This is a genomic window from Rhodovulum marinum (assembly GCF_004343075.1).
Classification (GTDB): domain Bacteria; phylum Pseudomonadota; class Alphaproteobacteria; order Rhodobacterales; family Rhodobacteraceae; genus Rhodovulum; species Rhodovulum marinum.
This window is the reverse complement of record NZ_SLXP01000003.1, coordinates 56,016-169,003: the sequence shown is the minus strand read 5'-3', so window position 1 is coordinate 169,003 and position 112,988 is coordinate 56,016. Positions and strand designations below refer to the sequence as shown.

The following is a 112,988-nucleotide window of genomic DNA, read 5'->3' as shown; positions in this document are numbered from 1 at the left end:
GGACCCTGCGCGTCGGCATGACCGCCGCCGACATCCCCCTGACCACCGGCCAGACCGACCAGGGCGGCGAGGGCATGCGCTTCATGGGCTACACGGTCTACGATTCGCTGATCGAATGGGACCTGACCAGCGCCGACAAGCCCTCCGTGCTGATCCCGGGGCTGGCGACCGAATGGTCGGTGGGCGAGGACGAGCTGACCTGGACGTTCAAGCTGCGCGAGGGCGTGACCTTTCACGACGGCTCGCCGCTGACCGCCGAGGTCGTGGTCTGGAACCTCGACAAGCTGCTCGACGACACGTCCGAGCAATACGATTCGCGCCAGGCCGCGCAGGGCAAATCGCGTATCCCGGCGGTGGCCAGTTACGAGGCGGTGGACGATCTGACGCTCACCATCACCACCAAGGCCCCCGACGCCACGTTGCCCTACCAGTTGGCGTGGATCCTGATGTCCTCCAAGGCCAACTGGGAAGCTCTGGACAAGGACTGGGAAAAGGTCGCGCTGCAACCCTCGGGCACCGGCCCGTGGAAGCTGACCGAATTCGTCCCCCGCGAACGGGCCGTACTGGTGCCGAACACCGAGTACTGGGACGAAACTCGCATCCCGCAACTGGATGAACTGGTACTGATCCCGCTGCCCGAACCGAACGCGCGCTCGGCTGCGCTTATGTCGGGCCAGGTCGACTGGATCGAGGCGCCCGCGCCCGACACCATTCCGGCCATGGAAGGCAACGGCTTCGTCATCTCGTCGAACGCCTATCCGCACAACTGGACCTGGCACCTGTCGCGACTGGAGGGCTCGCCCTGGAACGACATCCGGGTGCGCAAGGCCGCGAACATGGCGATCGACCGCGAGTCGATGATGCCGCTGCTGGGCGGGCTGATGGTCCCGGCCAAGGGCTTCCTGCCGCCGTCCTCGCAATGGTTCGGCAACCCCGAGTTCGACCCCTCCTACGATCTCGACGCCGCCAGGGCGCTTATGCAGAAGGCCGGTTACGGTCCCGACAACCGCCTGGCCGTGAAGGCGCTGATCTCGCCCTCGGGCTCGGGCCAGATGCTGCCGCTGCCGATGAACGAGTTCATTCAGCAAAGCCTGGCCGAAATCTGGATCGATGTGGACTTCATGGTCGTCGAGTGGAACCAGATGATCAACCTGTGGCGCGCGGGCGCGGCCGATCCGGCCGTCGAGGGCGCGCAGTCGATCAACTTCACCTACTTCATCCAGGACCCGTTCACCGGCCTTATCCGGCATCTCGACTGCAACCTGATCGCGCCGAACGGCACCAACTGGGGCCATTACTGCGATGACGAGATGCAGGGGCTGTTCGACCAGATCAAGACGACCTTCGACCCCGAGGAACAGAACGCCGTGCTGCAGAAGACGCACGAGAAATACGTCAACGACGCGCTGTTCCTGTTCGTCACCCATGACGTGGCGCCGCGCGCGATGTCGCCCAAGGTCAAGGGCTTCGTCCAGGCGCAGAACTGGTACCAGAACTTCTCCTCCATCACGATGGACGAGTGACACCAGCCGCCCCCGCCCGGCCCCAAAGGGCGGGCGGGCGCCCCCTGATTTCCCCCTGAAAGCCCGACGCCCGTGCTGACCTATCTCGTCCGTCGTCTCATCCTCGTCCTGCCGGTGGCCTTCGGCGTTTCGGTGATCTGTTTCCTGCTGGTGCAGATCGCGCCCGGCGATCCGCTGACGGCCATCATGCCGGTCGACGCCACCGCCGAGGAACAGGCCGTCATGCGCGCGGCCTATGGCCTCGACAAGCCGTTGCCCGTGCAATACGCGATCTGGATCGGAAACCTGCTGCAGGGCGACATGGGCAAGTCCATTGCCACCGGACGCCCCGTCGCGTCCGAGGTGTTCGGCGCTGTGCAGAATTCCCTGTTGCTGGCCGTCAGCGCCGCGATCATCGCCTTTCCCATCGGCACCGCGCTGGGCTTTCTCGCGGGATATTTCCGCGACACCTGGGCCGACCGCGCGGTGACAGCGCTGTCGATCACGGGGGTGTCGGTGCCGAACTACTGGCTGGGCATCGTTCTGGTCATCATCTTCTCGGTGAACCTCGGCTGGCTGCCCTCGATGGGGGCGGGTCCTGGGGGGTCGCAAAGCTGGGCCTGGGACTGGGCGCATATGCGCCACCTGATCCTGCCCGCCGTCACGCTGGCCGTGGTGCCCATCGGCATTGTCGCGCACACCGTGCGGGCGCTGGCGGGCGACATCCTGACGATGGATTTCGTGCAGGCGCTTTACGCCAAGGGGATGAGCCGTTTCGACGTTCTTCGCCACGTCGCCCGCAACGCCGCCGCCACCGCGCTTTCGGTGATGGGGCTGCAACTGGGTTACCTGCTGGGCGGGTCGATCCTGATCGAGGCGGTGTTCAACTGGCCCGGCTCGGGTTTCCTCTTGTCGAACGCGATCTTCCAGCGCGACCTGCCGCTTTTGCAGGGCACGATCCTGGTGCTGGCGCTGTTCTTCGTGACCATGAACCTGATCGTCGACGTGGCGCAGGCCGCCATCGACCCCCGCATCCAGAGGACCTGAGCCATGGCCCAGACGGATTTCGCGGCGGATGCACCTGCGGGCCGCGCCCCGGTTGCCAAACCGCAGGGCTATTGGGCGGGTGTCGGCGCGCGGCTGGTGCGCGACCCGATCACCATGCTCTGCGCTGCGGTGCTGCTGATGCTCATCCTCGCCGCGATATTCGCGCCCTTCCTTGGTCTCGCCGATCCCTACAAGGGCTCGATGATCGCGCGGCTGAAACCACTGGGGACCGAGGGGCATATCCTCGGCACCGACGAACAGGGCCGCGACATGCTCGCGCGGCTGGTCCATGGCGGGCGGCTGACGCTGTTCATCGGGCTGATGCCGGTGGTTCTGGCTTTCTTCATCGGCTCGGCGCTGGGGATCGTCGCGGGCTATGTCGGCGGGCTGACCAACACCATCATCATGCGCACCGTCGACGTGTTCTTCGCCTTTCCTTCCGTGCTGCTGGCCATCGCGATTTCCGGCGCGCTGGGCGCGGGCATCGTGAATTCCCTGGTTTCGCTGACCATCGTGTTCATCCCGCCCATCACCCGCGTGGCCGAGGCGGTGACCTCGGGCGTGCGCGCGCTGGATTACATCGACGCGGCCCGCGCCACCGGGGCCAGTGCCTGGACGGTGATCCGCGTGCACGTCATCGGCAATGTCCTCTCGCCGATCTTCGTCTATGCGACCTCGCTGACCAGTGTCTGCATGATCCTCGCCGCGGGGCTGTCGTTCCTCGGCATCGGCGTGCGCCCGCCGGAACCGGAATGGGGGCTGATGCTGAACACGCTGCGCTCGGCGATCTACGTCGACCCGTGGCTTTCGGCGCTGCCCGGCGTGATGATCTTCGTCACCTCGCTCTGCCTGAACCTGCTGAGCGACGGTCTGAGGAGTGCGATGAATGTCCGCGACTGACGCCTACATCCCGCAGCCCGACACCGGCGGCCCGGCGCAGCCCCTGCTGATCGTGCGCGCGTTGCAAAAGCACTTTCCGGTGCGCGGCGGCCTGCTGGGCCGGACCCAGGCCCGGGTGCAGGCGGTGGACGGCGTGTCCTTCGAGGTCAGGAAAGGCGAGACGCTGGGAATCGTCGGCGAATCCGGCTGCGGCAAGTCCACCACTGCCAAGCTCCTGATCGGCCTGACGCCGAAGGACCGCGGCGAGATCATCTTCGATGGGGTGCCCCTCGGCCCCGACCTGCCGCTCAAGGACCTCCGCAAGGGCGTGCAGATGGTGTTCCAGGACAGCTACGCCACGCTGAACCCGCGCCTGACGATCCTCGCCTCGGTGGCCTTCGGCGCAAGGGTGCAGGGCCTGCCCGACCCCGACGGGCTGGCGCGCAAGATGATGGACCGCGTCGGCCTCGACCCCGACCGCTTCGCGCATCGCTACCCGCACGAACTCTCGGGCGGCCAGCGTCAGCGCGTGAACATCGCCCGCGCGCTCGCCATGTCGCCGCGCCTCGTGGTGCTGGACGAGGCGGTGTCGGCGCTGGACAAGTCGGTCGAGGCGCAGGTGCTGAACCTGTTGTCGGACCTGCGGGCGGAATTCGGGCTGACCTACATCTTCATAAGCCACGACCTGAACGTGGTGCGCTACATCTCGGACCGCATCCTGGTGATGTATCTGGGCGAAGTGGTCGAGGTCGCCCCCGTCGACAGCATCTGGGCCGAACAGGCGCACCCCTACACGCGGTCCCTCTTTTCCGCGATGCCGTCGATGGACCCCGACAACCGCACCAGCGAGCCGCCCCTTTCCGGCGATCCGCCCAACCCGATCAATCCGCCGCCCGGCTGCCGCTTTCACACCCGCTGCCGATTTGCCGCCGAGATCTGCAAGGCCAAGGCGCCGACCCTTGCCGGGTTGCCCGGGAACGCCGCACACATGGTCGCCTGCCACCTGCACGACCCGGCCTCGGGTCACCCAAAGGCAGGGCAGGGGGTGCCGGAATGACCCGGCTGCTGGACATAAGCGACCTCACGATCCGCTTTACCGGCAAGCGCACGGTCCACGCGATCAACAACGTCAGCCTGTCGATGGAACAGGGCGAAACACTCGCACTGCTGGGCGAAAGCGGCTCGGGCAAGTCGGTGACGCTCAAGGCGCTCCTGGGCCTCTTGCCGCCGAAACGCACGCAGATCGAGGGCCGCATCCACGTCAACGGCACCGACATCCGCGCCCTCAGGGGCAGGGCCCTGCAACGCTACCGCGGCGGCGAGGTGTCGATGGTGTTCCAGGAACCGGCGCTGGCGCTGGACCCGGTCTATACCGTCGGCCACCAAATCGCCGAGACGGTGATGCGCCACAAGGGTCTGTCCAAGGACGACGCCATGGCTGTCGCGCTCGACATGCTGGACCGGGTGCGCATCCCCTCGGCCAACCGCCGGCTGCACAACTACCCGCACGAGCTGTCGGGCGGCATGCGCCAGCGGGTGATGATCGCGCTGGCGCTCGCTTGCCGGCCGCGCCTTTTACTGGCCGACGAGCCGACCACGGCGCTGGACGCCACGGTGCAGATCCAGATCCTGCTGCTGTTGCGCGAGTTGCAGCGGGAATTCGGCATGGGCGTTATCTTCGTCACCCACGATATCGGCGTGGCGGTGGAAATCTCGGAACGCATCGCGGTGATGTATGCCGGCCAGATCGTCGAGGAAGGCACCACGCACCAGATCATCCGCGACGCGCGCCACCCCTACACCCAGGGGCTCCTGGCCGCCAACCTGCACGACGTGGACCGCGGCGCGCGGCTGAACGCCATCCCCGGCGCGCCGCCCGCACTCGAGGTTGCGCCAATGGCCTGTCCCTTCGCCCCGCGCTGCCCGAAGGCGATGGACGCTTGCCGCGAGGGCCTGCCGCCCTTCCTGTCTCTCGCCGACCGCCGCCGCGTGGCCTGCCTGCGGGCCGACGAGACCGTGCCCGCCGAATAGGAGCAGCCCCGATGCTGATCGAGACCGACCCCTACCGCTGTTTCATGCCCTATCCGCCCGTGCCTGTCGCAAACGCCGTGGACGGCCCGCTGGCCGGCCTGACGCTCGGGGTGAAGGACATATTCGACGTCGCCGGCTACCGCACCGGGTCGGGCTGCCCCTTGGCGCTGGCCATGAGCGGGGTAAAGGAACAGAACGCACCCGCCGTGCAGGCGCTGCTGGACGCGGGCGCGGCCTTCGTCGGCAAGACCAACACCGATGAACTCGCCTGGTCGATGTATGGCATGAACGCGCATTTCGGCACGCCGGTGAACCCCGCCGCGCCCGACCGCATCCCCGGCGGGTCGTCGTCGGGGTCTGCCGTCGCGGTGGCGGGTGGGCTTTGCGACATCGCACTCGGCACTGATACCGGCGGCTCGGTCCGCGCGCCCGCCAGCTTCTGCGGCATCTGGGGGATGCGGCCCACCCACGGGCGCATTTCGCTCGATGGCGTGCAGCCGCTGGCCCACAGCTACGATTCCTGCGGGATATTCGCCCGCGACGGCGAGACACTCCTGCGCGCGATGGCCGTGCTGCTCACCGACGACGCCCCCGTCGACGCGCCGCGCTACCTGAGTCCGGTCGAGATGCTGGGCGAACTGGACGCAGCCCCCCGCCGCGTGATCGAGGACGCCTTTGCCGGGATCGACGCCGCACCCTTGCAGGGCCTTTACCCCGGCGGGATCGACGCGGTCTACCAGACCTTCCTGACCACTATGGGGGCGGATGCGAAACGCGATGTGGTGCCCTTCATCCGGTCCTCGGGCATGCCGCTGGTGCGCGGCATCGACGGGCGCGCCGACGCGGCCGAGGCGCTGACCGGCGCAGAAATCGCCGAAGGTGAGGCCGCCCGCGCCGCCTTCCGCGCCCATGTCGATGCCTTGTTGGGACGTGATGGCGTGCTGCTGGCCCCGGTGACGCACGCGCCGCCCTTCCGGCTGGACGCGCCTGTCGAGGTGTTCGACGGCTACCGCCACCGGGCGATGCGGCTGCTCTGCGTCGCGGGGCTGGCGGGGCTGCCGCAGGTGGTGCTGCCCGCGGGCCGCGTGGATGGCGCGCCCTATGGCGTCTCGCTGATCGCACCGCGCGGGTCCGACCTGTCGCTGATCCGGCTCGCCATCGGAATTGCCGCCGATATGGCCGCCCGCCCGCCGGTAACGGCATGACCTGCCCGGTCGAGGCCCGCCTGCACGCGCTTGGGCTGGCGCTGCCGCCCTCGGCCCCTTCGCGCGCGCTGTTCCTACCCGGCAAGATCACCGGAAACCTGCTGTTCCTGTCCGGCCAGATCTGCGAGTGGGAGGGCGTGCCGCAGTATTTCGGCCCCGTGGGCGACGGGTTCGATCTGGCCAAGGGGCAGGCGGCCGCGCGCATGTGCGCGCTGAACCTGTTGTTCTGCATCAAGCAATTGACCGGGGCGCTCGACAGCGTGGCCGAGGTGGTGCGGCTGGGGGGCTTTGTCGCGGCGCCGCCGGGCTATGGTGACGGCCCATTGATCGTAAACGGCGCTTCGCAGCTGTTCATCGATCTTTACGGGAACGCGGGGCGCCATGTCCGCACGGCGGTCAATGTCGCGTCCTTGCCCGCCAACGCGCTGGTCGAGATCGATGCCGTCGTGGAGTTACGTTAGGCCCCGCGGGCCCTGGTCGCCGTAAGCGCGACGCGAGTTCCGGGCATGCACCACACTGACAGGTCGTGGCTGTTTTGCACAGCGTGACGTTTTCTCGGCGTACGGCGCCGGCCTGATCCGGGTCGAAAGCCGAGGGCACGCAATGAAATGCCCTGCCGAGGTCCGCCCGGCGGAGAAGGGTTTCCCGGGGTTGCCCGGGGCCTTCTCCATCCGGGAGCCGTTTCAGGTGCCGCGCGACAGCGCGGCAACCCCGGTGCGGGCCATCTCGATCAGGCCCAAGGGCCGCATCAGCTCGCCGAAGGCGTCCACCTTTTGCGGCGTGCCGGTGATCTCGAAGACAAAGCTTTCCAGCGTGGAATCCACCACGTTCGCCCGGAAGATATCGGCCAGACGCAGCGCCTCGACCCGCTTCTCGCCCGAGCTTTTTACCTTGAACAGCGCCAGTTCCCGCTCGACCGAGGGGCCCTCGACGGTCAGGTCGTGCACCTCGTGCACCGGTACGATCCGGCCAAGCTGCGCCTTGATCTGCTCGATCACGGCGGGCGTGCCGGTCGTGACGATGGTGATGCGGCTGGTGTGGCCCGTGTGATCCACCTCGGCCACGGTCAGGCTGTCGATGTTGTAGCCGCGCCCGGAGAAAAGCCCGATCACCCGGGCCAGGACGCCGGGTTCGTTGTCCACGATCACCGCCAGCGTATGCCGCTCCTCGATATCGGCATTCGGGTCGCGCAGGTCATAGGCCGAAAGCTTCGACGTGCCCTTCTGGATGTTGAGTGCTGCTGCCATGTCTGTTCCGTCGTGCTTGTCCCCGCTTGGGGCGTTGCGGTTGCGGGCGAAGTTACCACCCGGCGCGGTCCGCTCAGAACCGCATGTCGATCTCGGTATAGCCCGGGGTGGGCACCGGCGGCCCGCCCCAGATCAGCGATTGATAGCCTGTCTCGGACAGGATGACCGAATCCAGCAGGGCCAGTTCGGGCGCCCCGCCGGTCGGGCCGACGAAGGCGAAGGTCGCCACGATCCCCGGACGCCCGCGCAGGCCGTAGCTGTGGAAATGGACCGTCTCGGTGCCCATCGCCACCTGCGGACCGCGGCCCGGGAAATACATCCCGGCCGAACCCGCCAGCGCCAGGAACTCGCCCCGCGTCGTCGCGCCAAAGCGCAGGCCCGTTCCGACCGAGGGTGGCACGCCGGGCCCGCGAAAGCTTTCCATGTAGACGATCCGGCCGGCCGCGTCGGTCGTGACCGAAAGCTGGTTGCCGCCCGCCTGCTGCCAGCGCGTCGAGGTATAGCCGGGGTTCGCCGGTCCCACCGCGGCGGGGGGCCCAAGCGCGGCGAAGGCCGCCGCGCCCTGGCCGATGTCGAGCCCCGAGAAATCCTGCGCCGCCGCCGTCTGGGGCGCGGCCGCAAGCAGCGCCGGGACCAGCGCCAGCGTCCGGATCACACCAGCACCGCCCCGCCGGCCTTGATCGCGTCCTCGCCGGTGTCGTCGCCCAGCAGCATCTTGTTGTGCGGCTCGCCCGAGGGGATCATCGGATAGCAGTTCTCGTGCTTTTCCACGAGGCAGTCGAAGATCACCGGCCCGTCATAGGCCAGCATCTCCTGGATCGCGTCGTCCAGGTCGGCCGGGTCCTCGCACTTGATACCCTTGCACCCGAACGCCTCGGCCAGCTTGACGAAATCGGGCAGCGCCTCGGACCAGCTGTGCGAATAGCGGTTGCCATGCAACAGCGACTGCCATTGCCGCACCATGCCCAGACGTTCGTTGTTCAGGATGAACTGCTTGACGGGGGCGCGATACTGAACGGCGGTGCCCATCTCCTGCATGTTCATCAGCCAACTGCCTTCGCCCGCCACGTTGATGACCAGCGCCTCGGGATGCGCGATCTGCACGCCGATCGACGCGGGCAGGCCATAGCCCATGGTGCCAAGGCCCCCCGACGTCATCCAGCGGTTCGGCGCCTCGAAGCCCAGGAACTGCGCGGCCCACATCTGGTGCTGGCCGACCTCGGTGCAGATATAGCGATCGGTGCGGTGCTTGGTCAGCGCCTCCAGCCGTTCGAGCGCGTATTGCGGCTTGATGATCTTGTCCGAGTTCCGGTAGCGCAGGCAGTCCACCTTGCGCCACTCGGCAATCTGGGCCCACCAGCGCGTCAGCCCCTCCTTGTTCACCTTGCGCCCGCGCGATTTCCAGATGCGCAGCATGTCCTCTAGAACATGGGCCACGTCGCCCACGATGGGGAAATCGACGCGGATCGTCTTGTTGATCGACGAGGGGTCGATATCGACATGGGCCTTGCGGCTGTTCGGGCTGAAATCGGCGACGCGGCCCGTGATCCGGTCGTCGAACCGCGCCCCGATGTTGATCATCAGGTCGCAGTCGTGCATCGCGAGGTTGGCCTCGTAAAGCCCGTGCATCCCCAGCATGCCCAACCAGTTCTTGCCCGATGCCGGGTAGGCGCCCAGACCCATCAGCGTCGAGGTGACCGGAAAGCCCGTGGCATCCACCAGTTCGCGCAGCAGTTGCGTCGCCGCATCGCCCGAATTGATGACGCCGCCCCCGGTATAGAAGATCGGCCGTTCGGCGGTTTCCAGCGCCTCGACCAGGTGTGTGATCATCTCGAGATCGCCCTTGACCCGCGGGCTGTAGTGACCCTTGCCCGCCTGGCGCGCGCTTTGGTAGGTGCCCGTGGCAAACTGCACGTCCTTGGGAATGTCGATCAGCACCGGGCCGGGTCGGCCGGAAGTGGCGACGTGGAACGCCTGGTGGATCGTTTCCGACAGCTTGTCGGTCTCCTTCACCAACCAGTTATGCTTGGTGCAGGGGCGGGTGATGCCCACCGTGTCGGCCTCCTGGAAGGCATCGTTGCCGACCATGAAGGTGGGGACCTGGCCGGTCAGCACGACCAGCGGGATCGAATCCATCAGCGCGTCGGTGATGCCGGTGACCGCGTTCGTGGCCCCGGGCCCCGAGGTGACCAGCACGACGCCGGGTTTGCCGGTCGACCGCGCATAGCCTTCGGCCATGTGGACCGCACCCTGTTCGTGGCGCACCAGGATGTGCTGGATGTCGTTTTGTTGAAAGATCTCGTCATAGATCGGCAGAACCGCCCCGCCGGGATAGCCGAAGATCACCTCGACGCCCTGGTCCCTGAGGGCCTGAACCACCATTTTCGCGCCGGTCATCTGTGTCATCTGTCTCTCCGTGCTCTCCGTCGGCCGCGCATAAAAAAGCCCCCGGGTCTCGGGGGCGCATGGGAACTGATCTGGCTACCGTTACCGGCCCATGCGCCTTGGTCTTTCCACTACGAGACCGATCCTCATAACCCTGCGGCTCCTTCGTTTGCGAGCGGACGTTAGGGGCTGGGATTGGCGGGGTCAACCGCAAAAGCCTGCCGTTTTCATGCGCCAAGGGTCAAATTTCTTTGCAGATGTTGCCGTGATGCGGCATTTCGCGCACATCTTGAAAAGCGCCGGGGCGCCCCGGGTTGTGCGTGGCGCATGTTGGGCCTTCGGAAAGGTCAAGGCTGCAGGCCTCCCGTTTGGTCGGGGCAGGGGCTAGGGTCCCGTCCGGAAACGCCCTTTGCAAAGGCCGCGGCCGATCCGGCCGATCGGCGCGAAAGACAAGGATACCCCTAATGAACCGCAGATCCTTCCTCGCCACCTCGGCGCTGGGCGCCGCCGCTGCGCCCCTGGCGGCGCCTGCGCTTGCCCAGGGCAGGCGCAAGCTGACGATGGTGACCAGCTGGCCGCGCGGGATGGCCGGCGTTCACGATTCCGCCGTGTTCTCCGCCGAGGCCATCGGCGCGCTGACCGATGGCACCCTCGAGGTCGAGATCCGCTCGGCCGGCGAGCTGGTCGGCGCGTTCGAGGTGTTCGACGCGGTGTCCTCGGGCCAGGCCGACATGTATCACTCGGCCGATTATTACTTCGTCAACCAGCACCCGGCCTTCGCCTTCTTCGCGACGGTGCCGTTCGGCATGACCGCGCAGGAGCTGTCGATCTGGTATCACCACGGCGAGGGCGCTGCGCTGCATGACGAGCTTGGTCAGATCTTCGGGGTTAAATCCTTCCTTGCGGGCAATACCGGCGCGCAGTCGGGCGGGTGGTTCCGCCGCGAGATCACCGGCCCCGAGGATTTCCAGGGGCTCAAGTTCCGCATGCCCGGTCTGGGCGGCAAGGCGCTGGGCAAGCTGGGCGCCAGCGTTCAGAACATTCCAGGCGGCGAGGTCTACCAGGCGCTGTCTACCGGCGCGCTGGATGCGACCGAATGGGTCGGACCCTGGGCCGACGAAAAGGCCGGCTTCTACGAGGTGGCCAGGTTCTACTATACTGCGGGCTTCCACGAACCGGGCTCGGCGCTGACGCTCACGCTGAACCGCGATCTCTATGACAGCCTGACGCCGCAGCAGCAAAATGCCGTCGAGACCGCGGCGATCCTTGGCAACGAAAAGACCACGGCGCTGTTTCTGGGCGAAAACGCCGGCGCGCTGGAGCGTCTGCGCCAGTCGGGCGTAACCCTCAGCAGCTTTCCCGAAAGCGTTTGGGATGCCTTCGGCGAAGCGGCCCGCGCCACCCTGGAAGAGGCCCGCGACGGCGACCTCTACGACCGGGTGCTGGACAGCTACATCGCCTCGATGAAGCGCTCTTCGAGCTGGCTGCAGTCCTCCGAGGGCACCTATCGCGCCCAGCGCGACCGCGCATTGGGCTGATATCTCGGCCGAGCCGAGGCCAACCGGCCTCGGGCTCGGCCAGTTCACGCAAGGTTCTTGCGTCAGGCGCCTGCGAGGGACGCCATTTTTTGCTTTGGGGCTTGGTGTTCCTGTTTGACTGCGCCTCCGGGGTCGTTAAGTTGCCGGCACTCAAACGATCCGTCCGCCTTTCGGCGGGCCTTAATCTGGGAGGATAGCTGTATGGATCGTCGCTCTTTTCTGAGAACTTCCGCGCTTGGCGGTTCCGCTGCGGCCGCTTCGACGCTGGCCGCGCCCGCCTATGCGCAGGGCAAACGGACGCTGACACTTGTCACCACCTGGGGCCGCGGTCTGGCCGGCGTGCATGACGCGGCGCAATACTGCGCCGACGCGATCACCGCCATCACCGACGGCCAGTTGACCGTCGATCTCAAGGCCGCGGGCGAGCTCGTGGGCGCGTTCGAGGTGTTCGACGCGGTGTCGGCGGGCCAGGCCGACATGTATCACGGCGTGGACTATTACTTCCTCGGCCAGCACCCGGCGCTGTCCTTCTTCAGCCAGGTGCCGTTCGGCATGACGTTCCAGGAATACAACAACTGGTTCCTGCATGCCGGCGGTCGCGAACTGGGTGACGAGCTGTACTCGATCTTCGGCCTCAAGTGCTTCTCGGCGGGCAACACCGGCCCGCAATCGGGTGGCTGGTTCTCCCGTGAAATTAACAGCCCCGAGGACTTCCAGGGGCTCAAGTTCCGCATGCCGGGCCAAGGTGGCCAGGTGCTGGGCAAGCTGGGCGCCAGCGTGCAGAACCTGCCCGGTTCCGAAGTGTACCAGGCCTTGGCCTCGGGTGCGATCGACGGCACCGAATGGATCGGCCCCTGGGCCGACGAGAAGGCCGGCTTCCAGGAGATCACCAAGATCTACTATACCGCCGGGTTCCATGAGCCGGGGCCGAACCTGAACCTGACCGTGAACCTCGAGATGTTCGAGGGGCTGACTCCCGCGCAACAGGCCGCGATCGAACAGGCCGCGGGCGCCTGCAACGTCTGGTCGATGTCGCAATTCATGGCCAACAACTCGGCCGCCCTGCAGCGCCTGCAGGCCTCGGGCGTGCAGATCATGGACTTCCCCGACAGCGTCTGGGATGCCTTCGGCGCCGCCGCGCAAGAGGTCATCGCCGAGCCGATGGGCGACGAGATCTACAAGAAGTGCTATGACAGCTACATGGCGTCGCTGAAAAGCTCGGCCAGCTGGAACGGCCGCTCGCAGGGGATCTTCACCGCGCAGCGCGACCGGATCATGGGCCTCTGACCGGAATGTGACAGGCACGCGCCCCCGCCCAGGCGGGGGCGCGTTCTTAGGCGTCGCGCATCCGGCCCGCAGGGGATGGGCCAGATCCGCGACGCCTGAGCAAAAGGGGTAGACCATGGAAGAGAGCGCATCGCACGGCGTGCTCGGCGCGCTTTTCGATGGCGGGGTCTGGTTTTTCCAGAACCTCGTCATGGCCTTCTACAATTTCGGTTACGCGGTGACGCATCCGTCGTTGTGGCTGGACTGGTCCGACAAGCAGGCGATCATGCGTTTCGTCTATTACGGCGGGTCGGTTGAGTTCTTCTTCGTCGTGTTCACCGCCTTCCTGGTCCTGACCGGGCTGGGGCTTTGGCGGCGCGCGATCATGTGGGGCACGGTGCGCGTGCTGGAAGGCTTTGCCAACACGGTGGGGCGCTTCTTCGCCTGGGCCGGCCTGCTCATGGTGCTGCAACAGATTATGATCGTGTTCCTGCAGCGCGTCTTTCGCGTGGCCGAAATCCAGCTTGGCCCGCTTGGCTATGCCTTTGCCAAGGACCTGTCCTGGTGGGGCGAGGAACTCAAACTGTACAACGCGATGATCGTGTGTCTTTGCGCGACCTACACTTTCGTCCAGTCGGGTCATGTGCGCGTCGATCTGGTCTATTCGGCGGTTAGCCATCGCACCAAGCGCGCCATCGACATGTTCGGCGCGCTGTTCTTCATGATGCCGGCCGCCGTGCTGACCTGGTTGTATGCCTGGTTTTTCATGTGGCGCCACCTCATCACGCCCAAGCCGTCGGCCAGCGACACTCTGGACCGTCTCTTGATGAAGGCGCGCGCGGTGCGCTGGAACGTGGAAACCATCGGGTTCTCGCCCAACGGGTTCAACGGCTATTTCCTGTTCAAGGTGCTTCTGGTGGCGTTCACCGCAATGGTGTTCCTGCAGGCAATCGCGTTTTTCTACCGCTCCTACCTCGAATATGTCGAAGGCGAGGAGAGCGCCGGTAAGTACCTCGACCGGGACAGCCTGGGCGCCGGTGAAGAAGCCTATGAAGGCACGCATTAAAGGGGCAGGGCGGGCACATGCTATTCGGACTTGACGGAATCGAGATCGGCCTGATCATCGTGTTCCTCTGCCTCTTCGGGGGCATTCTTTCCGGCTTTCCGGTCGCCTTCGCCATCGGGGGTTCGGCGGTCATCTCGTTCGGGATCATCGCGGCGCTGGATTCGGCGGGGCTGTTGATCCACCAGGCCATCGATACTGGAAGCGCGGCCTATAACGCCCTGACAGCGCAGGGTATTCACCCCAACGAGATATCGGTGTTTCGATATCCCGACCTGCCGCGCTATGAAACGGCGCTGTTCCCGCAGGGCTGGGAAACGGCGATGGACCGCAACCTGTCCTTTATCGTCAACCGGATGAACGAACGCGTGCTGGCCGGCCAGTCGATCGAGACGTTGCTGGCGGTTCTGATGTTCGTGCTGATGGGCATCACGCTGGAACGGTCCAAGATCGCCAACGATCTGCTCACGACAATGGCGCGGGTCTTCGGGCCTTTGCCGGGCGGGCTTGCCGTGTCCGTGGTCGTGGTCGGCGCCTTCCTCGCCGCCTCGACCGGAATCGTCGGCGCCACGGTCGTGACGATGGGTCTGTTGTCGCTGCCGACGATGCTGCGCAACCGCTACTCGCCTGAACTGGCGACAGGGGTGATCGCGGCGTCGGGCACGCTGGGCCAGATCATCCCGCCGTCGATCGTGATCGTCCTTCTGGGCACGCTGGCGGGCGATCTTTACGCCACAGCCCAGGAAGAGCGCGCGCAGATGGTCGGCTGCTCGGATGCGCTGACCTACCTGGGCGAGGCGGCGGTGGTCTCGGTCGGTACGCTGTTCCAGGCGGCAATCCTTCCGGGCATCCTGCTGGCCGTGCTCTATGCCGCCTATGCCTTCGGTTTCGCGGTCCTCTACCCGTCCAAGGCGCCGCCGGTGACCTTTGGCGCGGCCTCTGGCCCGGCCAAGTCGCGGGGCGAGGCTTTGACCTGGTTCCTGGGCGCGCCCGTCGCGCTGATCGGCGGCGCCTTCCTGCTGGGTGCGGTGGGCATCGTCGGCAGCCAGGACATCACCGTCAGTTCCTATTCCGACAGAACCGAGGGCGCCGAACTGCGCACCAATGTCTCGGACCAGTGCAAGGCCGCGATGATCGACCTGCACGGGCAGGAGAAATGGGACCGCGCGGTGGCACAGCAACAGGCCATCGACGCCTCGGGCGGCGCGGTCGAGGCGCATCAGCGCAGCGAGACGGAACTGGCCGCCGCCCGTGCCGAAAAGATCGCCGCCGCCGCGCCGCTTTCCGGTGCGATCATGACCGGCCTCGTGCTCTTGGGGCTTGTCCTGACCACGGCACGCGGCGTTGTGCCCTCGGCCGACCCTCGCCCGCTGCTGATCGGGGCGGGCGGGCTTGTGCTGGCGATGATCGTCGATGCCGCGCTGATCTCGCCGGTGACATCGCCCGGCGCGACGTTCCTGCTGCTGGCGATTCCGCTGGGGCTTGCATTCTACGGTGCGCGTCATGCGGTGGGGTTGCTGGGCCAGTCCGACCTGCTGCGCGTGGTGTTCCCGCCACTGGTGCTGATCGTGGCCGTGCTGGGCTCGATCCTGGGCGGGATCACCAACCCCACGCCGGCGGCAGCGCTGGGGGCGGGCGGGGCGCTGATGCTGGCCGCCTACCGCAAGCTGCGCGAGGAAAACCGCAGCGGCAAGACGATCATCTGGGCGTCCTTCGCCATCGTCATCATGATCCTGGTTGGCGTCAATTTCGACCTGCGCGTCAGCCGTGAAAGCGTGCCCTTCGAGGACTGGGTGGCCTTCCTGGTGGCCCAGGGCGTATATCATTTCGCCATGTTCGGCATCCTCTATTCCTGTTGGGTGCTGTTCCGGTCCGGCGTGCTGCCGCCGGTGGTACGCGAGACGGCCAAGGTCACGTCCATGGTGTTCACCATCCTGATCGGCTCGCAGCTTCTGAATCTGGTGGTGATCTCTTTCGGGGGCGAGCATTACATCCAGCAGTTCCTTCGCAGCTTCGACAACGAGTTCAAAGTATTCCTCGTCGTCATGCTGGTGTTGTTCGTCCTCGGCTTCGTGCTGGATTTCCTCGAGATCATCTACATCGTGGTGCCGATCGTGGGGCCGGTGATCTATGGCGGCACCTTCGACCCGAAATGGGTGACGATCATGATCGCGGTGAACCTGCAGACCTCGTTCCTGACACCACCTTTCGGGTTCGCGCTGTTCTATCTGCGCGGCGTGGCCCCGAAGGAGGTGACGACGATGCATATCTATCGCGGCATCATCCCCTTCGTGCTGATTCAGGTCGTGGGCCTTGCGCTGCTCTGGGCCTTCCCGGGGATCGTTACCATCGTTCCAAGCTTGCTGCCGGCGGGTTGACGCGGCGATCGGGGTGGCGCCCGCGCGTATGCACGCGCAGGTGCCGCCCCTCGCCACTGTTCACGAGCTGTGGGGGGCGATCCTGATCTCGGCCACGGCGAAATCGCCCGGGGATCAGCCTTTGGTGGGGCGCGTGTCGGGCAGGGTGATGCGGGCGACCTGTTCTGCGATCGGCGCCACTGACAAGGGATGTGTCTCGCCCGAATGATCCTCGGGGTCGCCGATATCCTGCCACGTGCCGTTCTTGTAGATTTCCAGCGCGGCGAAGTTGGACTTGTAGCCCATCTTGGGGCTGCCCGGCACCCAATACCCGAGATAGACGTAAGGCAGGCCCGCCTCGCGCGCGATTTCCACGTGGTCTAGGATCACGTAGCTGCCGACCGAGGCGCGCGCGCGGTCGGGTTCGTAGAACGAATAGACCATCGACAGCCCGTCATCGAGGATATCGGTCAGGCTGACGGCGGCCAGCGGTCGGTGGCGGCTGCCGGGTTCGGGGGGCGCGCTGTATTCCACGACGCGCGAGCGCACCGGGGTTTCCTCGACCATCGCGGCGAATTCGAAGATGTCCATGTCGGCCATCCCGCCATTGGCGTGCCGACTGTCCAGATAGCGGCGAAACAGCGCGTATTGTTCCTCGGTCGCCCAAGGCGAACTTGCCTGCCGCTTGAGGTCGGAATTGCGGTTCCAGGCCTTGCGCTGGCTGCGGCTGGGTTTGAAATCGGCCACCCGGATACGGGCCGACAGGCAGGCGTTGCAATCGGCGCAGGCCGGCCGGTACAGCACGTTCTGCGAGCGCCGGAACCCCTGTTTCGACAGCGCGTCGTTCAGCGTCTCGGCATTCTCGCCCTGCAACGCGGTAAACAGCTTCCGCTCCATCCGCCGCGGCAGATAAGGGCAGGGCTGCGGAGCCGTTACATAGAACTGCGGCGCAAGCGGAAGTGTGTGGCGCATCGGTCGGCGGCGGTTGTCCAGAGTGCTTTTGTCACGCTAACACCGCTTTTGCCGCGATGCCAAGGGGGGTCTGCTCAACCCTTGGTCGGCCGGTTGATCGCCGCGGTGCCCAGCATCAGGTCGCCCAGCCCCTGCGCACGCGCGCCTGTCAGCATCAGGATGATCGACACGACCTGCGGGATCACGAAGGCCATCGAGGCCGAAAAGATCAGCGTGTGCAACGCCGCGGTCATGGTATCCAGCCGTTCGCCGCGCGCGTTGCGCAGCTCGATCGCGACCAGCCGCATCCCCCAGGTGGCCGAACCCCGTGCCAGTGTCACGGTTCGATAGGCAAAGCCCACAAGCGCCACGAAGAAGGGCAGGAAGAACACCGCCGTGAAGGCGGTAAAGGGCAGTGCCAGCAACGCGATCAGGATCACAAGCACCGTGTCGACCACCCACGCGACCAGGCGTTTCACAGGAATATCCGCATAGAATTCGGCGTGCAGCGCGGGATCGGGCAGTCCCCAATAGGGGTCGGGCTGTTGGGTCATGGCAAACATCTAGGGTCTGTCAGGGCGCGGGAAAAGGGGCCGCGCCCGGGTTTGGCCGGGCGCGGACGGGGCTGGCTCAGGCACCGGCCGGGGCCTCGGGGGCCTCGCGGGCGCGGCGCGCGCGGTCCTCCATGAACTGGTCGAACTCGACCTTGTCCTTGGCCTCACGCAGCCTTTGCAGGAACTCCTCGAAGGCCTGCTGCTCATCCTCCAGCCGGCGCAGGGTGTCGGCCTTGTAGGCGTCGAAGGCCGAGTTCCCGGACGACCGGAAGGCGTGGCGGGCCTGGTGGAACTGGTGGTGGCGGGATTTGCAGCGTCCGGTGAACATGCGTTTGCTCCAGATCATGTAGGCGAGAATGGCCAGCCCGACCGGCCAGAAGAAGATGAAGGCCAGGACCATGGCGGCGATCCAGGCCCCCTTGCCGCGCTCGTCGAGCCAGCTTTCGGCCCGGCCGGGCCAGGTTGCGACGGATGACATGGGTGTTCTCCTTGTTTCGGGGTCAATGTAAATGCTGTTCACATCCCGACAGATCGGTATTGTCCGGGACCCGTTCAAGGGGGATGTAAATGTTTTTTACATTTGCTCCGTTACAACGTGAACGCCGCAGGCTGCGCTCCGGTAAGACCCGGCAGGATGTGGGGGGCCAGCGCAAAGACATGGCGCGGCGTGCCGGCGGCTGCCCAGACCGTGTCGAATTCCAGCAGACGCGGGTCCAGGAAGGCGCGGATCGGGGCCAGGTGGCCTACAGGGACGACACCACCGATGGCGAACCCTGTCTGCGCACGGATCAGGGCTGCATCGGCCTTGCCCAGCCGCTCGCCCGCCAGCGCCGACGACTTGAGATCGCAGACCCGGTTGCCGCCCGCGGTCAGGAACAGGATCGCCGCGCCCGAAATCTCGCCCCGGAAAATGATCGACTTGGCGATCTGGTCCAGCGCGCAGCCGACCGCGGCCGCGGCATCTTCGGCGGTGCGCGTCTGGCCCAACTCGCGGATATCGATGGCGAGTCCGGCCTCCTCCAACGCGCGCTGCACCCGCTTAAGGCTCTTGCTCATGGGCTCATCCTGCCACCGCGCCGGCCTATTGGCGGGGCTGGGGGCGTGCAACCCCGTTGACCGCCGCGCGGGCCGGCGTCATCAAGGCGCCATGAGCTTTGCCGCCCGCCTGACCCGTTCGCCCATCCCGCACGAACCCGACCGCGCCCGCGAGGCGGCCGAGCGGTTCGCCGCCCAGCCGCCCGAGATTCGCACCCTGCTGGAAGGCACCGCAGGGTGCAGCCCCTATCTTTGGAGCCTGATGACGCGCGAGGCCGACTGGCTGGAGCCGGCGTTCGACGACGATCCGGACGCCGTCTTCGCCGCCGTGCTGGACGATGTCCGCGCGATGCCGCTTGATGCGTTGAAATCGGGCCTGCGCCAGGCCAAGCGCCGCGCCGCCCTGTTCATCGCGCTCGCCGACCTGGGGGGCATCTGGCCGCTTGAGCGGGTGACCGGCGCGCTGACCGATTTCGCCGATCTTTGCGTCGACACCGCGCTGAAACGGCTGGTGGCCGCCGAGATCGCGCGCGGCAAGCTGCCGGGCCTTTCCGAGGATGACGCCGAAACCGCGGGCGGTATGGTCGCGCTGGCCATGGGCAAGCAGGGCGCGCACGAGCTGAATTATTCGTCGGATATCGACCTGATCATGCTGTTCGACCAGGACCGCTTCGACCCGGGCGATTTCCACGAGGTCCGCAGCGGTTTCGTCAAGATCACCCGGCGGATGACGCAACTGCTGTCCGAGATGACGGGCGAGGGCTATGTCTTTCGCACCGATCTGCGCCTGCGCCCCGATGCTAGCGTGACACCGGTCTGCCTGTCGATGGAGGCGGCCGAACGCTATTACGAAAGCCTCGGGCGAACCTGGGAACGCGCCGCCCATATCAAGGCGCGGCCCTGCGCCGGCGACATCGCGGCGGGCTGGGCCTATCTCGACCGGCTGCGCCCCTTCGTCTGGCGCAAGCACCTGGATTTCGCGGCGATCCAGGATGCGCACGACATGCGCCTGCGCATCCGCAGCCACAAGGGGCTGCACGGTGCGCTGGCGCTGGAAGGCCACGACATGAAACTGGGGCAGGGCGGCATCCGCGAGATCGAGTTCTTCACCCAGACCCGCCAGATCATCGCAGGTGGGCGCGACCCCGACCTTCGGGTGCGCGGCACGGTCGAGGGGTTGGCGCGGCTGGCGGAAAAGGGCTGGGTGCCCGAGGACGTGGCGCGTACCCTGACCGCCGATTACCGCGCGCACCGCGAGGTCGAACACCGGCTGCAGATGGTCAACGATGCCCAGACGCACAAGCTGCCGGGCAATTCCGAGGGGTTGGACCGGATCGCGCATTTCTGCGGAGCAGAGGACCTTGCGGCGTGGCGCGCAGCGCTGGTCGAACGGCTTAAACGGGTCGACGGGCTGACCGAGGGATTTTTCGCCCCCGGCAAGGGCGAGGGGGCCGAGGCCGCGACCGACCTGCCCGACAGCGCGGCCGAGATCGTGGAACGCTGGCCCGACTATCCCTGCCTGCGTTCGGCGCGCGCCCGCGAGATCTTCAAGCGGCTGAAACCCGACCTTCTGGCCCGCCTGACCCGGGCGCCGCGCCCGACCGAGGCGTTCTCGGCCTTCGACGGATTCCTGCGCGGTCTGCCCGCCGGGGTTCAACTGTTCTCGTTGTTCGAGGCGAACCCGCAACTGATCGACCTGATCATCGATATCACCAGCGTGTCACCGGAACTGGCGCAATACCTGTCGCGCAATGCCGGTGTGCTGGACGCGGTGATCGGCGGTGATTTCTTCCGCGACTGGCCGGGTCGCGCGGCGCTGCAAGAGGCACTGGCCACGCAATTGGCCGCGCTCGACGATTATGAACGCCAGCTGGATTCGGCGCGGGCCTGGGCCAAGGAATGGCATTTCCGCATCGGTGTGCATTTCCTGCGCGGCCTGATCGACGCGGACGAAGCGGGGCGCGAATATGCCGATCTCGCCGAGGCGGTCCTTGCCGCGCTTTGGCCCCATGTCGTCGCCGGGTTCGCTGCCAAGCACGGGGCGCCGCCGGGCAAGGGCGCGGTCGTTCTGGGCATGGGATCTCTGGGCGCTGGATCGCTGACCGCGAAATCCGATCTCGACCTGATCGTGATCTACGATGCCGACGGGGTCGAAAGCTCGGATGGCCGGCGCCCGCTGGCGGCACGCGCCTATTACGCTCGGCTGACCCAGGCGCTGGTCACAGCGCTGACCGCGCCGATGGCCGAGGGCAAGCTTTACGAGGTCGACATGCGCCTGCGCCCCTCGGGCAACCAGGGGCCGGTGGCGACCTCGCTGCAAAGCTTTCGCAACTACCAGACCGGTGAGGCCTGGACCTGGGAGCATCTCGCGCTGACCCGCGCGCGTGCCGTGGCGGGCGATCCGGCGCTCGCCGACGAGGTCGAGGCGTTCCGCCGCGCGCTGCTGGCCGAAAAGGCGGATACCGGCCGCACGCTGGCGGGCGTGGTGGACATGCGCCGGCGGCTGGCCGAGGCCAAGCCCGCGAAATCGGCCTGGGACGGCAAGCAGGGACCGGGACGCGGCCAAGATATCGAGTTGATCGCATCGGCCGCGGCACTGATCGCGGCCAGCCCCGCGACGGCCGTGGTCGACCAATTGGCCGCGGGCGTGGCGACGGGTTGGCTGCGCGAGAACGAGGCAGCCATCCTGTGCGACAGCTACACGCTTTTGCGCAAGGTGCAGGGCGCGGCGCGGCTGATTTCCGATGCACCTCTTGATCCCGTCAAGCTGGGCGAGGGTGGGCTGACTTTCCTGCTCCGGGGAACCGGGGCGGCGGATGCCTCCGCGCTGGAGGACCTGCTGGCGCGTGCGCGCGGCGCGGCAGCCGGAGTGATCGAGGCGGTGATCGCGCGGGGACCGGTGGAGGCGAGCGATGCGGATTGAAATGGCGGACCCCAAGGGGCTGATCCGGGAGGCCTACAGGATCGCAGGTATCGGCGAGGGCGAATGCCGGTCGATCTTTCTCGATTGGGCGTTGTCGCTGCCGCTGGGTGTCGAGACGAAGCCCGCGCTCAAACGCCTGCTTGCGGAATATGCCGGGCGCGCGCCCGAACATCCGATGACCGGTGTCCTGCGCGCGGGCCTTGATGGCCAGCCCGAACCGCGCCGGCGCGGGGGCGCACGGAGCCGTCGCAGCTAGGACATGCCGCAGGCTTCCCGGTACTTGGACCGGGAAAACTCTTGGCGCGCCCCTAGCGGCGCAACCCCTGGCCGGAAAGCGTCGCGGCCTCTCGGGCCAGCGCGGTGATCCCCGCCCAGTCGCCTGCCGCAACCATCGCCCGCGGCGCCACCCAGGATCCGCCCACGCACAGCGTGTTGGGCAGCGCCAGGTAATCGCCGGCATTGCCCGGCCCGATGCCGCCCGTCGGGCAAAAGTTGATTTGCGGCAGGGGGCTTGCCAGCGCCTTTAGCGCCGCGACCCCGCCCGCGGCTTCGGCCGGGAAGAATTTCTGCACGCGATAACCCTTTTCCAACAGCGCCATCGCCTCGGTCGCCGTCGCCGCCCCCGGCAAAAGCGGCAACCCCCCCGCCCGCGCGGCATCCAGAAGCATGGGCGTCGCCCCGGGCGACACGCCGAACCGCGCGCCCGCGGCCTGCGCCGCCTCGACATCGTCGGGGGTGATCAGCGTGCCCGCGCCGACGATGCCCCCTTCGACGCTCGCCATCTCGCGGATCGCCTCAAGTGCCGCTGGGGTACGCAAAGTCACCTCCAGCACCGGCAGCCCTCCCGCGACCAGCGCTTCGGCCAGCGGGCGGGCGTGGCGCGAGTCCTCGATCACCAGGACGGGGATGACGGGGGCGCGGCGGCACAGCCCTTCGGTGATCTCGCTGGCAGCATGGGGGGTCATCTGGGGCCTTTCGCAATGGCGGCGGGGTGGGGTGCGGTCAGTCTGGCTGGGAAACCGGCGCTAGACAACGAGGCTCGCCCCCGCCGTCGCGGGCCCCGCATGGGCGCGGAAGGCGGCGAACAGCTCGCGCCCCAGCCCGGTCTCGTTGGCCGACAGGTCGGGGGTGACCGGCGCCCGGTCCAGCGCGCCCTCGGTCATCACGTCCAGCCTGCCCGTGGCCGCGTCCAGCCGGATCACGTCGCCATCCCTGAGGCGGGCCAGCGGCCCGCCCTCGGCCGCCTCGGGGGCGATATGGATCGCCGCGGGCACCTTGCCCGACGCCCCCGACATGCGCCCGTCGGTCACCAGGGCCACCTTCAGCCCGCGGTCCTGCAGCACCGACAGCGTGGGGGTCAGCGCGTGCAGCTCCGGCATGCCGTTCGCCTTGGGCCCCTGGAACCGGACGACGACCACGGTATCGGCGGTGAATTCGCCCCGCTTGAAGGCGGCCTTGACGTCCTCTTGGTCATGGAAGACGCGCGCCGGCGCCTCGATCAGGTGACGCTCGGGGGCGACGGCCGAAGTCTTGATGATGCCGCGGCCCAGGTTGCCATCCAGTGCGCGCAGCCCGCCCGTGGCCTGGAACGGGTCGGAGGCGGGGCGCAGCACCTTGTCGTTCAGGCTCGCGCCGGGCCCATCGACCCAGGTCAATGCCCCTTCGATCAGCTTCGGCTCGCGGGTATAGGCGGCCAGTCCGCCGCCTGCCACAGTCTGCGTGTCCGGGTGCAGCAGACCGGCCTCCAGCAACTCGCCGATCATGTAGGCCAGCCCGCCGGCCGCGTGGAAATGGTTCACATCCGCCAGCCCGTTCGGATAGACCCGTGCCATCAGCGGCGTGACCTCGGAGAGCCGGGCGAAATCCTCGATATCCAGGATGATCCCCGCCGCCCGCGCCATCGCGGGCAGGTGCAGCACCAGGTTGGTCGAGCCGCCCGTCGCCATCAGCCCGACGATTCCGTTGGCAAAGGCGCGCTCGTCCAGCACCTGGCCTGCGGGCGTGTACTCGTTGCCCTGCGCGGTGATCGCCAGCGCCCGTTTCGCCCCCGCCACCGTCAGCGCCTCGCGCAGCGGCGTGCCGGGGTTCACGAAACTCGCTCCCGGCAGGTGCAGGCCCATCACCTCCATCAGCATCTGGTTGGAATTCGCCGTGCCGTAGAAGGTGCAGGTGCCAGGCCCGTGATAACTGGCCATCTCTGCCGCCATCAGTTCCTCGCGGCCGATCTCTCCGGCGGCAAAGCGCTGGCGCACCTTGGCCTTCTCGTCATTGGGCAGCCCGCTGGTCATCGGCCCCGCGGGCAGGAACACCGCCGGGATATGCCCAAAGCTCGCCGCCGCCATGACAAGGCCCGGCACGATCTTGTCGCAGACGCCCAGGAACACCGCCGCGTCAAAGCAGTTGTGCGACAGTGCCACGCCCGCGGCCAGCGCGATCACGTCGCGCGAGAACAGCGACAATTCCATGCCCGTCTGGCCTTGCGTGACCCCGTCGCACATCGCGGGCACGCCGCCTGCGACCTGCGCGGTGCCCCCGGCCTCGGTCGCCGCGGTGCGGATCAGGGCGGGGAAGCGTTCGAACGGCTGATGTGCCGAGAGCATGTCGTTATAGGCGGTCACGATGCCAAGGTTCGGTGCGCGCCCCTCGGCCAGCCGATCCTTGGCATCGCCCATCGCGGCATAGGCATGGGCCTGGTTGCCACATGACAGATGCGCGCGCACCGGGCCGGCTTCGGCGGCCCGGGCGATCCGGTCGAGATAGGCGCGGCGCGTGGTGCGCGAGCGCGCGACGATCGCCTCCGTCACCTCTGCGAGGACAGGGTCGAGCGCCATGGGCATTCTCCTTCGGACTGATCGGGGGCATGGTCAGGATATAGGCGGTTAGCGCTAACAAGGAAAGTCTGCCGCGTGCGCGCCAGCGATGATTTCCCGCTTTTCGCAGGCCGCGGCGGGGCGTATGGGAAAGGCATGACCGACACACGCCCCACCGTCCGCCTGCGCCCCAAGGCCGAGGCCCGCGCCATCCGCCATGGGTTTCCCTGGGTCTATGCCGATGAACTGGTGACGGACCGGCGCACACGGGCGCTGGCGCCGGGCACTTTGGCCGTGCTCGAGGATGCAGAGCGGCGCCCATTGGGCCTGGTGACGGTCAATCCGAACTCCAGGATCATTGCCCGGGTACTGGACCGCGACGCCGAGGCCTGCATCGACGCGGAATGGCTGGCCGCCCGGCTTGCAACGGCGCTGGCTTTGCGCGACCGGCTTTACGATGCGCCGTTCTACCGGCTTGTCCATGCCGAGGCCGACGGGCTGCCGGGCGTTGTGATCGACCGATTTGGCGATGCGGCGGTGATCCAGCCCAATGCCGCCTGGGCCGAGGCGCATCTGGACGCGCTCGTCGCGGCGCTGGCGGATGTGACGGGCGTGGGCACCGTGGTCAAGAACGGCACCGGGCGCGCGCGGGGGCTTGAGGGGCTGGCCGAGGAAACGGTGCTGTTACGGGGCGGGCTGGACGGGCCGGTGCCGGTGCCGATGAACGGGGCGACCTATATGGCCGACCTGATGGGCGGGCAGAAGACGGGCCTGTTCTACGATCAGCGGCCGAACCACGCATTCGTGCAACGGCTGGCGCAGGGCGCGCGGGTGCTCGACGTGTTTTCGCATGTGGGCGGCTTCGCGCTGGCTGCGCTGGCGGGTGGGGCCCGGCATGCGTTGGCCGTCGACTCCTCTGCACCCGCACTGGCGCTCGCCGAGGCGGGGGCCGCTGCGATGGGCGCGGCCGACCGGTTCGCCTCGCGCCAGGGGGATGCCTTCGACACGCTGGCCGCATTGGCCGACGAGGCTGAAAACTTCGATCTGGTGATCTGCGACCCGCCCGCCTTCGCGCCTTCGAAACAGGCGCTCGACACGGGACTTCGCGCCTATGAACGGGTGGCGCGGCTGGCGGCGGGGCTGGTGGCGCCGGGCGGTTATCTCTGCCTGTGCTCGTGCTCGCACGCCGCCGATCTTGCGCGGTTCCGCGCGGCCTGCGCGCGTGGCATCGGCAAGGCGGGGCGGCGTGGGCAGATCATCCATACCGGGTTCGCCGGGCCCGACCACCCGGTTCTGCCGCACCTGGCCGAATCGTCCTACCTCAAGGCGCTGGTCTTCCGGCTGGCCCCGTGAAGGTTCTGCTGGACGCCTGCGTTCTGTACCCCACGGTCCTGCGGGAAATCCTGCTGGGCGTCGCCGCCGAGGGGCTGTTCACGCCGCTCTGGTCGGCCCGTATATTGGAAGAATGGGCGCGCGCGGCGCGCAAGATCGGCCCCACCGGCGAGGAACAGGCCCGCGCCGAGATCGCGCTTGTGCGCGCGGCCTGGCCCGGGGCCGAGGTTGCGCCGAAAGACGGGCTCGAAGCGCGGCTCTGGTTGCCCGACGCGGCCGATGTGCATGTGCTGGCCGCCGCGATTGCAGGGCATGCTGATCTTGTCGTGACATTCAACGCCAAGGATTTTCCCCGCCATCTGCTGGACGAGGAGGGTCTGCGCCGCGAGGCGCCGGACGCGGTCCTGATGGAACTGTGGCTTGCCCACCCCGACCAGGTCGAGCGCGTCGTGGCCCGGGTCCATGCCGAGGCGCAGCGCCTGTCGGGCGAGAAGATCCCGCTCCGGGCATTGCTGAAACGTGCGCGGCTGCCCCGGCTGGGCAAGGCACTGGCCGCCCACTTGTAACGCCGCCAAATCCGTGTCCGGGCGCGTCGCGGCGCAACTGTCACTCGGCCGTCACCGTGCCCCAGCGCGTTTCCAGCGCCTCGATGGCCTTGACCCGTTCGGCCGTTTTCGGATGGCTCATCAGCCAGGCGGGGACAACGCCGCCCCGGCCTTCGGTCAGCCTGTCGAGTTTCGCGAATAGCGACTTCTGCGGCGCCGTTCCGATCCCCGACTTGGTCAACAGCGCCGCGGCATAGGCGTCTGCCTCGTACTCGTCCTGGCGGCTCAGCCGCGCAGCCAGCAACGAGGCCAGCGCATTCGCGATATAGACCCCGATCCCCGGCAGAAAGCGGCCCAGCACCATCGCCAGCGCCGTGCGCAGCGCGTTCTGCCCGGAAAAGTCGATCATCCGCCGCCGGGTATGGCCCAGCGCCACGTGGCCCAGCTCGTGGGCGATCACGCTGGCCAGTTCCTCGGCGCTGACTTCGCCCGCGCGGTAGCGGTCATAGAAACCGCGAGTCAGGAAGATACGCCCATCGGGTGCGGCCAATCCGTTCACCGGTGCGATCTCGTAGATATGCACCCGGATGCGGGGCAGTTCCAGCGCCTCGGCCATCCGGTCGGTCAGGCCCTTCAACCGCTTGTCGGCCAGCTCGGACGAACGCGCATCCAGTTCGCGTGCCGTCCGCCACGCCGAAAAGCGGTACATCGCGACGGCATAAAGCACGGCAAGAAGGATCGGGGTGAACTTGAACATGGCCAGCATATGGGGCGGGGATGGCGGGCTGGCAATCCGCAACCGCGCGGTGGGCGCGCGCCAGGTCAGCGCCCCAACGCCTTCATCCCCCGTTCGATCCCTTCCAGTGTCATCGGCACCATCTGGCCCTCGAAGATCTCGCGGATCATCGCGATCGACTGGCTATAGGGCCAGCGCGCCTCTGGCACGGGGTTGATCCACAGGTTGTCGGGCCACTGCGCGCGCACACGCTCCAGCCAGACCCGTCCGGGCTCTTCGTTCCAGTGCTCGTTCGCGCCGCCGGCAAAGGCGATCTCGTAGGGTGACATGCTGGCGTCCCCCACGAAGATGCATTTGTAATCCGGCCCGTAGGTGCGCAACAGCTCGCGCGTCGGGATCACCTCGGACCAGCGCCGACGGTTGTCGCGCCAGACCCCCTCGTAGATGCAGTTGTGGAAATAGTAGTGCTCCAGGTGCTTGAACTCTGCACGCGCGGCCGAGAACAGTTCCTCGACCACCCGGATATGGTCGTCCATCGACCCGCCCACGTCGAGAAACAGGATCACCTTGACCGCGTTGTGCCGCTCGGGGCGGGTCTTGACGTCCAGATAGCCGTGATCGGCGGTCGCGCGGATTGTCTCGTCCAGGTCCAGTTCCTCGTGCGCCCCGGCTCGTGCCCAGCGGCGCAGCCGTTTCAGCGCCACCTTGATGTTGCGCGTGCCCAGTTCGACGCTGTCGTCGAGATTGCGGAACTCGCGCCGGTCCCAGACCTTGACCGCCCGGCGATGGCGTGACCGATCCTGGCCGATGCGCACGCCCTCGGGGTTATAGCCCCAGGCGCCGAAGGGCGAGGTGCCTGCCGTTCCGATCCACTTGTTACCTCCCTGGTGGCGGCCTTCCTGTTCCTTCAGGCGCTGTTTCAGCGCCTCCATCAGCTTGTCGAACCCGCCCAGCGCCTCGATCTCGGCGCGTTCCTCCTCGCTCAGGTGTTTCTCGGCCAGCTTGCGCAGCCACTCCTCGGGCAGGTTCAGCGCCTCCAGCACCTCGCCGGGGCCAATCTCCTCGAGGCCGCCGAAGGCCTGGGCAAAGGCACGGTCGAACCGGTCGAGCAGGCGCTCGTCCTTGACCATCGCGGTGCGGGCGAGGTGATAGAACCCCTCGATGTCATAGGTCACCAGCCCGGCCTTCACGCCTTCTAGAAAACCCAGGTATTCCCGCAGGGATACGGGAATCCCGGAATCGCGTAACGTCTGGAAGAACGGCAGGAACATGGCCGAAGGATAGGGCGGAAGGCCCGGTGCGGGAAGGGGGCTTGGGCCGGTCTCCTGTCGTGGTGCGCCTAACCGGCGCGTCCGGGCGACAGGGCCGCGATTTCGTCCAGCCGGGCGCGCACCTCGGCATCCGCCCCGAACCCGTAACGCGCCCAGCCCAGCGCATCGGCGCGCACAGCGCGCGCCTCGCCCGCCCGGCCCAGCGCGTCCAGCGCCTCGGCCTTGATCATCAACATCGTCGCAAGCAGCGAGGCATTCTGCCCCCGTATCGCCGCGCCCAGGCTTTCGTTCACCAGGCCAAGCGCCGTGCGCGGCTGGCCCGAGGACAGAGCGAAGGCCGCCAGGTGCATCGCCACATGCGCGGCCTGTACCTGCGTTTCGGGGCGGGCGGCATAGATCTGCCCCGCACCCAGAAAGGCCGCAAGCGCCGCGTCGGTATCCTGGCCCAGCGAAAGCCGGCCCAGCGCGAACAGGCTGAAGGCCAGCCGCGTGTCGCGCCAGCCGCGCGCCTGGGCGATCGACACGGCGCGCTCTGCGGCGATGCGCCGGCGCGGCGTCGGCGTGCCCGGGCCAAGGGCGGTCTCGATCTGGTCGATCCAATCGCGCGTGGTCGGCGCCACAAGGCCGCCGCTGCGCTGCGCACCACGCGGGTTCAGCCGCGCCAAAAGGCCCGGCAGAACCTCGGCCACCTGACCGCGCGTCATGCCTGCCCGCAGATCCGGCGCGTAATAGGCACGCAGGATCAGCATGTCGAACCCGGTCAGAACCGTGTGGAAATTGTCGTCGTTGAAGACGGAATCTGGCAGCCGGTACAGGTCGTTCAGCGGCCCCAGCGCCTGGGCCAGTTCCTCGTGCAGGCAATCGCGCACCTCTTGCGGGCTGACATCGCCGGGCAGGAAGATCGCCACCCGCTCGCGCCGGATCAGCGTCGTCCAGTCGACGGTGCTGGACCGGCGGGCGCGGCGGTATTCGTCCCAGCTCGACACCCTTGGCGCCACGAAACAGGCCGCCTGCGGCACCAGCCGTTGCAGCCGGGCCCGTGGCAGCACCTCGATCGTGACCTCGGCGGACTGATCGGCACCGACGCGGGCGATGTCGATCCCCGCCTCCCGCCGCAGCCGGACCAGAAGCGCGGCAAGGTCGGGGCCCAGGCTGGGCGGTGCGGCACCGGTGACCCGCACCCGGACCGGCCCCTCGAACCGCGACATCACCGCCAGCGGCCGGCCGCTTTCCATCCGGAACGACAGGTCCAGGAAATCCTGCGCGATCTGAACGTTCGACCGCATCGGCGCCGCAACCGCACGGGCCGGAAAGGTCTTCATCGGCGGCAGTGCGGCGGGCGAGGGCGGCAGCCGGCCCGGCATTTCCGAGACCGGTCCGGCACATCCGGCCAGCGCCAGGACGCTGGCCAGAACGAGGGCGCGCGCCCCTCTCATGCCGGGCTCCGCTGGTACTTGATGAACGGCGTCAGCGCGCCGATTTGGTCATACAAAGCGCGCGCGGGCGCGTTCGCGGCATTGGTCATCCAATAGACCGTGGGCACGTCGCGGGCGTCGGCCACCGCGTAAACCGCCCGGATCAGCGCCCGTCCCACGCCCTTTCCGCGGGCTTGCGGCTCGGCGAAAAGGTCCTGCAGGTAACACACGCCTTCGGGTTTCCAGCAATGGTTGTGAAAGATGAAATGCGCCAGCCCGACCACCTTCCCGTCGATCAGGGCCAGCCGGCACCCCATGTTCGGGTCTCCCCCGTGCAGCAGCCGCGCAAAGGTCGTCTCATAGACCTCGGGCGCCACAGATGTTTCGTAGAATTCCAGGTAGGCGGTCCACAGCCGGCGCCACTCGGCCATGTCCTCGGGGCGCAGCGGGCGGATAGTCACGTCAGGCAAGGATCGACCTTTCGAAAGCGGCACCCGGAAAGGGGTGCCCGCACGCGCATCTTGCGGAACCGCGCGGGCCAGCACAAGGCCGCGCCGCATGTCACAAGGGATCCGCGCGGCGCTGTGTCCGGGCCGCGCGCGTCGCGCCCTCAGCCGCGCCGCGCCATGAAGGCCAGTCGCTCGAACAGCTGCACGTCCTGTTCGTTCTTCAAAAGCGCCCCGTGCAGCCGCGGCAGCGCGCTGCGCCCGTCGCGGCGCAGGTCCTCGGCACTCAGGTCTTCGGCCAGCAACAGTTTCAGCCAGTCCAGCACCTCCGAGGTCGACGGCCGTTTCTTCAGCCCGTCCATCTCTCGGATCTCGTAGAACTGGGTCAGGGCGCCATGCAACAGGTCGCTCTTGATGCCCGGGTGATGCACCTCGACGATCCGCTTCATCGTCTCGATGTCGGGGAAGCGGATGTAATGAAAGAAACAGCGCCGCAGGAACGCGTCAGGCAGGTCCTTTTCGTTGTTCGACGTGATGATGACCACGGGGCGATGGGTGGCGCGCACCGTCTCGCCGGTTTCGTAGACGTGGAATTCCATCCGGTCGAGTTCCTGCAACAGGTCGTTGGGGAACTCGATATCGGCCTTGTCGATCTCGTCGATCAGCAGCACCACCTTGCCCGGCGCGGCAAAGGCCTGCCACAGCTTTCCGCGCTTGATGTAGTTGGCGATGTCATGCACGCGCTCGTCGCCCAGCTGGCTGTCGCGCAAACGGCTGACGGCGTCGTATTCGTAAAGCCCCTGTTGGGCGCGTGTGGTGGACTTGATATGCCACTCGATCAGCGGCAGGCCCAGCGACTGCGCCACCTGGCGGGCCAGCTCCGTCTTGCCGGTGCCGGGCTCGCCCTTGACCAGAAGCGGTCGTTCCAATGCCACCGCCGCGTTCACCGCGATCGCCAGGTCGTCGGCGGCCACATAGCTTTCGGTCGAGCTGAACGCCATGGCAACTCTCGAAGTTTCCGATTGAAATCGTAGGCGACCATAGCGCCCCTTCACAAACTGGCAAGCGCCATGTATTTGGCCAGAACACTAGTGACACGGTGCGGCGATCGGGCTATAGCCAGCCCCGATACGTGCCGGGGGAGAGATAGCGATGAAGGAGTTTTCGCCCGGCCCAGACAAGGGAGCAGGGATGAAAGCCGAAGTTTTCTTGCCCGACGATTACCGTCCTGCGGAAGACGAACCCTTCATGAACGAGCGTCAGCTCGAATACTTCCGCCGCAAGCTGATCGCCTGGAAGAACGACATTCTCAACGAAAGCCGTGAAACCCTTGAAGGGCTTCAGGATTCCAGCCGCAACATTCCCGATGTCGCGGACCGCGCCAGCGAGGAAACCGACCGCGCGCTGGAACTGCGGACCCGCGACCGGCAGCGCAAGCTGGTGGCCAAGATCGACGCGGCGCTGCGTCGCATCGAGAACGGCGAATACGGCTATTGCGAAGAGACCGGCGAACCGATCTCGCTGAAACGGCTGGACGCGCGGCCCATCGCGACGCTCAGCCTCGAGGCGCAGGAACGCCACGAACGCCGCGAACGCGTCCACCGCGACGATTGACGGACCGACCGGGAGAGGGCGCATGCCCCTGACAGGGCGCAAGATAACCATCCTCGGGGCCGGCATCGCCGGCCTCGCGGCAGCGGCCGCGCTGGCCCGCCGGGGCGCCGAAGTGGCGGTTCTGGAACGCGCCGACGCGATACGCGAGGTCGGCGCAGGCCTGCAGATAAGCCCCAATGGCGTCGCGGTACTCAGGGCCCTGGGTCTCGGGAATGAACTGGCGGCCCATGGTGTGCAGGGCCGCGAGGTCGTGCTGCGCGACTATCGCGCGGGGCGCGAGGTTCTGCGCCTCGACCTGTCCGGTGCGGCCGGGGATTACTATTTCATCCACCGTGCCGACCTGGTCGAGAAGTTGGCCCGCGCCGCACGCGCGGCCGGTGTCCAGATTCGGCTTCTGCACGAGATCACCGGTGTCGCGTTCGAGGACGGGCGGGCGCATCTGACCACCGCACAGGGCGCGCACCTGACCGCCGATCTGTTGATCGGGGCGGATGGGTTGCACTCGGTCGTGCGCGGTCTTCTGAATGGGCGCGCCGCACCGGCCTTTACCGGCCAGGTCGCATGGCGTGCGCTGGTGCCCGCGACGGGGCCGGTCGCCCCGGTAGCGAACGTCTTCATGGGGCCCGGTCGCCACCTGGTGCATTATCCGCTGCGCGGGGGCGAGCTGATCAACATCGTCGCCGTCGAAGAGCGCGCCGACTGGGTCGACGAGGGCTGGAATCACGACGACGATCCCGCGAACCTGCGCCGTGCCTTTGCCGGGTTCGGGGCGGGTGTGCCCGATCTGCTTGCACGGGTCGAACGGGTCAACCTGTGGGGGCTGTTCCGTCACCCGGTGGCGGCGCGCTGGCACGGCGGGCCTGCGGCGATCCTGGGGGATGCGGCGCATCCGACGCTGCCCTTCCTTGCGCAGGGAGCGAACATGGCACTCGAGGATGCGTGGGTTCTGGCCGCCTGCCTTGAGCGGCACCCCGACACCGACACCGCGCTTTCTGCCTACCAGGTGGAACGCCGTCCGCGCACGACGCGCATCGTCGACATGGCCACCAAGAATGCGCGCAACTACCACATCAGCTTCCCCCCCCTGCGCGCCGCGGCCCATGCCGCGCTCAGGATCGGCGGGGCGCTCGCGCCCGGCGGGCCGCTGAAGCGATTCGATTGGGTCTATGCCCATGACGTCGCCGCCCGATATCCGCTGACCGCCGCACCGATGCCCTGACCGGCTGCGCCCCCGAAGGGACTTGTCCGAACGGCTTAGGCCGCCGCGGGCGAGCCCCGTGTTCAGGTCAAACTCACGGCCTCGTCGATCACAACCCCAAGTCTTCGGGTCCCGGGGGCGCCGCGGAACCGGCATCGGCTCTGGGGCGTCGGCCGAGGTAATCCTCCACCGCTCGGTCTTCTGGCATTCGGCAGGGTCATGCGTTGCCGAGGCGACAACCTTGATCCGAGGCGCTCCCGCCCCCGGCCCGCACGGGGCTGCGCCCCGCTTGTCCGGCGTTGGGCGTGGCGCACGCGTGCCGCGTGCGCGCCTCCGGCGGGGTATTTGTGCCAAGAAGAAGAACGACGGTCAGGCGTCGAGGGTGATCCAGACCGGGACATGGTCCGAGGGTTTCTCGCCGCCACGGATCTCGCTCTCGATCCGGGCGTCGGCCAGCAGGTCGGCGGCTTGCGGCGTCAGAAGCATGTGGTCGATCCGGATGCCATCGTTGCGGTTCCAGGCGCCGGCCTGGTAATCCCAGAACGAGTAATGGCCCGAGCCCCGGATTCGGGTGCGGAATGCCTCGGTGAAGCCCAGGTTGACGATCCGCCGGAAGGCGGCGCGAGTTTCCGGGCGGGCCAGCGCGTCGTCCTTCCAGGCCTCGGGGCGGGCGGCGTCCTCGTCCTGGGGGATCACGTTGTAATCGCCGGCCATGATCGCCGGTTCCTCGGCGGCGAGCAGATCGCGCGCGCGCGCCGCGAGCCGTTCCATCCAGGCCAGCTTGTAGTCGTATTTCGGCCCCGGTGCGGGGTTGCCATTGGGCAGGTACAGGCAACACAGCCGCACCGCGCGGTCCCCCACCACGGTGGCCTCGATCCAGCGCGCCTGGTCGTCGCCATCATCGCCGGGCAACCCGCGCACCACGTCCTCCAGCGGCAGTTTCGACAGGATCGCAACGCCGTTGAACCCCTTTTGTCCGTGGGTTTCCACGTTGTATCCGCGGTCCTCGAAGGGCCCGCGCGGGAAGGCCTCGTCGACCGACTTGATTTCTTGCAGAAGCGCCACGTCGGGCGCGGCCTCGTCCAGCCAGCCCAGCACCGTCTCCATCCGCGCCTTGACCCCGTTGATGTTGAACGTCGCGATCCGCATGGCCGCTCCCACCTTCTTCTGGCTTCAAATATCCCCGCCGGAGGCAACAAAGTCCATCATCCGGCGGCTCGTTCGGCGATTGCGCTACCCGCGGCCCAGCCCGACGACCACGCCCACTGGAAGTTGAAGCCGCCCAGCCAGCCGGTCACGTCCACCGCCTCGCCGATCATGTAAAGTCCCGGCACATGTCGGCTCTCCAGGCTGCGCGCGTCGATCCCGTCGGTCGCGATCCCGCCCAGCGTGACCTCGGCGGTGCGATAGCCTTCGGTGCCGGCGGGCGTCAGCCGCCAATCGGTCAGCGCCTCGGCCAGCCTCGTCAGCCCCCTGTCCGACAGGTCCGCCATGTTATCGGCAAGCCCCGCGCGCGCCGCCGCATGGGCCGCCATCCGCGCAGGCAGCCGCGTGGCCAGTGCATTGCCCACCGATTTCCGGCCCCGTTCGGTCCTAAGCGCCTTAAGTGCAGCCACCGCGTCCTGTCCCGGCAGCAGGTTCAGCGCGATCTCGTCGCCCTCGCGCCAGTAATTCGAGATCTGCAGGATCGAAGGCCCCGACAGGCCCCGGTGGGTAACAAGAAGCCCCTCTTCGAACTGCGCGCCGCCGGCGGTCGCGATGACGGGCACCGACAGCCCCGCCAGCGGTTTCAGCCCCTCCAGCACCGCTCCGCTCAGCGTCAAGGGCACCAGCCCGGGCCGCGTTTCGGTCACTCGGTGGCCAAATCCGCGCGCCACGCGGTGGGCGAAATCCGTTGCCCCCATCTTCGGGATCGATTTTCCGCCGGTGGCCAGAACCATCGCATTCGCACCCAGCACCTCGCCCGAGGCCAGCGTAACCCGAAACCCCTCTGGCCCATGGGCCACATCCGCGACCGGCGCCTGCAGCCGCAACGCGGCCCCCGCGCGGCGCATTTCCTCGACCAGCATCGCCACGATCCGCGTGGCCTTGTCGTCGCAGAACAGCTGGCCCAGCGTCTTTTCATGCCAACCGATACCGTGGCGGGTGACGAGGTCGATGAAATCCCACTGTGTATAGCGGGCCAGCGCCGACTTGGCGAAATGCGGGTTCTCCGACAGGAAGTTGCCCGGTCCGGCGTGCAGGTTGGTGAAGTTGCATCGCCCGCCACCCGAAATCCGGATCTTCTCGCCCGGTGCCTTGGCATGGTCCAGAACCAGCACGCGTGCGCCGCGGGCCGCGGCATGGGCCGCGCACATCATCCCTGCGGCGCCCGCGCCGAGGATCAGGCAATCGTAACGGATCATGGGCCGGGGATGGCGCGGGGCCGGGGGCTTGTCCAGCCCCCGGACGCCGTCACAGGTCCTTGCGGACGGTTTTCTTGCCGGTGATCATCGGCGTGATCAGGTTCTCGCCCTTCCATTTCTTGTAAAAGGCGATGGCCGCGACGTGCAGCACCACGATGGCCAGCACGGCCCAGCTCAGCGTCGCGTGCCAGCCAAGGGCCGAGATCGCGGTGTCCGAGCTGACATACTGGGCCAGCGGTCCCACGTTGATGTAGTCCTCGGGATCGGCAAACAGGCCGGTGACCGCATGCACCGCCAGCAGACCCAGGATGATGAACACGAACAGCCCGCCCAGCGGGTTGTGTCCTGGCCAGTAGCTGGGCTTGCGATTGAACATCGAGCCGAGATATTTCACGAACGTGACGGGGCCGTAGATGAAATTCTTGAATCGCGCATGTTCGGGGCCGACGAATCCCCAGACCAGCCGGAATGCCAGCAGGCCCAGCACCGTGTAGCCAAACCAGAAATGCAGGGTCATCACGTCGGGGCCGAACTTTCCCAGGCCCCAGGCGCCCACGACCGCCACGAACAACGCCCAGTGGAACAGCCGCAGCAGCGGATCCCAGACGCGCACGGTCTCCACCGGGTGACGCGTCTCGTCATCGGCCCGGGCGGTGTCCCCGCCCGGGCCGGCACCATGGGTGCCCGTGTCCTTCATGGATCAGAAGTCCTTGGCGCGGTAGTCGTCGTGGCAGCCCTTGCAGGTGCCGCCCAGTTCCTGAACCGCCTTGGCAAGTTCCGCCTTGTCGAGGCCCGCGACCTCGTTCAGCTTTTCGACCGCCTGCACATAGGCCATGCCTTTTTCCTGCACGCCGGCGCCGTCTTCCCAGATCGCGGGCAGGGCGCGGGTCTTGCCGGGCATGTCGGCATTCGACGTGCCGGGGGCATAGAGATGGCCCATGTTGTACGACGTCAGCAGTTTCAGGTTGTCGGCATAGCCTTGGGCGGCAGCGCCGTCATAGTCGGTCTCGCCTTTCACCATCGACACCAGCGCGCCCATGTTGGCGCCCAGCAGGCTGTAGAAGCCGCGGCGGGCCTTGACCACTTCTTCGAGGTCGGCGGCAAAAGTGGCGGTGGCCGGCAGGGTGGCCAGGGCCGCAGTAAGCAGAAGTGCCTTGCGCATGGAAATCTCCGTCTCGTGAACAGGGGTTTATGTTTCTCGAGCTATCACGTCACCGTCGAGCGGTCACGTCACAGTTGTGTTTCGCGCGGATCACTGTGGTTTACCATGGGACGATCTGCCACATTTTCAGCATCGGAACGCTGGATTCGTAGCATGCACAGGATATGTGCGGTAATGTGGGGGGGCGCAGGCGCTCTTGCGCCGGGGTCAGGGCCGTGCCGGCTCGGCCATTTCTGCGTCGACCGCGGCCAGCTGCCCGCGATTGTAGCGGCGGGCCCGCGCCGCCGTGACCAGCGCCGCGAAAATCGCCCGCTGGCGGCGCGCATAGAACAGGTGTTCAGGGTGCCATTGCACGCCCAGCGCAAAGGGATCGTGGGCGCGTTCGATCGCCTGCACCATGCCGCCACGGTCGCGCGCGGCGACGATCACGTCCGTGCCCAGGCGGTCGACCGCCTGGGAATGCAGCGCGTTGACCCGCATCGGTTCGGTGCCGGTGACCTCGGCCAGCCGGGTGCCCTTGCAGACCCGAACGCGCTTTTTCGGCAGGATCGTCCAGATTCGGTCGGACGCGGTATAGGTCCCATAGGCATCCTGGTGTAGCGTGCCGCCCAGCGCCACGTTGATCATCTGCGCGCCGCGGCAGATACCCAGCACGGGGATGCCGCAGGCGAGGGCGGCCTCGACTAGCCCGCGTTCCAGGGCGTCGCGCGCCGGGTCCAGCCGGGCCGAGGTCACGATCTGCCCGCCATAGAGATCGGGCGAGATATCGTCGCCGCCGCCGATGATCAGCCCGTCCACCGCGCCCAGATCGGCGGGCCGTCCCGCCCCCCAACGCACCGCTCGCCCACCGGCCAGCCACAGGTTCAGCGCGACCAGCGGAAAAATCCGCCAGCCCGACTGCCGCGAGGTGGTGACCGCGATCCGGGGGCGTCGGCTCATGCCGGCTCCCAGGGTGCCAGCTCTTCCAGCCGGGTTTCCAGATGCGCGAACCAGTCGCCCCGCGTCGTGGTCAGCGCGCCGCGATAGGCCAGCCAATCCGCGGCCAGGCTGTCCAGCGCATCGGCGTCGGCTGCCAGCCGCTCGACCATGGCCCAGCGATTCCATTCATAGGCGATGCGCCAGCCGGCCTCGTCGATCCGGCAATCGGGCAGGCGGTAGTGAAAGGTGGGCCGCGCCGAGACCAGCCCGCCCTCGCCAAGCGCCGCGGTCACGCGCGCCGCGTCGAGATGGCGGAACAACGGCAGCAGGTCCAGCCCGCGGTTCCGGGTCGGCGTTTCGGCCAGGTAGGCGTCGATGAACGCGGCCAGGTCCCAGTCCCGGGCCTCTCCCGCCAGCCGGTCGACCAGGCTGCGCGGCCAGGGATCGACGAAGGGCAGGACCCGGCGCGCGGGGTCGATCGGGTCGGCCTTCCGCAGCCAGTCCTCGACCAGTGCGAAGGCGCGCGCCACGGGAAGGATCGCCTCCAGCGTCTCATCCGCGACCTCGGGGTTCAGGTGCAGACCGAAGCCAAGGAACATGCCATCCCGGCTTCCCTGTGCGCCCGCGGTCCGAAGCGCCCCGCGCAGCCGGTCGATGCTGGGCAACTGGTCGGGGGCAAGCGGCGGCGTGACGATTTCCACCGGCACCACGGCCCGGCTGAGATCCAGCCCCAGATCGGCCAGCGTGCTGCCCGCCTTGTCGCGCCACTGGGTGTCCAGGCAGATTTCGACCGCGCCCCACTCGGTGTCCTCGACGATTAATTCGTGCGCGGTTTTTTCCTGCACTTGCCCGCCGATCGTATCGGCCACCAGCCGCGCAGCCTCGGCTTCGGTCAGCCCGCCGAACTCGATCTCGATGCCGGTCTTGCGCGGATCACCTGCCGCTGTGGCCTCGGGGCAGAGCGGCAGGAACCGGTCGCGCGGCACCAGGGCTGTGATGTTGTCCATGCGGTCGGCCTTTCCGCGGGGGTGCCCCCCGTCTGTCATGCCCCGCCCGGCGCGTCACATCGAGAACGACGTGCCGCAGCCGCAGGAGCTTGTCGCGTTCGGATTTTCGATAACGAAGCGCGCGCCGATAAGTTCCTCGGTAAAGTCGATCGTGGCGTTCGAAAGGAACGGCAGCGACACAGAGTCCACCACCACCCGCTCACCTTCGCCCTCAAGGACCAGGTCATCCGCGGCGGGCTCGTCCAACGTGATCTCGTACTGAAACCCGGAACAGCCGCCCCCCTCGACCGCGATGCGCAGCGCCTTGCCCTGCGCGGCTGCCCCGATCTCGGCCAGCCGGGCAAAGGCGCGGTCGGTGACTTTCGGCGGCAGGTTCAGGTCCATGGCGCGCGTTTCCCCTGTGTCCAAATGGTTCCCCGTTCAATATATGGGGTTCACCACCGGGAACAAGCGACGAGGCCCCATGCTCGCCCCCTATGCCTGCGATCCCGCCGCCAGCCGCGGCCGTTTCCACCCCGAAGAGGAAAGCGCCTTTCGCTCGGCGTTCCAGCGCGACCGCGACCGGATCATCCATTCTTCGGCCTTCCGCCGCCTTATGCACAAGACGCAGGTCTTCGTGGTGCACGAGGGCGACAGTTTCCGCACCCGGCTGACCCATTCCATCGAGGTCGCGCAGGTGGCGCGCACCATCGCCGGAGTTCTGGGGCTGAACGGCGAGCTGACCGAGGCCGTGGCCCTGGCCCATGACCTGGGCCACACGCCCTTCGGCCATACCGGAGAGGATGCGCTGGCCGCCGCTATGGCGCCTTTCGGCGGGTTCGACCACAACGCCCAGGCGATCCGCATCGTGACCGGGCTGGAACGCCACTATGCCGAATTCGACGGGCTGAACCTGACATGGGAGGCGCTGGAAGGCATCGCCAAGCATAACGGTCCCGTGACTGGCTCGCTGCCCTACGCGCTGGCCGATTATAACGCCCGCCACGACCTGGAACTGGACACCCATGCCAGCGCCGAGGCGCAGGTCGCGGCCCTTGCCGACGACATCGCCTATAACAACCACGACCTGCATGACGGTCTGCGCGCTGGGCTGTTCACCGAGGACGAACTGGCCGCTCTTCCGATCCTCGACGCCTGTTTCGCCGAGGTCGACCGCGCCTATCCCCATCTGGATGCCAAACGCCGCCGCCACGAGGCGCTGCGGCGGTTCTTCGGCGTGATGGTCGAGAACGTCATCGGCAGTGCGCGCGCCGCGCTGGAAGATGCCGCCCCCGCCAGTGCCGCCGAGGTGCGCGCCCTAGGCCGACCGGTGGTGCGCTTCACCGACGCGCTCTGGGCCGACCTGAAACAGATCCGCGCTTTCCTGTTTCAACGGATGTATCGCGCCCCCTCGGTGATGAAGGTGCGCGCCGAGGTGACCCGGGTGGTCGCGGACCTGTTCCCGCTCTACCTGCACGACCCGGGCCTGATGCCCGAGAAATGGCGCGAGGACGTGGCCGCCGCGGCGGATGAAACGGAACTGGCGCGGATCGTGGCCGATTACATTGCCGGAATGACCGACCGCTTCGCCATGCAGGAGCATGAACGGCTGGTCGGTCCGGCGTCGGGATAGGAAACAGGCATGGCAACGGGAACCGAAGGGGCACTGGGCCCGGTGATGGCCTTCGCGCTGGTGGGCGGACTGGGCGTCGGGGCGCAATGGCTGGCCTGGCGTCTGCGGATGCCCGCCATCGTGCTGATGCTGGTGGCGGGTCTTGTCGTGGGGCCGGGGCTGGGCCTGTTCGATCCCGCGCGCGACATCGGTGCGCTGATGGCGCCGATCATCGCCATCGCGGTGGCGATCATCCTGTTCGAGGGCGGGCTGACGCTGAACTTCCACTCGCTGGCCGATGCCGCGCCCGGCGTGCGGCGGCTGGTGGTGCTGGGCGCGCCGCTGGGCTGGTTGTTCTCGGCGCTGGCGCTGCATTACGTGGCCGGGCTCGGATGGCCGGCCTCGGCGGTGTTCGGGGGCATCCTGATCGTCACGGGGCCCACGGTGATCGCGCCGCTGCTGCGCCAGGCACGGCTGTCGCGCCGCCCCGCGCAGCTCCTGCAGTGGGAGGCGATCGTCAACGACCCCGTGGGCGCGCTGGCCGCGGTGCTGGCCTTCGAGGTGGTGATCGTCCTGGAATCGAACCTGACCCTGGGCGCGGCCGCCCTCGACATGGCAACCGGCATCGCGGTGGCGCTGGTGCTGGGGCTTTTGTCCGGCTGGGGCCTGTCGGCCGCGTTCCGCCGGGCGCTGGTGGCCGAGTACATGAAGGTGCCGGTGCTTTTCGCGGTACTCCTGCTGACCTTCGCGCTGTCCGATGCGGTGCTGCACGAAAGCGGGCTTCTGGCGGTGACCGTCATGGGCATCTTCATCGCCAACGCGGACCTTCCGTCCTATGCCGAGATCCGCCGCTTCAAGGAACATGCGACGATCCTGCTGGTGTCGGGGGTGTTCATCCTTCTGGCCGCCAGCATGGATGTCGACGCGCTAAAGATGCTGGACTGGCGGGCGCTGGGCTTTGTCCTGGTCGCGATCTTCTTGGCCCGGCCCGCTACGGTGCTTTTGTCGCTGGCGTTTTCCTCGGTGCCCTGGCGCGAACGCTGGCTCGTCGCGCTGACCGGCCCGCGCGGCGTTGTCCTGGTCGCCGTCGCGGGCCTGTTCGGCGAACGGCTGACCGCTCTGGGGCTTGAGGACGGCGCGCGGATCGGCCCGCTGGCCTTCGCGCTGGTGGCCGCGACGGTGGTGCTGCACGGCTTTACCATGGCGCCGTTGGCGCGCTGGCTGGGGCTGACCGGGGCGGAAACGCCGGGCGTGATCGTCGTCGGCGGCTCCAGCTGGGCCACGGGTTTTGCCGAGGCGCTGAAAAAGGCCGAGGTGCCGGTGCTGATCGCCGACCCGAACCGCGCGCGGCTCAGATCGGCGCGCGAGGCGGGGCTGCCCACCTTTTACGGCGATATCCTGTCCGAGGCGGCGGAACACTCGGTGGAACTGGTCAGCTATGGCACGGTCGTCGCCGCCACCGACAACGATGCATACAATACGCTGGTGGCCACCGACCTTGGCCCGGAATTCGGCCGCGAACATGTCTACCAGTTGAAACGCGCGAAACAGGAAAGCCGCCGCCATGCGCTGCCGGCCAGCCTGGGTGGCCAGCCGCTGGGTGCCGGGCAAAGCTATTTCGAGCTGAACCGCCTGATGACCGAGGGCTGGCGCTTTCGCAGCACCCGCCTGTCCGACGAGTTCACCCGCGACCAATGGCGCGAGAAGAACCCCGAGGCGGTGATTTTCGCGGTCGTCGGCCCGAACGGCACGCCACGGCTGGTCTCCTCCGAGGATAGCCCGCGCGCAGGCGCCGGAAGCCGCCTGATCGCGCTGGCGCCTCCGGGCGAGGCCGCGCAGGCCGCCGCCGGTTGACGCGGCCCCGCCCGGTGGTAAACCGCGCGTCAAGCCGAAAGGGATGGACATGAACCTCTTTACCGATCTCCGCGCGCTCGTGATCGACAGCCTGAACGCAATGGCCGCCGAGGGTGCGCTGCCCGCGGGCCTCGACCTGTCGAACGTGGCGGTCGAACCGCCCCGCGATGCCGCCCATGGCGACATGGCCACCAACGCCGCGATGGTGCTAGCGAAACCCGCCGGTCGAAAGCCCCGCGACATCGCCGAAGCGCTGGCCCCCCGCCTGATGGCCGACCCCCGCGTGGACCTGGCCGAGGTCGCGGGGCCGGGCTTTCTCAACCTGCGTCTGGCACCCGCCGTCTGGCAGGGCGTGATCGGCCGCGTACTGGCCGAGGGCACCGATTTCGGCCGGTCGGCCATGGGGCAGGGGCAAAAGGTCAATGTCGAATACGTCTCGGCCAACCCCACCGGCCCGCTGCATGTCGGCCACACCCGGGGCGCGGTCTTCGGTGACGCGCTGGCGAACCTGCTGGACTATTCCGGGCATGCGGTGACGCGCGAATACTACATCAACGACGGCGGTGCGCAGGTCGACGTGCTGGCCCGCTCGGTCTACCTGCGCTATCTTGAGGCGCACGGCCAGCAGGTGGCGTTCGAGGACGGCACCTATCCCGGCGACTACCTGATCGAGGTCGGCGAGGCGCTGAAGGCGCAGGTGGGCGAGGCCTATATCGGCCAACCCGAGGAGGTGTGGCTGGCCGAGGTCCGCGATTTCGCGACAGACAAGATGATGGACCTGATCCGCGCCGATCTGGCTGCGCTGGGCGTCACGATGGACGTGTTCTTCAGCGAGAAATCGCTTTACGGCACCGGCCGGATCGAGGCCGCGATCGACGCGTTGCGCGACAAGGGGCTGATCTATCTCGGCGTGCTGGAACCGCCCAAGGGCAAGACCCCAGAGGATTGGGAACCGCGCGAACAGACCCTGTTCAAGTCCACCGAACATGGCGACGACGTGGACCGCCCGATCATGAAGTCGGATGGCAGCTGGACCTATTTCGCCCCGGACATCGCCTATCATTTCGACAAGATTTCCAGGGGGTTCGACCAGCTTATTGATGTATTCGGCGCCGATCACGGCGGTTATGTCAAACGGATGAAAGCCGCCGTTTCGGCGCTGTCCGATGGCAAGGTCCCACTCGACATCAAGCTAACGCAGCTGGTCAAGCTGTTCAAGAACGGCGAGCCCTTCAAGATGTCGAAACGCGCGGGCACCTTCGTGACGCTGCGCGACGTGGTCGACCAGGTGGGTTCGGACGTCACTCGGTTCCACATGCTGACGCGCAAGAACGACGCGCCCCTGGATTTCGATTTCGACAAGGTTCTGGAACAGTCCAAGGACAACCCCGTCTTCTACGTGCAATACGCCAATGCCCGCGTGCATTCGGTGCTGCGCAAGGCCGCCGAGGCGGGGATCGCCGCCGACGATGCGACGCTTGGCGCCGCCGACCTGGCACAGCTTGCCCACGAGGCCGAAATCGCGGTCGCCAGAAAGCTGGCCGAATGGCCTCGGCTGGTGGAAATCGCCGCGCGCAGCCATGAACCGCACCGGGTCGCGTTCTACCTCTACGACCTTGCGTCCGAGTTCCACGCGCTCTGGAACAAGGGCAACGAAGACCCCGGTTTGCGCTTCCTGCAAGAGGGCGATCCGGCCACAAGCCAGGCCAAAATCGCGCTGGCCCGTGCCGTTTCCGTTGTGATTTCCGCCGGTCTTGGTATTCTTGGCGTCACCCCGGTCGAGGAAATGCGCTGAAAAACAAGGCGTAACCCGCCCGGGGTCGAGACAGGCAAGACAACCAACCGGGGACAAAGACGCCCCGGAAACGAGGCGGCAATGGCAGATATTGATTTCGACGCGATCGGTGCGTCGGTTGCGGGCGATCCGCAGCCGACGCTCAAGACGATGCTGAACTGGGCCGGCGGCGCGCTTTCGCTTTCGCTGGTGGCGGGGCTTGCGGTCTGGGGTTACCAGATCATGGTGCGCGACGTCACCGGCGTGCCGGTGGTGCGTGCCCTCGAAGGCCCGATCCGGGTCGCCCCCGAGGATCCGGGCGGGGCGCAGGCCGAACACCAGGGCCTTGCGGTGAACCGCGTCGCCGCCGAGGGCGAGGCCGCGCCGCCCGCCGACACGCTGCGCTTGGCGCCCCGGCCCGTGACCCTCGCCGACGAAGACCGCCCGCGCCCCGAACTGGCGCCCGAGGAGCTGACCGCTCTGCCCGAAGTGACGGCGTCAATCGCCGCGCCCGAGCCGTTGGCCTCGGCGCTGGCCCCCTCCGATGAGATCGCGCTGGCCCCCGAACTCGCGGCCGAGGCCGCGCCCTTCGAGGTCGTCGGCGAAACCGGCGAAGAGGTGGTCCTGCCGCTGGTCGAACTGCCCCAGGGCGCGCTCAGCCATTCGCCGCGGCCCTTGGCCCGGCCCGATGACGTGGACCTTGCCGCGCGCGCGGCCATCGCTGCCGCAACCGCTTCGCTTGCCCCGCGCGGGGTAACGGAACTGGCCGCGGCCGACGTGATCCCGGGCACCGCGCTGGTGCAACTGGGCGCCTTCGACAACGCCGACGAGGCGCGCGGCGTCTGGGAGATGCTGGCAGGCCAGGGCCGTTTCGCCGAATTCTTCGACGAAAAATCCCGTGTGATCCAGGAAACCGAGGGCGGCGGGCGCACCTTCTACCGGCTGCGCGCGGCGGGCTTTGCCGATATCGCGGATGCGCGCCGCTTCTGTGCCGCGCTGATGGCCGAGGGTGCCGATTGCATCCCGGTAGTGGCCCGGTGAAGGACCGCGCCGGGGCTTTCATCCTCGGCTGTTCCGGTCCCGCGCTGACTGCGGCCGAGCGGCGCTTTTTCGCCGAGGCGAACCCGCTGGGTTTCATCCTGTTCGCGCGCAACATCAAGGACCCCGCCCAGTTGCGCGGCCTGACCGACGCGCTGCGCGACACTGTCGGGCGCAACGCGCCGATCCTGATCGACCAGGAAGGCGGCCGCGTGCAGCGCCTGAACCCGCCGCATTGGCGCCCCTGGGCGCCCGCGGCCGACCAGATCGCCGCCGTCGGGCCCCAGCATGCCGCGCGCTCGATGTTCCTGCGCTCGCGGTTGATCGCACGCGAACTTCACTGGATGGGCATCGACGTGAACTGTGCGCCGCTGGCCGATATCGCCCGGCCCGAAACCCACGCCATCCTGAAAAACCGCTGTTATGGCACTGAACCGGGACCTGTGGCCAAGATCGCCCGTGCCGTGGCCGACGGGTTGCTGGAGGGCGGGGTGCTGCCGGTGCTGAAACACATCCCCGGCCATGGCCGTGCCACCGTCGACAGCCACCTGGCACTCCCGCGGGTCAAGACGCCGATGGCCGCGCTCGAGGGCACCGATTTCGCCGCCTTCAAGGCACTGGCCGACCTGCCGCTTGGGATGACCGCCCATGTCGTCTACGACGCGCTCGATCCCGACCGTCCCGCGACCACCTCGCCCGAGGCCACCGCCTTCATCCGCAAGGAATTGGGCTTCGACGGCTTCCTGATGACCGACGACATCTCGATGCAGGCGCTGTCGGGCGACATCGCTGACCGCTGCACCGCCGGGCTCAGGGCCGGGTGCGATGCGGTCTTGCATTGCAACGGCAATCTGGCCGAGATGGAAGCGGTGGCGACGGCCAGCGGTACGCTTCGGGAAAAGGGGGCGGCGCGGGCCGCGCGTGCGTTGGCGCGCCGCCGCCCGCCGGTGCCCTCCGATATCGCGGCGCTGGTGGCCGAACTGGACGCGTTGCTGGGAAAGAGGCGCGATGCCTGAGACAGGCCCCGACCGCTTCGAAGAGGGACCCGCCCGGGACCCCGTCGCCGCCCGGCTGGCCGCCGAGGCGCTGATCGTCGATGTCGAGGGCTTCGAGGGTCCGCTGGACATGCTTCTGACGCTCGCGCGGACGCAAAAGGTCGACCTGCGCCGCGTCTCGGTTCTGCAGCTGGCCGAGCAATATCTCGCCTTCATCGAACAGGCCAAGGCGCTGCGGATCGAACTTGCCGCCGATTACCTGGTGATGGCGGCCTGGCTCGCCTTCCTGAAATCGCGTCTCCTGCTGCCGCCCGATCCCGAGGAAGACGGCCCCTCGGGCGAGGAACTGGCCGCCCACCTCGCGTTCCAGCTGGAGCGGCTGGAGGCGATGCGCGCGGCGGCCGCGCGGCTGATGGGGCGCGACCAGAAGGGGCGCGACTTCTTCGTGCGCGGCATCCCCGAGGACGTGACCCGCATCCGCCGGGTGGAATATACCGCGACCCTTCTGGACCTGATGCAGGCCTATGCCCGCATCCGCACCAAGGACGAATTCCGGCCCTACGTCTTCGACCGCGACGCGCTTTACACAATGGAAGAGGCGCTGGAACGGATGCGCGGGCTGTTGGGCTATGCCGGGGAATGGGTCGATCTGGTCACCTGGCTGCCCGAGGGCTGGGAAACCGACCCGGTGCGCCGGCGCACCGCCACCGCCGCCCATTTCGCCGCCAGCCTGGAACTGGCCAAGCAGGGCCAGATCGAGATCCGCCAGTCCGACACCTTCGCGCCGATCCATATCCGCCGGAAGGGGGCGCGATGACCGACCGCGAGCGGGACCAGGAGGACAGCCTTTTCGAGGCTCCCCCCATGGCCGAGCAGGAGCGCATGGTCGAGGCGATCCTGTTCGCCTCTGCCGAGCCGCTGCGCGTGGCCGATCTGAACGCGCGCATGCCCCATGGCTGTGACGCGGCCCTCGCGCTGACCCATCTGGCGCGCCGCTACGAGGGGCGTGGCGTGCGTCTGGTCCGGGTGGGCGAGTCCTGGGCGTTTCGCACCGCGCCCGATCTGGGTTTCCTGATGCAGAAGGAAACCACCGAACTGCGCAAGCTCAGCCGCGCCGCGATCGAGACGCTGGCCATCATCGCCTATCACCAGCCGGTCACCCGCGCCGAGATCGAGGAAATCCGCGGCGTCTCGGTCAGCCGGGGCACCGTCGACCAGTTGCTGGAACTGGAATGGATCCGTTTCGGGCGGCGCCGGATGACCCCGGGCCGCCCGGTGACCTATGTCGTCACCGAGGAATTCCTGGACCATTTCGGGCTGGAAAGCGCGCGCGACCTGCCGGGGCTAAAGGAACTGCGCGCCGCCGGCCTTCTGGACAGCCGCCCGATGCCAGGCACCTCGGACGAGGACGAGTCGGGCGAGGACGGCCAGGCCGAGATGTTCGAGGACGAAAGCTGACCCATGGCCGACAAGCGAGGGACATGATGATCCTGCCGCCGCATCTTTTGCACATGGCCGCCCGGACGGTGGTCCGGACGCTGCTTCACAAGGGGATCGAGGCCGGGGTCGAGGCTGCCGCCCGCCGCGCGCTTCAACGCGGCGCCAGCCCCGATCCAAAGGCCGAGGCGCGGGCGCGTACCGCCGCCAAGGGCGCGCGGCAGGCCGTTCGGCTGGCCCGCCGCGCCGGTCGCCTTTAGCCCGCCCCGATCTCGGCAAAGACCCGGGTCAGCGCCGCCTCCAACTTGTCGAACATCTCGTCCATCTGCGCCTCGGTCAGGATGAAGGGCGGGCACAGAACGATGGACTGGCCCAGGGGCCGGCAGATCAGGCCGTGATCGGTGCAGGTATTGGCGATCCGCTCGCTGACCGACAGGTCGGACGGGAAGGGGGTCTTGGTCGCCTTGTCGGCCACCGCCTCCAGTGCGCCCATCAACCCCTTGCCGCGCCATTCGCCGATATGGGGATGCTCGGCCAGCCGCTGCATCCCCGCCTCGAACCGCGGCGTCATGGCGCGCACATTGTCCAGAAGCCCCTCGTTCAGGATCACGTCGATGGCCTTCAGCGCGATGGCGCAGCCCACCGGGTGTCCGCTGGCGGTGAAGCCATGCGGGAATTCCTCGACTGCCTCGGCCGCGGCGTGCAGCCGGTCGGCCAGGTCGGAGCCCAGGATCACCGCGCCCATCGGGAAATACCCCGCCGTCAGCGCCTTGGAACTGATGATCGCGTCGGGCACGAACCCGTAGGTCTCGCAGCCCCAGACCTCGCCCGTCCGGCCAAAGCCGCAGATCACCTCGTCGGCGACCAGCGGGATGCCATGGCGCTTCAGGATCGGCTGGATCGCCTGGAAATAGCCCGCAGAGGGCGGGATCACCCCGCCGGCCCCCATCACCGGCTCGGCAAAGAACCCCGCGATCGTCTCGGCCCCTTCGCGCGCGATCACCTCTTCCAGCTCGGCGGCCAGGCGCGCGGTGAATTCGCCCTCGGTTTCGCCCGGCCGCCCCTCGCGCCAGTAATGCGGACAGGTCAGGTGGACGAATCCCGGCAGGGGCAGCCCGAACAGCGCGTTATACGGCTTTCCGGTCATCGAGGCCGAAACGGCCGTCACGCCGTGATAGGAATTCACCCGCGTCAGGATCTTGCGCCGCTCTGGCGCGCCTTCGGCGCCCGCCAGGAACCACAGCATCTTGGCCAGCGTGTCGTTCGCCTCGGACCCCGAATTGGTATAGAACACCCGGCCCCGGTCGAAGGGCGAGACCTCGACCAGTTTCTCCGACAGCATCACCGTCTGGTCCGACATCCGCCCGAAAAACGCGTGATACCCGGGGAAGCGGTCATATTGCGCCTTGGCCGCCGCGGCCAGCCCCGCATGGTCGAACCCCGCGACCATGTTCCAAAGTCCGGAATTGGCGTCCAGATAGCGCCGGCCATGGGTGTCGACGATATAGGGCCCCTCGCCATGGGTCAGCACGACCGTGCCGCGGGCATGGATCGAGGGCAGGTCGGTGAAGCCGTAGAAAGTCGCAGCCTCGGCGCGGGCTTCCCAGCTATTGGCGGCGGTGTCGGGCATGGTGGTGGGCTCCTGCGGAAACGCTGTGCAGACGCTATCGCCGGGGCGGGGCGCGTGCAATCGCGTTGCGTGCGGGCGCCTTGCGCCGTCGCGTCAAGCCTTCGGCGAAGGGAAAAAGGGTGCATGGACTGCCCCGCGCCGCCCGGCTAGATCGCGCAGGTCCGGGCCGATATGCCGCGGCGCCCGTTGGCCGGAATGTACGGCGAACGGACGCGATCGCGGTTTCACCGGGAAACCGGCGCCCTTGAACGGATCAGCCGGCGCGGGGTGTGCGGAAATGCTTGGACAGCTTCAATCCCTGGCCCTGGTAGTTCGACGCGATCCCCGCGCCGTAGAGCGTTTCGGGACGCGCGGCCATCCGTTCATAGACCAGCCGGCCAACGACCTGCCCGTGTTCCAGCACGAAGGGGGCCTCGTGACAGCGTACCTCCAGCACGCCGCGCGACCCCGTGCCGCCGGCCGCATCATGGCCGAATCCGGGATCGAAAAAGCCCGCGTAATGCACCCGGAACTCGCCCACCATCGCCAGGTAGGGCGCCATTTCGGCGGCGTAATCGGGCGGGATATGCACCGATTCGCGACTGACGAGGATATAGAAGGCGCCGGGGTCGAGGATGATCCGGCCCTTGTCGGTGCGCAGCTCCTCCCAGAACTCTGCCGGGTCATGGGCGCCGATCCGGTCCAGGTCGATCACCCCCGAATGCGGCTTGGCGCGATAGCCCACGAGGTCGCCGTCGCCCGGTCTCAGATCGACCGAAAAGCCCAGCCCTTCCGAGATTACCGCCGGGCCGCCCGCGACCAGCCGCACCCGGTCATGCAGCGCCTGCAGCTCGGCATCGCTCAGAACCGCCTGGCCGCGGCGGAACCGCACCTGGTTCAGCCGCTGCCCGGGCCGCACCAGCACCGAGAACGACCGGGGGCAGATCTCCGCGTAAAGCGGTCCGTTATAGCCGGGGCGGATGCGGTCGAATTCGACCCCGCCATCGGTGATCGCGCGGGTCAGCAGGTCCAGCCGCCCGGTCGAGCTTTTGGCGTTGGCCACCGCCTGGATGTCGTCGGGCAGGGCCAGCCGTTCCATCAGCGGCACGACATAGACACAGCCCTTTTCCAGCACGGCTCCGCCCGTAAGGTCGATCCGGTGCATCTCGAAATCGGCAAGCCGTTCGGCCACCGTGCGCGCGGCCCCCGCCAGGAACGAGGCGCGCACCCGATAGGCCACATTGCCCAGCCTGAGGTCCAGCGAGGCGGGCTGCACCTGACCCTCGGCCAGCGGCGCGTCCAGGCCGATCGCGCCGGTCTCGATCAGCTTTCGGATATCCTGGGCGGGCAGAACGCCGGTGCCGGTCATCGCATCCCCTCCGACTGCGCCCGGGCGGGCGGACCCCGGAAACATCACCGCCCGCGGCCCGAAAGGGGCGCGCGGGCGGGTGTGATGATGGTCGGGCTAGCAGGACTTGAACCTGCGACCTTCCGTCCCCCAGACGGACGCGCTACCAGACTGCGCCATAGCCCGACACGGGGCGTGTCATACCATGTCTGACGCCGGGGGCAAGTCGCAAAACCCACGATCAGCCGTGCCGATTTGCGCCCCGATCATCGGCCTGCATCCGCTCGTTCAGCGTGCGCAGCCGGCTGATCGCCTGGGCCGCCACCTGGTGGTCCTCGGCCAGCGCCTTGCGCAGCGCGGGCCTGCGAATCCAGGTCCTGAGCGGGGCGCTTGCCGGTATGAAGGCCGGGTCGTCGTCGGCCGGATCGGTGCGCGCGATATCAACGCCCAGCGGGGCGGGTGCGGCCGGTTCGGGTGCGGCGGCGGGGGGCGCCATTGCAGGCACGGCGGGTTCGGGCTCGGGCGTGGCCCCCGCAGGCGGCTCAGGCGCAGCGTCCTGGGCCGACTCGGGCGCATCGGATTCGGGTGCCGCGGCCGCCGGGGCAGGGGAAGGTGCGGCGGGTTCCAATGCCGCCTCGGCGGGCTGCGGATGGCGGCGGAAGGTCGGCATGGGCGCCGGTTCGGGCGCGGACTCCGGGTCCGGTGCGGTTTCGGAGATGGCTCCGGCGGCGGCGGGCTCGGATTTCGCCCGCGGCGCGTCCAGGTCCAGCCCCGGCAGAATCGCCTCGTCCGGTTCGGGGCGCGGACGCGGGCGCTGGACGATCGCCACCACCTCGGCCTCCTCGATCTCGGCCTCGGCGTCTTCCTGCATCGGCGCCTCGGGTGCCACGTCCTCGTCGGCGCCAATCCCCGACTCGGCGCCGGTAATCGTGGACGCGGGGCCATCCTCCAGCCGTTCGGCCTCGCCCTCGATCAGCAACCCCGCCGCGCCTTCCTCCAGCGGGGGCGACAGCGCCGAGACGGCCTTCACCCCCTCTTCGCGCAGGATCTTCTGCACGCCGCGGATCGTCAGCCCGTCCTCGTGCAGCAGTTTCTTGATGCCGCCCAGCAGCCTCATGTCGGCGGGCCGGTAATAGCGCCGTCCGCCCGCCCGTTTCACCGGCTTGACCTGGGTGAACCGGCTTTCCCAGAAGCGCAGCACATGGGCCGGCGTGTCCAGCCACGCCGCCACCTCGCTGATCGTGCGAAAGGCTTCGGGGGATTTGTCCATGATCCCGGGCCCTTAGCCCGTCCGCCCGGCATTTCCGGCGGCGACGCGGTCCTTCATCAGGTGCGACGGGCGAAAGGTCAGAACCCGACGGGGCAGGATCGGAACCTCTTCGCCGGTCTTCGGGTTGCGGCCGACCCGCGCGGCCTTTTCACGCACCGAGAACGTGCCGAAGGACGAGATCTTGACCGTCTCGCCGGCCACCAGCGCATCCGACATGTGCTGCAGCACGCTTTCCACAAGGTCGGCGGATTCGTTGCGCGACAGGCCCACCTCGCGGAATACGGCCTCGGTCAAATCCATACGTGTCAGCGTGTTGCCCGACATGACGCCCCCTCCAATGCGATCCGAAAATCCCCGTCTGCACAAGACCTTAGAGACAAACGAATTTCCGAGTCAACAGCAACGCCGGGGCTGGGGCGTTTTGCGCGGGACGGGTCACCAGCGCAGAACGACCGATCCCCAGGCCAGTCCGCCACCGATTGCCTCGGTCACGACCAGGTCGCCGGGCCGGATCTTGCCCTCGGCCTTGCCCACCGACAACGCCAGCGGGATCGACGCGGCCGAGGTGTTGCCATGGTCCTGCACGGTGACGATCACGCGGTCCATCGGCAGTTGCAACCGCTGGGCGGTCGCCTTGATGATCCGCAGGTTCGCCTGGTGCGGCACCAGCCAGTCGACATCGGCGCCCGTCAGCCCGGCCTTGTGCAACGCGGCATGGGCGGTGTCGGCCAGCTTCTCGACCGCGTGGCGGAACACTTCCTTGCCCAGCATCCGCAGATAGCCGGTCGTCCCGGTCGAGGTGCCGCCATCGACATACAGGATCTCGCGGTGGCGCCCGTCGGAATGCAGGTCGACCGCCAGCACCCCGCGATCATCCGACCCGCCCGCGCCCTCGGCCGCCTCAAGGATCAGCGCGCCCGCGCCATCCCCGAACAGCACGCAGGTGCCGCGATCCTGCCAGTCCATGATCCGGCTGAACGTCTCGGCGCCGATCACCATGACGCGGGCCGCCTGGCCGGTGGCGATCATCGCATTGGCCGTCGACAGAGCGAAAACGAACCCCGCGCAAACCGCCTGAACGTCAAAGGCAAAGCCGCGCGTCATGCCCAGCCCCGCCTGCACCATGGTCGCGCAGGACGGAAAGGTCAGATCGGCGGTCGAAGTGGCCAGAACGATTGCGTCGATATCGTCAGGGGTCAGGCCCGCATCGGCCAACGCCGCCTGCGCCGCGCGGATCGCCATGGCAGAGGTCGTCTCGCCCTCGGCGGCGAAATGGCGCCGTTCGATGCCCGAGCGGGTACGGATCCACTCGTCCGACGTCTCCAGGGTCTTTTCGAATTCGGCATTCTCGACGACGCGCGCCGGCAGGTAATGCCCTACACCCCTGACAATGGCCCTTGTTACCATTCCTACCGCTCGCCCCCGGCCACGTCCCGAGGCGCATCGTGGACCGGGCCGCCGGCGGATGCAACCCGCGCGGCCAGCCGCTCGGTAAAGCCCGACTGCGCCAGTTCGAAGGCCAGCCGCACGGCCGCCGCCACGCCGGTCGCATCCGACGCGCCGTGCGATTTCACCACCGTGCCGTTCAGCCCCAGGAAAACGCCGCCATTCACCCGGCGCGGGTCGATCCGTTTCTTCAGCCGGTTCAGCGAGGTCAGCGCCAGAAGCGCCGCGATCCGCGACAGCGGCGTCGCCTTGAACGCCTCGCGCATGAAATCCCCGATCAGGCGCGCGGTGCCCTCGCCGGTCTTCAGCGCGATATTGCCGGTAAACCCGTCGGTGACGATCACGTCGACATGGTCGGACGGGATATCGCCCCCCTCGACGAAGCCCACGAACTCGAAATTACCGGTTCCGGCCGCGTTCTCGATCAGGTCATGGGCGGCCTTCAGTTCGGCCCGGCCCTTGTTCTCTTCGGTGCCGACATTCAGGATGCCGACCCGCGGCCGCTCCAGGCCCAGGCCGTTGCGGGCATAGGACGCTCCCATCAGCGCGTATTGCAGCAGGTCGTGTTCATCGGCGCGCACATCCGCGCCCACGTCCAGCATCACGTTGAACCCCTGCGGGCTGCGGGACGGCCACAGGCAGGCGATCGCCGGGCGGTTCACGCCGGGCAGCTTCTTCAGCCGCATGATCGACAGCAACATCAGCGCGCCGGTGTTGCCGCAGGACACGCAGACCGGCGCCTCGCCATTGCGCACGCTGTCGATCGCCGACCACATCGAGGTACCCTGGCCATGCCGCATCACGTGGCTGGGCTTGGCGTCCATGGTGACAACCTCGGCGGCGTCGCGGATCTCGATCCGGTCCTCCAGCACACGCCGGCGCGCGACCAGCCGTTCCAGCTCGTCGCGCCGGCCATGCAGGATGAACCGGATGTCGGGATTCTTGGTGGCGGCCTTGGCCAGGCCGGCCACCACGGCAGAGGGGCCGTTATCGCCACCCATCGCGTCCACCGAAATGACGGTGCGCGGGGCCTCGCGGCGCGGCTCCTGACGGTGATCTGTATTCATGGTCGACGCGCGGGCCCGATTTCGGGCGTCAGGCCGCGTCGTCTTCGTCCAGGTCGAACTCGTCGGTCTGGGCCACGATCTCGCGATCGTCATAGTGGCCGCAGGCCGCGCAGACGTGGTGGGGGCGTTTCAGTTCGCCGCAGTTCGAGCACTCGGCCGGGTTGCCCGGAACCAGCGAGTCATGCGAGCGGCGATTGTTGCGGCGGGACCGCGTGACTTTGTTCTGAGGGACAGCCATGTCTCAACCTCGATCCTTCGGGGCCAGGGCCCGGTGGTGTTCTTTTTTGGGAAAGCGCGTCTCTCGGCGCGTCTCCGCGCGGCGTCCAACCCATCGTGCAAGCGAGGCCGGGAACATACTGCGATTCTGACCGGGCGCAAGTGTTTTTCTGGGGCGCCGCGGCGGTACATTTGCCGCGGGGAAAGGCCGGTCTTCGCGCTATCCCGGGCGCTGCACACCGGCCCGGCCTAACCGGCCTCGCGGGGCCGCATCACCAGCCAGATCAGCGCGCCCCCCGCCAGTGCCAGGAATGGCACCATCGCCAGGTTCACCGCGACCCAGCCCTGTTCCGCGGACCCGCCGGAACAGTTCATCAACCCCCCCGAGGCCAGCGACGCCATCGTCACGCCGCCGAAGACCAGCAGATCGTTCATCCCCTGCACCGCGCCGCGTTCCTCGGGGCCATGGGCCTGCGCCAGCATCGCGGTCGCCCCGATGAAGCCGAAATTCCAGCCCACACCCAGCAGGATCAGCGCCACGAAGAACTGCTCCAGCGCGACCCCGGTCAGGGCGACGCCCCCCGCCGCGGCCAGAATCGCCAGGCCCAGGGCCACGATCCGCTGCGCCCCATGCCGCGCGATCAGGTGCCCGGTAAAGAAACTGGGCACATACATCGCCAGAACATGCGCGGTTACGATATCGGCGGCGATCCCGGTCTCGAATCCGCAGCCCACCACCGCCAGGGGGGTCGAGGTCATCACCAGGTTCATCAGCGCGTAGGACACCATAGCGCAGATGATCGCCACCGCGATGGCCGGGTCGCGCAACATCTCGGCCCGGGTGCGGCCGTGATGATGCGCCGGGTCGCGCACGGGCGGGCGCGGAATGTCGAGGAACAGGAACAGGATCGGCCCGGCGATGTTGATCGCGATCACTGCCAGGTATGTGCCCAGGAAGGGCACCACCATCGCCTCGGCGGTCACCTTGACCAGTTGCGGCCCGATGATCGCGGCCGCCAGCCCGCCCGCCAGGACGTAGGAAATCGCCTTGGGCTGGAAATCGCCCGCGGCCGTGTCGGCGGCGGCAAAACGATAGAACCCCTGCGCCGACAGGTAGATGCCGGTCAGGAAGCTGCCCGCAAGGAACAGCGGAAACGACCCCTGAACCAGGCCCAGCGCCCCTACCGCTCCACCGGCCGCGCCCCCCAGCGTGCCCAGGATGAACCCCGCGCGCCGCCCGAACCGCTGCATCAGCGCCGCCAGCGGCGCCGCGGTCAGCATCGAACCCAGCACGATCAGCGACAGCGGCAGCGTCGCCCAGCACGGGTTCGGCGCCAGGCTTTGGCCCGCCAGCCCGCCAATGGTGAAGATCATCGGCATCTGCGCGCCCAAGAGCGCCTGCGCGGCCACGAGAATGGTGACGTTCTTCCGGGCGCGGGCGTCGGGCAGGGGCTGGGCGGCGTCGGTCATGCGCATTCCCTAGCGCGCGGCGCGCGGGCTGGAAAGGGGGCGCGCATCCACCGCCTCCCCTCTCGCGCCCCTGCTTCTTCTTGGTGCAAATACCCCGGGGGTCCGGGGGCAGCGCCCCCGGCCGGTCGCGGCTGCCATTGCCGGGGCGCAACCTCGCCGCATCCGGCCGAGCCTGTTGCCGCCCCGCAGTCCTGGCCTATGCTCGCCCCCATGTCCGAACGGATCATCCGAACCCATGACTGCCTGGCCGAGGGCGCGGCGCATCTGGTCCGTGTCGAGCCGCGCTTCGAACGGGCGCTGGCGCTGACCGGCCCGCTGCCGCTGCGGCGGCGGACGGACGGGTTCGATGCGCTCCTCTCGGCCATCGTCAGCCAGCAGGTCTCGGTCGCCGCGGCCGATGCGATCTGGGGCCGTTTGCAGGCGGCGGGGCTGACCGAACCCGACGCGATCGCCGCAGCGACCGAGGAGGATCTGCGCGCCTGCGGGCTGTCGCGCCATAAAATCCGCTATGCCCGCGCGCTGGCCGGGGCGGGGATCGACTATGCTGCGCTGCGCGCGGCCCCGACCGAGCAGGTCGTGGCCCGCCTGGTCGAGGTGCCCGGAATCGGCCGCTGGACCGCCGAGATCTACGCGATGTTCTCGCTCGGCCGCGCCGATGTCTTCGCCCCCGCCGACCTCGCGCTTCAGGAATCGGCGCGGCTCCTGTTCGACTTGCCCGAACGGCCGAAAGAACGCGCCCTGCGCGATATGGCCGAACCCTGGGCGCCCTGGCGGGCGGTTGCCGCGCGCGCGCTCTGGGCCTACTACCGTGTGGCGAAAGACCGGGAGGGTATCAGGTGACACGCGTTCTGGAGGCGGGCCGCGCGGGCGCGGCCAAGGGCGAGGCCGAGCGGCTGGTGATTTTCCTGCACGGCTACGGCGCGAACGGGGCGGACCTGCTGGGGCTGGCCGAGCCGCTCGCCCCGCACATGCCGGGCACCGCGTTCCTGTCTCCCGATGCGCCCGAGGCCTGTGCCGGGGTGCCCTTCGGCTATCAGTGGTTCCCGATCCCCTGGATCGACGGCTCCTCCGAGGAGCAGAGCGAGGCGGGCATGATGCGCGCCGTCGACGACCTGAACGCCTGGCTCGACCGCGTCGCCGAGGACGAGGGGGTCGGCCCGCGCCAGACGATTCTCCTGGGGTTTTCCCAGGGCACCATGATGGCGCTGCACGTGGGCGCGCGGCGCGCGCCGGCCTATGCGGGCATCGTCGGCTTTTCGGGGCGGCTTCTGGCGCCCGAACTGCTGGCCGATGAAATGGTCGCCCGCCCCCCCGTTCTGCTGGTCCATGGCGATGCCGACGACGTTGTGCCACCCGAAGCCCTGCCCGAGGCAGGCAACGCGCTGAGTGCGGCGGGTTTCGACGTCTACGCCCATATCATGAAGGGCACCGGCCACGGCATCGCCCCCGACGGCCTGTCGGTGGCGCTGGCCTTCATGCGCGAACGGCTGGGCATCCTGCCCGGCTGACCCGCCGCCGGGCAGACAGCCACGGCCCGCCGTGCATGCCCCACGATCACGCCCATGCCCATCTCGACCCCGCCAGCGGCGACCGCCGGGTGTCGCTTGCGATCTGGGCGAGCGGCCTTCTGACGCTGGCGCAGATCGCCGGTGGACTGGCCTCGGGCAGCCTTGCGCTGATCGCCGACGCGGTGCACGATTTCTCGGACATGGCCGCGCTGGTCATCGCTTATGGCGCGCGCAAGCTGGCCCGCCGCCCGGCCGATGCCGCCATGACCTTCGGCTATGGCCGGATCGAGATCGTCGCCGCGCTGATCAACTACACCACGTTGGTCCTGCTGGGGCTGTTCCTGATCTACGAAGGCGCCATGCGGATCGTGGACCCGCCCCAGGTCGGCGGATGGACCGTGGTCATCGTGGCCGGCGTGGCGCTGGCGGTGGATGCGCTGACCTGGTCGATGCAAAGGCACCGCGTGAACATCCGCGCGCTGTTCCTGCACAACGTTTCCGATGCGCTGGCCTCGGTCGCGGTCATGGTGGGTGGCGCGCTGATCCTGCTCTATGACTGGCGCCTGGTCGACCCGCTGGTGACCATCGGCATCGCGCTTTACATCCTTTACCTCGCCTTGTCCGAGATCGGCGGCCCGATCCGCACCCTGATGCTGGGCAGCCCCGACCATATCGACAATGCCGAGGTGATCGCGGCGGTTTGCGCGGTCGAGGGCGTGGCGGGCGTGCACCACGTGCATTTCTGGCAGATGCAGGAACATGCGGCCGCGCTCGACTGCCACGTGGTGCTGACCGGGGCGGGCTGGCCCGCGCAAGAGACGGTCAAGGCCGCAATCAAGGCCATGCTGGCGGACCGCTTCGGGATCGGCCACTCGACGCTGGAATTCGAACATGTCGACCGTGCCCATGACGGTGCGGCGCTCTATGGCTGCCATGACGGGCCGCTGGGCGGCCGCGCGTAGCGCTTGCGCGCGGCGCGGTGCTGCTGGCATACCGGGGCCATGGCACGCGCGGCACCCCCTCCAGACCAGACCCCCAGCCTGCGGATCCGGATCGTGTTCGGCGCCGACGCGATGCTGGGCCCCGGCAAGGCCGACCTGCTGGAAGGTATCCGCGAGACCGGGTCCATCGCCGCGGCGGGCCGCGCCATGGCGATGAGCTACAAGCGCGCCTGGTCACTGGTGGAAGAGATGAATAACGCCTTCCGCGATCCCCTGGTCGACAGCACGCGGGGCGGGGCGCGCGGCGGGGGCGCGCGCCTGACCGAGGCCGGTGAAACCGTGCTGGCCAATTACCGCAAGCTCGAGGAAATCACCGCCGAGGCCGGGGCCGCGCGGATCGGAACGATCCAGTCGATGCTCAGGGATATGTCCGAAGGAAAATAACGCTTGCCGGATCGTTGGAGCGCTGCGATATGTTTTTCAGACCATAACCAGCAAAGGCCGCCCCCGATGCCCGTCCGCCCGTTCCTGTCCCGTACCGCCGCCCTGGCCCTTGCCATGACCACCGCGCTTTTCCCCCTGCAGGCCGCCGCGGACGATGTCACCGTCTTCGCCGCCGCCAGCCTCGCCAACGCCATGGCCGAGATCGAAACCGGGTTCGAGGCCGCGACCGGGCACGCCTTGACCGTGTCGCTGGCCGCCTCGTCGGCGCTGGCGCGGCAAATCCAGCAGGGCGCACCCGCCGATATCTTCATCTCGGCCAACCCGGGCTGGATGGACGCGCTCGTGGCCGACGGGCTGGTCGAACCCGGCACGCGCCGCGACCTTCTCTCCAACGCGATCGTCCTGATCGCCCATGACGCCGACACCACCCCGGTCGAGATCGCCCCGGACCTCGACCTTGCGGGCCTTCTGGGCGAGGGGCGCCTGGCCATGGCGCTGGTCGACGCGGTGCCCGCCGGCATCTACGGCAAGGCCGCGCTCGACAGCCTGGGGCTTTGGGACGGGATCGCGCCGCAGGTCGCGCAAACCGACAACGTCCGCGCCGCACTGGCGCTGGTGGCCGCCGGCGAGGCGCCGCTCGGCATCGTCTACGCGACCGATGCCGCCGCCGAGGACCGGGTCCGCGTGATCGGCACCTTCCCCGCCGACAGCCACCCCCCCATCGTCTATCCCGCCGCCGACCTGGCCAACCGAGACACCGCGGCCGAGGCGGCGTTCATGGCCTACCTCACCGGCCCCGAGGCGCGCGCCGCCTTCGAACGGCAGGGCTTCACCATGCTGGCGGAGTAGGCGCTTGGGCGACTGGCTGGGCCCCGAGGAATGGCAGGCGGTGGCGCTGTCGCTGCGCGTCGCCTTCTGGGCCACGCTGGTCAGCCTGCCCCTGGGCGTGTTCACGGCCTATGCCCTTGCGCGCTGGACATTCCCCGGGCGGCAACTCTTGAACGGCCTCGTCCACCTGCCGCTGATCCTGCCGCCGGTGGTCACGGGCTACCTGCTGCTGCTGACCTTCGGCACCCGGGGGCCGGTGGGCGGCCCGCTGGCCGATCTTGGCATCGTCTTCGCCTTTCGCTGGACGGGGGCGGCGCTGGCCGCGGGTGTCATGGCCTTCCCGCTGATGGTCCGTGCGATCCGCCTGTCGATCGAGGCAGTGGACCCGAAACTCGAACAGGCGGGGGCGACGCTGGGGGCCTCGCCGCTCTGGGTGTTCCTGACCGTGACCCTGCCGATGATCCTGCCCGGCATCGTCGCGGGCGCGATCCTGGCCTTCGCCAAGGCGATGGGTGAATTCGGTGCGACGATCACCTTCGTGTCGAACATCCCCGGCCAGACCCGCACCGTCCCGTCCGCGATCTATGCCTTCCTCCAGGTGCCGGGCGGCGAGGGGGCCGCTATGCGGCTGGTCCTGGTGTCGGTCGCCGTGGCGATGGCCGCGCTCCTGCTGTCCGAGGTGATCGGGCGCCGGGTCGCCCGGCGCGTGGGGGGCGGCTGATGCTGCAGGTCACGCTGCGCCACGCCTTCCCGGGATTTGCACTGGACGTGCGCTTCGAGGCGCCGCCGGGCGTCACGGTGCTGTTCGGCCGGTCTGGCTCGGGCAAGACGACGATCGTGAACGCGGTCGCGGGCCTGTTGCGCCCCGACGAGGGCCGCATCGCCGCGGGCGACTGGATATTGCTGGACACCGCCCGCGGCCGCCGCCTGCCGACGCATCGCCGCAGGCTGGGCTATATTTTCCAGGAGGGGCGGCTGTTCCCGCACCTGACGGTGCGCCAGAACCTGCTGTTCGGCCGCTGGTTCGCGCCCAAGGACGCCCCGCGCGAGGACATGGGCCATGTCGTCGATCTGCTGGGCATCGGTCATTTGCTCGACCGCCGCCCCGGCGCGCTTTCGGGGGGAGAGAAACAACGCGTCGCGATCGGGCGCGCGCTGTTGTCCGCGCCGCGCCTGATCCTGGCCGACGAACCGCTCGCCGCGCTCGACGAGGACCGCAAGGCCGAGATCCTGCCCTATTTCGAACGGCTGCGCGACGAGGTGTCGGTGCCGATCCTCTATGTCAGCCACTCGGCCTACGAGGTGGCCCGGCTGGCCACCACCGTCGTCGCGCTGAAAGACGGCCGCGTCCTGCGCCAGGGCCCCGCGGCCCAGGTGCTGGGCGATCCGTCCGTGACGCCCGCCGGCGCGCGCGAGGCCGGCGCGGTGATCGCGGCCCGGGTGGTGGCGCACCATGCCGACGGGCTGACCGAACTTTCCGCGGGCGGTGTTCCCCTGTTCCTGCCGCGCACCGATCTGGCGCCCGGCAGCCCGGTGCGCGTGCGCATCGCCGCCCATGACGTGCTTCTGGCGCGGACCCGGCCCGAGGGGCTGTCGGCGCTGAACATCCTGCCCGGCACCGTGCACGAGGTGCGCAGCCGCGGGGGGCCGGGCGCGATGGTGGCGCTGGATACGCCCGCGGGCCGGGTGCTTTCGCGGATCACCCGCCGTTCGGCCCAGGCGCTGGGGCTGGAGCCGGGCGTTGCCGTGCATGCCGTCGTGAAATCCGTCTCGGTCGCGCCGCAGGACGTGGGCGGCCCGGGCTGATGTGCCCGCTCAGGCGTTCAGCAGCCGGTCGGCGATCACCGCGGCCGAGGTGCGGTTGTCCACGCCCATCTTGTGGAACACCTGTTCCAGGTGCTTGTTCACCGTCCGCGCGCTGAGTTCCAGGATTTCGGCGATGTCGCGGTTGGTCTTGCCGCGGGTCAGCCAGAACAGCACCTCGGCCTCGCGGTCGGTCAGCCCGAAGGCCTCGGCCAGCAGGGACTCGTTCTCGCCCTCGGCATGGCGCTTGATCCGTACCATGATCTCGCCGGGATTCTGGCCCAGGTATTTCAATGCGAACCCGGACCCGGCAAAAGGCTGGGCGGTCGATATCGGCTGTTCGGCCAGCCCCGCCAGCCAGCGGGCCAACGGCGCGCTGGCGCGGCCTTCGGCGACCAGGGCGCGCGCCTCGGCGGTTTCCAGCAACGCCAGCGCCCCCGGCGAGCCCCAGGCCAGCCGCCCGTCGGGGGCAAAGGCCAGCACGCTTTGCCCCGCCTGTTCCAGCGCCATGCGCGCCGAGGCTATGGCGCGCGCGTTCAGCACGTGGGTGATGATCCGCGCGATCAGTTCGTCCACCACCACCGGCTTGGTGATGTAATCGACCCCGCCCGCGCGCAGCCCCTTCAGGATATGCTCGGATTCGGTCAGTCCGGTCATGAAGATCACCGGCGCGGGCTCGGGTCGCGGCCCTGATTTCAGCGCGCGGCAGGTCTCGAACCCGTCCATCCCGGGCATCATCGCGTCCATCAGGATCACGTCGGGCCGCACCCGGCGGGCCAGTTCGATCCCCTCGGCGCCGGACCGCGCCACCAGCACGGTCATCCCGTTGTCCTCCAGCGCGGTCGAGATCAGGCCCAGCGTCTCGGGCGCATCGTCGATCACCAGCGCGATCGAGCGGGCGGGCAACAGCGGCGCGGAAAGTGTCTCAGGCAGCATCGCGGGTCATCTCCTCCACCAGGCGCTGAAGCCCGGCCATGTCGAACTCGGCCAGCCGGTCGCGCAGCCGGGCCAGCGCGTCCGGTTCCAGCGCGCGGGCCTCTTCCAGCGCGTCCAGTTCGCGGCGCACGCCTGCCGCGTGGCCGATCCCGGCCAGGCTTTTCAACCGGGTCAGAACCTCTGGCCGGGCGGGCGGGCGCGGCCGCGCACCGGGCGCGGCCTCGGCGGCGAACGGATCCTCGAAGACCAGTTCGATCTTCATCAGGTCGGCCAGCCGCACCAGCACGTCGCGCAGCGAATAGGGCTTGACCACGAAGGCATCGTACAGCCCCTCGCGGTCGACCGGCATCCGCGCCTCCAGCGCATGGCCCGTCACCATCACGATCGGGGTCGAGCGGTATTCCGGCCGGTCGCGCAGCCGTCGGGCCAGCTGCCAGCCGTCCATCCCCGGCATGTCGATATCCAGGACGAACAGGTCGGGCGCGCAGTCGTCCAGGATGTCCAGCGCGGTTTCCGCATCCGGCACGGTCTGCACCAGGAACCCGATGGGTTTCAGCGCCGTATCCAGCAGCCGCAGGTGATCCAGGTCGTCATCGACCGCCATGATCGTCTTGCGCGGCCCCAGATAGCCCCGCGCCTTGAGCCGTTCGGGCGCCGCAGAGGCCGCGCGGGGCTGGTCGGCTTCGGGCATGACCGAAGGCAGCATCAGCCGCACCCGAAAGGTCGTGCCCTCGCCGGGGGTGCTTTCCACGGTGATCTCGCCGCCCAGGATGTCGACCAGAAGACGGGTGATCGTCAGCCCCAGCCCGGTGCCCGATCCGCCCTTGGCCGAAAGCCGTTCGAACGGCTTCCAGATGCGGTCCAACTGGTCCGCGGCGATGCCGATGCCCGTGTCGCACACCTCGATCACCGCGACCTCGTTGCGGTAATGCAGGTTCAGCGAGACCGAGCCCTTCTCGGTATAACGGATCGCGTTCGACAACAGGTTGATGATGATCTGGCGCAGGCGCTTCTCGTCGAAATCGATCCATTCGGGCAGGTTCCCGCTGGTGCGGATGCCGAAATCCAGCCCCTTCTCGCGGGCCGGCGCCTCGAAGATCTCGGTGACGTGGCGCAAGAGGATCGGCAGGTTGATCCGGTCGCGATAGATGTCCAGCCGCCCGGCCTCGATCTTGGAAATGTCCAGCAGGTTCTCGATCAGCCCGGCCAGGTGTTCCGATCCGCGCCGGATCGTGCGCACCGCGTCGCGGCGGCCGGCGGGCAGCGCGGGGTCGTTCTCCAGCACCTGCGCAAAGCCGTAGATCGCGTTCAGCGGCGTGCGCAGCTCGTGGCTGATGCCCGCCATGTAACGCGTCTTGGCCAGGTTCGCGGCCTCGGCCTTTTCCTTGGCACGCTGCAACGCGGCATCGGTGCGGTCATGGGCGCGGATTTCCCGCACCAGGCGCTGGGTCTGCAGGTCGGCCTCGTCGCGGGCCTTGTGCTGGCTTTCGATGGCCAGGATCAGGGTCCAGGCGATCACGCCGATGACCACCAGCGCGGTGCAGAAGATCACCGTCAGCACCGCGTCAAGGTCGGGGCTGTCCGCATGCGCCCGGATCAGCAAGAGCAGCCCGCCGAAGATCGCCGCCGGGATCGTCGTGCCGATCAGGAAGACCGACAGCCGGGACATCAACGCGCGGGCCAGCGGGCCGGGCAGGGCGGCATGCAGCGTCCGCACCACCATCGCGTCAAAGCGCCCATGCGGCTTGCAGCTGTCCCGGCAGGAACTGTCCAGCGTGCAGCACAGCGAACAGATCGGCCCGGCATAGAACGGGCAATGGGTCATGTCCTCGGGGTCGAAACGGTATTCGCAGATGCTGCAGGCGCAGGTGGCGCTGCGTCCGGTGTCGGCCGCCGGCGCGGCCTCGGCGGCGGGGCGGGCGATGTAGAACTGCCCGCCCGTGGCGCGCGCGATCACCGGCGCCATGACGAAGGCCGTCGCCAGCGCGATGAAGGCCGACAGCGCCTGCGCCACCTCGCCCATGATCCCCGAATGGGCCACGAAGGACAGGATCACCGCGCCCCCCATCGCGCCGATCCCCACCGGGTTCACGTCGTAAAGATGCGCGCGGCGAAACTCGATCCCCCGGGGGCTCAGGCCCAGCGGCTTGTTGATGACCAGGTCTGCGGTAAGCGCCCCGATCCAGGCCAGCGCCACGTGGGAGTAAAGGCCGAGGATATGTTCCAGCGCGCCGAATACGCCCAGTTCCATCAGCATCAGCGCGATGGCCACGTTGAACACCAGCCAGACCACCCGCCCCGGGTGGCTGTGGGTCAGCCGCGAAAAGAAGTTCGACCACGCGATCGAACCCGCATAGGCGTTCGTCACGTTGATCTTCAGCTGGCTGAGGATAACGAAACCGCCCGTCAGCGCCAGTGCCAGCCCGGGCGAGGACAGCACCTGTTCGAAGGCGGTGTGGTACATCCGGGTGGGGTCGGTCGCGTCCTTCGGCGGCACCGCGGCCCCGACCGCCAGCGTCACCAGGAACGACCCCGCCAGCATCTTTGTCACGCCCAGCACCGACCAGCCCGGCCCCGCGGCCAGCAGCGCCGCCCACCAGCGCCGCCGCTCGGCCGCGGTTTTCGGCTCGGGCAGGAAGCGCAGGAAATCCACCTGCTCGCCGATCTGCGCGATCAGCGACAGCGCGACACCCGACGCCGCCCCGATCATCAGGATCGTCGCGCCGTCCTTGCCATCGACGCCCTCATAACCGGTCCAGCCCGACAGGTCGGTGCCCGCCCAGGCCAGCAGGACGAAGGGCATCAGGTGCAGCACCACCCAGAACGGCTGGGTCCAGGTCTGGAACGCCGAGATCTTGGAAAACCCGTTCACCACCAGCGGGATCACCACCAGCGCCGACAGGATATAGCCCAGCGTCACCGGGATCCCGAAACACAGCTCCAGCGCCAGCGCCAGGATCGCCGCCTCGAGCGCGAAGAAGATGAAGGTGAAGCTGGCATAGATCAGCGAGGTCACGGTCGACCCGATATAGCCGAACCCCGCCCCCCGGGTCAGCAGGTCGATATCGACCCCGTAGCGGGCCGCGTAATAGCTGATCGGCAGGCCCGTCAGGAACAGCACCGCGCCCACCAGCATGATCGCGATGATCGCCGCATCGAACCCGTAGGTCAGCGTGATCGCGCCGCCGATCGCCTCCAGCGCCAGGAACGAGATCGAGCCGAGCGCCGTGTTGGCCACGCGCGCATGGCTCCAGCGGCGGGCCCGCCGCGCGGTGAAGCGCAGCGTGAAATCCTCCATCGTCTCGTTGGCGACCCAGCGATTATAGCTACGCCGGCCGCCGGTCGCGCTGAACGGAACGTGCATGCGTCCTTCACCCCATCGTCTGCCGACGAAAGATGCCGCGCTGCGGCAATCCTCGCCGACCGTTCTCGCAGCTGCCTGTGCCCCTGTGGTGCCGGCGCTTTGCACGGCCCTCGGGCCGGGCACCGGTCACGTTCCACAAATCGGATCATAGGTGGAAAAACGCGCACTCCCATACGTCATTCGACGTATACTGCGGCGCAGCATTTCCTGCGAGCCTTCCTGTCAGGGGCGAGGGCAGACACCTCGCCGTTCTCCCGCAACGGACCTGACTGACCTGACAAGGAGGCGAGATGACAGATTCTTCCAAACCGACCATGCCCGGTGTAAGCCGCCGCGCCGTTCTGGCCGGGGGCGCCGCGCTGACCGCATCGCTGTTCGCGCCCAAGGGCCTGCGCGCCCAGGATTTCCCGACCGCAGCCGTCAACACCACGGGGCTGGCTGTCACCGACGACACCGTGACCATCGGCATCCTGCATTCGGTGACCGGCACTATGGCGATCTCGGAAACCGGGTCCGTGCAGGCCGAGAAGCTGGCCATCGAGCAGATCAACGCCCAGGGCGGCATCCTCGGGCGCAAGATCGAGTACATCCAGGAAGACGGCGCGTCCGACTGGCCGACCTTCGCCGAGAAGGCCAAGAAACTGCTGGTCAACGACAAGGTGGCGTCCGTCATGGGCTGCTGGACCTCGGCCAGCCGCAAGGCGGTGCTGCCCGTATTCGAGCAGTATAACGGCTTTCTCTACTACCCGACCTTCTACGAGGGCCTCGAACAGTCGCCCAACGTCATCTACACCGGGCAAGAGGCCACCCAGCAGATCATCGCCGGGCTTGACTGGGTCAACCAGACCAAGGGCGCCAAGACCTTCTACCTGCTTGGCTCCGACTACATCTGGCCGCGCACCTCGAACAAGATCGCCCGCAAGCATATCGAGAACTTCATGGAGGGCTGCGAGGTCGTGGGCGAGGAGTACTATCCGCTCGGCCACACCCAGTTCAACTCGGTCATCAACAAGATCCGCCTGCGCAAACCGGACGTGATCTACGCCATCGTCGTCGGCGGCTCGAACGTGGCCTTCTACAAGCAGCTCAAGGCCGCGGGCATCGACATGACCGAGGAGAAACCGATCCTGCTGACGATTTCCGTGACCGAGGACGAGATCCGCGGCATCGGCGGCGAGAACATCGAGGGCGCCTATGCCTGCATGAAGTACTTCCAGTCGCTGGAAAACGACAACAACCTGGAATTCGTCAAGGCCTTCAAGGAGATGTGGGGCGACGACATGGTGATCGGCGACGTCACCCAGGCCGCCTATCTGGGCCCGTGGCTGTGGAAGGCCGCCGTCGAAAAGGCCGGCAGCTTCGATGTCGACAAGGTGCGCGAGGCGTCCCCGGGGATCGAACTGACCAGCGCGCCCGAGGGCTATGTGAAGGTCCACGAAAACCACCATCTCTGGTCCAAGACCCGCGTCGGCCGCGCCAAGGCCGACGGCCAGTACGAGGTGGTCTACGAAACCGCCGACCTGGTGGAACCCGATCCCTTCCCGGAAGGCTACCAGTAAGCGGCGCACCCGGGCGGCCCGGCCAGGTCCCAAGGGCCGGGCCGCTTCGGATCCCTCTCTTCCCGTCCATCCGTTCCCCGCCTCAAGGAGGAATTGCCCCCGTGTTTGCCGGATATTCCATGGGCGAGCTGACCGCGATCTTCGCGATGCAGGGCTTCGCCGGTCTCATTCTCTTCTCGGTCTTCGTGCTGATGGCGCTGGGCCTTGCGATCATCTTCGGCCAGATGGGCGTGATCAACATGGCGCACGGGGAGTTCATGATCCTCGGCGCCTACGTGACCTACCTGGTGTCGCATGTCTTCGCCGACATCATGCCGGCGCTGTTCTCGATGTATTTCTTCGTGGCGATGGCGCTGGCCTTCGTGGCGGCGGGTGCGCTGGGCATGTTCGTCGAATGGGCGATGATATGTCATCTGTACAAGCGCCCGCTGGATACGCTTCTGGCCACCTGGGGCCTGTCGCTGATCCTGCAACAGCTCTACCGCTCGATCTTCGGCGCGCGCGAGGTGGGCGTCACCATTCCCGACTGGATGATGGGGTCGCTGCCGCTGACCGACATGATCGAGGTGCCGATCAACGGCATCTTCGTGATGGTGCTGGCGGTGGGCATCTCGATCGCCATCTACGTGCTGATGTTCCGCTCGGGCTGGGGCCGGCAGGTGCGCGCGATCAACCAGAACCGGGTGATGGCCGATGCCGTCGGCATCAACACCGCCTGGACCGACCGCATGACCTTCGGCATCGGCTGCGGGGTCGCGGGCGTGGCGGGGTCGGCCTTCACGATGATCGGATCGACCGGCCCGACGGCGGGCCAGCAATACATCGTCGACACCTTCCTGGTGGTCGTCTTCGGCGGCGCGGGCAGCCTGCTGGGCACCATCGCCTCGGCCTTCTCGATCAGCCAGGCCCAGTCGATCATGGAATTCTTCCTCTCGGGCTCGATGGCCAAGGTCCTGACGCTCCTGGTGGTCGTGGGCATCCTGATGCTGCGCCCGCAAGGCCTGTTCGCCCTGAAACTTCGCAAGTGAGGGACACCCGATGCAGACCGACCGCAAGAACCGCTTTCTGACCCGCGAAGAGGCCGTCTATTTCGCCATCCTCGCCGCCGTGGTCTTCCTGATCCTTCCGCTGGCGCTCGACCCGTTCCGGCTGAACCTGTTCGGCAAGTACCTGACCTATGCCTTCGTCGCCATCGGCCTGGTGCTGTGCTGGGGGGCGGGGGGCATCCTCAGCCTCGGGCAGGGGGTGTTCTTCGGGCTGGGGGGCTATTGCATGGCAATGTTCCTGAAACTCGAGGCTTCGACGCCGGAAAACACGGCGATCCAGTCCACGCCGGGAATTCCCGACTTCATGGACTGGAACCAGATCACCGCGCTGCCCTGGTGGTGGGAACCGTTCCACTCGCTCTTCTTCAGCCTGCTGGCGGTGGTGGTGGTGCCGGTCGTCTTTGCCTTCATCGTCGGGGTCGCGATGTTCCGCCGTCGGGTGGGGGGCGTCTACTTCGCCATCATCACCCAGGCCATCGCCGCGATCCTGACGATCCTGATCATCGGCCAGCAGGGGTTCACCGGGGGCGTCAACGGCATCACCGACCTGCGCACCCTGAACGGCTGGGACATCCGCACAGACGAGGCCAAGACGGCGCTTTACTTCGTCAACGGCGCGCTGCTTTTCGCCTGTCTCTTCGCCGCGCAATATGTCCGCCGCTCGAAACTGGGCCGCCTTCTGATCGCCATGCGCGACCAGGAGGACCGGGTGCGGTTCTCGGGCTACGACGTGGCCAGCTTCAAGATCTTCGTGTTCTGCCTGGGTGCGGCCTTCGCAGGCATCGGCGGGGCGATGTTCACGCTCCAGGTCGGCTTCATGTCGCCCACGCTGGTCGGCATCGTACCCTCGATCGAGATGGTGATCTTCGCGGCCGTGGGCGGGCGGTTGTCGATCCTTGGCGCGGTTTACGGCACGCTTCTGGTGAACTGGGCCAAGACCACGTTCTCCGAAAGCTTTCCCGAACTCTGGCTCCTGGGCCTCGGCGCGCTGTTCATCGCGGTCGTCATGACCTTCCCCAATGGCCTTGCCGGGCTGTGGTCGGAACAGATCATGCCGCGGGCGAGAAAGCTTTTCGCAGGCGGCACGGCCAGACCCGCCCCCGCATCCCCCGACACCGCCGCGGGCCTGACCCAGCCCCGCAAGGCCGCAGCCGAGTGAGGTGACCCCATGGACTACAACAACCCCAACTTCGTGCTGATGGTCGAGGACCTGACCGTGTCCTTCGACGGCTTCAAGGCGGTCAACGGCCTCAGCTTCTATGTCGAACCGAACGAGTGCCGCGTGATGATCGGGCCGAACGGCGCGGGCAAGACCACCGTCCTCGACCTGATCTGCGGCCGGACCAAGGCGACATCGGGCTCGGTCAGCTTCAAGGGCAAGGAACTGCTGACCATGCGCGAGGACCAGATCGTCCTGGCGGGCGTCGGGCGCAAGTTCCAGACCCCGTCCGTCTACGAGGATCTCAGCGTCTTCGAGAACCTCGAACTCAGCTTCCCGCGCGGCCACGGCGTGTTCGGCTCGCTGTTCTTCCGCCGCGACGCCGAGGTCAAGGAGCGCATCGCCGAGATCGCCGAGACGATCTTCCTCGCCGACCTGCTGGACGAGAAGGCGGCCTTCCTCAGCCACGGCCAGAAGCAGTGGCTCGAGATCGGGATGCTGCTGATCCAGGACCCGGAACTGTTGATGCTGGACGAACCCGTCGCCGGAATGTCGGTGGCCGAGCGCAAGAAGACCGCCGAGTTGCTGAACCGGATCATCGACCACCGCTCGGTCATCGTGATCGAGCACGACATGGGCTTCGTCGAGGATATCGCGACCCGCGTCACGGTCCTTCACCAGGGCAAGACCCTGTCAGAGGGCTCGATGGAGCGGGTGAAGAACGATCCCAAGGTCATCGAAGTCTACCTGGGCCACTGAGGAGCGCGCGCCATGCTGAACGTCACCGACCTGCACGCCGCCTACGGGCAATCGGAAATCCTGCACGGCCTGCACCTGAACGTCGCCCCGGGCGAGATCGTGGCCATCATGGGCCGCAACGGCATGGGCAAGACCACGCTGATGAAGACGCTGATGGGGATTGTCCCCGCCACCGGCGGCACCGTCCGCGTGGACCAGGCCGAGATCACCGGCATGAAACCCCACCAGCGCGTCGCCAACGGCGTGGCCTACGTGCCCCAGGGCCGGATGATCTTTTCGGCGATGACCGTCGAGGAAAACGTCGAAACCGGCCTGACCGTCACCGGTCGGAAACAGGTGCCCTCCGATATCTACGAACTGTTCCCGGTGCTTCTGGAAATGAAATCGCGCCGCGGCGGCAACCTGTCGGGCGGCCAGCAACAGCAGCTGGCCATCGCCCGCGCGCTGGCCTCGAACCCCAAGGTGCTGTTGCTGGACGAACCGACCGAGGGCATCCAGCCCAACATCATCCGCGACATGGCCAAGACCCTGCGCCGCATCCGCGACCAGCGGGGCCTGTCCATCGTCGTGTCGGAACAGGTGCTGAGTTTCGCGCTGGATGTCGCCGATCGCGTGATGGTGATCGAGAACGGCACCTTCGTCCATGACAGCCCGCGCGCGGGCGTGGACGAGGCGAAAGTCTCGAAATTCTTGTCCGTTTGACCCTTCAACCCTGGCAGAAAGAGAGGAAGACCATGGCTGATACCCTCATCTCGGTGGACCTTAGCGAAAGCCCGCACACCAACGACTGCGTGCATAACCGCTGGCACCCCGACATCCCGATCGCCGTCTGGGTCGATCCGGGCGACGATTTCAAGATCGAGACCTATGACTGGACCGGCGGGCAGATCCACAACAACGACGATGCCGCCGACGTGCGCGACGTCGAACTTGAACAGGTGCACTACCTGTCCGGCCCCATCGGCGTGAAGGGTGCCGAGCCGGGCGATTTGCTGGTGGTCGAGATCCTCGATATTGGCGCCAAGGAAGAAATGCTCTGGGGCTTCAACGGCTTCTTCTCGAAACAGAACGGCGGCGGGTTCCTCACCGACCACTTCCCCGAGGCGCAGAAATCGATCTGGGATTTCCACGGCATGTTCACCTCGTCGCGCCACGTGCCGGGGGTGAAATACGCGGGCCTCATCCATCCGGGTCTGATCGGCTGTCTGCCCGACCGCAAGATGCTGGACATGTGGAACACCCGCGAAAAGGCCCTGGTCGACACCGATCCCGACCGCGTGCCCCCGCTGGCCGCGCTGCCCAACACCCAGTCGGCCCACATGGGCAAAATGACGGGCGAGGCGCGTGACAAGGCCGCCGCCGAGGGCGCGCGCACCGTGCCCCCGCGCGAACATGGCGGCAATTGCGACATCAAGGACCTCAGCCGCGGCTGCAAGATCTACTTCCCCGTCTACGTGGACGGCGCGGGCCTTTCGATGGGCGATCTGCATTTCAGCCAGGGCGACGGCGAGATCACCTTCTGCGGCGCCATCGAGATGGCCGGCTGGCTGCACCTCAAGGTGGACCTGATCAAGGACGGTTGCTCGAAATACGGGATCAAGAACCCGATCTTCAAACCCTCGCCCATCGCGCCGAAATACGACGACTACCTGATCTTCGAAGGCATTTCCGTCGACGAGCAGGGCAAGCAGCATTACCTCGACGTCCACGTCGCCTATCGCCAGGCCTGCCTCAACGCCATCGAATACCTCAAGAAATTCGGCTATACCGGCGCGCAGGCCTACGCGATCCTCGGCACCGCGCCGGTGCAGGGGCATATCTCGGGGGTGGTGGACATTCCCAACGCCTGCGCCACGCTCTGGCTGCCCACCGACATCTTCGAGTTCGACGTCAAACCCGGCAGCGACGGGCCGACGAAATATCTCGACGGGTCCATCGACGTGCCGCTGGCCCCCGATCTCTGACCGTTCCCGGGGGCCGTGTCACCGCGCGGCCCCCTGACCTTACCCGGAGGCCCCGATGCCCTATTACGATTACGCCTGCGATGATTGCGGCCCCTTCACCGGCTTTGCCGCCATGGCCGATTTCGACAAGCCCGCCGCCTGTCCCTGCTGCGGCGGCGAGGCACCCCGCGCGTTGTTCACGGCGCCGAAACTCGCCATCGTCGGCAGTTCCGTCCGCCGCGCGCACGAGACCAACGAACGCGCGCAACACGAACCGAAACGCTCGGGCCACGGTGCGGGCTGTTCCTGTTGCTCGGGTGGATCGAAAAAGAAATCCGGCACGCTGCACCGCCCCGACGGGTCCAAGAGTTTCCCGGGCAAACGCCCCTGGATGATCTCACACTAGCGGGACAAGAGATCGGGCAGGGTGGCGCGCAGCCGTGCCATCCCGCCCGGCCGCCAGCCCAACACCCGCGCCCGGTCGGTCTTCATGGCACTCACCGGGCTGTCGCTGGCCGGGGGCAGGGGGGAACCGATCCCCTCGGCCTCGACCACCAGCGCCAGCAGGTCGCGTCGGTCCAGCAGGATGTCCGACAGGTTCACCGCCCGCCCCGAAACCGCGTCCGCCGGGGCCTGCCGGATCAATCGCGCCGCGGCGGCCAGGTCGGCGCCGTGCAGTTCCGTGCCCCGCCGGGGCGCGATGGGCCGGCCCGCGCGGAAATCCTCGAACAGACCGGCCCATTTGTGGCGCTGCCCCGGGCCCGCCGGGCCGTAAACCCCCGTCGCCCGAAGCGCCACCGGCACGAAGCCCCTGGCCGCCAACCCGAACAGGGTGTCCTCGGCCCGCGCCTTCACCTCGCCATACAGCGTGTCGGGTCGGGGCGGCATCTCCTCGCTCAACGCGGTGCCGGGCGGGTAGGCGCCATAGACCGCGCGGGTGGACAGGAACAGCACATGACGCACGCCCGCCACGCGCGCCGCCTCGAACAGGGCGACCGAGCCGTCCAGATTTGCCCGCACGAACCCCTCGGGGTCGTCGCCCTCGCCGCCGCGATAGCGCCCCGGCACATGGGCAAAAGCGCAGTGGATCACCGCGTCATGCCCCGACAGGTCCGGCCGGTCGCCCAGCGCATAGGGCAGGTGCCGGACGGGACCGGAAAAGAACCCCGGCGCGGGCGGCTGCCGCGTCAGCACGGTCACCGGCTCTCCGCGCGCCAGCGCCTCTTCGACGAAGAACCGCCCGACCAGCCCCGTCGCGCCGGTGACGGCCAGGCTCATGGCGTGGGGCCGGGCAGGGTGGTGGGGTCGGGAACATCCGCGCCCCGCTCATAGGCCCGCCACAGCTCGATCAGCGGGCGCAGCCGGTCGGCCTTGGGGTGGTCCTGCCACGGTTTCTCGTACTGGAAATGCAGAACCCGGATCGCCGACCAATCCCACAGCGCGGGCAGGTTCAGCCAGACATATTGCAGCATGTTGTCGAACACCGGCAGCCCGTGCCAATCGGGGAACCACTCTTGCAGAAATGTCTGGTCGGTCCGCCGCCAGAACGCGCCCGGCGCGTCCAGCCGGGCCAGCATCCGGTGATAGGTCTCGGGATGGGGCCGCGCGGTGAACACGCCGGAATTCATCCGGTGGAAATCGGCGAGGCTTTCATAGACATTCGGGGCCGCGCAGAACTCGGGGTAATGGAACAGCCGGTCGATGGGCTTCAGCACCAGCGTATCGGCATCCAGGAACACCACCCGCTCGTAATCCAGCTGCCACAGCCGCAGCTTGCAGAAATTGTCGAGCGGCGTGTGAAAGGCCGGTTTCTCGCCCTTGGTGAAGGGCGCGACCCCGTGCAGCCGGTCCCGTGCATGGGCGGCGTTGAACGCGTCCGACAGTCGCAACAGGTCCACCTCGACGAGCCTTGCGCCCAGATCGGCCAGCGGCGCCAGGCTTGCCTCGGGCACGCCGCCGGTGTGCAGAACGCACAGATCCGCGGGCGTTCCCGTCAGGCGAAGAGACCGCAACAAGGCCTTGGCCCCCAACGCGAAATCCGCGTTCGTGACCAGCGTGACATAGGCGAAGGGCCCGCCCGCCGGGCGCGCGGGCCGCACTCCCTTGCTCACGACACGGACTTGAGCTTCTTGCCCTCGACGTCGCGCACCACGCGCGTGCCGATATCCCGGGTCCAGGCCGATACGCAGGGCACGCGGCTGCGGTCGACGCGGTGGGCGAACTTGCGCGCGATCTCGACCACCTCGGTCAAAAGTCCCTCTTCCAGCGTGATCGGCTCCAGCCCCAGGTCGAGGAAATGGTCGTTCTTCACCAGCAACTCGTTCTCGGCGGCCTCTTTCCGCGGGTTCGGCAGATAGGCGATCTTCGCACCCGTCAGTTTCGCCACCAGTTCCGCCAGGTCGCGCACCCGGTGCGTTTCGGTCATCTGGTTGAAGATCTTGACCCGCTCGCCGGCCTCGGGGGCATCCCCCAGCGCCAGTTCGATACAGCGCACCGTGTCCTGGATATGGATAAAGGCCCGCGTCTGCCCGCCGGTGCCATGCACCGTCAGCGGATAGTCGATCGCCGCCTGCGCCAGGAACCGGTTCAGCACAGTGCCGTAATCGCCGTCATAGTCGAACCGGTTGACCAGCTGTTCGTGCCGCTTGGTCTGGTCGGTATTGGTGCCCCAGACGATGCCCTGGTGCAGGTCGGTGATCCGCAGCCCGTCGTTCTGGGCGTAGAACTGGAACAGGATCTGATCGAGGCTCTTGGTCATGTGATAGACCGACCCGGGCCGGGTGGGATAGAGGATCTCCATCCCCTTGGGGCCGTCGGGCGTGTCGATATTGACGTCCAGGTATCCCTCGGGGATCGGCGCGCCGATCGTGGAATAGCCATAGACGCCCATGGTCCCGAGGTGCACCAGGTGCGCGTCGATGCCGGTTTCCACCATCGCCACCAACAGGTTGTGGGTCGCGTTGATGTTGTTGTCGACGGTATAGATCTTGTGCCGCTCCGAGATCATCGAATAGGGCGCGGCGCGTTGTTCGGCGAAATGGATCACCGCGTCGGGGCGCTCTTCGGCCAGCCAGTCGCGCAACCGGTAATACTCCTTGGCCAGGTCGATCAGGTGAAACCGGATCGTCTCGCCCGACACTTCCTTCCAGATCCGGCAGCGTTCCTGGATCGAATCCATCGGCGTCAGCGACTGCACGCCCAGTTCGGTGTCGATCCAGCGCCGGCTGAGGTTGTCGATGATATGGACCTCGTGGCCGAGGTTGGACAGGTGCAGCGAGGTGGGCCAGCCACAGAAACCGTCGCCGCCGAGAACCGCAATCTTCATCGACATCTCCTTTCGGATCAAAGGCGCAGGCCCTCTGACATGCCCGTGCCCGTTGCATTCGTGGCAGCCTTTTCGCGGTTTCTCTTGAAGCTTTTATGTCGCCGCCACCCGACACCGGGATTCAGCCACAGATGCCCGCGCGTTTCCAGCCCCGCGGGGACTGCGACGCAGTGACCCGGTTTAAAACGGTTATAACTTGTTTTGTCGATGCAGGTTTCGTTTTATGTATACCTTAGAATACATGAGTCGTGCGAAACCGCGCGGCGGGAGGGACCGACATGCGCAGATTTGGACTGCGGGCGGCAGGATTGGCCGCGATCATCGGGCTGGTGGGCGCATTCGGCGCGGCCGCGCAGGACAGCGCCCCGCAGATTTCCGAAAGCACCACGGATCATTCCAAGCTCAAGGAATTGCAGAAGGATTTCGCCTCCGGTCCCGAAGTGACCGAGGCCTGCCTGTCCTGCCACACCGAGGCCGCGACGCAGGTCAAGCACTCGGTCCACTGGAAATGGGAATTCGAGAACCCCTCGACCGGCCAGCTTCTGGGCAAAAGCCACGTGGTCAACTCGTTCTGCGGCAACGTCGCCTCGAACGAACCGCGCTGCACCTCGTGTCACGTCGGATATGGCTGGACCGACATGAGCGAGCCTCCGCCGGCCCAGGACGCCGCGGTCGATTGCCTGGTCTGCCACGACACCTCGGGGCAATACGCCAAGCTTGACTCCGCCGCCGGCCACCCGCCGATGGAGGCGAAGGGCAAGACCATAACCGGCGCCGATGCCTGGGCGGTCGACCTCAAGAAGGCCGCGCAAAGCGTGGGCCAGCCCACCCGCGAGAATTGCGGGTCCTGCCATTTCTACGGCGGGGGCGGCGACAACGTGAAACACGGCGATTTGTCGTCGGCGCTGTATCACCCGCCGCTTGATGTCGACGTCCACATGTCCGAGGACGGCGAGAATTTCACCTGCGAGACCTGCCACCATTCCGACAAGCATGTCTTCGCGGGCTCGCGCTACGACGTCCAGGCGATGGACCTCGAGGGCACCGGCAAGCCCGGCATGATGCGCAAGGATGTCGCCACCTGCGAAAGCTGCCACGGCAACAGCCCGCATGACGCGTTCTCCGTGACCGGCATGAAGCTGAACGACCATGTCGACCGCGTCGCCTGCCAGACCTGCCACATCCCCAGCTTTGCCCGCGGCGGCATCGCCACCAAGACGCGCTGGGACTGGTCCACCGCCGGCAAGATGGACGAACACGGCCACCCGCTGCACCTGAACGAATACACCCAAGGCGACGGCAAGGAGTTGCACACCTACCTCGCCACCAAGGGCGATTTCGAATACGGCGAGAATGTCGTGCCCTATTACGCCTGGTTCAACGGCCAGGTCGAATACACCGCCACCGACCAGGTCATCGACCCCACCCAGGTCGTCGAGATCAACCGCATCGAGGGCAGCCCCGATGACGGGCGGTCGCGGATCTGGCCGTTCAAGCGGATGGAGGGACGCCAGGCCTATGACAGCGGGCTGAACCACCTCGTCTATTCCAATGTCTGGGGGCCGACGACCGACACAGCCTACTGGACCAATTTCGACTGGGCCAAGGCGATCGAGGCCGGGATGAAGGCCGCGGGGGCCGAGTATTCGGGCGAATACGGCTTCGTCGATACCTACATGTACTGGCCGATCACCCACATGGTGGCCCCGGCCGAGGACGCGGTCGCCTGCCGCGAATGCCACGCCCAGGACGGGCGCATGGCGGGCCTTGCGGGCGTCTACATGCCCGGCTCCAACCCCACCAGCCGTGGCGCGCTGATCGGTATTGCCTTCTTCCTGGCGATGGCCTCGGGCGTGCTGCTGCACACGGTGATCCGGGTCGTGGCCCGCGGCGGAAAGGGAGGGATGAACCATGACTGACCAGACCACGAAACCCCCGGCCCCGTTCGAGCGCGGCCTGACCCCGTGCCCCGACTGCGCCGAACGCGAGGTGATGATCTACCCCCGGTTCGAGCGGCTCTGGCACTGGAGCCAAGCCGCCTCGATCATGATCCTGATGTTCACCGGGCTGGGCATGAACGGCGTGCACAACCTGATCAGCTTCGAACTGGCGGTGCGCCTGCACACGCTGGTGGCGCTGGCGCTGCTCTTGCTGTGGGTCTTCGCCACCTTCTGGCTGTTCACCACCGGAAATTACAAGGTCTTCCTGCCGCGGGTGGTGGGCCTGTTCGCGGTGGCGCGCTATTATGCGTTCGGCGTGTTCAAGGGCGAACACCACCCCTACCAGAAAAGCCTTGGCCAACGGCTCAACCCGCTTCAGGCGCTGGCCTATGCCGCGCTCAAGACGGTGATCTTCCCGCTGGTCTGGGGGTCCGGGCTGGTCTACCTGACCTACAATTTCTGGGAAACCCTGCCCAACGCGCCGTTCTGGCTGGAAGTGGTGGCCAATATCCACCTTGCGGTCGCCTATATCGTGGCCGGCTTCGTCATCCTGCATGTCTACCTGCTGACCATCGGGCATTCCTTCCGCGAAGGTGTGCGCCCCATGGTCGTCGGCACCGAGACGGTGGCCCTGACCCCCGAGCAGGAGGCCTATCTGGAACGCCACGAAACCTGGCGGCTGGTCGACTAGCCACACCCGCCCGCCATGTGCCCCTAGCCGCGGCGCGCCACAACGGGCGCGCCGCGTGTCATTGGGGCAGGGCCGCCGCCCGCCGGGGCAAGGGGCGTGCCAAACGGAAAAGGCGCCCGCGATGGAGCGCCTTTTCCGATGGACTCGCGGCGGTGCCGATCTGGGGATCAGGCCCCCCAGCTGCGCACCGGACCGCAATCCATATGCACGAAGTTCGACTTTGAATAGCGCCCGACGCCGCCCGCGTGGCACGCGCCCGCGGCCTTGGCCATCTGGCCCACCGACCGGCTTTTCAGCCGCAGGTCGGCCGCCTGGCCCTTCATGTGCAGCGAATTCTTGGCCACGCCCCGCGACCGCGAACGCAGCATCGCGTTGGTCTGCGGGCTGCGATAGCCCGACAACAGCATGTAGGGCTCGTCGACATCCAGCAGGCCATGGGCCGCTGCCATGATGTCCACATTGCGCACGTCGATCGAGATTACCGAATCCGTGCGCCAGTCGCGCATGAAATGGTTGATCTCCTTGATGGCGTCCTTGATGTACTCGCCCTCGATCCAGTAGATCGTGTCGATGCTTTCGCCCGTGCGGCCGGAATACATCCGGATCCGGCGAATGTCGCCCGCCCCTCGAAGAAGGCCGAACGCGTTTGCGAAGGTCGGTGCAGCCGCAACAGTGGTCGCCGCGAACGCAGTCAGGAGACCGCGGCGCGAGATGCCGGTAGTGGTCATGTTCATTATGTCTCCGCCCGCCCCAGTTTCGTTCCAATGCCGCGATTTCACGGCGTTTTTTGCCTCAGACCGACGGTGCCGGCCTGCAGCGTCTATCGCACATTCGCCGTTTTCGGCCAAGGCTCGATTCGCCGCATGAGGGGCGCCGCCCCTGAAACCGGCAAGAATTTGCTCATTTTTGCGTCTTACGGTGATTTTTGGCCGACGCTGATTTCCTGCAACAGCGCCGGTCGCATCGGCGGCGACTTGCCGATTTGTTTGTGGACAGGGGGCGTGGATTGGCCGATGCTCGGCTTCGTGCTCGCGACCGGAAAGCCTGACGGGGAAAAGGGTTGATGCAATTTCTTGATCTGCGCTGCGGTCTTCTGGCCGCTGCCGCGGCGGTCGTGCTGGGTCTGACCGGCCCGGCGCCCGCCGATGCGGCGATGGAACTGACCGCGTTCCGCCAGGCCGTCGCCGAGGCCGCGGCCCAGGATGACGCCATCGCAGGGTTCTACCGGGACCGAGACTACGCCCCGTTCTGGACCTCGGCCGAGGCGGCCGAACGCCGCACGGCCCTTTTGACCGCGCTGTCGCATGCGGCCGACCACGGGTTGCCCGCGGCCCGCTACGACGCCCGCGCGCTGATCGACCTGTTCCGGGGGGCCCGTACCCTGCGCGATATCGGCCGCGCCGAGGTCGAGGCGACGCGGATGTTCCTGTCCTATGCCCATGACGTCAGCTCGGGCGTGCTGGACCCGCGCCGGGTGGTCGGCGACATCAAGCGCGACGTCGCCCGTCCCGATCCCGCCGAACTGCTGGCCGGTATCGCCGCCGCGCCCAACCCCGGCGGCTATCTGCGCGGCCTTGCACCCCGCAGCCCCGAATATGCCCGCCTGATGCGCGCCAAGCTGCGGCTGGAAACCCTGGTGGCCGAGGGGGGCTGGGGCGCACCGGTGCCGCGCGGCAGCCTGCGCCCGGGCCAGTCCGGCGCCGCCGTCGTCGCGCTGCGCAACCGCATGATCGCCATGGGCTATCTCGCCCGCAGCGCCACCGCCACCTATGATGCCGCGTTGCAAAAGGCGGTGCAGGCGTTCCAGCTCGATCACGGGCTTCAGGCCGACGGCGTCGCCGGGGCCGGCACCGTGGACGAAATCAACGTCTCCGCCGAGGATCGCCTGAAATCCGTTCTCGTCGCGATGGAGCGCGAGCGCTGGCTGGGCAACGATCGCGGCGACCGGCACGTGCTGGTCAACATCACCGATTTCCACGCCCGCATCATCGAACAGGGCGAAACCGTGTTCCAGACCCGCTCGGTCGTGGGCAAGAACCGTGCCGACCAGCGCACGCCGGAATTCTCGGACGTGATGGAACACATGGTGATCAACCCCACCTGGAACGTGCCCCGGTCCATCGCGGTCAACGAATACCTGCCCAAGATGCAGGCCAACCCCAACGCCCATGGCTACCTGCAGCTTGTCGATGGCAGTGGCCGGGTGGTCAGCCGCGGCGCCATCGACTTTGCCCGCTACAACGCGCGCAACTTTCCCTTCGACCTGAAACAGCCGCCGTCGACGCGCAACGCGCTGGGGCTGGTCAAGTTCATGTTCCCCAACCCCTACAACATCTACCTGCATGACACGCCGTCGAAATCCCTGTTTGACCGCGAGGTGCGCACCTTCAGCCATGGCTGCATCCGGCTGGGCGACCCGTTCGATTTCGCCTATGCGCTGCTTGCCACGCAGACCGACGACCCCAAGGGCTTCTTCGCGGCCAAGCTTGCCACCGGGCGCGAGACGCGGGTGGATCTGGTGCGCCCGCTGCCCGTGCACATCATCTATCGCACCGCGGTGACAGACCCCAAGGGGCACATGCAGTACCGCCGCGACGTCTATGGCCGTGACGCCGCGATATTCGACGCGCTGCAGGCGGCCGGGGTGGCGCTTGCCCCGGTTCGGGGGTAAACCCCGGGCCCAGAACCGGCCGCGCGGGACAGACCGCGGCGGCCAAGGGCAGGGGGCCGGCATGGCGTTCACACTCGACGAAATCGCGACCGCGCTGGGGGCGCGGGTCGAGGGCGACGGCGCGCTGCGCATAACCCGCGCCGCCGAACCGTCCGAGGCCGGGCCCGACGCGCTGGCGCTTGCGATGCAGCCGAAATATGCCGACGGCCTGGCGCAGGGGGCGGCGCAGGCGGCGATCCTGTGGGACGGTGCGGATTGGCGCGCGCTGGGGCTGCGCGGCGCGATCTTCGTGCCGCGTCCGCGTTACGCGATGTCGGGGCTGACCCGGCTGATGGACCCCGGTCCCGAAATCGCCCCCGGCATCCACCCCACCGCCGTCATCGACCCCACCGCCGAGATCGGCCCGGGCGTGGCCATCGGCCCTTTGGTGGTGATCGGTCCGCGCGTCACCATCGGCCCCCGTGCCCGCATCGCCGCCCAGGCCATCGTCGCCGAGGATGCGCGCATCGGGGCGGACGCGCTGATCCTTCATGGCGTCAAGATCGGCGCGCGGGTGACGCTGGGCGACCGGGTCATCGTGCAACCCGGCGCGGTGATCGGTGCAGACGGCTTTTCCTTCGTCACGCCCGAGAAGTCGGCGGTCGAGAATGTCCGCGAAAGCCTGGGCGATGCCGGCGCGGCGGGCGCCCAAAGCTGGACGCGCATCCATTCGCTGGGCGCGGTCAGCATCGGCGATGACGTCGAAATCGGCGCCAACACCTGCATCGACCGCGGCACGATCCGCGACACAAGGATCGGCGCGGGGACCAAGCTGGATAACCTCGTCCATGTCGGCCACAACGTCGAGATCGGCCGCGATTGCCTGTTGTGCGGGCAGGTCGGCGTCGCCGGATCGGTGCGCATAGGCGACCGGGTGGTGTTCGCCGGCCAGGTCGGCGTCAACGACAACATCTTCGTCGGCGACGACGTGATCGCGGGCGGTGCGACCAAGATCTTCACCAACGCGCCCAAGGGCCGCGTGCTGCTCGGCTATCCGGCGATGCGCATGGAAACCCATGTCGAGGCCTACAAGGGCCTGCGCCGCCTGCCGCGGCTTTTCGCGCAGGTCGCCGAGTTGCAAAAAGCGGTTTCAAAGCTTGGACAGAGCGACTAAATCCACGCAGGCAAGACGCGGCAGAGAGGCAGCCCCATGGCGGACAGCGTGAAGGACAAGGTGATCGGGATCATCGCCGAGCAGGCCGTGCTCGAACCCTCGGACGTCAAGATGGACTCGACGCTCGAGGATCTCGGGATCGACAGCCTGGGCCTCGTGGAATCGATCTTCGCCATCGAAGAGGCCTTCGACATCCAGGTGCCGTTCAACGCCAACGACCCTTCGGAAAGCGAGTTCGACATTTCGTCGGTCGCGGCCATCGTCCGGGCCGTCGAGGGGCTGGTGGCCGACCAGAAGGCATGAGGCGCGTCGTCATCACCGGCCAGGGCACGATCAACGCCCTCGGCCATGACGTGCCGCAGACGCTCCAGGCGTTCCGCGAGGGGCGCTGCGGCATCGGCGAGCTGGACATTCGCGACCTGGACCGCCTGTCGATCCGCATCGGCGGCCAGGTGCGTGGCTATGACCCCGAGGACCATTTCAACCGCCAGCAGATCGCGCTTTATGACCGCTTCACCCAGTTCACGCTGATGGCCGCGCGCGAGGCGATCGCGCAATCGGGCCTGGATTTCTGCGGCGAGCTGTCCCACGAGGCGGGCGTCGTGCTGGGCACCTCGGGCGGGGGCATGACCACGCTCGACGAGAATTACCGCTCGGTTTACGAAGAGGGCAAGAACCGCGTTCATCCCTTCGTGGTGCCCAAGCTGATGAACAATGCGGCCGCCAGCCACGTCTCGATGACCTACAACCTGCGCGGGCCGTCCTTCACCGTGGCCACCGCCTGCGCGTCGTCGAACCACGCGATGGGCCAGGCGTTCCAGCTGATCCGCACGGGGCTCAGCCGCGTGATCGTCACCGGCGGGTCGGAATCGATGCTGTGCTTCGGCGGCATCAAGGCCTGGGAAGGGCTGCGCGTGATGTCGAAGGACGCCTGCCGCCCGTTTTCGGCCAACCGCAACGGCATGGTCCAGGGCGAGGGCGCGGCGGTCTTCGTCTTCGAGGAGTACGAGCACGCCCGCGCGCGCGGGGCCGAGATCCTGGCCGAGGTGATCGGCTTCGCGATGACGTCGGACGCCTCGGATATCGTGATGCCCTCGCGCCAGGGCGCGGCACGGGCGATTTCCGGCGCGCTGCGCGATGCCGGGCTGAACCCGGGCGATGTCGATTATATCAACGCCCACGGCACCGGTACGGCCGCCAACGATAAGACCGAATGCGCCGCGGTCGCCGACGTGTTCGGCCCGCATGCCGACCGGCTGATGATCTCGTCCACCAAGTCGATGCATGGTCACCTGATCGGCGGCACCGGCGCGGTGGAACTCCTGGCCTGTATCATGGCGCTGAAGGACGGCGTGGTGGCGCCCACCATCGGCTACGAGGAACCCGACCCCGAATGCACGCTGGACGTGGTGCCCAACGTCGCGCGCGAGGCCCGGGTCAACGTGGCGCTGTCGAACGCCTTTGCCTTCGGCGGGCTGAACGCGGTGCTGGCGCTGCGCCGGGTCTGAGGGCGCCGATCGTTTCCATCGGAATGGCCGGCCTGCCGCCGCGCGCCGGGGTGCGACGCGCGGGGGCAGGGAATCCAGAGACCTATTCCGAGAACAGCGCCAGCACGCTGTCATAGGCCGCGGTGAAACCCGACAGCGACATGGTGATCTTGGCGGTCTGGTCCGGCGCCATCAGCGGCACGATGGTCACCGTCGCGGCCTTTCCGGCCTTGAATGCCGCGACGTCCTCGGCGCTCAGCGCGAAGCGGGCATAACAGGCCTGCGGGGTGCAGAACGAGAAGCGATAGCGCTTGGCCGCGCTGCTGTCCACGGCCAGCCGCAGGTCCTCGCTCAGCAGCGTTTCCAGCGGCGTGGCGATTTCGACGGCGGCCGCGCGCGGGGCGGCCGCGGGGGGCAGCGGCGCGATCGAGACCTGGCTGACCGGGTTGTCGTTGTCGTCGCGCAGCAATTGCTGCATGTTGCAGGATTCCCGATCCTCGGGCCCCTTGACGCAGACCACGCGCCAGTCGTTGAAGGTGTCCTTCACATAGGCCTGCGGCTGCGCCGGGGCGGCGGTTTCGGCCTCGCTCTCACCCATCGGCAGCCCGTCGATCTGGGCCGTATCGGCCACCGGCGGCGTCGCGCTGTCGGTTTGCGGGGCCGCGGGCGTCGCCGTGTCCTGGGCGAAGGCCGGTCCGCTCAGCGCGACCAGCGCCGCCAGCCCGAGGGGTTTGAGAAGTTCACGCATGGTGTGCCTGCCTTTTTCGCTGTTGCTCGGCGCCGATCTACCATGCCGGCGCGAAGCTGTCAGGGGGCAATCTCGGGGGCGGTGGCCGCACCCCGCGGCACCCAAGAAAAAAGGGCCGCAACGCAGCCCTTTTCCCAAGTTTTCTTGCTCCCTGTCGGACGGGCCGACCTTTTGATGGGCGGCAGGCTACGGGCTTTGTCTACAGCCGTCAACAGCCAATGAAACGGCCCCCAAAGCGGCCCATCGGCGCAGGAAAAAAGGCCGCATCACGAGGATGCGGCCAGTCCATCAGGGAGGAAGACCCGCCCGGGCCAGGGCCCGGTCAACGGGATGAATTCAGACTCGCACCAATTGGTTAAATAAGTATTGTCAGGTCAGGCCGATCGCGGGAGGAACGGAAAAGCGTGTCTCGACATATGTTTATCGGCGGCGGCGGGCCGGATTACGCAACGCCCCAGCAGCTGCGGCTCGATTATGCCAACCGCCACGGGCTGATCGCGGGCGCCACCGGCACCGGCAAGACCGTGACGCTGCAGATCATGGCCGAGGGCTTCTCGGCGGCGGGCGTCCCGGTCTTCCTGTCCGACGTCAAGGGTGACCTGTCGGGGCTGGCCGCCGCGGGCCGCGCCGATTTCAAGCTGCACGACGCATTCCAGTCGCGGGCCCGGAAAATCGGTTTCGCCGATTACGCCTATGCCGCCTTCCCGGTGACGTTCTGGGATCTGTTCGGCGAACAGGGCCACCCGGTGCGCACCACCGTGGCCGAGATGGGGCCGCTGCTGCTCTCGCGGCTCCTGGAACTCAACGAGGTGCAGGAGGGCGTGCTGAACATCGCCTTCCGGGTCTCGGACGACGAAGGCCTGCCGCTGCTCGACCTCGACGACTTGCGCGCGCTTCTCGCCTTCGTGGGCGAGAATGCGGGAACGCTGTCGCTCAGCTACGGCAATGTCGCGGCCAGTTCCGTGGGCGCGATCCAGCGCCGGCTGCTGGTGCTGGAAAACCAGGGCGGCGCACGGCTCTTCGGGGAACCCGCGCTGGAGTTGTCCGACCTGATGCAGGTCGACCCGGACGGCCGCGGGCGGATCAACATCCTGGCCGCCGATGCGCTGATGGGGGCGCCGCGGCTTTATGCGACCTTCCTGTTGTGGCTGCTGTCCGAACTGTTCGAGGAACTCCCCGAGGTGGGCGATCCCGACAAGCCCCGCCTCGTGTTCTTCTTCGACGAGGCGCACCTGCTGTTCGACGACGCGCCCAAGGCGCTGGTCGACAAGGTCGAACAGGTCGCCCGCCTGATCCGGTCCAAGGGGGTGGGGGTCTATTTCATCACCCAGAATCCCGACGACGTCCCCGAGGACATCCTCGGCCAACTCGGCAACCGCGTGCAGCACGCGCTGCGCGCGTTCACCGCGCGCGACCGCACGGCGCTGAAACGCGCCGCCGAAACCTATCGCGACAACCCCGCTTTCGACACCGCCACCGCGATCCGCGAGGTCGGCGTGGGCGAGGCGGTGACATCCTTCCTCGGGGACAAGGGCGTGCCCGGCATGGCCCAGCGCACGTTGATCCGCCCGCCGGCCTCGCAACTGGGGCCGCTCGACGCGGGGGCGCGGGCGCTGTTGATGGCCACATCGCCCATGGCCGGAAAATACGACCGCGCGATCGACCGCGACTCGGCGCACGAGATGCTCACCCGCCGCGCCGAGGCCGCCGCCCGGGCCGCCGAAGAGGCCGAGCAGCGCGAGGCCGAGGCGGAAGCGGCCGAACGCGAATATCGCAGCGCGCGGCGCTACTCGGGCAGCCGGTCCAGCACCGGCCGCCGCCGCGATAGCCCCGACAGCCTCGGCGCGGCGCTCGGCCAGGCGCTGATCAAGGAGCTGTCCGGCACCACCGGCAAACGCCTGGTGCGCGGTATCCTCGGCGGGCTGTTCAAGGGGCGCTGACCCCACGCCATCCGCCGCCCATCAAATTGCGCGCCTTCGGCGCAAGCCTTCTGGCACTTCGTGCGGTTTGGCGCCCGTGGCCGGCCGAACGCATTGCCCCCGGCTTTTCCTTGTCCAAATACTCCCGCCGGAGGCGGCGCGGCCCGCTAGGGCCGCGCCACGCCCAACGCCGGACAAGCGCGGCGCAGCCGCGCGCAGGCCGGGGGCGGGAGCGCCCCGCCCCCCTAAAGTGGCCGGATCTTCAGCCGGGTGATCCGGTTCGCCTGGCGCTGCAGCACCTCGAAGCGGAATCCGTGGAAGGAAAACACCTGCCCCTGGGTCGGGATCGACTGCGCTTCGTGGATCACCAGCCCCGCGATCGTGTTCGCCTCCTCGTCGGGCAGCGCCCAGTCCATCGCGCGGTTCAGGTCGCGGATCGTCATCGCCCCGTCGACCAGCACCGCGCCGTCCTCGGTGCGCCGCAGCGGGTGTTCCGCGTCGACGTCGAACTCGTCGGTGATCTCGCCCACGATCTCCTCCAGGATGTCCTCCAGCGTGATCAGCCCCCTCAGGGCGCCGTACTCGTCGACCACCAGCGCGAAATGGGTGTGTCGGCGCAGGAACTCTCGCATCTGGTCGTCCAGCGTCGTCGTCTCGGGCACGAAATAGGGCTTCATCGCCACGTCGAGCACGCGGAATTCCTTCAGCTTCTCGGCGCTGGCATCGGGGCCGCGCAGCAGCTTGTCCATCGCGCGCAGCAGGTCCTTGGCGTGGATCACGCCGACGATGTTCTCGGGGTCGCCGCGGAACAGCGGCAGCCGCGTATGCGCGCTTTCCAGGCATTGCGACAGGATCGTTTCGGGCGCCTCGTCCGCGTCGATCATCTCGATCTTGGAGCGGTGCAGCATGATCTCCTCGACCGTCCGCTCGCCCAGGTCCAGCGCGCCCAGGATGCGGTCGCGGTCTTCCTTCTCGACGATCCCCTCGGAATGGCCCAGCTGCAGCGCGCCCGCGATCTCCTCGCGCACCGCCAGGATCTGGCTGTCGGGATCGGTCTTGACCCCGAACAGCGCGAGGATCTGGCGCACCAGCGCGCGCACCGCCGAGACGACCGGCGAGAACACCATCACCACCACGCGGATCAGAGGCGACACCCGCGCGGCGGCGGTTTCGGCATTGGTGATCGCATAGGTCTTGGGCAGGACTTCCGCAAAGATCAGCACCAGCAGCGTCATCACCAGCGTGGCCAGCGCCACCCCGCTTTCGCCGAACAGCCGGGTGAACAGCGCGGTCGCCAGCGAGGCGGCCAGGATGTTCACCATGTTGTTGCCCAGCAGCACCGAGCCGATCAGCCGCTCGTTGTCCTCGGTGATCTTCAGCGCGGTCTCGGCCCCCTTGTCGCCGCGATCCGCGCGCGAGCGCAGCTTCCCGCGCGAGGCCGCGGTCAGCGCGGTTTCCGAGCCCGAGAAAAAGGCCGACAGCAACAAAAGCGCGACGATCGCGCCGATGGTCACGAAAAAGGCCGCGTCAAGCAGCGGGGCAGGGCTGTCCATCACTCTCTCTGGTTCTGCGTTCCGGCAAGGTTATGGGGGCGGCGGGCCGCCCGTTCAAGTCGCGTCGGTCTCGCGGGCCAGCGGGTGATGCTCCAGAACCAGCCTTTTCAGCCGTTCGTCCAGAACATGGGTATAGATCTCGGTCGTCGAGACATCCGCATGCCCCAAAAGCGTCTGGATCGAGCGCAGGTCCGCGCCGCCCGCCAGCAGGTGCGTGGCAAAGGCATGGCGCAACGTATGCGGCGTGACCTTGGCCGGATCGATGCCGCCGGCAACCGCGATCTCCTTGATCAGGGAATAGAACCGGTGCCGCGTCAGGTGGCCCAGCTTGCCGCGCGAGGGGAACAGGAACCGGCTGGGCGCCACGCCATTCGCGCGGGCGGCTTCCTCGGCGGCGTCGCGCTGCACCAGCCAGGCCGCCAGTGCCGCGCGCGCCGGCGGCGACAGCGGCACCATCCGTTCCTTGCCGCCCTTGCCCCGGATCAGCAGCATCCGCGGATCGCCCCGCGCCGCCGCCACCGGCAGCGAGACCAGCTCGCTCACCCGCATCCCCGTGGCATACAGCACCTGCACCAGGCAGGTGTTGCGCAGCGCTTCGCGCGGGCTGGCCTCGGCGGCGGCCAGCAGGCGGTCGACCTCCTCGTGGCTCAGGGTCTTCGGCAGGCGGCGCGCCTTGCCCGGCCCCTTGATCTGCAAGGCCGGGTTGTCGCCGCGCCAGCCCTCGTCATAGGCAAATCGGAACAGCTGCTTGATCGCCGACAGCCGCCGCGCCCGGGTCGACACCGCCAACCCCTCGGCCTCGCAGGCCACCAGGTAGGCGGTGATGTCGCGTTCGCGCACCGCCTCGAATCCCTGCCCGCGGGCGCCCAGCCAGTCGGCAAAGGCCTTCAGGTCGCGCGCATAGGCCAGCTGGGTGTTGGTCGCGGCGTCCTGCTCGGCGGCCTGCGCCTCCAGGAAGGTCGCGATCCAGCGCGCCGCGTCCCGGCTCATCCCCGCCGCTCCAGCAGCATCAGTTGCAGCGCGCTTTGCCGCGCGACCGATTCCAGCCCCACCTTGCGCAGCACGGCCAGGGCGCGGGTGACATCGCCGATATCGCCGCGCGCGCCATCGGTGATCAGGTCGATCGCGGCCAGGATCGCCTCGCCCAACCGCCCGTCGGCCAGCAGCCGAAGTTGCGCCGCGCCCGGATCGGCCCCCGGCCCGAACCCGTCGATCAGCGCCGCGCCCAGCGGATCGGGCGGCGACACCCCGTCCAGCTCGCCGGTGGCCAGCGCGATCAGGAATCCTTCCTCGGCACTGGCGGGCTGTCGGGCCTGCGCGATCGCCTCGTAGTCGTCGCCCAAAAGCCCGATCCGAAAGGCCAGCCGCGCCGCCTCTCCCTCCAGCTCCAACCGGGCCAGGCGCGTGCCGTAAAGCTGGGCGAACGGCACCTCCAGTTCGGCCGCCACCATCGCCGCCCAGGCCGGGCCAAGCGCACGCGCCACCGGCCCCGGCTTGCCCGCCAGCATCGCCACGTCGAACGCCTGCAGCGCGGCGACCCGGTCCCACAGCCCGCCCGAGGCCGCCGGTTTCCGCTCGGTCCAGATGCCCAGCAATTGGTTCGGCGGCAGCGCCCCGGTGCGCGCCAGCCGCTCCGCCGCCTCGATCCGCGCCTTCCAGCCCGCGTTCGACCGCAGGTCGGACCGCGCAAAGGCCAGCGGCAGCCGCGTGGTGGCCAACGGCTCGCCCACCGCTTCGCGCATGCGAAAGATCAGCGGGCTGGGCCGCGTCGGCGCGGGCAGGGGCGGGGCGCCCTCGGCTTGTTCCGGGTCCAGGAACCGCGCCAGCAACTCGTCGTCCTCGTCGCTGATGAAGCCCAGAGCGCGCGCCGTCTCCAGCGTCAGCGCCGCGGCATTCCAGTCGCCGCCGCGCGCCAGGCAGAACACCCGCGCCGGAAAGGTCGGCGCCACGTCGGGCGTGGCGCGCATCGCCGCGCAGGCGCGGTCCTCCTGCCCGGTCAAAAGCGAGATGTCGAACCAGCGGCGGAACAGTTCCGGGTCGGTCGGCCCCGCGCGTTCCACCAGCGCCTGCGCCTGGTCCAGCGCGCCCAGGTCCAGCAGCTTGTCCAGCCGCGCCAGCAACAGCACGCCGCGTTTGTCCGCCCGCGCGCCCTCCGGCGGGTCCAGTTCCGACAGCAACAGCGTGAACAGCAGCGCCTGGATCGCGGGCAGGGTGTCCACCCGCTCGGCGCGGATCGCCCGGGCGATCTCGGCCGGCCGGCCCGGCCCCCACAGGTCGCGCGGCAGCCCCGAAACCTGCGCCGGCAGCAACCCCACCGCATCCGCGCTGGTGCCCGTCAGGGGGGTGACCTCGATCGGCTCGGTGCGGGGCCCCGGGCTCAGCGCCGGCGGGGCCGCGCGCACCGCCGGCTGGGTCACCGAATCTGACAGCCAGTCGATCGCCGACAGCGGCTTTTCCGCCGCCGCCGGCCCCGCGATGGCGCCGCACGCCAGGGCCAGCCCGACCAGCGCCGGGCGCGGTCTAGTCCACATCGAGTGTCCGGCTTTCCTTCACCTCGGCCTGCTGGGGCGTCATGTCGCCCAGATAGGCAAAGCCCACCAGCCCGATGAACCCCACGATTACCAGAAAGATCAGTGCCTTGAGTAGCCGCACCATACTGCTCTGCCTTCCTTGTCCGTTCGCGCGTTTCCCGCTTTGATCCGATTATAACTGGCATTCGGGCCAAGTTCACGCCATTGAAGGGCCGAAATTCGCAACTTGGCGGGAGGTTGCCGGAGGTGGCGGCACGGCTGAAGAAAACCATCGCCCTGGTGGGGCTGATGGGCGCGGGCAAGACCGCCGTGGGCACCGCACTCGCGCGCAAGCTCGACGTGCCGTTCCGCGATTCGGATGCCGAGATCGTCAAGGCCGCGAACATGACCATCGCCGAGATTTTCGAACGCGACGGCGAGGCGTTCTTCCGCGAGAAGGAATCGCAGGTCATCGCCCGCCTTCTGGACGAGGAACCGGCGGTGCTGTCGACCGGCGGCGGGGCGTTCCTGTCGGCGGCGAACCGGGCCGCGATCTCGGCCCGGGGCGTGTCGGTCTGGCTCGATGCCGATCTCGACCTGTTGTGGAACCGCGTGCGGCACAAGACCACCCGCCCGCTGTTGCGCACCGACGATCCCCGCGGCACGCTCGCGCAGCTGTATCACGCGCGCAAACCGTTCTACGCGCTGGCCGATCTGGCTGTCCGGGCCGACCCGCGCTATTCGATCGAGGACATGGCCGACAGGGTGTGCGACGCGCTGCTGTCCCGGCCCGACGTGCTGGAGGTGGCGTGACCCAGGCTGTTGAAACCGTGCATGTGGCCCTGCCGGGCCGCGCCTATGACATCCGCATCGGCCCGGGCCTTCTGGCGCGCGCCGGCGCCGAGATCGGCCCGCTGCTCGCGCGCCCCCGCGTCGCGATCCTGACCGACGAAACCGTCGCCGCGCTGCACCTCGACGCGTTGCGCGCGGGCCTCGCCGCGTCCGGCATCGACGAGGCCCCCGCGCTCGCCCTTCCCCCCGGCGAGGCGACCAAGGGCTGGCCGCAATTCTCGCGCGCCGTGGAATGGCTGATCGAACAAAAGGTCGAACGCCGCGACATGGTGGTGGCACTCGGCGGGGGCGTGATCGGCGATCTCGCGGGGTTCGCCGCGGCGGTGCTGCGCCGCGGGGTGCGCTTCGTGCAGGTGCCCACCACGCTTCTGGCACAGGTCGACAGCTCGGTCGGCGGCAAGACCGGCATCAACTCCCCCCTCGGCAAGAACCTGATCGGCGCCTTCCACCAGCCCAGCCTGGTGCTGGCCGATACCGGCGTGCTGCAAACGCTGGCCCCGCGCGATTTCCTGGCCGGCTACGGCGAGGTGGTGAAATACGGCCTCCTGGGCGATGCCGCCTTCTTCGACTGGCTCGAGGCGAACGGCCCCGCGCTGGCCGCGGGCGACATGGCCGCGCGCATCCACGCCGTGCGCCGCTCCTGCGAGATGAAGGCCGCCATCGTCGAGCGTGACGAAACCGAACAGGGCGACCGCGCGCTTCTGAACCTCGGCCACACCTTCTGCCACGCGCTCGAGGCCGCGACCGGCTATTCCGACCGGCTCCTGCATGGCGAGGGCGTGGCCATCGGCTGCGCGCTGGCGTTCGAGCTGTCGGCCCGCATGGGCCTCTGTTCCCAGGAAGACCCCTCCCGCGTCCGCGCCCACCTCGCCGCGATGGGCATGAAGAAAGACCTCGCCGACATCCCCGGCGCGTTGCCCGAGGCCGACGCGCTGATCGACCTGATGGCGCAGGACAAGAAGGTGCAGGACGGGCGGGTGCGCTTCATCCTCGCCCGCGGCATCGGCCGGGCCTTCGTTACCTCCGACATCGACGCGGCCCTCTTGCGCAGCATGCTGGCCGACGCGCTCGCAACGCGCCGCCCCTGACCGGCAGGCGGCGGGCCATCGCCGCCCGATTCCGCGTCGATCTTCTTCTTGGCTCAAATACCCCGGGGGGTCGCGGGGGGCGGCGCCCCCCGCGCGGGTCGGCCCGGCGACAGCCGGGGCGAAACCCGAAACCACGCGGTCGGGCGTTGAAAAACCTCAGCCTGCGCCGCCCGGCAGCCCGCGGCGGCCCGGCAACTCGCCCATGATCTGGCGCCGCTCGGCGGGGCTCATCCGGGTCCACGCGGTGATCTCGTCGATCGACCGCAAACATCCCGTGCACAGCCGGCTTTTCGGGTCGACCACGCAGACCCGCGTGCAGGGGCTTTCGATGGCGCCCGCGACGCGGGAGGGGCGGTCTTCGCTCATGGCGCGTCCTTCAGATGGCGCAATCGGTCAAGGAACCCTTGCAGGATATAGCCCGCCGCCACGTGGTCAATCACTTCCGCGCGGCGCTTGCGCGAGGCGTCGGCCTCCAGCAGCGCGCGTTCGGCGGCCACCGTCGACAGGCGTTCGTCCCAGAACCCGATGGGCAGGTCGGTCAGCCGCGACAGGTTTCGGGCAAAGGCGCGGGTCGACTGGCAGCGCGGCCCCTCGGTCCCGTCCATGTTGCGCGGCAGGCCCAGCAGCAGGCCCGCCGCCGATCGCCCCCCGGCGATCTCCAGAACGCGCGCCGCGTCCTGCGTGAATTTCTTGCGGCGGATCGTCTCCAGCGGTGTCGCGACCGACCGGAACGCGTCCGACACCGCCACGCCCACGGTCTTTTCCCCGAAATCCAGCCCCACCAGCGCGCCGTGGCGGGGCAGGGCGGCGGCAAAGGTCTCGGGCGTGTCGAAGACGCTCACTCGGCGACGCCGGCGGCCTGGGCGGCCGCGCGCACGGTGTCCAGCGCCTCTGGATGCGGGCCGAAGACCTGTTGCGCCTCGGCCCAGATCGCACCGGCCTGCCCGGTATCGCCCAGGATGCCCAGCGCGCGGATCAGCTGTGCCCATTCCTCGGGGCTGCCGCCCTGGCGCGCCAGCCGGTCGGACAGGCCCGCGACCATGTTGCGGATCATCTCCTGGCGCTGTTCGGGCGTCATCTCGGCGGCGGCCTCCATGTCCTCGGCCGAGGGGCCGCGCAGGCCGGGGGCCGCGCCTTCGGGCAGGGGCGGCGGGGTATAGTCGTCATCGCCCGCATACCACGCCAGGTCCGCGATCTGGTTGCGCACGGGCTCCAGCCACGGATCGCCAGCCTCGGACACGCTCAGCAATTCGCGCCACACGCGAAAGGCGATGTCGGGACGGCCGGTCTGGATATGCATCAGCCCCCAGTAATACAGCGCCGTGCCGTTCCTCGGGTCGCGGTTCAGCGCGTTTTCCAGCACGCCCTCCGCCTCGGGCGAGACATAGCCGCCCGCGGCAAGTACCATCATGTCGGCCATGGTGGCGTAATCCTCGGCGGTGGCGCGACCGTCCTTCAGTTCGATGGCCTTCGACTGGGCGGCATAGGCGGCGTCGAAATTGCCCAGCGCGGCCTCGTTGCGGGCCAGCAGCAGGAAACCGCGCAGGTCGTCGCCGCGCTCGGCCACCACCGCGCGCAGCCGGTCGACCAGTTTCAGGTGCTCGGGGTCGGGGGGCGGCATCGGGATCGGCGGCGCCTCGGCCTCGGCCTGGGCCTGGCGCATCCGCTCGGCGCGGAACTCCGCCGCGTCGGCCAGGCGTGTCTTGAGGGGCTGGTCGGCAAAGCCCGGCGCACCGATCCGGCTGTAGATGGCCCAGGCCCCGCCCAGCAGCAGCGCCAGAACCAGCGTGCCGGTGACCAGGCTGACCGTGCGGGGGGCCTGGGTGCCGCCCGACTGGTCCTTCAGCTTGCGGTCGGCCTCCAGCACCCGGCGCGACACCTCGGTGCGGATGCGCCCGGCCTCTTCCTCGGTGATGACGCCGCGGGCCAGGTCCCTGTCCACCTCGCGCAGCTGCTCGCGATAGACGCGCAGGTCATAGGCCGCGGGCGGCTCGTCGCCGGACCGGCCGCGGATCAGCGTGACGGTCAACAGCGCCGCGATCACCGCGGCAAGCCCCAGGGCGACGAACGTGAATACCATGAGGTTCCACCCCTTTTTCTGCCTCACCCGCCGATCTATTACGGGCGGGCCGGAATCGGAAGGGCAAAGCGCCCGGCCGCCGCCCGCGCCGCCCCATGTCGCGTTCCTTCGATGGCATGCCGCTGGCGGGCAGGGGGCGGGGCCGGTCCCGGTGCATGAAGGGGCCGGCGAAAGCCCGTCAAACAAGGGGGTGCCTGTTGCCATGAAACGCTATTCCGCCTTCGCCGTCGCCCGCGAAGCGATGCGCTATCACGCCGGGTGGGAACGGGCCTGGACCTCTCCGGCGCCGAAATCTCACTATGATGTGATCGTGGTGGGCGCGGGCGGGCATGGGCTGGCGACCGCCTATTATCTCGGGAAACGCTTCGGCATCCGCAACGTGGCGGTGATCGAGAAGGGCTGGCTGGGTGGCGGCAACACGGGCCGCAACACCACGATCATCCGTTCGAACTACCTGCAGGACCCCTCGGCCGCGATCTACGAGAAATCGCGCAGCCTCTACGAGGACCTGTCCCAGGACCTGAACTACAACGTCATGTTCAGCCCCCGCGGCGTGCTGATGCTGGCCCAGACCGAACACGAGGTCCGCGGCTGGAAACGCACCGCGCATGCCAACGCCCTCCAGGGCATCCCGACCGAGTATATCGGGCCGCAGCGGGTCAAGGAACTCTGCCCGATCATGAACATCGACGGGCCGCGCTACCCGGTCCTCGGCGCGCTCTGGCAGCCCCGCGGCGGCACCGCGCGCCATGACGCGGTTGCCTGGGGCTATGCGCGGGCCTGTTCGGCCATGGGCATGGACATCCTCCAGCAAAGCGAGGTGACGGCGATCCGGCAAAAGGCAGGCCAGGTCACCGGCGTCGAGACCACCAAGGGCGCCATCACCTGCGGCAAGCTGGCGATCGTCGTGGCCGGCCATTCCGGCGTTCTGGCGGACATGGCCGGGTTCCGCCTGCCCATCGAATCCGTGGCGCTTCAGGCGATGGTTTCCGAACCGATTAAGCCCGTGATCGACGTCGTCGTCATGGCCAATACCGTCCACGGCTATCTCAGCCAGTCGGACAAGGGCGAACTGGTGATCGGCGGCGGCGCTGACGGGTTCAACAACTACACCCAGCGCGGCAGCTTCCACCATATCGAGGAAACCGTCCGCGCGCTGTGCGAGACCTTCCCGATCATCACCCGGCTGAAAATGCTGCGCCAGTGGGGCGGCATCGTCGACATGACCGGCGACCGCTCGCCGATCCTGTCGAAGACGCCCCTGGGCAATTGTTTCATCAATTGCGGCTGGGGCACCGGCGGGTTCAAGGCGATCCCCGGCTCGGGCTGGGCCATGGCCGAACTGGTGGCCAGGGGCGAACCCGGGCCACTGGCCGCGCCCTTCGGGCTCGACCGCTTCCGCGAGGGCCGCTTCATCGACGAAAGCGTGGCCGCGGGGGTGGCGCATTGACCGGGCCCGTCCTTCGCATCACGCCGCGCCGAAACCGGGCGGGTCGGGCGCCGACCGCCCTGGGCCGCACTGTCGCAGGCAGCCCCCGTGCGCGTTTGGTCGCCTTGACGCGGCCCCGGACGCCTCGCATAACGTGGCCCAAACGCAATTCGGAGAGCCGCCCATGTCCGACGACAAGTACGACGTCATCGTTCCTGAATCCGCCGCCAAGTGGATCGGCATCGTTGCCGGCCTTCTGGTGCCGATCTTCTTCGGCGTCGTGGGTGCGCAGATCTACGGCGGCGACGGCAACAAGACTGTCCAGGTCTACCCGCTGCCCGAAGAATAAGGGGGCGCAGGCCCGCGCCCTCTCCCGTCTGACCGATTTCCAGACCGAGGGGGCGCCATGCTTCTGTTGACCTGTCCCGTCTGCGGCGTGGCCGCGGACGAAACCGAACTGGCCCCGGGCGGCGAGGCGCACCTGACGCGCTTCGGCCCCGGCTCGGACGATGCCACGTTCGAATCCTACCTGTTCCACCGCAAGAACCCCAAGGGCGTGCATTTCGAACGCTGGCGCCACGCCCATGGCTGCGGCAAGTGGTTCCATGCCGCGCGCGACACCGTCACGCTGGAAGTGTTCGGAACCTATTCCGCGCAGGTTACCGAACCGCCCCGGGACATTCTCGACAGGATCGCCGCGAAACATCCCGGCTTCGAATGGGAGGGCGGCGCATGAGCTTTCGCCTCGATACCGGCGGCCGGCTGATCGACCGCGCCGCCCCCTGCCGCTTCACCTTCGACGGGGCCGAGCATGCCGGCTTTGCTGGCGACACGCTGGCCGCGGCCCTTCTGGCCAATGACCGCATGCTGGTCGGTCGGTCGTTCAAGTATCACCGCCCGCGCGGGCTGATCGCCTCGGGGGCCGAGGAGCCGAACGCGCTGGTGGGCCTTGGCACGGGCGGCCGGTTCGAACCGAACCAGCGCGCCACGATGACGGAACTTTTCGACGGGCTGGTGGCCGAAAGCCAGAATCGTTTCCCCTCGCTGGAGTTCGACATCGGCGCGCTGAACGCGCGGCTGGCCCGGTTCCTGCCCGCGGGCTTCTATTACAAGACCTTCCTCTGGCCGCGCGCCTTCTGGAAGCATGTCTATGAACCCGTCATCCGCCAGTCCGCGGGCCTGGGCCGCGCTCCGACCGAGGCCGACCCCGACACCTATGAACATTTCCACGCCCATGTGGATGTTCTGGTGGTCGGCGGTGGCGTCGCGGGCATCGAGGCCGCTTTGGTCGCGGGCCGGGCGGGCGCGCGCGTGCTGCTGGTCGAGCAGGCCGCCCATTGGGGCGGGCGCGCCCCCGTGGATGGCGGGCAGATCGACGGGCAGTCGCCCGAAGAATGGGTCAAGGACGCCCTGCAACATCTTGAAAAGATGGAAAACGTGACGCTGCGCCTGCGCTGTCAGGCCGCCGGTGTCTATGACCATGGCTATGTGCTGGCCCATGAACGGCTGACCGACCACGCCCCCGATGCGCCCGGGCCCCGCCATCGGCTGTGGAAGATCCGGGCGAAACAGATCGTCACCGCCACGGGGGCCATCGAACGTCCGCTGGCCTTCCCCGGCAATGACGTTCCCGGCGTGATGCTGGCCTCGGCGGTGCGCGATTACGTGGTGAACTGGGCCGTCGCGCCCGGTGGGCGCACGGTGATCGTCACGAACAACGACGACGCCTATCGCACCGCGCTGACGCTTCTGGACGCGGGGCTGACGGTGCCCGCCATCGTCGACGCCCGCGACACCGCCGACGGTCCCTTGCCCCAGGCCGTGCGGGCGCGCGGTGTGCCGGTGCGGACGGGCATGGCCGTGGTCAAGGTCAAGGGCGGCAAGCGCGTGACCGGCGTCGGCATCGGCCCGGTGAACGGGCTGGCCATGCCGTCCGAGATCATCGCCTGCGACGCGGTCGCCATGTCGGGGGGCTGGTCGCCGGTGGTGCACCTTTGGTCCCATTGCGGCGGCAAGCTGACCTGGGACGAGCGGTTCGGCATGTTCCGTCCCGACCCCGACCGGGCACCGACCGGGGCGGACGGTCGCCCCTTCGTCGTTCCCGCGGGCGCGGCTTCGGGCGCGCTGCGGTCCGGGGAGTGTCTGAACGATGCCGGACGGGCCGGGGCTACGGCGGCGCAGGCGGTCGGGTTCAAGGCCGAGATCCGCGAAAAAGTCATATCGGATTCATATGAGAATCATATGGAATTCATATGGGTCATGCCGCGCCGGGCCGAGCCTGCTGCGCGGATGAAAATGTTCCTCGATTACCAGAACGACGTAAAGGTTTCGGACGTCCAGCTGGCGGCGCGCGAGGGGTATGAAAGCGTCGAGCACACCAAGCGCTATACCACGCTGGGCATGGCGACCGATCAGGGCAAGCTTAGCAACATCAATGGCTTGGCGATCCTTGCTGATGCATTGGGCGAGGCGATCCCGCAGGTCGGTACCACCACTTTCCGCCCGCCCTACACGCCCCTGACCCTTGGCGCGATCGCCGGCGAGGCGCGTGGAAAGACCTTCCAACCCCTGCGCCGAACGCCCATCCACGCCTGGCACGTCGAAAACGGCGCCCGTTTCGAACCCGTCGCTCAATGGCACCGCCCCTACTGCTATCCGCGCAAGGGCGAGACGGTGGCCGACGCGGTTGGGCGGAAGGTGAAAAATACACGTGAAAACGTGGGGTTGCTGGACGCTTCTACATTGGGCAAGCTGCTGGTCAAGGGGCCGGATGCGGGGAAATTCCTCGATCTCGTCTACACCAACATGATGTCCACGCTGAAACCCGGCCGCTGCCGGTACGGCCTGATGTGTTCCGAAAACGGTTTCCTCATGGACGACGGCGTCGTCGCCCGCCTGACCGACGACAGCTTCCTGTGTCACACCACCTCGGGCGGTGCGGATCACATTCACCAGCACCTGGAGGAATGGCTTCAGACCGAGTGGTGGGACCTCAAGGTGCACGTGGTCAACCTGACCGAACAATATGCCCAGGTCGCCGTGGTTGGCCCCAAGGCACGGACATTGCTCGAGAAACTGGGGGGCGATATCGACCTGTCCAAGGACGCGTTGCCCTTCATGGGCTGGGCCGAAGGCACGCTGGGCGGCATCCCGGTTCGGGTCTACCGCATTTCTTTCTCTGGCGAACTCAGCTTCGAGGTTGCCGTGCCGGCGGGCCGAGGCCGCGAACTCTGGGATGCGTGCCTGGCCGCCGGCGCCGATCTGGGCGTGATGCCCTACGGCACCGAGGCGCTTCACGTCATGCGCGCCGAAAAGGGGTTCATCATGATCGGGGACGAGACCGATGGAACCGTGATTCCGCAGGACCTTGGCCTTGATTGGGCGGTGTCGAAGAAGAAGGACGATTTCATCGGCAAGCGCGCACAGGAACGTTCTCACATGACCGATCCCGACCGCTGGAAACTGGTCGGCCTGTCGACGCTGGACGGTTCGGTCCTGCCCGATGGCGCCTACGCGGTGGCCGGGGGCAAGAACGCCAACGGCCAGCGCAACGTGCAGGGGCGGGTGACGTCGACCTATCATTCGCCGACGCTGGGGCGCGGGATCGCGATGGGGCTGGTAAAGAGCGGACCCGAACGGATGGGCGAGGTGATCGAGTTCGCGCGCACCGACGGCACCACGGTCAAGGCGCGCATCGTCAGCCCCGTGTTCTACGACCCGGAAGGGGAGAAGCAGAATGTCTGACGCAGTCACCGCACTGGCCGGTGCCCGGTTCGACGGGATCGCCACCATCGAGGAAGCGCCGGTTCAGGGCATGGTCACGCTGCGCGCGGACCTCACTGCCCGCAAGGTCGGGACCGCGGTCAAGACCGTGGCGGGGGGTCCTGTGCCCGGGCCGCTTGGCTGGTTCAATGCAGAGGGGCGCGGCGCGGCCTGGATGTCGCCCGACGAGCTGTTGTTGTTCGTGCCCCATGGGCAGGCCGCGGTCGCTGTTGCCGCGCTGGAGGCGGCGCTGAAAGGGTTGCACGCCACCGCCGCAGACGTGTCGGACGCCCGCGCCGTCTTTCGCGTCTCGGGGCCGCAGGCGCGCGAGGTTTTGGCCAAGCTGACGCCCGCAGACATGGCGCCGGATGCGTTTCCGCCGGGCATGTTCCGCCGCACGCGGCTGGCCCAGGTGCCGGTGGCGATCGGGGCGGGGGAGGACGGCTTTACGCTGGTCTGTTTCCGCTCGGTGGCGGGGTATGTCTTCGACCTTCTGGCCGGGGCGGCGGCGCCCGGCTCGGCGGTGGGCTATTTCCCCGACGGGGCTTGACCTTCCCCCCGAAGCGCCTCCATCTAGGGCAAAGTGACGCAGATCATTAACCAAAAGGGGGGCCCCATGGCTTTCGAACTTCCCGACCTTCCCTATGCCCATGACGCGCTTGCCGACCTGGGCATGTCGAAGGAGACGATGGAGTATCACCACGACCTGCACCACAAGGCCTATGTCGACAACGGCAACAAGCTGATCGCGGGGACCGAGTGGGAAGGAAAGCCCGTCGAGGACATCGTCAAGGGCACCTACCAGAAGGGCGCCGTTGCCCAGAACGGCATCTTCAACAATGCCTCGCAGCATTGGAATCACTGCCAGTTCTGGGAGATGATGGGGCCGGGCAAATCGGCCATGCCCTCTGAACTGGAGGCACGCATCAAGGACGCCTTCGGGTCGGTCGAGAAGTTCAAGGAAGAGTTCTCGGCGGCCGGTGCAGGACAGTTCGGGTCGGGCTGGTGCTGGCTGGTGGTCGATACCGACGGCACGCTGAAGGTCACCAAGACCGAGAACGGCGTCAACCCGCTGTGCTTTGACCAGAAAGCGCTGTTGGGCTGCGACGTGTGGGAACATTCGTACTACATCGACTTCCGCAACAAGCGCCCGGCGTATCTGACGAACTTCCTCGACCACCTGGTGAACTGGGAAAACGTGGCCGAGCGTCTGTCGAACGCCTAAGCTGCGCGTCATCACGGATCGGCGGCCGTCCCTTGGGGCGGCCGTTTCGTTTTTCCCGGGGCGGTCGCGCGCGGTTCCGCCTCGGCGCGTCCTGCGTTATGCTGGCGAAAAAAAAATGAGATCGGGCAGACATGCGACTTTCGGTAATCCTCCTGCGCCTTGCGCTGGCTACGCTGGTGTCGCCGGTCGGACTGTGCCCGGCGGTGGCCGAGGGGCTGACGGCGCTCGCCCGGCCGGACATGGCACATTCGGCGGTGGCCGAGGACGGGCCGGGGCTGAGGATCACGCTGGCGCTGTCGCAGCCCGTGCCCTATCGGGTCTACACGCTGGACACGCCGCCGCGGCTGGTCGCCGATTTCCGCGAGGTCGATTGGCGCGGTGCCGATCCTGCGGCGTTGATCTCCACGGGCAAGGTTCGCGGCGCGAGGGCCGGGGCGGTACGGCCCGGCTGGTCGCGGCTGGTTCTGGAACTGGCCGGTCCCTTTACCATCGAAACCGCCGAGATGCCGCGCGATCCGGTCACGGGGGTGGCACGCCTGGCGGTGGTGCTTGGGCCAGCCGACCCGGGCGAATTCGCCGCGGCGAGCCGTCCGCCCGAGGCCGCGCTGTGGGGTCTGCCGCCGGCCGAGGTTCTGGTCCCGCCGCGGCCCCGGCAGGATGGCACCCGGCCACTGCGCGTCGTGATCGACCCGGGCCATGGCGGCATCGACCCGGGCGCCGAGCGCGAAGGGCTGCGCGAGGCCGACCTGATGCTGACCTTGGCCCGCGAACTGGCCGAGGCGCTGACGCGGGCCGGGCACGACCCTGTCCTGACCCGAGACGGCGACCATTTCGTGCCGCTGGAAACCCGGATCGACATCGCGCGCGCCGCACAGGCGGACGTCTTCCTGTCGCTGCATGCCGACGCGCTGGCCGATGGGCATGCCACGGGGGCGACCGTTTACACCCTGTCGGAAACTGCGTCCGACGAGGCCTCGGCGCTGTTGGCCGAACGCCACGACCGGGACGCGCTGCTGGCGGGGGTCGACCTGACCGACAAGGACGACGAGATCGCGACCGTGCTGATGGACCTCGCCCGCACCGAGACCGCGCCGCGGTCGGACCGGCTGGCCGAGGCGATCGTCGCGGGTCTGCGCGCAAATGTCGGCCGCCTGCACAAGCGGCCGCGGCTGTCGGCGGCGTTCTCGGTGCTGAAATCGCCCGACATCCCCTCGGTGCTGGTTGAACTGGGGTTCCTGTCATCGGAAACCGACCGCGCGAACCTGGTGTCGCCCGCGTGGCGGGCCCGGGCGATCGCAGGCATTGCGGGCGCGTTGGATGCCTGGGCGGCCGAGGACGCCGCGCAGGCGGACTTGCTGCGCCGCTAGGGGGGATGGCGCGACCTCCCGGCGATGTGACCGTTGGCATGGCGTCAAACGGCGCGGCCCGCGGCCTTCGTTTTTGACCCGGCGCGGGTCGGCGCGTATACAGGGCAATGCGAACGGCAAGGGTAGGGACAGCGTGATCCGGTTCATCCTAAATGCGTTCGGGGTGGTGTATACCTTCATCACCCTGGGCCTTATCGGCACCGCGATGATGATCGGCGCGATCTTCTGGATGTATGCCCGCGATCTGCCCGACCACGAGGACCTGGCCAGCTACCAGCCCAAGACGATCAGCCGGATCTATTCCGGCGAGGGTCGCCTGATCGACGAATTCGCCGATGAACGCCGTCTGTTCGCCTCGGCCGAGGAAATCCCCGACCTTGTGAAACAGGCCTTCATCTCGGCCGAGGACAAGAATTTCTACACGCACAAGGGGTATGACGCGCGCGGGATCGTGGCGGCCATCGTCGAGGCGGTGCAAAGCCGGGGCGAGACGCTGAGGGGCGCCTCGACCATCACCCAGCAGGTGATGAAGAACTTCCTCCTGGGCGGGGAACGCACGGGCGAGCGCAAGATCAAGGAACTGATCCTCGCCACCCGGATCGAGAAGACGCTGAGCAAGGACAAGATCCTTGAACTCTATCTCAACGAGATCTTCCTGGGGCAGAATTCCTATGGCGTGGCGGCCGCCGCGCAGACCTATTTCAACAAGACGCTGGCCCAGCTGGAACCGCAGGAGGCGGCCTATCTGGCCGCGCTGCCCAAGGCGCCGTCGACGTACCATCCGGTCCGCGCCAGGGATCGCGCGATCGAGCGGCGCGACTATGTGCTGCGCGAGATGTTCGACAATGGCTACCTGGATCAGGCCGCCTACGAGGCGGCCAAGGCCGCGCCTTTGAAAACGGTGCAGAATGGCGATTACCCGCCGTTCTCGGTCAGCCTGCCGCCGCGCGATTATTTCACCGACGAGATCCGCCGCCAGCTGTCCGAGGATTTCGGCGAGGGCGAGTTCTTCGGCGGCGGCCTGACGATCCGTGCGACCATCGACCCCGAGATGCAGGTCGAGGCCGCCAAGGCCCTGCGCCGCGCGTTGGAGGATTTCGACCGCGGGCAGGGCGTGTGGCGCGGCACTGGCAAGAGGATCGATCCGGCCACGCTGGGCGACGAGGCCGCCTGGCGCGAGGCGCTGTCCGCCGTCGATGTGGCCCGCGACATCGATCTGGAAACGCCCTGGCTGCCGGCCGTGGTGCTGGGTGTCGAGGATCAGCGCCTGGTGATCGGGGTCGAGGGCGTGGAGGGCACACAGGAGGTGCCGCGAACGGATACCTCGTGGTTCAAGGGTGACCTGTTCCAGAATTTCGAGCCAGGCGACGTCGTCCATGTGCGCCGGATGGTGTCGGATGATGATGGCAGTTTCATCCGCTGGACCCTGCGCCAGGTGCCCGAGGTGCAGGGCGGGTTCGTTGCGATGGACGTCAATACCGGCCGCGTGCTGGCGATGCAGGGCGGGTTTTCCTACCAGCACTCGGTGTTCAACCGCGCCACGCAGGCCACGCGCCAGCCCGGCTCGTCCTTCAAGCCCTTCGTATACGCCGCGGCGCTGGACAGCGGGTTCACGCCGGCCACGATCATCATCGACGCGCCGATCGAGGTGGATACGGGCGGCGGTGTCTGGCGGCCCAAGAACGCCTCGAACCGGTTCTATGGGCCCGCGCCGCTCCGCACCGGGATCGAGCGGTCGCGCAACCTGATGACCGTGCGGCTGGCCAAGGAAATCGGGATGGAAACCGTGGCCGGCTATGCCGAACGCTTCGGTGTTTACGACCGGCTGGAACCGTTCCTGGCTAATGCGCTTGGCAGCCAGGAGACCACGCTTTACCGGATGGTGGCGGCTTACGCGATGTTCGCCAATGGCGGCGAACGGGTCGAGCCGACGCTGGTCGACCGGGTGCAGGACCGGTGGGGCACGACGGTTTATCGGCACGACACGCGCGATTGTGTCGATTGCGGCGACCCGAACCTGCCGCCCGGCGTCGCGCCCACCATCGTGTCGGACCGCGAAAGGGTGATGAACGCGATCACCGCCTATCAGCTGACCTCGATGATGCGCGGCGTGGTCGAACGCGGCACCGCGGCGGGACGTATCAATCTCGGTGTGCCGACCGCGGGCAAGACTGGCACCACGAACGACGCGCGCGACGTCTGGTTCGTCGGTTTTACCTCGAACATCGTTGCGGGCTGCTACATGGGCTATGACCGGCCGCGATCTCTGGGCGCGCGGGCGGCGGGCGGCACGCTGTGCGCGCCGGTGTTCAACGAGTTCATGCAGAAGGCCACTGCGAAATACGGCGGCGGGCCGTTCAAGGTGCCGCCGGGCGGGCGTTTCATCAAGATCGACCGCTATTCCGGTGCGCGCCTTCCCGATGACGCGCAGGGCGAACACGTCGTGGCCGAGTATTTCCGCCTGGGAGAGGAACCGATCTTCGGGCTGGGCGCGCTGGTCGATGGCGGGTTCGCGATGGGGTCCGACCTGCCGCTGTTCGGCCGCGGCGAGGGGGAACCGGACCCTGCCGCGCCCGCGCAGGAGGTGACGACCTCGACCGGCCGCAAGGCGGTTGTAGGCCCCAAGGCCAATTTCGGAACGCTGTCCTCGGGCGGGCTCTACTAGCGCGGTGCTCGGCTCACGGCTTGCCCGTCCTTGCAGGGCGGGCTATCACCCCCACCTGATACCGTCGGACGACAGCTTGAAAAGGGCACTGGCTCCATGCGTGCAGAGGCGCAGAACACCGTCGAGGACATTCGCAAGTCGCTGAAGCTTCTGGCACAGCGGATGGACTGGGACACGGCCGAGCACCGGCTGGAAGAGTTCAACGCGATGACCGAGGATCCCGACCTGTGGAACGATCCCGAGCGCGCGCAGAAACTGATGCGCGAGCGCCAGGCGCTGGTCGATGCGATCGACACCTACAAGGCCATCCGCCGCGATCTGGACGACAATATCGAACTGATCGAACTGGGCGAGATGGAGGGCGACAAGGAGGTCGTGACCGAGGCCGAGGCGGCGCTGAAGGCGCTGAAGGAGAAGGCCGCACAGAAAGAGCTCGAGGCGCTGCTGGACGGCGAGGCGGATGCCAACGATACCTTCCTCGAGATCAACGCGGGCGCGGGCGGCACCGAAAGCTGCGACTGGGCCAGCATGCTGGCGCGGATGTATGTCCGCTGGGCCGAAAAGCACGGCTACAAGGTCGAGCTGCAATCGGAAAGCGCGGGGGAAGAGGCCGGGATCAAGTCGGCGACCTACAAGATTACCGGGCACAATGCCTATGGCTGGTTGAAATCGGAATCGGGTGTGCACCGGCTGGTGCGCATCTCGCCCTACGATTCCGCGGCGCGGCGGCATACCTCGTTCAGCTCGGTCTGGGTCTACCCGGTGGTCGACGACAATATCGAGATAGAGGTGAACCCGTCCGACATCCGGGTGGACACCTACCGTTCGTCCGGGGCCGGGGGGCAGCACGTCAACACCACCGACTCCGCCGTACGGATCACCCATATTCCCACCGGGATCGTCGTGACGAGTTCCGAGAAATCCCAGCACCAGAACCGCGACATCGCCATGAAGGCGCTGAAGTCGCGTCTGTACCAGCTGGAACTGGACCGCCGGAACGCCGAGATCACCGCCCAGCACGAGGCCAAGGGCGAGGCCGGCTGGGGCAACCAGATCCGGTCTTACGTGCTGCAGCCCTATCAGATGGTCAAGGACCTGCGCACCGGGGTGGAAACCTCGGACACATCGGGCGTTCTGGATGGCGATCTGGACCAGTTCATGGCGGCGACGCTGGCGCTTGACGTGGCCGGCAAGAGCCGGGCCGAGGCGCAGGCCGACGAATAGGACGTGATCCGCCGCCTCGGCGCGGACAGTCCTGGCGCGCGTGTCGGGATCGTTTCCGGATAACTGCGGTTCATTCCCTGAATTCGCCGCATTTCCACCCTAGTTTGGCCCTGTTCCGGTCGTGTTCGGGACAGGTTTCGATCAGGCATTCTTCGATGTCTTTCCGAGTGGTGGGGTAGCAAGTGAATTTCAGCAAATCATTCAGGCGGCTTAGCCTGAACGAAGCCGGTGCCGTGAGCGTCGAATGGGTGATGCTTACGGCACTGGTGTCCAGCCTGTGCCTGGGTATCATTCCACTGCTACGGGGCGGCAGCGGCCACGTCGCGGACGAGATCGCCGGTGTGTTGGAGGCGGGCGAGGTCCAACCGCTCTCGCCACCAATCGACTGAGCGCGGGGGCGTAAGGCCAGCGGGCAAGCCGAGGCCATCGGGACATGGATGACGGGATCGATGGGCTATCGCGGCACGGGTCGGTCTTATATGAACTCCTGTCCCACCAGCGACAGGACTCCCGGTTATTGCACGACCCGACATCCCCGTATCAGGGGCGAGGACATGTTGCGGTTTTCCGGTTCGTTTCGGCCGTCCGCAAACGCAAGCACTGGACGTGCGGAGGCCCCGGCCGCTTCCGGCGCGGGGCCCCCGTCTCCCCCTCCCTGGAGAACTCAGCCCTTGGTGGCGGTGTTTTCGGCCGGTTTCTGGCCAGGATTGCCGTCGCCAAGGACATGCGGCGGCTTGGCGCCCGGAATGGGCGCGCCGCGCTTGCCGGTGTTCAGCGGATCGTCCTGACGTTGGACCGACCCTTCGAAATGGGCGCCGCTTTCGATCGCGATGGTCTTGTGGATGATGTCGCCTTCGACCCGCGCGGTCGAGGTCAGGCGCACCTTGAGGCCGCGCACCTTGCCGATCACCCGACCGTTGATCACGACGTCATCGGCCATCACCTCGCCGCGGACGGTGGCGTTTTCGCCAACGGTCAGCAGGTGGGCCTGGATGTCGCCGTCGATCGTGCCTTCGATCTGGATGTCGCCGGTGGTCTTGAGATTGCCCGTCACGACAAGGTCGGAGGACAACATGGAGGCCGGGGGCTTGGCCTTGGGCGCAGTCGGGATCGGGCTGTCGCCGCCGGGCCGGGGAATCCCTGCCTCGGCCGCCTTGCCCTTCTCCGGTTCGCCGGCCTTGGGGCCCGGCTCGTTGATCCTGCTTTTAGAAAACATCTCTGGCTGCCTTGATGTAGGTCATGGGGTTCACGGGTTTCCCGTCGACGCGCACCTCGTAGTGGAGGTGGGTGCCGGTCGACCGTCCGGAGTTCCCCATATCACCTATCCGGTCTCCGCGCGAGACCCTTTGGCCCTCTTTCACATGCAGCCTGGCCATGTGGCCGTAGCGGGTCTCAAGGCCGAACTCGTGGCGGATCTTGACCATTCGGCCATAACCCGACACCCAGCCCGCCTTGGTCACGATGCCGTCCGCGGTGGCGTAGATCGGCGTGCCGTAGGCAGACGCGAAATCCGCGCCTTCATGCATGCGCATGCCCCCGGAGGTGGGGTGGCGGCGCATTCCGAACGGGCTGGTGAAGCGATAGGCCGATTTCAACGGCTGCGCGAAAGGCAGCTTTTCGGCGGCGATGCGGTACAGGTTTAATTCGTCCAGACGCCCCATCAGCGCGCTGGCGCGCAGCTCATCGGGATCGGGCATCGCGTCGTCGCCCTTGGATGACATGGACAGTGGGGTCAGCGGCCCGCCGATGCCGGAATAGCCCTGGCGCACGCGCTCGATCAACTGATCGGTGGACAGCCCGGCCGCCTGGAACATCTTGTCCAGAGGCGCGACCGAAACGGTCAGCGCCTCTTCGAGCGAGGCGAAAATCTGGTCGTTACGCTCGGCGGTCAGCTCCTGTTCGTAGGCCAGCGCCTCGGCCAGATCGAAGGCGGCGGCGGCATTGGCGGCCACGGTGTCGCGCTCGATCGCGGTTTCTTCCAGCGCAGCGGTCAGGAAGGCCAGAGTGTCCTGGACGTCGGCCGCGCGCGGTCCTTCGGCGACCGGCCGGCCGTCCGCCGTGCCGTCACGCTCGGCCGCCAGCTCGCGCGTGCGGGCGCGCGCGGCGTCGCGTTCGGCCATGGTCTTGCGCAAGGTCTGGCGCAGGACGTCCATCCCGGTTTCCAGCTCGCGACGGCGTTCTTCCGATGCCAAAAGCTCCGACTGCATGCGCGACACCTCGTCCAGTGCCAGTTCGAAGCGCTTGCGTGCGGCGTTCGCTTCGTCGGCGGTGGCATCGCGTTCGGCGGCCAGCGCATTCAGACGGTCGTCATAAAGCGCCTGTTCGCGCTTGGTCTGATCGCGCAACGTGTCGGCGCCCACCTGGTCCATCAGCACGATCGCGGTCGACAGCATCGCCCATGCCACAACCGTGGCGCCGCCGGCGAGGCCAAGCGCCTGGGCGCTTGGCGACAGCCGCACAAAGCGTGTGCTGTGATCCGTGCGCAGAAACAGTCTCTGTTCGGGAAGAAAGCGCTCAAGCGCCATGTCGATGCGGTGGAACAATCGCCTCGTCAATGCCTTCGCCTCGTCTGCCCTTGTTGTCGGTCAGCTACGCCGCGCGGGAGTCTGACGCTCCCGTGACTAGCCAGCGCATGCTGTCGTCGCAAGTTTTTTAAGCCTTTTTACATATTTCCGGCGCGCGGACCCGCTAAATCGGGCAAGATTCCGCCGATTCCCGCGCAACGGTTGCAATCGGGCACCGGTTTCGCCCGTGGGGTGAGGGGTGTCCGCCGGCGGCGGCGAGCGCCGGGTGTGCGCGCTCAGAGCGCGCGCACCGCGTCGAGTACCTCTTCGGCATGGCCAGGGACCTTGACCTTGCGCCAGACCCGCGCGACCTGGCCCGTGCCGTCGATCAGGAAGGTAGACCGCTCGATCCCCATGTATTTCTTGCCATACATGGATTTCTCGACCCAGGTGCCGAAGCGTTCGCAGACATCGCCGTTCTCGTCCGATAGCAACGGCACCGTCAATTCATGCTTGCAGCGGAACTTGCCGTGCTTGGCGACGCTGTCCTTGGAGATGCCGAAGGCCTTGGCGCCCGCGGCTTCGAACTCGGACAAGAGGCCGGAAAAGGCGATGGCTTCCTTCGTGCAGCCCGACGTGTCATCCTTGGGGTAGAAATACAGAACCACGGGGGCGGGGCGAAGTGCCGAGAGGGTGACGTCATCGCCGCCGTCCTGGGGCAAGGTGAAATCGGGCGCGGTCTGGCCGGTATCGATCATGGGTCCTGGTATCCTTCGGGTTGGCAGGAACGCGCCAAGGGTGTAGCGCGACGCGGCACAGAATAGGCGGCGTGCGCGGGCAGGCAAGCGGGGACCCACCGCGGCGCCACGTTGCGCGGGGCCGCGGGGGCGGGCCGTCGGGATGAACGACAGGACGACAGGACCGGAAAGCCAGAACCTGGGGACCGAGCCGCACCAGCGGTTCGGGCTGTGGCTGTTGCTGAGCCTGGGCATGCTGGTCGGGTTGGCGGGCCTGGCGGGGCTGGCACTGACAGGACGGATGGTGGCGATGCCCGGCTGGGCGATCGAGCGGGTCGAGGCGCGGCTGAACAGTGCGTTCGCCCCGGTCGAGGTACGCATCGGCGGTATGGACGTGCTGGTGTCGCGCGACAGCTTGCCCGCGATCCACTTTACCGATGTCGTTGTGCTGGACGCAGCCGGCCGCGACATCGCCGCGCTGCCCGAGATCGGCGCGACGCTGTCGGGGCGTGGGCTGCTGTCCGGGCGGATCGACGTCACCCACCTGGCGCTGAGCGGGGCGGAGCTGACGCTCAGGCGCGCGCCCGACGGGCGGCTGGACCTGGCGTTGGGGGGCACCGGGGCGCCGGTCAGCGCGGCGGGCAGCCTGGGCGAGGTGCTGGACGAGATAGACCGCGCCCTCTCGTCGCCGGGCCTGGCCGCGATCCGTGGGGTCAGCATCGAGGGGCTGGGTCTGATCTTCGAAGACGCGCGGGCGGGCCGGACCTGGAATGTCGAGAACGGGCTGATGACGCTGGACCAGACCGAGGCCGAGGTTGCGGTGCGGGCGTTCTTCTCGCTGCGAGGGGCGGGCGAGGTGCCGGCGGAACTGGCCTTCGATTTCACCTCGCTCAAGGGCAGCCCGGCGGCGCGTTTCGCGGCGAACTTCTCGGACGTGGCATCCGCCGATATCGCGACCCAGTCGCCCGCGCTGGCCGCGCTGGCGCTGATCGATGCGCCGATCGCGGGGGCGATCCGTACCGAGGTCGACGCGGCCGGCACGCTGGGCCCTTTGAGCGCCGCGCTGGAAATCGGCGCGGGGGTTCTGCGCCCGGCGGGGGGCGCACCGCCGATCGGCTTTGCCGCGGGCAAGTCCTATTTCACCTACGATCCCGAGGCGCGGAGGCTGAATTTCGACCAGATCGCGCTGGATACCGCTGTCCTGCGGATGACGGCCGAAGGCCACGCCTATCTGCGCGACATGGAGGGCGGCTGGCCCGAGACGCTGATCGGGCAACTGGCCTTTCGCGAGGTCGCGCTTGACCCCGAGGGCGTGTTCGAGGCGCCGGCGGTGTTCAACGGGGGGGCGCTGGACCTGAAGCTGCGGCTTGACCCGCTCACCGCGACGCTGGGCCAGGTCGTGCTGCTGGACGGGGGGCGCAGCTATCGTGGCCGCGGGGTGGTGCGCGCGCTGCCCGAGGGGTGGGACGTGTCGGTCGATGCCGAGATCCCCGAGATCAGCGACAAGCGTCTGCTTGCGTTATGGCCGCTGAGCGTGGCGGGGAAGACCCGGGCATGGTTCGCCGAGAACGTCCTGACGAGCGAGCTTTACGACGTGCGTGCCGCACTGCGCCGCTCGCCAGACGGCCCGCCGCGGATTTCGCTGACCCATGCGTTCCGCGATGCCGAGGTGCGGGTTCTCAAGTCCTTTCCCGCGATCCGCGATGGCCGCGGCTATTCCACCATCGAAGGCCGCACCTATACCCTTTCGGTCGAGGGCGGGATGATGCCGGTGCCGGGTGCCGGGGCGGTCGATGTCACCGGTTCGACCCTGCAGGTCGCCGACGTCACCGAGAAACCCGCCAGGGCGCGGATCGTCCTGCGCACCCGCAGCACGATCGCGTCGGCGTTGGCGCTGATCGACTTGCCGCCCCTCGGGGTCACGTCGGCGGCGGGGCTTGACCCCGGCCTTGCCGAGGGCACCGCGACGCTGGAAACGCATCTTTCGCTGCCGCTACGCAAGGGTATCGAACTGGGGGATGTGGTCTACCGGGTGACGGGCGACCTGACCGGCGTGGTCTCGGAAAGGCTGGTGCCCGGGCGGCGGTTCGAGGCCGAGCGCCTGAGGCTTGGCGCCGCTGCGGATGCGGTGACGATCTCCGGTGCGGCGCGGCTGGACGGCGTCCCGCTGCGCGGCGCGTGGACGATGGTACCTGGCCAGGCGGGGGCCGGACGCAGCAGGGTGGAGGGCACGCTGGAGCTGTCTCAGGCGTTGAACGCGCAGTTCGGCATCGGTCTGCCCGATGGCAGCCTGAGCGGCCGCGCGGTGGGGCGGTTCACGGTCGAACTGGCGCCCGAGGCACCGCCGCTTTTCACGCTGGACTCCGACCTGGTGGGCCTGGCGCTTAAGGTGCCGGGGCTGGGCTGGTCCAAGCCCCAAGGCGCGGCTGGGGCACTGGAACTCGCGGGCCGCATGGGCCCGTCGCCCGCGGTCGAACGGTTGGCGGTCTCGGCGCCGGGCCTTTCGGTCGAGGGTTCGGTCGCGCTGTCCCAGGGCGGGGGGCTTGAGGCGGCGCGCCTGTCGCGTGTGCGTTTGGGCGGCTGGCTGGATGCGTCCGTTGTCTTGAGCGGGCGGGGCGCGGGGCAGGCGCCGGCGGTCGCCGTCACCGGGGGAACGGTGGACCTGCGCGCGACGTCGCTTGCAGGCGCGGGCGCTGCCCGTGGGGGCGGTGCGATCGACATCGCGCTGGACCGGCTGATCGTGAGCGACGGCATCGTGCTGTCCGGCGTTCGCGGGCGGTTGTCGGGGCAGGGCGGGATGAACGGCCAGCTATCGGCAATGCTGGAGGGCGGCGGCCCGGTCGTCGCGACGCTGGCGACCGCCTCGGGGGGCACGGCGATCCGGGTGCGCGCCGAGGACGCGGGCGCCGCGCTGCGGGGCGCGGGCGTCTACGGCCGGGCTAGTGGCGGGGCGCTCGATCTGGTGCTGCAGCCCACGGGCGCGCCGGGACGCTATGGCGGGCGGCTACGCATCGATGGGCTGCGGGTGCGCGGGACGCCGGTACTGGCCGAACTGCTCAGCGCGATCTCGGTCGTCGGGATCGCCGAACTGCTGGATGGCGAGGGGCTCATGTTTTCGGATGTCGAGGCGGAGTTCCGTTTGCTGCCCGGTGCGATCGAGGTGCAGCGCGCGAGCGCGATCGGCCCATCGCTGGGTATTTCGATGGCGGGGGTCTATGACACGCGCGGGCGCCGGATCGACATGCAGGGGGTGATCTCGCCCGTCTACTTGCTCAACTCGATCGGGTCGGTCCTGACGCGCCGGGGCGAGGGTCTGTTCGGGTTCAACTATCGGCTGACGGGGGATGCGCGCGACCCCGAGGTGGGCGTCAACCCGCTGTCGATCTTCACGCCCGGCATGTTCCGTGAGATCTTTCGCGGGCCGCCGCCCAGGGTTCAGTCGCGGCCGGGGACAGGGGACGAGGAATGAAGCTGTCGGATTTCGATTTCGACCTGCCCGACGAGTTGATCGCGACCCGGCCCGCCCGGCCGCGATCCGCGGCGCGGCTTTTGGTGGCCGAGGGCGAGCGGGTCCGCGATCTGCATGTGCGCGACCTGCCCGGCTTGCTGGGGCCGGGTGATCGGCTGGTATTGAACGACACCCGGGTGATCCCGGCGCGGCTGACGGGCACCCGCCGCCGCGAGAGTGCGCAGGGTCCGGTCGTGGCGCGGGTCGAGGTCACGCTGATGGAGCCTGCGCCGGACGGCCGGTGGCGCGCGATGGCCAAGCCGCTGCGCAAGCTGAAGCCCGGCGAAACCGTGGTCTTTTCCG

General features: G+C 67.9%; 107 protein-coding genes and 1 tRNA gene (2 of these 108 cut by a window edge). 61 read left to right on the top strand and 47 right to left on the bottom strand.

Annotated elements, in window-relative coordinates; translation table 11 throughout:
- The 7 genes from EV662_RS06770 to EV662_RS06740 form a co-directional block, all read left to right on the top strand.
- A protein-coding gene (locus EV662_RS06770; protein ID WP_132461399.1) for an ABC transporter substrate-binding protein crosses the window boundary here: on the top strand, positions 1–1,523 show its 3' portion. 79 nt of this gene lie to the left of the window's left edge; 1,523 of the gene's 1,602 nt are visible here — the last part of the coding sequence; the start codon falls outside the window, past its left edge; it ends in the stop codon at positions 1,521–1,523.
- Positions 1,524–1,595: 72 nt separating this feature from the next.
- Positions 1,596–2,549: an ABC transporter permease gene (locus tag EV662_RS06765; RefSeq protein WP_132461398.1), complete on the top strand. Its 954-nt coding sequence runs from the start codon at positions 1,596–1,598 to the stop codon at positions 2,547–2,549.
- A 3-nt stretch (positions 2,550–2,552) separates the two neighbouring features.
- The gene (locus EV662_RS06760) at positions 2,553–3,449 is read left to right on the top strand and encodes an ABC transporter permease (protein ID WP_132461397.1); all 897 of its coding nucleotides are present in this window, start codon (positions 2,553–2,555) and stop codon (positions 3,447–3,449) included.
- A complete protein-coding gene (locus EV662_RS06755; protein WP_132461396.1) occupies positions 3,436–4,485 on the top strand; it encodes an ABC transporter ATP-binding protein in 1,050 nt (349 codons plus the stop codon). The genes EV662_RS06760 and EV662_RS06755 overlap by 14 nt, the downstream gene beginning before the upstream one ends.
- Positions 4,482–5,459 carry an ABC transporter ATP-binding protein gene (locus EV662_RS06750; RefSeq protein ID WP_132461395.1) on the top strand — a complete coding sequence of 326 codons (978 nt, stop codon included), beginning with the start codon at positions 4,482–4,484 and terminating at the stop codon, positions 5,457–5,459. Before EV662_RS06755 ends, EV662_RS06750 begins: the two co-directional genes overlap by 4 nt.
- 11 nt (positions 5,460–5,470) lie before the next feature.
- Complete coding sequence (locus EV662_RS06745) at positions 5,471–6,664, top strand: amidase (protein WP_132461394.1); 1,194 nt, start codon at positions 5,471–5,473, stop codon at positions 6,662–6,664.
- A complete protein-coding gene (locus EV662_RS06740; RefSeq protein ID WP_132461393.1) occupies positions 6,661–7,125 on the top strand; it encodes a RidA family protein in 465 nt (154 codons plus the stop codon). The genes EV662_RS06745 and EV662_RS06740 overlap by 4 nt, the downstream gene beginning before the upstream one ends.
- A gap of 222 nt (positions 7,126–7,347) precedes the next feature.
- Here the strand turns inward: EV662_RS06740 and ilvN are convergent, their stop codons facing one another.
- The 3 genes from ilvN to EV662_RS06725 form a co-directional block, all read right to left on the bottom strand.
- On the bottom strand, positions 7,348–7,911 hold the full coding sequence (gene ilvN, locus EV662_RS06735) for an acetolactate synthase small subunit (RefSeq protein ID WP_132461392.1): 564 nt from the start codon (positions 7,909–7,911) through the stop codon (positions 7,348–7,350).
- Positions 7,912–7,984: 73 nt separating this feature from the next.
- Positions 7,985–8,566, bottom strand: a complete 582-nt coding sequence (locus EV662_RS06730) for a hypothetical protein (RefSeq protein WP_132461391.1) — start codon at positions 8,564–8,566, stop codon at positions 7,985–7,987.
- Complete coding sequence (locus tag EV662_RS06725) at positions 8,563–10,317, bottom strand: acetolactate synthase 3 large subunit (RefSeq protein WP_132461390.1); 1,755 nt, start codon at positions 10,315–10,317, stop codon at positions 8,563–8,565. The genes EV662_RS06730 and EV662_RS06725 overlap by 4 nt, the downstream gene beginning before the upstream one ends.
- 443 nt (positions 10,318–10,760) lie before the next feature.
- Between EV662_RS06725 and EV662_RS06720 the strand changes: the two genes are divergently transcribed.
- From EV662_RS06720 to EV662_RS06705, 4 genes are all read left to right on the top strand, one after another.
- On the top strand, positions 10,761–11,834 hold the full coding sequence (locus EV662_RS06720) for a TRAP transporter substrate-binding protein (RefSeq protein WP_132461389.1): 1,074 nt from the start codon (positions 10,761–10,763) through the stop codon (positions 11,832–11,834).
- Positions 11,835–12,035: 201 nt separating this feature from the next.
- Positions 12,036–13,121 carry a TRAP transporter substrate-binding protein gene (locus tag EV662_RS06715; protein WP_132461388.1) on the top strand — a complete coding sequence of 362 codons (1,086 nt, stop codon included), beginning with the start codon at positions 12,036–12,038 and terminating at the stop codon, positions 13,119–13,121.
- Between the two features lie 115 nt (positions 13,122–13,236).
- Entirely contained in the window at positions 13,237–14,166 is a 930-nt protein-coding gene (locus EV662_RS06710; protein WP_132461387.1) for a TRAP transporter small permease subunit, read from the top strand.
- 17 nt (positions 14,167–14,183) lie between these two features.
- Positions 14,184–16,541, top strand: a complete 2,358-nt coding sequence (locus EV662_RS06705; protein ID WP_132461386.1) for a TRAP transporter large permease — start codon at positions 14,184–14,186, stop codon at positions 16,539–16,541.
- Positions 16,542–16,655: 114 nt separating this feature from the next.
- Here the strand turns inward: EV662_RS06705 and EV662_RS06700 are convergent, their stop codons facing one another.
- From EV662_RS06700 to EV662_RS06685, 4 genes are all read right to left on the bottom strand, one after another.
- The gene (locus EV662_RS06700; RefSeq protein ID WP_132461385.1) at positions 16,656–17,492 is read right to left on the bottom strand and encodes an arginyltransferase; all 837 of its coding nucleotides are present in this window, start codon (positions 17,490–17,492) and stop codon (positions 16,656–16,658) included.
- A 74-nt stretch (positions 17,493–17,566) separates the two neighbouring features.
- Positions 17,567–18,034, bottom strand: a complete 468-nt coding sequence (locus EV662_RS06695; RefSeq protein WP_425056995.1) for an RDD family protein — start codon at positions 18,032–18,034, stop codon at positions 17,567–17,569.
- Positions 18,035–18,101: 67 nt separating this feature from the next.
- The gene (locus tag EV662_RS06690) at positions 18,102–18,503 is read right to left on the bottom strand and encodes a DUF2852 domain-containing protein (protein ID WP_132461384.1); all 402 of its coding nucleotides are present in this window, start codon (positions 18,501–18,503) and stop codon (positions 18,102–18,104) included.
- Between the two features lie 110 nt (positions 18,504–18,613).
- The gene (locus tag EV662_RS06685) at positions 18,614–19,081 is read right to left on the bottom strand and encodes a YbaK/EbsC family protein (protein ID WP_132461383.1); all 468 of its coding nucleotides are present in this window, start codon (positions 19,079–19,081) and stop codon (positions 18,614–18,616) included.
- A gap of 91 nt (positions 19,082–19,172) precedes the next feature.
- Between EV662_RS06685 and EV662_RS06680 the strand changes: the two genes are divergently transcribed.
- Both EV662_RS06680 and EV662_RS06675 read left to right on the top strand, forming a co-directional pair.
- Entirely contained in the window at positions 19,173–21,983 is a 2,811-nt protein-coding gene (locus EV662_RS06680) for a [protein-PII] uridylyltransferase family protein (protein WP_132461382.1), read from the top strand.
- Positions 21,973–22,239: a hypothetical protein gene (locus EV662_RS06675; RefSeq protein ID WP_132461381.1), complete on the top strand. Its 267-nt coding sequence runs from the start codon at positions 21,973–21,975 to the stop codon at positions 22,237–22,239. The genes EV662_RS06680 and EV662_RS06675 overlap by 11 nt, the downstream gene beginning before the upstream one ends.
- A gap of 52 nt (positions 22,240–22,291) precedes the next feature.
- Here EV662_RS06675 and eda read toward each other — a convergent pair whose 3' ends face one another.
- The gene (eda, locus tag EV662_RS06670; RefSeq protein ID WP_132461380.1) at positions 22,292–22,948 is read right to left on the bottom strand and encodes a bifunctional 4-hydroxy-2-oxoglutarate aldolase/2-dehydro-3-deoxy-phosphogluconate aldolase; all 657 of its coding nucleotides are present in this window, start codon (positions 22,946–22,948) and stop codon (positions 22,292–22,294) included.
- A gap of 60 nt (positions 22,949–23,008) precedes the next feature.
- On the bottom strand, positions 23,009–24,814 hold the full coding sequence (gene edd / locus EV662_RS06665; RefSeq protein WP_132461379.1) for a phosphogluconate dehydratase: 1,806 nt from the start codon (positions 24,812–24,814) through the stop codon (positions 23,009–23,011).
- Positions 24,815–24,949: 135 nt separating this feature from the next.
- Between edd and EV662_RS06660 the strand changes: the two genes are divergently transcribed.
- Together EV662_RS06660 and EV662_RS06655 are read left to right on the top strand one after the other, a co-directional pair.
- The gene (locus tag EV662_RS06660; RefSeq protein WP_132461378.1) at positions 24,950–26,146 is read left to right on the top strand and encodes an RSP_2647 family RNA methyltransferase; all 1,197 of its coding nucleotides are present in this window, start codon (positions 24,950–24,952) and stop codon (positions 26,144–26,146) included.
- Complete coding sequence (locus tag EV662_RS06655; RefSeq protein WP_132461377.1) at positions 26,143–26,691, top strand: RSP_2648 family PIN domain-containing protein; 549 nt, start codon at positions 26,143–26,145, stop codon at positions 26,689–26,691. The genes EV662_RS06660 and EV662_RS06655 overlap by 4 nt, the downstream gene beginning before the upstream one ends.
- A 40-nt stretch (positions 26,692–26,731) precedes the next feature.
- Here the strand turns inward: EV662_RS06655 and EV662_RS06650 are convergent, their stop codons facing one another.
- The 5 genes from EV662_RS06650 to EV662_RS06630 form a co-directional block, all read right to left on the bottom strand.
- On the bottom strand, positions 26,732–27,427 hold the full coding sequence (locus EV662_RS06650) for a M48 family metalloprotease (protein ID WP_132461376.1): 696 nt from the start codon (positions 27,425–27,427) through the stop codon (positions 26,732–26,734).
- 65 nt (positions 27,428–27,492) lie between these two features.
- Complete coding sequence (locus tag EV662_RS06645; RefSeq protein ID WP_132461375.1) at positions 27,493–28,677, bottom strand: vWA domain-containing protein; 1,185 nt, start codon at positions 28,675–28,677, stop codon at positions 27,493–27,495.
- Positions 28,678–28,745: 68 nt separating this feature from the next.
- Positions 28,746–30,113: a DUF2927 domain-containing protein gene (locus EV662_RS06640; RefSeq protein WP_132461374.1), complete on the bottom strand. Its 1,368-nt coding sequence runs from the start codon at positions 30,111–30,113 to the stop codon at positions 28,746–28,748.
- Complete coding sequence (locus EV662_RS06635; RefSeq protein WP_243695801.1) at positions 30,110–30,523, bottom strand: GNAT family N-acetyltransferase; 414 nt, start codon at positions 30,521–30,523, stop codon at positions 30,110–30,112. Before EV662_RS06635 ends, EV662_RS06640 begins: the two co-directional genes overlap by 4 nt.
- A gap of 179 nt (positions 30,524–30,702) precedes the next feature.
- A complete protein-coding gene (locus EV662_RS06630; protein WP_132461372.1) occupies positions 30,703–31,539 on the bottom strand; it encodes an AAA family ATPase in 837 nt (278 codons plus the stop codon).
- Positions 31,540–31,729: 190 nt separating this feature from the next.
- Here EV662_RS06630 and dksA point away from each other — a divergent pair, with 190 nt between their 5' ends.
- Together dksA and EV662_RS06620 are read left to right on the top strand one after the other, a co-directional pair.
- A complete protein-coding gene (dksA, locus tag EV662_RS06625) occupies positions 31,730–32,152 on the top strand; it encodes an RNA polymerase-binding protein DksA (RefSeq protein ID WP_132461371.1) in 423 nt (140 codons plus the stop codon).
- Between the two features lie 22 nt (positions 32,153–32,174).
- Positions 32,175–33,371 carry an FAD-dependent monooxygenase gene (locus tag EV662_RS06620; RefSeq protein WP_132461370.1) on the top strand — a complete coding sequence of 399 codons (1,197 nt, stop codon included), beginning with the start codon at positions 32,175–32,177 and terminating at the stop codon, positions 33,369–33,371.
- Between the two features lie 348 nt (positions 33,372–33,719).
- Here the strand turns inward: EV662_RS06620 and xth are convergent, their stop codons facing one another.
- From xth to EV662_RS06585, 7 genes are all read right to left on the bottom strand, one after another.
- Positions 33,720–34,499 (bottom strand): exodeoxyribonuclease III, encoded by a 780-nt coding sequence (xth, locus tag EV662_RS06615; protein WP_132461369.1) that lies wholly within the window; start codon positions 34,497–34,499, stop codon positions 33,720–33,722.
- Positions 34,500–34,555: 56 nt separating this feature from the next.
- Positions 34,556–35,755, bottom strand: coding sequence for a BaiN/RdsA family NAD(P)/FAD-dependent oxidoreductase (locus tag EV662_RS06610; protein ID WP_132461368.1), 1,200 nt, complete (start codon positions 35,753–35,755; stop codon positions 34,556–34,558).
- A gap of 49 nt (positions 35,756–35,804) precedes the next feature.
- Positions 35,805–36,452, bottom strand: coding sequence for a cytochrome b/b6 domain-containing protein (locus EV662_RS06605; protein WP_132461367.1), 648 nt, complete (start codon positions 36,450–36,452; stop codon positions 35,805–35,807).
- A 3-nt stretch (positions 36,453–36,455) separates the two neighbouring features.
- Positions 36,456–36,917: a c-type cytochrome gene (locus tag EV662_RS06600; RefSeq protein WP_132461366.1), complete on the bottom strand. Its 462-nt coding sequence runs from the start codon at positions 36,915–36,917 to the stop codon at positions 36,456–36,458.
- 207 nt (positions 36,918–37,124) lie between these two features.
- Entirely contained in the window at positions 37,125–37,856 is a 732-nt protein-coding gene (locus EV662_RS06595; protein WP_132461365.1) for a gamma-glutamyl-gamma-aminobutyrate hydrolase family protein, read from the bottom strand.
- The gene (locus EV662_RS06590) at positions 37,853–38,842 is read right to left on the bottom strand and encodes an amidoligase family protein (RefSeq protein WP_165915544.1); all 990 of its coding nucleotides are present in this window, start codon (positions 38,840–38,842) and stop codon (positions 37,853–37,855) included. The genes EV662_RS06595 and EV662_RS06590 overlap by 4 nt, the downstream gene beginning before the upstream one ends.
- Before the next feature lie 54 nt (positions 38,843–38,896).
- Positions 38,897–39,220, bottom strand: a complete 324-nt coding sequence (locus tag EV662_RS06585) for a HesB/IscA family protein (protein WP_132461588.1) — start codon at positions 39,218–39,220, stop codon at positions 38,897–38,899.
- An 85-nt stretch (positions 39,221–39,305) separates the two neighbouring features.
- On the opposite strand from EV662_RS06585, the gene EV662_RS06580 reads away from it, so the two are divergent.
- The 8 genes from EV662_RS06580 (at position 39,306) to EV662_RS06545 (ending at position 47,791) form a co-directional block, all read left to right on the top strand.
- Entirely contained in the window at positions 39,306–40,454 is a 1,149-nt protein-coding gene (locus EV662_RS06580; RefSeq protein WP_132461363.1) for a deoxyguanosinetriphosphate triphosphohydrolase, read from the top strand.
- 9 nt (positions 40,455–40,463) lie between these two features.
- The gene (locus EV662_RS06575) at positions 40,464–42,287 is read left to right on the top strand and encodes a cation:proton antiporter (protein ID WP_132461362.1); all 1,824 of its coding nucleotides are present in this window, start codon (positions 40,464–40,466) and stop codon (positions 42,285–42,287) included.
- Between the two features lie 49 nt (positions 42,288–42,336).
- Complete coding sequence (gene argS, locus EV662_RS06570; protein ID WP_132461361.1) at positions 42,337–44,082, top strand: arginine--tRNA ligase; 1,746 nt, start codon at positions 42,337–42,339, stop codon at positions 44,080–44,082.
- An 81-nt stretch (positions 44,083–44,163) separates the two neighbouring features.
- Complete coding sequence (locus EV662_RS06565; RefSeq protein ID WP_132461360.1) at positions 44,164–45,102, top strand: SPOR domain-containing protein; 939 nt, start codon at positions 44,164–44,166, stop codon at positions 45,100–45,102.
- Positions 45,099–46,115, top strand: a complete 1,017-nt coding sequence (gene nagZ, locus EV662_RS06560) for a beta-N-acetylhexosaminidase (protein WP_132461359.1) — start codon at positions 45,099–45,101, stop codon at positions 46,113–46,115. The genes EV662_RS06565 and nagZ overlap by 4 nt, the downstream gene beginning before the upstream one ends.
- Positions 46,108–46,911, top strand: a complete 804-nt coding sequence (locus EV662_RS06555; protein WP_132461358.1) for a segregation and condensation protein A — start codon at positions 46,108–46,110, stop codon at positions 46,909–46,911. The genes nagZ and EV662_RS06555 overlap by 8 nt, the downstream gene beginning before the upstream one ends.
- Positions 46,908–47,552 (top strand): SMC-Scp complex subunit ScpB, encoded by a 645-nt coding sequence (scpB, locus tag EV662_RS06550; RefSeq protein ID WP_132461357.1) that lies wholly within the window; start codon positions 46,908–46,910, stop codon positions 47,550–47,552. The genes EV662_RS06555 and scpB overlap by 4 nt, the downstream gene beginning before the upstream one ends.
- A 23-nt stretch (positions 47,553–47,575) precedes the next feature.
- Positions 47,576–47,791: a hypothetical protein gene (locus EV662_RS06545; RefSeq protein ID WP_132461356.1), complete on the top strand. Its 216-nt coding sequence runs from the start codon at positions 47,576–47,578 to the stop codon at positions 47,789–47,791.
- Here the strand turns inward: EV662_RS06545 and EV662_RS06540 are convergent.
- The 9 genes from EV662_RS06540 to EV662_RS06500 form a co-directional block, all read right to left on the bottom strand.
- Positions 47,788–49,161, bottom strand: coding sequence for an aminotransferase (locus tag EV662_RS06540; protein WP_132461355.1), 1,374 nt, complete (start codon positions 49,159–49,161; stop codon positions 47,788–47,790). The two genes, EV662_RS06545 and EV662_RS06540, sit on opposite strands and share 4 nt — an antisense overlap.
- 253 nt (positions 49,162–49,414) lie before the next feature.
- The gene (locus EV662_RS06535) at positions 49,415–50,509 is read right to left on the bottom strand and encodes a 2'-deoxycytidine 5'-triphosphate deaminase (RefSeq protein ID WP_132461354.1); all 1,095 of its coding nucleotides are present in this window, start codon (positions 50,507–50,509) and stop codon (positions 49,415–49,417) included.
- A gap of 88 nt (positions 50,510–50,597) precedes the next feature.
- Positions 50,598–50,674 (bottom strand) — tRNA-Pro (locus tag EV662_RS06530).
- Between the two features lie 55 nt (positions 50,675–50,729).
- Positions 50,730–51,758 carry a MerR family transcriptional regulator gene (locus tag EV662_RS19860; RefSeq protein ID WP_243695793.1) on the bottom strand — a complete coding sequence of 343 codons (1,029 nt, stop codon included), beginning with the start codon at positions 51,756–51,758 and terminating at the stop codon, positions 50,730–50,732.
- Positions 51,759–51,770: 12 nt separating this feature from the next.
- Complete coding sequence (ihfA, locus tag EV662_RS06520; RefSeq protein ID WP_132461353.1) at positions 51,771–52,082, bottom strand: integration host factor subunit alpha; 312 nt, start codon at positions 52,080–52,082, stop codon at positions 51,771–51,773.
- Positions 52,083–52,193: 111 nt separating this feature from the next.
- Positions 52,194–53,165, bottom strand: coding sequence for a beta-ketoacyl-ACP synthase III (locus EV662_RS06515; protein ID WP_132461352.1), 972 nt, complete (start codon positions 53,163–53,165; stop codon positions 52,194–52,196).
- Between the two features lie 2 nt (positions 53,166–53,167).
- On the bottom strand, positions 53,168–54,271 hold the full coding sequence (gene plsX, locus EV662_RS06510; protein ID WP_132461351.1) for a phosphate acyltransferase PlsX: 1,104 nt from the start codon (positions 54,269–54,271) through the stop codon (positions 53,168–53,170).
- A 28-nt stretch (positions 54,272–54,299) separates the two neighbouring features.
- A complete protein-coding gene (rpmF, locus tag EV662_RS06505) occupies positions 54,300–54,509 on the bottom strand; it encodes a 50S ribosomal protein L32 (protein ID WP_132461350.1) in 210 nt (69 codons plus the stop codon).
- Positions 54,510–54,736: 227 nt separating this feature from the next.
- Positions 54,737–55,957 carry an MFS transporter gene (locus EV662_RS06500; protein ID WP_132461349.1) on the bottom strand — a complete coding sequence of 407 codons (1,221 nt, stop codon included), beginning with the start codon at positions 55,955–55,957 and terminating at the stop codon, positions 54,737–54,739.
- A 210-nt stretch (positions 55,958–56,167) separates the two neighbouring features.
- Here EV662_RS06500 and EV662_RS06495 point away from each other — a divergent pair, with 210 nt between their 5' ends.
- The 7 genes from EV662_RS06495 to modC all read left to right on the top strand — a co-directional run bounded on the left by EV662_RS06495 (position 56,168) and on the right by modC (position 61,484).
- Entirely contained in the window at positions 56,168–56,797 is a 630-nt protein-coding gene (locus EV662_RS06495) for a DNA-3-methyladenine glycosylase family protein (RefSeq protein WP_132461348.1), read from the top strand.
- Positions 56,794–57,465 carry an alpha/beta hydrolase gene (locus EV662_RS06490; RefSeq protein ID WP_132461347.1) on the top strand — a complete coding sequence of 224 codons (672 nt, stop codon included), beginning with the start codon at positions 56,794–56,796 and terminating at the stop codon, positions 57,463–57,465. Before EV662_RS06495 ends, EV662_RS06490 begins: the two co-directional genes overlap by 4 nt.
- 35 nt (positions 57,466–57,500) lie before the next feature.
- Positions 57,501–58,427 carry a cation diffusion facilitator family transporter gene (locus EV662_RS06485; RefSeq protein ID WP_132461346.1) on the top strand — a complete coding sequence of 309 codons (927 nt, stop codon included), beginning with the start codon at positions 57,501–57,503 and terminating at the stop codon, positions 58,425–58,427.
- Between the two features lie 39 nt (positions 58,428–58,466).
- Positions 58,467–58,850, top strand: coding sequence for a winged helix-turn-helix domain-containing protein (locus EV662_RS06480; RefSeq protein ID WP_243695792.1), 384 nt, complete (start codon positions 58,467–58,469; stop codon positions 58,848–58,850).
- 66 nt (positions 58,851–58,916) lie between these two features.
- Positions 58,917–59,699, top strand: coding sequence for a molybdate ABC transporter substrate-binding protein (gene modA, locus EV662_RS06475; protein ID WP_132461345.1), 783 nt, complete (start codon positions 58,917–58,919; stop codon positions 59,697–59,699).
- Between the two features lie 4 nt (positions 59,700–59,703).
- Positions 59,704–60,399, top strand: coding sequence for a molybdate ABC transporter permease subunit (modB, locus tag EV662_RS06470; RefSeq protein WP_132461344.1), 696 nt, complete (start codon positions 59,704–59,706; stop codon positions 60,397–60,399).
- Positions 60,399–61,484: a molybdenum ABC transporter ATP-binding protein gene (modC, locus tag EV662_RS06465; protein ID WP_132461343.1), complete on the top strand. Its 1,086-nt coding sequence runs from the start codon at positions 60,399–60,401 to the stop codon at positions 61,482–61,484. Before modB ends, modC begins: the two co-directional genes overlap by 1 nt.
- A gap of 9 nt (positions 61,485–61,493) precedes the next feature.
- Here the strand turns inward: modC and EV662_RS06460 are convergent, their stop codons facing one another.
- The gene (locus EV662_RS06460) at positions 61,494–62,417 is read right to left on the bottom strand and encodes a response regulator transcription factor (RefSeq protein ID WP_132461342.1); all 924 of its coding nucleotides are present in this window, start codon (positions 62,415–62,417) and stop codon (positions 61,494–61,496) included.
- The gene (locus tag EV662_RS06455; protein WP_132461341.1) at positions 62,407–65,781 is read right to left on the bottom strand and encodes a hybrid sensor histidine kinase/response regulator; all 3,375 of its coding nucleotides are present in this window, start codon (positions 65,779–65,781) and stop codon (positions 62,407–62,409) included. Before EV662_RS06455 ends, EV662_RS06460 begins: the two co-directional genes overlap by 11 nt.
- 290 nt (positions 65,782–66,071) lie before the next feature.
- On the opposite strand from EV662_RS06455, the gene urtA reads away from it, so the two are divergent.
- The 7 genes from urtA to EV662_RS06420 all read left to right on the top strand — a co-directional run bounded on the left by urtA (position 66,072) and on the right by EV662_RS06420 (position 72,653).
- Positions 66,072–67,340 carry an urea ABC transporter substrate-binding protein gene (urtA, locus tag EV662_RS06450; protein ID WP_132461340.1) on the top strand — a complete coding sequence of 423 codons (1,269 nt, stop codon included), beginning with the start codon at positions 66,072–66,074 and terminating at the stop codon, positions 67,338–67,340.
- Positions 67,341–67,459: 119 nt separating this feature from the next.
- Positions 67,460–68,368: an urea ABC transporter permease subunit UrtB gene (urtB, locus tag EV662_RS06445; RefSeq protein WP_243695791.1), complete on the top strand. Its 909-nt coding sequence runs from the start codon at positions 67,460–67,462 to the stop codon at positions 68,366–68,368.
- Between the two features lie 10 nt (positions 68,369–68,378).
- Positions 68,379–69,545: an urea ABC transporter permease subunit UrtC gene (gene urtC / locus EV662_RS06440; RefSeq protein ID WP_132461338.1), complete on the top strand. Its 1,167-nt coding sequence runs from the start codon at positions 68,379–68,381 to the stop codon at positions 69,543–69,545.
- Between the two features lie 9 nt (positions 69,546–69,554).
- Positions 69,555–70,304, top strand: a complete 750-nt coding sequence (gene urtD, locus EV662_RS06435) for an urea ABC transporter ATP-binding protein UrtD (RefSeq protein ID WP_132461337.1) — start codon at positions 69,555–69,557, stop codon at positions 70,302–70,304.
- Positions 70,305–70,316: 12 nt separating this feature from the next.
- On the top strand, positions 70,317–71,006 hold the full coding sequence (gene urtE / locus EV662_RS06430; RefSeq protein WP_132461336.1) for an urea ABC transporter ATP-binding subunit UrtE: 690 nt from the start codon (positions 70,317–70,319) through the stop codon (positions 71,004–71,006).
- Positions 71,007–71,038: 32 nt separating this feature from the next.
- Positions 71,039–72,268, top strand: coding sequence for a formamidase (fmdA, locus tag EV662_RS06425; RefSeq protein ID WP_132461335.1), 1,230 nt, complete (start codon positions 71,039–71,041; stop codon positions 72,266–72,268).
- Positions 72,269–72,323: 55 nt separating this feature from the next.
- Positions 72,324–72,653: an FmdB family zinc ribbon protein gene (locus EV662_RS06420; RefSeq protein ID WP_132461334.1), complete on the top strand. Its 330-nt coding sequence runs from the start codon at positions 72,324–72,326 to the stop codon at positions 72,651–72,653.
- Here EV662_RS06420 and EV662_RS06415 read toward each other — a convergent pair.
- From EV662_RS06415 to EV662_RS06405, 3 genes are read right to left on the bottom strand one after another with little or no spacing between them, the layout of a single operon-like run.
- A complete protein-coding gene (locus EV662_RS06415; protein ID WP_132461333.1) occupies positions 72,650–73,525 on the bottom strand; it encodes an NAD-dependent epimerase/dehydratase family protein in 876 nt (291 codons plus the stop codon). The two genes, EV662_RS06420 and EV662_RS06415, sit on opposite strands and share 4 nt — an antisense overlap.
- Positions 73,522–74,358, bottom strand: a complete 837-nt coding sequence (locus EV662_RS06410) for a glycosyltransferase (RefSeq protein ID WP_132461332.1) — start codon at positions 74,356–74,358, stop codon at positions 73,522–73,524. The genes EV662_RS06415 and EV662_RS06410 overlap by 4 nt, the downstream gene beginning before the upstream one ends.
- Positions 74,355–75,572, bottom strand: coding sequence for an NAD-dependent epimerase/dehydratase family protein (locus tag EV662_RS06405; protein ID WP_132461331.1), 1,218 nt, complete (start codon positions 75,570–75,572; stop codon positions 74,355–74,357). The genes EV662_RS06410 and EV662_RS06405 overlap by 4 nt, the downstream gene beginning before the upstream one ends.
- Positions 75,573–75,850: 278 nt before the next feature.
- Between EV662_RS06405 and EV662_RS06400 the strand changes: the two genes are divergently transcribed.
- Positions 75,851–77,491, top strand: coding sequence for a tetrathionate reductase family octaheme c-type cytochrome (locus tag EV662_RS06400; protein ID WP_132461330.1), 1,641 nt, complete (start codon positions 75,851–75,853; stop codon positions 77,489–77,491).
- Entirely contained in the window at positions 77,484–78,203 is a 720-nt protein-coding gene (locus EV662_RS06395; RefSeq protein ID WP_132461329.1) for a cytochrome b/b6 domain-containing protein, read from the top strand. The genes EV662_RS06400 and EV662_RS06395 overlap by 8 nt, the downstream gene beginning before the upstream one ends.
- A 167-nt stretch (positions 78,204–78,370) precedes the next feature.
- Here the strand turns inward: EV662_RS06395 and mepK are convergent, their stop codons facing one another.
- Positions 78,371–78,937 (bottom strand): peptidoglycan L,D-endopeptidase MepK, encoded by a 567-nt coding sequence (gene mepK, locus EV662_RS06390; protein ID WP_207903598.1) that lies wholly within the window; start codon positions 78,935–78,937, stop codon positions 78,371–78,373.
- Between the two features lie 129 nt (positions 78,938–79,066).
- On the opposite strand from mepK, the gene EV662_RS06385 reads away from it, so the two are divergent.
- The 5 genes from EV662_RS06385 to EV662_RS06365 all read left to right on the top strand — a co-directional run bounded on the left by EV662_RS06385 (position 79,067) and on the right by EV662_RS06365 (position 83,535).
- Positions 79,067–79,267: a hypothetical protein gene (locus tag EV662_RS06385; protein WP_132461328.1), complete on the top strand. Its 201-nt coding sequence runs from the start codon at positions 79,067–79,069 to the stop codon at positions 79,265–79,267.
- On the top strand, positions 79,267–80,874 hold the full coding sequence (locus EV662_RS06380; RefSeq protein ID WP_132461327.1) for a L,D-transpeptidase family protein: 1,608 nt from the start codon (positions 79,267–79,269) through the stop codon (positions 80,872–80,874). Before EV662_RS06385 ends, EV662_RS06380 begins: the two co-directional genes overlap by 1 nt.
- A gap of 61 nt (positions 80,875–80,935) precedes the next feature.
- Positions 80,936–82,027 carry a UDP-3-O-(3-hydroxymyristoyl)glucosamine N-acyltransferase gene (locus EV662_RS06375; RefSeq protein ID WP_132461326.1) on the top strand — a complete coding sequence of 364 codons (1,092 nt, stop codon included), beginning with the start codon at positions 80,936–80,938 and terminating at the stop codon, positions 82,025–82,027.
- Positions 82,028–82,063: 36 nt separating this feature from the next.
- Complete coding sequence (locus tag EV662_RS06370) at positions 82,064–82,330, top strand: acyl carrier protein (protein WP_132461325.1); 267 nt, start codon at positions 82,064–82,066, stop codon at positions 82,328–82,330.
- Positions 82,327–83,535, top strand: a complete 1,209-nt coding sequence (locus tag EV662_RS06365; protein WP_132461324.1) for a beta-ketoacyl-[acyl-carrier-protein] synthase family protein — start codon at positions 82,327–82,329, stop codon at positions 83,533–83,535. The genes EV662_RS06370 and EV662_RS06365 overlap by 4 nt, the downstream gene beginning before the upstream one ends.
- Before the next feature lie 82 nt (positions 83,536–83,617).
- On the opposite strand, the gene EV662_RS06360 is transcribed toward EV662_RS06365, so the two are convergent.
- The gene (locus EV662_RS06360) at positions 83,618–84,262 is read right to left on the bottom strand and encodes an invasion associated locus B family protein (protein WP_132461323.1); all 645 of its coding nucleotides are present in this window, start codon (positions 84,260–84,262) and stop codon (positions 83,618–83,620) included.
- A 416-nt stretch (positions 84,263–84,678) separates the two neighbouring features.
- On the opposite strand from EV662_RS06360, the gene EV662_RS06355 reads away from it, so the two are divergent.
- Positions 84,679–86,202: a helicase HerA-like domain-containing protein gene (locus EV662_RS06355; protein ID WP_425056998.1), complete on the top strand. Its 1,524-nt coding sequence runs from the start codon at positions 84,679–84,681 to the stop codon at positions 86,200–86,202.
- Between the two features lie 224 nt (positions 86,203–86,426).
- Here EV662_RS06355 and EV662_RS06350 read toward each other — a convergent pair whose 3' ends face one another.
- The 4 genes from EV662_RS06350 to EV662_RS20020 are packed head-to-tail and all read right to left on the bottom strand — an operon-like array spanning position 86,427 to position 90,389.
- Positions 86,427–87,734, bottom strand: coding sequence for an HlyC/CorC family transporter (locus EV662_RS06350; RefSeq protein WP_132461321.1), 1,308 nt, complete (start codon positions 87,732–87,734; stop codon positions 86,427–86,429).
- 54 nt (positions 87,735–87,788) lie between these two features.
- On the bottom strand, positions 87,789–88,724 hold the full coding sequence (locus EV662_RS06345; RefSeq protein ID WP_132461320.1) for a site-specific tyrosine recombinase XerD: 936 nt from the start codon (positions 88,722–88,724) through the stop codon (positions 87,789–87,791).
- Complete coding sequence (locus tag EV662_RS06340) at positions 88,721–90,265, bottom strand: hypothetical protein (RefSeq protein WP_132461319.1); 1,545 nt, start codon at positions 90,263–90,265, stop codon at positions 88,721–88,723. Before EV662_RS06340 ends, EV662_RS06345 begins: the two co-directional genes overlap by 4 nt.
- Positions 90,255–90,389: a hypothetical protein gene (locus EV662_RS20020; RefSeq protein WP_279533232.1), complete on the bottom strand. Its 135-nt coding sequence runs from the start codon at positions 90,387–90,389 to the stop codon at positions 90,255–90,257. Before EV662_RS20020 ends, EV662_RS06340 begins: the two co-directional genes overlap by 11 nt.
- A gap of 122 nt (positions 90,390–90,511) precedes the next feature.
- Here EV662_RS20020 and EV662_RS06335 point away from each other — a divergent pair, with 122 nt between their 5' ends.
- Together EV662_RS06335 and aroB are read left to right on the top strand one after the other, a co-directional pair.
- The gene (locus tag EV662_RS06335) at positions 90,512–91,057 is read left to right on the top strand and encodes a shikimate kinase (protein WP_132461318.1); all 546 of its coding nucleotides are present in this window, start codon (positions 90,512–90,514) and stop codon (positions 91,055–91,057) included.
- Positions 91,054–92,184 carry a 3-dehydroquinate synthase gene (gene aroB / locus EV662_RS06330; RefSeq protein WP_132461317.1) on the top strand — a complete coding sequence of 377 codons (1,131 nt, stop codon included), beginning with the start codon at positions 91,054–91,056 and terminating at the stop codon, positions 92,182–92,184. Before EV662_RS06335 ends, aroB begins: the two co-directional genes overlap by 4 nt.
- A 156-nt stretch (positions 92,185–92,340) precedes the next feature.
- Here aroB and EV662_RS06325 read toward each other — a convergent pair whose 3' ends face one another.
- The 3 genes from EV662_RS06325 to ccmI are packed head-to-tail and all read right to left on the bottom strand — an operon-like array spanning position 92,341 to position 94,264.
- A complete protein-coding gene (locus EV662_RS06325) occupies positions 92,341–92,550 on the bottom strand; it encodes a DUF1289 domain-containing protein (protein ID WP_132461316.1) in 210 nt (69 codons plus the stop codon).
- Positions 92,547–93,026, bottom strand: a complete 480-nt coding sequence (gene ruvX / locus EV662_RS06320) for a Holliday junction resolvase RuvX (RefSeq protein ID WP_132461315.1) — start codon at positions 93,024–93,026, stop codon at positions 92,547–92,549. The genes EV662_RS06325 and ruvX overlap by 4 nt, the downstream gene beginning before the upstream one ends.
- Positions 93,023–94,264 (bottom strand): c-type cytochrome biogenesis protein CcmI, encoded by a 1,242-nt coding sequence (gene ccmI / locus EV662_RS06315; protein ID WP_132461314.1) that lies wholly within the window; start codon positions 94,262–94,264, stop codon positions 93,023–93,025. The genes ruvX and ccmI overlap by 4 nt, the downstream gene beginning before the upstream one ends.
- Before the next feature lie 202 nt (positions 94,265–94,466).
- On the opposite strand from ccmI, the gene EV662_RS06310 reads away from it, so the two are divergent.
- The 10 genes from EV662_RS06310 (at position 94,467) to EV662_RS06270 (ending at position 106,325) form a co-directional block, all read left to right on the top strand.
- Entirely contained in the window at positions 94,467–95,714 is a 1,248-nt protein-coding gene (locus EV662_RS06310) for a sarcosine oxidase subunit beta family protein (RefSeq protein ID WP_132461313.1), read from the top strand.
- A gap of 163 nt (positions 95,715–95,877) precedes the next feature.
- Positions 95,878–96,042: a hypothetical protein gene (locus EV662_RS19480; RefSeq protein WP_165915542.1), complete on the top strand. Its 165-nt coding sequence runs from the start codon at positions 95,878–95,880 to the stop codon at positions 96,040–96,042.
- Positions 96,043–96,099: 57 nt separating this feature from the next.
- Entirely contained in the window at positions 96,100–96,429 is a 330-nt protein-coding gene (locus EV662_RS06305) for a sarcosine oxidase subunit delta (RefSeq protein WP_132461312.1), read from the top strand.
- Entirely contained in the window at positions 96,426–99,437 is a 3,012-nt protein-coding gene (locus EV662_RS06300; protein ID WP_132461311.1) for a sarcosine oxidase subunit alpha family protein, read from the top strand. The genes EV662_RS06305 and EV662_RS06300 overlap by 4 nt, the downstream gene beginning before the upstream one ends.
- Positions 99,430–100,005, top strand: coding sequence for a sarcosine oxidase subunit gamma (locus EV662_RS06295; RefSeq protein ID WP_132461310.1), 576 nt, complete (start codon positions 99,430–99,432; stop codon positions 100,003–100,005). Before EV662_RS06300 ends, EV662_RS06295 begins: the two co-directional genes overlap by 8 nt.
- 66 nt (positions 100,006–100,071) lie before the next feature.
- Positions 100,072–100,680 (top strand): superoxide dismutase, encoded by a 609-nt coding sequence (locus tag EV662_RS06290; RefSeq protein ID WP_132461309.1) that lies wholly within the window; start codon positions 100,072–100,074, stop codon positions 100,678–100,680.
- 131 nt (positions 100,681–100,811) lie between these two features.
- Complete coding sequence (locus EV662_RS06285) at positions 100,812–102,047, top strand: N-acetylmuramoyl-L-alanine amidase (protein ID WP_132461308.1); 1,236 nt, start codon at positions 100,812–100,814, stop codon at positions 102,045–102,047.
- A 133-nt stretch (positions 102,048–102,180) separates the two neighbouring features.
- A complete protein-coding gene (locus tag EV662_RS06280; protein ID WP_132461307.1) occupies positions 102,181–104,712 on the top strand; it encodes a penicillin-binding protein 1A in 2,532 nt (843 codons plus the stop codon).
- 96 nt (positions 104,713–104,808) lie between these two features.
- A complete protein-coding gene (prfB, locus tag EV662_RS06275; protein ID WP_132461306.1) occupies positions 104,809–105,936 on the top strand; it encodes a peptide chain release factor 2 in 1,128 nt (375 codons plus the stop codon).
- A 182-nt stretch (positions 105,937–106,118) separates the two neighbouring features.
- A complete protein-coding gene (locus EV662_RS06270) occupies positions 106,119–106,325 on the top strand; it encodes a hypothetical protein (RefSeq protein WP_132461305.1) in 207 nt (68 codons plus the stop codon).
- Between the two features lie 275 nt (positions 106,326–106,600).
- Here the strand turns inward: EV662_RS06270 and EV662_RS06265 are convergent, their stop codons facing one another.
- The 3 genes from EV662_RS06265 to EV662_RS06255 form a co-directional block, all read right to left on the bottom strand.
- The gene (locus tag EV662_RS06265) at positions 106,601–107,152 is read right to left on the bottom strand and encodes a bactofilin family protein (protein WP_132461304.1); all 552 of its coding nucleotides are present in this window, start codon (positions 107,150–107,152) and stop codon (positions 106,601–106,603) included.
- A complete protein-coding gene (locus EV662_RS06260) occupies positions 107,142–108,491 on the bottom strand; it encodes a M23 family metallopeptidase (protein ID WP_243695790.1) in 1,350 nt (449 codons plus the stop codon). The genes EV662_RS06265 and EV662_RS06260 overlap by 11 nt, the downstream gene beginning before the upstream one ends.
- A 245-nt stretch (positions 108,492–108,736) precedes the next feature.
- The gene (locus tag EV662_RS06255; protein WP_132461303.1) at positions 108,737–109,198 is read right to left on the bottom strand and encodes a peroxiredoxin; all 462 of its coding nucleotides are present in this window, start codon (positions 109,196–109,198) and stop codon (positions 108,737–108,739) included.
- A 142-nt stretch (positions 109,199–109,340) separates the two neighbouring features.
- Here EV662_RS06255 and EV662_RS06250 point away from each other — a divergent pair, with 142 nt between their 5' ends.
- Entirely contained in the window at positions 109,341–112,646 is a 3,306-nt protein-coding gene (locus tag EV662_RS06250) for a hypothetical protein (RefSeq protein ID WP_132461302.1), read from the top strand.
- A protein-coding gene (gene queA / locus EV662_RS06245; RefSeq protein WP_132461301.1) for a tRNA preQ1(34) S-adenosylmethionine ribosyltransferase-isomerase QueA crosses the window boundary here: on the top strand, positions 112,643–112,988 show its start. 743 nt of this gene lie beyond the right edge of the window; 346 of the gene's 1,089 nt are visible here — the first part of the coding sequence; it begins with the start codon at positions 112,643–112,645; its stop codon lies off the right edge, out of view. Before EV662_RS06250 ends, queA begins: the two co-directional genes overlap by 4 nt.

Excerpts from the sequence above, each read along its gene's own strand:
- EV662_RS06660 (WP_132461378.1), top strand. The coding sequence starts at position 24,950 with ATGACCGACACACGCCCCACCGTCCGCCTGCGCCCCAAGGCCGAGGCC.
- EV662_RS06350 (WP_132461321.1), bottom strand. The coding sequence starts at position 87,734 with ATGGACAGCCCTGCCCCGCTGCTTGACGCGGCCTTTTTCGTGACCATC.
- EV662_RS06755 (WP_132461396.1), top strand. The coding sequence starts at position 3,436 with ATGTCCGCGACTGACGCCTACATCCCGCAGCCCGACACCGGCGGCCCG.
- eda (WP_132461380.1), bottom strand. The coding sequence starts at position 22,948 with ATGACCCCCCATGCTGCCAGCGAGATCACCGAAGGGCTGTGCCGCCGC.
- EV662_RS06540 (WP_132461355.1), bottom strand. The coding sequence starts at position 49,161 with ATGCCCGACACCGCCGCCAATAGCTGGGAAGCCCGCGCCGAGGCTGCG.
- EV662_RS06720 (WP_132461389.1), top strand. The coding sequence starts at position 10,761 with ATGAACCGCAGATCCTTCCTCGCCACCTCGGCGCTGGGCGCCGCCGCT.
- mepK (WP_207903598.1), bottom strand. The coding sequence starts at position 78,937 with ATGAACATGACCACTACCGGCATCTCGCGCCGCGGTCTCCTGACTGCG.
- EV662_RS06295 (WP_132461310.1), top strand. The coding sequence starts at position 99,430 with ATGTCTGACGCAGTCACCGCACTGGCCGGTGCCCGGTTCGACGGGATC.
- EV662_RS06310 (WP_132461313.1), top strand. The coding sequence starts at position 94,467 with ATGAAACGCTATTCCGCCTTCGCCGTCGCCCGCGAAGCGATGCGCTAT.
- ihfA (WP_132461353.1), bottom strand. The coding sequence starts at position 52,082 with ATGTCGGGCAACACGCTGACACGTATGGATTTGACCGAGGCCGTATTC.
- EV662_RS06255 (WP_132461303.1), bottom strand. The coding sequence starts at position 109,198 with ATGATCGATACCGGCCAGACCGCGCCCGATTTCACCTTGCCCCAGGAC.
- urtB (WP_243695791.1), top strand. The coding sequence starts at position 67,460 with ATGGGCGAGCTGACCGCGATCTTCGCGATGCAGGGCTTCGCCGGTCTC.
- urtA (WP_132461340.1), top strand. The coding sequence starts at position 66,072 with ATGACAGATTCTTCCAAACCGACCATGCCCGGTGTAAGCCGCCGCGCC.
- EV662_RS06355 (WP_425056998.1), top strand. The coding sequence starts at position 84,679 with ATGTTTATCGGCGGCGGCGGGCCGGATTACGCAACGCCCCAGCAGCTG.
- EV662_RS06630 (WP_132461372.1), bottom strand. The coding sequence starts at position 31,539 with ATGGCGTTCAGCTCGACCGAAAGCTATGTGGCCGCCGACGACCTGGCG.
- EV662_RS06620 (WP_132461370.1), top strand. The coding sequence starts at position 32,175 with ATGCCCCTGACAGGGCGCAAGATAACCATCCTCGGGGCCGGCATCGCC.
- EV662_RS06500 (WP_132461349.1), bottom strand. The coding sequence starts at position 55,957 with ATGACCGACGCCGCCCAGCCCCTGCCCGACGCCCGCGCCCGGAAGAAC.
- EV662_RS06635 (WP_243695801.1), bottom strand. The coding sequence starts at position 30,523 with ATGGCCGAGTGGCGCCGGCTGTGGACCGCCTACCTGGAATTCTACGAA.
- EV662_RS06305 (WP_132461312.1), top strand. The coding sequence starts at position 96,100 with ATGCTTCTGTTGACCTGTCCCGTCTGCGGCGTGGCCGCGGACGAAACC.
- EV662_RS06250 (WP_132461302.1), top strand. The coding sequence starts at position 109,341 with ATGAACGACAGGACGACAGGACCGGAAAGCCAGAACCTGGGGACCGAG.
- EV662_RS06715 (WP_132461388.1), top strand. The coding sequence starts at position 12,036 with ATGGATCGTCGCTCTTTTCTGAGAACTTCCGCGCTTGGCGGTTCCGCT.
- EV662_RS06640 (WP_132461374.1), bottom strand. The coding sequence starts at position 30,113 with ATGAGAGGGGCGCGCGCCCTCGTTCTGGCCAGCGTCCTGGCGCTGGCC.
- EV662_RS06555 (WP_132461358.1), top strand. The coding sequence starts at position 46,108 with ATGCCTGAGACAGGCCCCGACCGCTTCGAAGAGGGACCCGCCCGGGAC.
- EV662_RS06285 (WP_132461308.1), top strand. The coding sequence starts at position 100,812 with ATGCGACTTTCGGTAATCCTCCTGCGCCTTGCGCTGGCTACGCTGGTG.
- EV662_RS06345 (WP_132461320.1), bottom strand. The coding sequence starts at position 88,724 with ATGAGCCGGGACGCGGCGCGCTGGATCGCGACCTTCCTGGAGGCGCAG.
- EV662_RS06725 (WP_132461390.1), bottom strand. The coding sequence starts at position 10,317 with ATGACACAGATGACCGGCGCGAAAATGGTGGTTCAGGCCCTCAGGGAC.
- EV662_RS06360 (WP_132461323.1), bottom strand. The coding sequence starts at position 84,262 with ATGCGTGAACTTCTCAAACCCCTCGGGCTGGCGGCGCTGGTCGCGCTG.
- EV662_RS06645 (WP_132461375.1), bottom strand. The coding sequence starts at position 28,677 with ATGTTCCTGCCGTTCTTCCAGACGTTACGCGATTCCGGGATTCCCGTA.
- EV662_RS06415 (WP_132461333.1), bottom strand. The coding sequence starts at position 73,525 with ATGAGCCTGGCCGTCACCGGCGCGACGGGGCTGGTCGGGCGGTTCTTC.
- rpmF (WP_132461350.1), bottom strand. The coding sequence starts at position 54,509 with ATGGCTGTCCCTCAGAACAAAGTCACGCGGTCCCGCCGCAACAATCGC.
- EV662_RS06590 (WP_165915544.1), bottom strand. The coding sequence starts at position 38,842 with ATGGACAACATCACAGCCCTGGTGCCGCGCGACCGGTTCCTGCCGCTC.
- EV662_RS06340 (WP_132461319.1), bottom strand. The coding sequence starts at position 90,265 with ATGTGGACTAGACCGCGCCCGGCGCTGGTCGGGCTGGCCCTGGCGTGC.
- EV662_RS06495 (WP_132461348.1), top strand. The coding sequence starts at position 56,168 with ATGTCCGAACGGATCATCCGAACCCATGACTGCCTGGCCGAGGGCGCG.
- EV662_RS06395 (WP_132461329.1), top strand. The coding sequence starts at position 77,484 with ATGACTGACCAGACCACGAAACCCCCGGCCCCGTTCGAGCGCGGCCTG.
- EV662_RS06680 (WP_132461382.1), top strand. The coding sequence starts at position 19,173 with ATGAGCTTTGCCGCCCGCCTGACCCGTTCGCCCATCCCGCACGAACCC.
- EV662_RS06515 (WP_132461352.1), bottom strand. The coding sequence starts at position 53,165 with ATGGTAACAAGGGCCATTGTCAGGGGTGTAGGGCATTACCTGCCGGCG.
- EV662_RS06535 (WP_132461354.1), bottom strand. The coding sequence starts at position 50,509 with ATGACCGGCACCGGCGTTCTGCCCGCCCAGGATATCCGAAAGCTGATC.
- fmdA (WP_132461335.1), top strand. The coding sequence starts at position 71,039 with ATGGCTGATACCCTCATCTCGGTGGACCTTAGCGAAAGCCCGCACACC.
- EV662_RS06300 (WP_132461311.1), top strand. The coding sequence starts at position 96,426 with ATGAGCTTTCGCCTCGATACCGGCGGCCGGCTGATCGACCGCGCCGCC.
- ilvN (WP_132461392.1), bottom strand. The coding sequence starts at position 7,911 with ATGGCAGCAGCACTCAACATCCAGAAGGGCACGTCGAAGCTTTCGGCC.
- EV662_RS06455 (WP_132461341.1), bottom strand. The coding sequence starts at position 65,781 with ATGCACGTTCCGTTCAGCGCGACCGGCGGCCGGCGTAGCTATAATCGC.
- EV662_RS06605 (WP_132461367.1), bottom strand. The coding sequence starts at position 36,452 with ATGAAGGACACGGGCACCCATGGTGCCGGCCCGGGCGGGGACACCGCC.
- EV662_RS06710 (WP_132461387.1), top strand. The coding sequence starts at position 13,237 with ATGGAAGAGAGCGCATCGCACGGCGTGCTCGGCGCGCTTTTCGATGGC.
- EV662_RS06460 (WP_132461342.1), bottom strand. The coding sequence starts at position 62,417 with ATGCTGCCTGAGACACTTTCCGCGCCGCTGTTGCCCGCCCGCTCGATC.
- EV662_RS06485 (WP_132461346.1), top strand. The coding sequence starts at position 57,501 with ATGCCCCACGATCACGCCCATGCCCATCTCGACCCCGCCAGCGGCGAC.
- EV662_RS06400 (WP_132461330.1), top strand. The coding sequence starts at position 75,851 with ATGCGCAGATTTGGACTGCGGGCGGCAGGATTGGCCGCGATCATCGGG.
- EV662_RS06575 (WP_132461362.1), top strand. The coding sequence starts at position 40,464 with ATGGCAACGGGAACCGAAGGGGCACTGGGCCCGGTGATGGCCTTCGCG.
- EV662_RS06610 (WP_132461368.1), bottom strand. The coding sequence starts at position 35,755 with ATGATCCGTTACGATTGCCTGATCCTCGGCGCGGGCGCCGCAGGGATG.
- EV662_RS06420 (WP_132461334.1), top strand. The coding sequence starts at position 72,324 with ATGCCCTATTACGATTACGCCTGCGATGATTGCGGCCCCTTCACCGGC.
- EV662_RS06750 (WP_132461395.1), top strand. The coding sequence starts at position 4,482 with ATGACCCGGCTGCTGGACATAAGCGACCTCACGATCCGCTTTACCGGC.
- modC (WP_132461343.1), top strand. The coding sequence starts at position 60,399 with ATGCTGCAGGTCACGCTGCGCCACGCCTTCCCGGGATTTGCACTGGAC.
- EV662_RS20020 (WP_279533232.1), bottom strand. The coding sequence starts at position 90,389 with ATGGTGCGGCTACTCAAGGCACTGATCTTTCTGGTAATCGTGGGGTTC.
- EV662_RS06290 (WP_132461309.1), top strand. The coding sequence starts at position 100,072 with ATGGCTTTCGAACTTCCCGACCTTCCCTATGCCCATGACGCGCTTGCC.
- EV662_RS19480 (WP_165915542.1), top strand. The coding sequence starts at position 95,878 with ATGTCCGACGACAAGTACGACGTCATCGTTCCTGAATCCGCCGCCAAG.
- plsX (WP_132461351.1), bottom strand. The coding sequence starts at position 54,271 with ATGAATACAGATCACCGTCAGGAGCCGCGCCGCGAGGCCCCGCGCACC.
- EV662_RS06760 (WP_132461397.1), top strand. The coding sequence starts at position 2,553 with ATGGCCCAGACGGATTTCGCGGCGGATGCACCTGCGGGCCGCGCCCCG.
- urtD (WP_132461337.1), top strand. The coding sequence starts at position 69,555 with ATGGACTACAACAACCCCAACTTCGTGCTGATGGTCGAGGACCTGACC.
- EV662_RS06600 (WP_132461366.1), bottom strand. The coding sequence starts at position 36,917 with ATGCGCAAGGCACTTCTGCTTACTGCGGCCCTGGCCACCCTGCCGGCC.
- EV662_RS06650 (WP_132461376.1), bottom strand. The coding sequence starts at position 27,427 with ATGTTCAAGTTCACCCCGATCCTTCTTGCCGTGCTTTATGCCGTCGCG.
- ccmI (WP_132461314.1), bottom strand. The coding sequence starts at position 94,264 with ATGGTATTCACGTTCGTCGCCCTGGGGCTTGCCGCGGTGATCGCGGCG.
- EV662_RS06690 (WP_132461384.1), bottom strand. The coding sequence starts at position 18,503 with ATGTCATCCGTCGCAACCTGGCCCGGCCGGGCCGAAAGCTGGCTCGAC.
- edd (WP_132461379.1), bottom strand. The coding sequence starts at position 24,814 with ATGGCGCTCGACCCTGTCCTCGCAGAGGTGACGGAGGCGATCGTCGCG.
- prfB (WP_132461306.1), top strand. The coding sequence starts at position 104,809 with ATGCGTGCAGAGGCGCAGAACACCGTCGAGGACATTCGCAAGTCGCTG.
- EV662_RS06565 (WP_132461360.1), top strand. The coding sequence starts at position 44,164 with ATGGCAGATATTGATTTCGACGCGATCGGTGCGTCGGTTGCGGGCGAT.
- EV662_RS06685 (WP_132461383.1), bottom strand. The coding sequence starts at position 19,081 with ATGAGCAAGAGCCTTAAGCGGGTGCAGCGCGCGTTGGAGGAGGCCGGA.
- EV662_RS06595 (WP_132461365.1), bottom strand. The coding sequence starts at position 37,856 with ATGAGCCGACGCCCCCGGATCGCGGTCACCACCTCGCGGCAGTCGGGC.
- dksA (WP_132461371.1), top strand. The coding sequence starts at position 31,730 with ATGAAAGCCGAAGTTTTCTTGCCCGACGATTACCGTCCTGCGGAAGAC.
- EV662_RS06385 (WP_132461328.1), top strand. The coding sequence starts at position 79,067 with ATGAGGGGCGCCGCCCCTGAAACCGGCAAGAATTTGCTCATTTTTGCG.
- EV662_RS06705 (WP_132461386.1), top strand. The coding sequence starts at position 14,184 with ATGCTATTCGGACTTGACGGAATCGAGATCGGCCTGATCATCGTGTTC.
- EV662_RS06675 (WP_132461381.1), top strand. The coding sequence starts at position 21,973 with ATGCGGATTGAAATGGCGGACCCCAAGGGGCTGATCCGGGAGGCCTAC.
- EV662_RS06405 (WP_132461331.1), bottom strand. The coding sequence starts at position 75,572 with ATGAAGATTGCGGTTCTCGGCGGCGACGGTTTCTGTGGCTGGCCCACC.
- EV662_RS06365 (WP_132461324.1), top strand. The coding sequence starts at position 82,327 with ATGAGGCGCGTCGTCATCACCGGCCAGGGCACGATCAACGCCCTCGGC.
- EV662_RS06740 (WP_132461393.1), top strand. The coding sequence starts at position 6,661 with ATGACCTGCCCGGTCGAGGCCCGCCTGCACGCGCTTGGGCTGGCGCTG.
- modA (WP_132461345.1), top strand. The coding sequence starts at position 58,917 with ATGCCCGTCCGCCCGTTCCTGTCCCGTACCGCCGCCCTGGCCCTTGCC.
- EV662_RS06745 (WP_132461394.1), top strand. The coding sequence starts at position 5,471 with ATGCTGATCGAGACCGACCCCTACCGCTGTTTCATGCCCTATCCGCCC.
- urtE (WP_132461336.1), top strand. The coding sequence starts at position 70,317 with ATGCTGAACGTCACCGACCTGCACGCCGCCTACGGGCAATCGGAAATC.
- EV662_RS06695 (WP_425056995.1), bottom strand. The coding sequence starts at position 18,034 with ATGTTTGCCATGACCCAACAGCCCGACCCCTATTGGGGACTGCCCGAT.
- EV662_RS06380 (WP_132461327.1), top strand. The coding sequence starts at position 79,267 with ATGCAATTTCTTGATCTGCGCTGCGGTCTTCTGGCCGCTGCCGCGGCG.
- argS (WP_132461361.1), top strand. The coding sequence starts at position 42,337 with ATGAACCTCTTTACCGATCTCCGCGCGCTCGTGATCGACAGCCTGAAC.
- scpB (WP_132461357.1), top strand. The coding sequence starts at position 46,908 with ATGACCGACCGCGAGCGGGACCAGGAGGACAGCCTTTTCGAGGCTCCC.
- EV662_RS06700 (WP_132461385.1), bottom strand. The coding sequence starts at position 17,492 with ATGCGCCACACACTTCCGCTTGCGCCGCAGTTCTATGTAACGGCTCCG.
- EV662_RS06545 (WP_132461356.1), top strand. The coding sequence starts at position 47,576 with ATGATGATCCTGCCGCCGCATCTTTTGCACATGGCCGCCCGGACGGTG.
- EV662_RS06580 (WP_132461363.1), top strand. The coding sequence starts at position 39,306 with ATGCTCGCCCCCTATGCCTGCGATCCCGCCGCCAGCCGCGGCCGTTTC.
- EV662_RS06325 (WP_132461316.1), bottom strand. The coding sequence starts at position 92,550 with ATGAGCGAAGACCGCCCCTCCCGCGTCGCGGGCGCCATCGAAAGCCCC.
- xth (WP_132461369.1), bottom strand. The coding sequence starts at position 34,499 with ATGCGGATCGCGACGTTCAACATCAACGGGGTCAAGGCGCGGATGGAG.
- EV662_RS06480 (WP_243695792.1), top strand. The coding sequence starts at position 58,467 with ATGGCACGCGCGGCACCCCCTCCAGACCAGACCCCCAGCCTGCGGATC.
- EV662_RS19860 (WP_243695793.1), bottom strand. The coding sequence starts at position 51,758 with ATGGACAAATCCCCCGAAGCCTTTCGCACGATCAGCGAGGTGGCGGCG.
- urtC (WP_132461338.1), top strand. The coding sequence starts at position 68,379 with ATGCAGACCGACCGCAAGAACCGCTTTCTGACCCGCGAAGAGGCCGTC.
- EV662_RS06370 (WP_132461325.1), top strand. The coding sequence starts at position 82,064 with ATGGCGGACAGCGTGAAGGACAAGGTGATCGGGATCATCGCCGAGCAG.
- EV662_RS06265 (WP_132461304.1), bottom strand. The coding sequence starts at position 107,152 with ATGTTTTCTAAAAGCAGGATCAACGAGCCGGGCCCCAAGGCCGGCGAA.
- EV662_RS06375 (WP_132461326.1), top strand. The coding sequence starts at position 80,936 with ATGGCGTTCACACTCGACGAAATCGCGACCGCGCTGGGGGCGCGGGTC.